The organism is Paractinoplanes toevensis (genome assembly GCF_018332695.1).
In the GTDB taxonomy this organism is placed as follows: domain Bacteria; phylum Actinomycetota; class Actinomycetes; order Mycobacteriales; family Micromonosporaceae; genus Actinoplanes; species Actinoplanes toevensis.
This window is the reverse complement of sequence record NZ_BOQN01000072.1, coordinates 1-114,573: the sequence shown is the minus strand read 5'-3', so window position 1 is coordinate 114,573 and position 114,573 is coordinate 1. Positions and strand designations below refer to the sequence as shown.

The window sequence follows — 114,573 nt, the reverse complement described above, 5'->3', positions numbered from 1 at the left end:
AGCAGCTGCACCCGGCTCCAGGCGCCGAGAGCGTTCTGCAGCTCGGGAACCATCCGGGTGACGTGCTCGAGGGTGCCGCCGAAACCGAGCGCCAGCAGCCACACCGCGGTCAGCCGGGCCCCGCTGATGTGCCCGCTCAGCAGCCCCCACGCACCCGCCACGACCAGGATCGCGATCAGCGACCGGGTGATCGTGCCGGCCGCCATGGTGATCCGCGACGAGGACCGCCAGACCAGGCGGCCACGGCGCAGCACCTCGCTGGACCGCTGCGCGTAGAGCCGGCGGACGTAGGGCGCGGCCAGGCTGGTGCGCACGTCGTCCTGCCCGTGGATGGACTCCTCCATCACCGCGGCCAGGTCGCTCCAGGACTCCTCCTCGCTGATCCGCAGCGGGGAGATGCGCTGGATCGGCTTGTTCATCGTGAAGTAGAGCAGGATCGACACCAGCACCATGCCGACGCCGGCCGGCCACCAGGCGAAGAACGCGGTGACGATGGACAGCGTCGCGACCGCCACCGACTGCGCGATCCGCACGCCGCTGCCGCGCAGCTCGGAACCGACCTGCGAGACGTCCGAGTCGATCCGGTCGAGCAGCTCGCCGACCGGCGTGTTCTCCAGGGTCGGCAGATCTTGCCCGAGGGCGACCCGGTTGAGGCCGCGGCGCACGTGAGCGGCCCAGTCGGCGGTCAGCCCGGCCGAGATCAGACCGACGACGACATCGCTCAGCACGGACACGACGAGCGCCGCCGCGAGGACGGTGAACAGCGGTAACGATCGATTGACGAGGACGGCGCCGGCCAGCGCGAGAGCGCCGGCCTGCCCGGCGGCGCCGAGCAGGATGAGCAGGGCCACGAGGCCCGTGCGTCTCCGGGACGTGGCCCACAGGTCGCGAAGCAAGCGCATGAAACACCCCTGGGGCTTGGACGATTAGGCGGTAACCCCATCCTCCGGAAGTGCCGGAGACTCTTCAACGCAATTACGTGGCCGCCGGATATCACGTGTGTCACCATCGGCGTCCGTGGGAGATATTCCGGCGGCGGTGCGGGCCAAGGCCCGCGACGCCGGCGCCTCCGGCTGGCTGGAAAACCTTCCCCGGCTGGTCGGTGACCTCTGCCGGGACTGGGGGCTGCGGCCGGGTGCGGCGTTCGGCGACGCGACCGAGGCGTACGTCGTGAGCGTCACCCGCGAAGACGGCACGCCGGCGGTCCTCAAAATCCTGATGCCCCGCCGCGGAGCGGCCTTCGCCGCCGAGCTCACCGTCCTGCGACTAGCGGCGGGGGAGGGCTGCTGCCGCCTTTACGCGTACGACGTGGACCGCGCCGCCCTGCTTCTGGAACATCTCGGCCCGTCGATGTCGGAGCTGAACCTCCCGCAGCCACGCCGCCTGGAGATCCTGACCGACCTGGCCACGGCCCTGTGGCGGCGAACCGACGCGGACCTGCCGACGGCCCTGACCCGCCTCGCCTGGCAGGCCGCCTATATTCCCCGAAAGTGGGCGGAGCTGGGCAAACCATGCAGCCGGGCGGCCGTCGACCAGGCCTTGGCGGCCGCGGCGAGCCGGGGCCGAGCCTGGGATCCCCGCCGGGCGGTGCTGATCCACGGCGACGTGCACCAGTGGAACGCACTGAGCGTGCTCGCCGGCTCAGGCGCGACAATCGGCGAGCCGCGGGCGGCCCACGCCGCCGGCACAGACCCACCCAATGAGCCTAGCCTCCTAGGACGCCGTGCGGCGTGTGTGGACGGCGACATCCCGGCGGGCGCCGACAGCAGGAATGCGGGCGCGGACCGCCGAGACGCCGGCACCGACCGGAGACCGGCCGGACTCGGGGGCGCGGCCGGACTCGGGGGCGCGGCCGGACTTGGGGGCGCGGCCGGACTTGGGGGCGCGGCCGGATTCAGGCTGGTCGACCCGGATGGGCTGATCGCCGAGCCGGAGGCCGATCTCGGGGTGCTCATGCGCGAGGATCCGGTCGAGTTGCTCGACGGCGATCCCTGGGAAAGGGCGCGCTGGCTGGCCACGCGCACCGGCACCGACGCGACCGCGATCTGGGAGTGGGGCCTGGTCGAGCGGGTGGCGACCGGGCTGGTGCTGACCGTGGCCGGGGTACAGCCGATCGCAGCCCACATGCTGGCGGCGGCCGACGAGGTCGGCCGCCGCTCCTGAGAGCGCGGCCGGACCGGCGGTGGTGGGACGACAGTGCCGGGCCGCGGCGACGCGCGCCGGCGAGTTGGGTCGGGTCAGCCGGCGTGCAGGGTCAGCAGGGTGATTTCGCTGGGGGCGAAGATGCGGAACGGTGGGCCCCAGAAACCGGTGCCGCGGCTGGTGTAGAGCTGGGTGCGGTCGGAGTGGCGGGACAGGCCCTGCAGGACCGGCTGGTCGAGGCGGACCAGGTAGTGGAACGGCCACATCTGGCCGCCGTGGGTGTGGCCGGAGATCTGCAGGTCGACGCCGTGCGCTACGGCGCCGCCGATCTGCGCGGGCTGGTGGGCCAGCAGCAGGATCGGCAGGGCCGGATCGGCGCCCGCCAGCGCCGCCTCGTGGTCGGCGTGGTGGCCGGGGACGCCGGAACCGGCGGCGGTGCGGTCGTCGACGCCCGCAATGATCAGGGAGTCGTCGCCTCGGGTGACCACCACGTGGCGGTTGTGCAGGGCCTCCCAGCCCAGCGCCGCCATGTGTTCCACCCAGCGCTGGGCGCCGCTGAAGTACTCGTGGTTGCCGGTTACGTAGACCCTCGCCATCGACGCCTGGATGTCACCGAGCGGGGCGGCCTGCTCGCGGCGCTGGGACACCTCGCCGTCGGCGATGTCGCCGGTGTGCGCGACCACGTCGGGGTCGAGTGCGTTCACCGCGGCGGTCACCCCGCGCGACCAGCGGGCCCGGTCGAGCGGGCCGTAGTGGGTGTCGGTGATCAGCACCAGGCGCAGCCCGTCGAGGCCGGGGCCCAGCCTCGGCATGGTGACGGCGATCCGGCGGATGCGCGGCACTCGCATGGCCTCGGCGTACCCCCAAAGGAGCAGGACCAGGGCGATCAGGGTGACCACGGCGGTGGCGATGCGATAGCGAGCCGGGGAATCGACCCCGGCCAGGCCCAGGACGAGCGCGAGGACCTGGCCGATGATCGACCAGACGAACAGGACCCAGACGACGCCGAGCACGGTGTCGGCGATCTTGGCGGGGCCGTCGCGGTGATGGCGGCCGTGGCCGCTGAACATCAGCGCCGGGAAGGCGGCGACGGCCAGGACGACCACGATCGTGCCGGTCACGAAGACCGGCGTGGGCCAATGGTTGCCGCCGGCGATCAGCGTCCACCAGGGCACGCCGAACAGCAGCAACAGCACGGCACCGACGATGAACGCGAAGCGCACGACGCGGCCGCCGCGCCGGCGCGGTTCGGTCTCGACCTCTTCACCCACGGACACGCCCTGAAGCATGCCACTCAGGCGGGCGGGGTGCCGATGCGGTGGATCAAAGAGGCCGGGATTACCAGGTCGGCACGTTCGCGGGTCGCCCGGATCACCTCGGCGTTGCGCTCGTCGGTGCCGGTCGCCCAGGCGGTCGCGGCCGTCTCGTCCTTGCCGAAGCGCAGGTGCCGGGCGATCAGCCGGCCGAGGCGGGTGTCCTGGTCGAGGTCGGCGTACCAGACCTCGGTCAGCATCGGCCGGACCGTTCGCCAGCGCGGGGTGTCCACCAGCAGGTAGTTGCCCTCGGAGACGATCAGGCGGGCGGTGCGCTCGATCGGGATGGCGCCGGCGATCGGCTGCTCGATGACCCGTTCGAAGCCGGGCGCGTAGATGATCTCGTCTTCGTCCTCGTGCAGCCGGCGCAGCAGGGCCGCGTAGCCGAGCGCGTCGAAGGTGTCCGGCGCGCCTTTGCGATCGCGCAGGCCGAGGCGTTCCAGTTCGACGTCGGCCAGGTGGAAGCCGTCCATCGGGACGTGCGCGACCCAGCGGCCGGCCTCGAGCCCGGCGGGCGGGTGCGGGGCGAGCGCGGCGACCAGTTCCTCGGCCAGGGTGGTCTTGCCGGCCGCGGGCGGGCCGGCGATGCCGAGCACCGCCCGGCCGCCGCCGGCCACCAGCGATCTCGCCCGGTCGGCCAGAGCGTCGAACGTGATGGTCATGGCCACGAACGGTACCGGGAGGTCACCCGGCCGGGGTCGGATCAACGACGGGTACGCGCCTCGGCCCGTTCGGGCCATGGGCTTGACCTTCCCCCAGGGTCAGGGTCCTGAATGTTGGTCAAGCACTCAGGGGGCTCAGATGATCACGAAACGTATCGCTCTCACCGCCGTCCTCGCGGCCGGTGCCGTGCTCGTCTCGGCGGCGCCGGCCGCGGCGGGTGGCGCCGCGTCGCCGGTCCGGGTGGCGGCCGGGCTCGACAATCCGCGCGGGCTGGCGTTCGGGCCCGACGGTGCGCTCTACGTCGCCGAGGCCGGCCGGGGTGGTTCCGGCCCGTGCCGGAAGGAGGGTCCCGAGGGTGGCCCGGTGTGCTTCGGCCGGTCCGCGGCGATCACCCGGCTCGCGCACGGCCGGCAGAAGCGGGTCCTGCGCGGGCTGCCGTCGTTGGCGTCGCCGGAGGGCACCGAGGCCGGTGGCGTCTCCGACGTGGCCGTCGATCGGCGGGGCACGCTCTATTTCACGGTCGGGCTGGGCGGTAACCCCGACCTGCGGTCGCAGATCAAGGAATTGTCCGGCATGGCGAAGCTCTATCGGGCGGGCCGGTCCGGGCCGTCCCTGGTCGCCAACCTCGGGGCGTACGAGAAACGGGTGAACCCCGATCGCGTGCAACCGCCGGATACCAACCCCAACTCGGTGGCCGTGGTGCGTGATGGTCAGGTGGTCGCCGACGCGGGCGGCAACTCGCTGGTGCGGGTGGGCTCGGACGGCCGGCTGTCGACGCTGGCGGTGTTCTCGTCCCGCACGGTCCCGGCACCGAACATCCCGGGCGGGCCGCCGGCGGGCACGCCGATCCCGATGCAGGCCGTGCCGACCTCGGTCGTGCAGGGCCCGGACGGCGCCTTCTACGTGGGCGAGCTGACCGGATTCCCGTTCCTGACCGGCAAGGCGCGGGTGTGGCGGGTCCGGCCGGGGCACCAGCCGACGGTGTACGCGTCGGGCTTCACCAACATCATCGACCTGGCGTTCGGGCCCGATCGGAAGCTGTACGTGCTGGAGATCGCCAAGAAGGGCCTGCTCTCCGGCGACCGGACCGGAGCGCTGATCCGGGTCGACCGGCACGGCCGGCAGCGGGAGATCGCGTCGAAGGAGCTGACCGCGCCGGGCGGGCTGGCGATCCGCGGGCACTCCGCGTTCGTCACGAACTGCAGCGTCTGCAAAGGCACCGGTTCGGTGCTCCGCATCTCACTGCGGTGACCGGCTCACTTGTGTGACAGGCCCATCCGGAGCCCGGCCACGCCGGCCGGCGACAGCGGGCGAACGGTGGCCCGGGTGAGTTCCTCGCGCACGCTTGCCGGCAGTTCGTCGGCGAGCGTGCACAACCGGGGGTAGAGGTCGAGCACGTCGCGATGGGTCAGCGCGCCGACGCCGATCAGCAGGCCGTTCACCGAGCCGGCGTCGCGGGCCAGTTCGGCGCAGAGTTCGAGGCGCCAGATCGGGTCGTGCACGTGGGAGGCGAACTCGCGGGCGATCCGGTTGCCGGCCGGGGAGGCGACCTCGAGGCGGGCGTGCCGGCCCGAGCGCGCGAGCACCGGGGCGAGGCGGCAGGCGATGCCGAGCATGCGGGCCAGTTCCGGGACGGTCAGCACCTCGAGACCGAGCGAGCAGGTGGCGCACAGCCGCTGGTACGTGCGGGCGTGCACGACGGACGCCGGCCGGGGGCAGTCACCGAGGGGTCCGCACAGCCGGTCCAGGATGATCTCGGCGAGGGTGCCCTCGTGGTCGAAGCGGCCCACGCCGAAGTAGGCGGCGGGACGGCTGCGGTAATGGGCCAGGGCGGTGCGGGCGCTGACGTAACCGTCGGGCTCGACGCCGATGCGGGGGATGCCGCTGTCGGTGTGCAGTTGGATCAGTCGGAACATCTTCGTCGCTCCCGGTGGTTGAAGCGCCAACGTCTTGCCGGGGATTACGGTCGCGGCGAAAAAACGGTTCACCGTCTACTGCGGGTGAGCGAAAAATTCCGCCGACGCTGCTGACCAGTGAGCCGAAAGCAGTCGAACGTCACGGCGTGTAGTGCATAGACACCGGCTGTGAGGATCATCCACATCGTGGCGAGCACCGCACCGATCGTCGGGTCGAGCGCGTTCCAGGCGGCGGGCAACGCAATAGAGCCGAGAATGAGGGCTGCCGCCACCCCGGCCTCGGCCAGCCTCAGAGAATCGATGAACATGGCCGTAGCCTTCCGGTTCGCGGGCCGCCGCCGCTTCGGTCCGGAGCGGGATCTGAATCTACGACTTTCGGCAGAGGCTCCAAAACGGAGAAACCCCGCAAAGGTGATCAATTACGTCGAGCGAGGGACCGCCGCGGGCGCCCATGAGCGCCGACGGGTTACCCGGCCGTGCGCGTCAGCGGGTGGCGCGCTTGGCCTGGCGGCGGCCCTTCAGGTAGGCGCGGGGGCCGGCGAGCATGCCCCGGCGCTCGGCTCGGCGTAGGTCTCGGGGGAAGTCGTCTCTTGGGGTTTCGGCTTCTGGGGTCTCGCGGGCGGCCAGGTCTCGCAGGGCGGTGGGGGCCAGGGCCAGCGCTCGCCACACTAGGCCGGGGCGGGACAGCAGCAGGCTTGTGCAGGCGGCGGCCAGGCCGGTGCCGTGGCCGGCCACGTGCTGGCGGAGGCCGTCCAGGTCGCGGTCGTGGTAGCGGTAGGTCAGGGCGGTGGGCTGGTAGACGATCGTGCCGCCGCTGATCAGGACCTGGGTGAAGGCCAGGGTGTCCTCGGCGCCGGTGGCGGGGGTACCGGCGCCCAGCGCGGTGTCGAACATGCCGATCCGCTGGATCACGCCGGGGCGGAACACCATGTTGGCGCCGGTGGCGAACGGCGGCACGGGGTACAGCGGGCTCTGCCGGAGCACGCTGTGCGGGCCGAACACGTCGGGGGTGAAGCCGCGACGCTTGCTGTGGCCGCCGAACTGCTCGAACCACAACTGGGCGCGGGTCTCCAGCTCGGCCGGCAGGGTGACGCCGGAGACCACGTCGGCCTCCGGGTGCTCGGCGAGTGCCCTTGCCACCTCGGCCAGCCAGTGCCGGTCGGCCACCTCGTCGTCGTCGATCCAGGCCAGGATCCGGCCGGGAGCGGACCGGACCGCGGCGTTGCGGGCGTGGGAGAGGCCGGGGTTCGGCTCGCGCAGGTAGTCGACCGGGCCGCGGCGGGCCGCGGAGCGCACCACCTCGGCGGTGGCCTCGCTGGTCGGGGCGTTGTCGACGACCAGGATGCGGTAGGCGGGGTAGTCCTGCACCAGCAGGCTGTCCAGGCAGCGGGCCAGTGCCCCGGGGCGCTCCCGGGTGCAGACCACCACGGTCAGGTGCGGGGCGGTGGCCATCAGCGCGCGGCGGCTCGCCAGGAACGCGGGCTCGGTCGCCGGCACGTGACCGTCGATCGGCAGCGGCAGGTCGCCGAGGTGCGGGCGCAGGGCCTCGGCGAGGCCGGCCTGGATGGCGGCGCCGAGCTCCGTCGGGCGCAGGCCGGCGTCGGGTACGTCGACGAGGACGGTGCCGAGCGGCTCGGTGAACAACCGGACCAGCGCCCACGCCTGCCGGACGCGGCGGCCGTCGGTGTGCACGGCCGGCACCGAGGGCAGCGGGTCGGCCAGGTCCAGGTCGAGCACCACGGCCGGCAGGTCCGCCGCGATCGGGGTGATCGGGGGAGCGGTGAGCAACGACTCGGCCCGCCGCGCCGGCGCCCAGGGCCGGCCCAGACCGTCGTCACTCACCGGCGCACATCGGGCTCACCGGGCCGGTTCCAGGATGTGGTGCGGGGCTCGGCGGGCGGTGACCGATTCGATGACGGTGCCCAGGCCGGCTGCGGCCACGCCGGCCAGGACGGTGCCGGCTCGCAGGACGTGGGTGGCGCCCTCGCCGCGCAGTGCGGCCGACAGGTTGCGGGCCAGCGCCCGGGGCAGGGTGCGCAGGTCGGTGGCGAACCGCAGGGTGGCCGGGCGGATCGTGCCGCGGCCCTCGGTGTAGCAGCGGCGCAGGAACGTGCCGAACGTGGTGGTGCGGGCCGGCACCTGGTGGCGGACCAGGGCGTCGGGCAGGAACGTCCAGCGGCCGCCGGCCAGGTCGGTCATCCGGGCGTACAGCGAGGTGCCGCCGCCGGTGCCGAAGCCGCCCACCTGGCGGAACGCGTCGCGGCGGACCACCATGCCGGCCGGGCGGGCGCCGCGGGTCGCGGTGGCGCCGCCGGCCGCCCACAGGAACTCGTCGGGCAGCCAGCGTGGGCGGGTTCCGGTCCATTCCGGAGTGACGCCGGCGCCGGTGCCGACCACGTCGGGGTCGCCGAACGGCGCCAGCAGGCGGCTCAGCCACTCGGGGTCGGCGACGGTGTCGTCGTCGAGGAACGCGATCAGTGAGGTCTCGGCGTGGAACGCGCCGGTGTTGCGGGCGCCGGCCATGCCGGGGAGGTATTCGCTCTCCAGGACGGTGATGCCGGCCAGGTCGCGGCGGATCCGGTGGAACAGCCGGGGGTTGTGGTCGACGACCACGACCACCTCGGCCGCCGCGGCGGTCTGTGAGCGGGCCGAGGCCACGGCGCGGACCAGGGTGTGCCAGCGTTCGGCGGAGTGGGCGGGGATGACCACGGTGACGGCGGCGCGCTGATTTTCCACGGGAGTTGCTCCAGGGGTGTTGCGGGAATGTCGGGGTATGCCGAGCACGCGGTCGCGGGGCCACGCGTGCTCGGCGAGGGCGCGGACCAGGTCCTCGGCGGGGGAGGGGACCAGGTCCGCGGCGAAAGGAGAGGCCGCTCCTCGAGGGAGAAGGGGCGGAGGGAAGCCGGGTCCTCGACGGAGGAGACGGAGGGCTCAGTCCTCGACGGAGGAGGGCATGGGCAGCGGCTTGATGTCGCCGGTGCGGGTGCCGACCTCGCGGGTGGGCTGGTTGATCGGGGCGGACGACTGGACCGAGCGGGTGATCGCCGGGCGGTTGACCATCTGGCCGTAGCCGCGGGACTCGGCGCTGGTGCGCTGCTGGTGCACGATCACACCGCCGGGGCGGCGGACGCCCTTGCGCCGCTGGCTGCGCATCCGGCCGTACTCGCTGAAGATGGTGCGCAGCACGCGGAAGCCGTCGCGGAAGGTGTTGAGGTTGCTCTCGCCGTGGATGCGGGCGTGTTCGATGCTGCCGACCTCGCCGACCTTCATGCCGTCGGCCGCCGCCCGGATGTTGATCATCGTTTCGATCTCGAAGCCGTCGCCCCACAGCTTGCTGCCGTCGGCCGGCTGCGGCAGGCGGGTGTCGGGCAGGTCGAGGACGGGTACGACGCTGCGCCAGAAGGCGTTGTAGCCGTAGCAGAGGTCGGTGAAGCGGGTCCCGAACAGCACGTTGACCACGATGTTGAGGCCGTCGTTGCCGAGCTTGCGCAGGCTGGTGATGTCGTGGCTGTGCCCGCCGTTGGAGAAGCGCGAGCCCTTCACGAAGTCGGCGCCGTCGACCAGCTGCTTGACGAAGAGCGGGATCTCGCCCGGGTCGGTCGATCCGTCGGCGTCGATCATCACGATGATGTCGCCGCTGCAGGCGGCGAAACCGCAGGCCAGCGCGTTGCCTTTGCCCTTGCGGGTCTGGTGCACGACCTTCACGTCGGGGCGCAGCTCGAGGGCGACCGCGACCGTGCGGTCGACGGAGCCGCCGTCGACCAGGATCACCTCGGTCACGCCTTCGGGGAGGGCGGCGAACACGTGCGGGAGATTCCGCTCCTCGTTCATGGCCGGGATGACCACGCTCACCGTCGGTGACAAACCCTCGTCACCGTACGTGTTTCCGCCGTTGCTTGAAAGCTCCATGTCGGTCCCTCCCCAGGGCTCGGCAAAGCAACTTCTCGGCGAATTCCGGGAGCAGAACCGCAGGTCGCTTGCTTCAGATGAACAACCTAGCAACTCACTACGCTGCGTCAACTGACCAAAGGGCCAGCGTGACGGCGTACGGGTGGTTCTGGTCGACCAACCGGATGACCTGGGCAGTTCACTAGCGGCGGCGGAAGTAGAGCCATGTCACACGAGTCACTCTAAGTAACGGACAGGTTGCGTCTTTAGCCGACTAAACGTGTAAAACTGGCATAAACTCTCAATGCCCTTAAATCCCTAGAAAAACCGGCAAGATGAACATGCCGGAATTGCCATAGTGAACCCGGTCACCGCACGTCGACAACACGAAGAGTCACGAAGCATGTACCGGATCGGGTGACGCATAGAGATCGCGACCGATGGATACTTGCAGGGTATGGGGACCCTGAAAAACTGGGCCCGTAGCTTTCGGGCGCCCTTACCGTTGGTGAAGCGATGAAAGCCGAGGAAGCACTCTGTGTCTGCGGGCATCCGCGTCGCGCCCACGAACACCACCGCCGGGGAACCGACTGCGCGCTCTGTGAGCCGGGGGAATGCCCCCGCTTCCGGCGGGCCAGTTGGTGGCGCCGGCTGGTCCCCTCGCGCTGATGCGCCGGGACGTCTCAGCACGTGGAGTCGGCTCGCGAAAACCTACTCAATCTGTAGGCTTACCCTCACTTTCGAGCGGAGGGAGCCCTCATGCCACTGCCCGACTTCCTGATCGCCGGGGTGCCGAAGGCCGGCACCACGGCGCTCCACGCCGCGCTGCAGCCGCATCCCTCGCTGTTCCTGTCGGCGGTCAAGGAACCCAAGTTCTTCCTCTCCGACGGCCCGCCGCCCCGCCACGGCGGCCCCGGCGACGTGCAGACCTACCAGGAGCACGTGTGGCGCCGCGAGGACTACGAGGCGCTGTTCGCCCCGGCCCCGGCGGGCGCGCTGCGCGGCGAGGCAACACCCTTCTACCTGTACGACGAGAAGGCCCACGAACGCATCGCCGCCCTGATCCCGGACGCGAAGATCATCCTGCTGCTGCGTGACCCGGTGGACCGGGCGCATTCGAACTGGACCCACCTGTGGATCGCGGGCCTGGAACCGGAGGCCGATTTCCTGGCCGCCTGCCGCGCGGAGGAGTCCCGGATCGCGGCCGGCTGGGCCGACTTCTGGCACTACACCCGGCAGGGCCTGTACGGCCGCCAGCTCGCGAACCTGTACCAGCATTTCCCGCGGGAGCAGGTCCTCGTCCTGCGCTACCGCGAGCTCAAGGATGATCCGGCCGTCACGCTCGACCGGGTCTGCGCGTTCCTGGGAGTGGAGACGGGGGTGCTCTCGGCGATCCCCAAGGAGAACGTGAACCGTCACGTCGTCGAGGACAACCGGGTCAACGGGGTGCTGCGATGGCTGCTGCGCTCCGGTGGCGAGTTCGGCCACCGGTTACCGGTGCCGGTGCGGCTCGCCGCGCGCGGGCCGCTGCTCACCCTGCTGCACCGCAAGCAGGGGACCAGGCCGGTCACCACGCCGGCGGAGCGCGCCGAGCTGCTGCCGTTGTTCGCCGAGGACATCGCGTTGCTGCAGGATGTCACCGGAGCCAGTTACGACGACTGGCTGTCCGTCGACCGACACGCCAACGCCCGGTAATCCCACTTTGCCGATAGCTGATGCATCCTTGTCCGGATATTGTCCCGATCTGCCTGCCGATTAGGAGCCGCCTTGTCCACCGGGATCTCTACGCTGCCGCTGCCCCGCTGGGAGGAGTCCGCCGTGGTGGTCCCGCCACCCGGCGACGAACCCGGTGCCTGGTCCGGCGCGCCCAGCTCGGTCGCCACCGATGACGCGATCTACCTGGCGTACCGGGTGCGGCTGCCGATCGGGGAGGGGCGCGGCATCTCCAACGTGGTGGCCCGCTCGACCGACGGGTTGACCTTCACGCCGGTCGCCGAGGTGCTCAAGGACCAGTTCGGCGCGGAATCGCTCGAGCGGCCGGCGCTGGTGCGCACGCCGTCCGGCCGGTGGCGGCTGTACGTCAGCGCCGCCACGCCGGGCACCAAGCACTGGCGGGTCGACCTGCTGGAGGCGGACACCGTCGAGGGCCTGCCGGCCGCGCCGGCCCGGACCGTCCTGGCCGGCGACGAGACGGTCGGCGTCAAGGACCCGGTGCTGCACCACGACGAGTACGGCTGGCACCTGTGGGCGTCCGTGCACCCCCTGGAGAGCTGGGACGACGCCGACCGGATGACCACCGAGTACGCGACCAGCCCGGACGGCGTGCAGTGGACCTGGCGGGGTACCGCGCTGGCCGGCCGGCCCGGCGAGTGGGACGCGCGCGGGGTGCGGGTCTCCTCGGTCCAGGTCGACGGGGACGAGATCACCGTCGCGTACGACGGCCGGGCCACGGCCGCGGAGAACTGGGAGGAGCGCACCGGGGTAGCCCGCGGGCGGCGGCTTCCCGACGGCAGCTTCGGCACCCTCACCGCGGACAAGTCCGGTCCGGTGGGCAGCCCGAACGCGCCGCACGGCCTGCGCTACCTGAGCATCGTCGAGCTGCCCGGCGGCGGCCGGCGGATCTACTACGAGGCCACCCGGCCGGACGGGGCGCACGACCTGCGGAGCGAGCTCGCGTAAGAAAATGGCGGAGCTTGTCCTTGTGGGACCGGCTCCGCCATCGGCAGTGCGGCCGTTTACCGCGCACACATGCTTCAGCGAGAACGCTAGGCGACCCGGGTGCCGGGCGAACCCCGGACCCGCCCGATCGTGATCGCGCTCTCAGTACCGGACACCGTGGGTCGCGGGGAGGTTACCCGTGAGTTAATTTGCGGTCCTGGCGGAAGGGACGAAGCGGCGGATCGCGCCCTTTACCGCTGATTTCGCCGCGGCCCGGGTCCGTGACGCCCACAACGGCGTACCTGAGCTTCTTCGCACCCGTTGTGCAACGAAGGTTCTTCTGCCGCCCGGGGCGGGCCCGCCGATCTTCCACGCGCTTGAACCGAACGAAACAATTCCCGGTCAGGAGTACGCAGTGGTAGTAGCCGCGCCGTCCACCGTCCCCACCTTCACCGTGCCCTCCCTGTCGCTGGTGTCGCCGGTCGCCGACTGGGCCACCGACGTCGCCGAGCCCACCATCCTGGTCGCGGACGACGACGAGGGTGTCCGCGACCTCGTCGCTTTTAAGCTCTCGGCGGCCGGCTACAACGCCATCACCGCCGGCGACGGCACTTCCGCGCTGAACCTGGTGCACCGGGAGCTGCCCGACATGGTCATCCTCGACGTCGCGATGCCCGGCCTGGACGGGCTGAGCGTCTGCTACGAGCTGCACTCGTCGGCCGCGACCGCGCAGATCCCGGTGCTGATGCTCAGCGGCCGGGACCGGCAGGTCGACATCGACCTCGGGCTCACCGTCGGCGCGGACGATTACCTGGTCAAGCCGTTCAGCCCGGCCGAGCTGATCCGCCGGGTGCGCTGGCTGCTGCTCGCCAACGGCGACTGACCGGGCGTCATCCGCCGAAGGTCCGCAGGAACGCGACCAACGCGTCGTGATACGGCCGCAACGTCGGGATGTCGAGGTATTCGTCGGGGCCGTGCTGGCCGTCGCCGCCGGGGCCGAAGATCACCGCGTCGATGCCGAGTGCGTGGTAATACCGGCCGTCGGCGGCGCCGTGCTTGCGTAGCAGGCTCGCCGGGTGGCCGGTGGTGCGGATCGCGGCGCGCAGCGCCCGCACCCCCGGGCCCTCCGGGTCGGCGCGGTGCGGCGGCCCGAGCGCGTCGACCTGGGCCGCGGCCCCGGCGACGGCGGCCAGATGCGTGGCGACCTCCTCGGCCGTGCGGCCCGCGAAGTCCGGATCGGACGGCGGGTAACGGATGTCCAGCCACGCCGTGGCCTCGGCAGGCACCTGGTTGAACGCCCGGTTGGGGGTGTCCAGGCGGGCCACGTTCACGGTGGTGGTCCACGCCTCGGCTCCCGGTACCGGGTAGGCGTTCAGCAGGCGCTCGACGGCCTCGGTCAGCAGGAGCACCGCGTTGCGGCCGAGCCACGGGTAGGCCGCGTGCGCCGCCCGGCCGGTGGTGGTCAAGCGGGCGTGGCAGATGCCCTTGGACTCGGTCACCACTCGCAGGCCGCTCTGCTCGCCGATGATCACGAAGTCGGCGCGGACGCCCTCGGCGAGCTGGTGAGCGGTGCCGTCGGCGCCGCCCACCTCCTCGTCGGTCACCAACTGCAGCGCGATCGGGTAGGGCAGGTCGTTCGCCAGCTCGCGGAACACGCCGGTGAGCACCAGGGCCGCCGCCTTCATGTCGTGCGTGCCGCGGCCGTAGAGGCGGTCGCCCTCGATGCGCGGTACGAACTGCTCCGGCGGCGCGGGAACGACGTCGAGGTGGGCGTTGAGCACCACCCGGAACGGGCCGTCGTGGCCGGTGGGATGCAGCAGGGCGCTCGGCTTGCCGTTCGACGCGAACTCGCGGACCGTCCAGGCCGGTCCGGCCTCGTCGAGGACCAGGTCGAGGGCGCGGCGCAGATCGGCGGGGCGGTCGGCGGTGGACGGGATCGAGACCAGGTCGGCGACCCGGTCGGTGATCCGTTCCGTCCAGGTGGTCATTCGACCAGGATTACCCGGTAGGGGAGCGTGACGTCAATCTTCCGGCCGGAGGCCGGGTATGGCCGCAAGGGCGCAGGGAGCCGGTCCCCACTCTCGGGACTGTTCGATGCCCGTATTTATATGGTCGTGATAAACATGCGCCGTGAGTGAGGTGACCAGGAACGGCGGGCGGCGGGCCGCGCGGAAGCGCGCCGACGTGCTCGTCGCGGCCTGCGCGGTCGTCGCGGAACGCGGCGCCGATGCCACCCGCTTCACCGATGTCACCGCGGCGACCGGGGTCGGGGTCTCGACGCTGCAGTACTACTTCGGCAGTCGCGAGGACATGCTGATCGCGGTGTTCCGGTTCGCGGCGCAGAGCGACTTCGACGCGGTGACCCCGCGGCTGGCCGGGATCGGCGACGCGTGGGAGCGGCTGCTGGTGATCGCCTCGCATCTGACCGGCGCGGTCGGCAGCGACACCGGCTGGCGCCTGTGGGTGGAGTCGTGGCGATGGGCGCTGCGCGACCCGGAGTTGCGCGCGGAGGTCCTCGGCGACTACCGGCGCTGGCACGAGATGCTCGCCTCGATCATCGCGGCGGGCGTCGCGGACCGGCGGTTCGGCACCGACGCGGCACCGATGGACGTGGCGCGGCAGGCCCTGGCCCTGATCGACGGGCTGGCGCTGCCGGTGGCGCTCGGCGATCCGCAGGTCACCGGGGCGGCGGCCGGCGACCTGCTGGCCGATGCGCTAGGCCGGCTCGTCCTGCTGCGTTCCCCGGCCCTGTAGCAGCGGGGTCGCCCGGTTCCAGGGCGGGCCGCCGGCGTCGGCGCGGCGGCGGGCCATGCCGGACAGTGCCTCGAGGACGACCCGGTTGCCGAGCATCGCGGTGATCTCGGCGTGGTCGAACGGCGGGGACACCTCGACGATGTCCATGCCGACCACCGGCAGTTCGTGGCAGATCCGGGAGACCGCGTCGAGCAGCTGGCGGCCGGTGAGGCCGCCGGGCTCGGGGGTGCCGGTGCCGGGGGCGTGGCCGGGGTCGCAGACGTCGATGTCGACCGAGAGGAAGACGCCCTCGCAGCCGTCCAGGGCGATCTCGAAGGCGCGGTCCAGGACGGTGTCGAGCCCCTTCTCGACGATCTCGCTCATGTGGAACGAGTCCATGCCCTGGTCGGCCATCCAGTCCAGGACGTCCGGGCCGGGCCAGTAGCCGCGCAGCCCGACCTGGAGGAAGCGGTCGCCGCGGACCGCACCGGACTCGATCAGCCGGCGCATCGGCTGGCCGTGGCCGTAGAGCGAGCCGAACTCGATGTCGCCGGTGTCGGCGTGGGCGTCGAAGTGGATGACCGAGATGTTTTTGTATTTCTTGGCCACGCCGGCCACGTCGGGCCAGGTGACGGTGTGGTCGCCGCCGAGGATCAGCGGTATGGCCCCATTTTTCGCGATGAAGGCGACGGCGTCCTCGATGATGGTGCAGCTGCGCTGGATCTCGCCGGAGTAGACCTCGAGGTCGCCGGCGTCCTTGACCTTCTCCAGGGCGTCCACCCGCATGGACATGTGCGGGCGGGAGCCGTCGTGCGGGAGATAGTCGGTGCCGCGGATGACCTGCGGGCCGAAACGGGCGCCGGGGCGGTGCGAGGTGCCGCCGTCGAAGGGCGCGCCCACGATGACGACCTCGGCGTCGGCATAGGTGGCCGGCTCCTGCCAATCACAGGCCGGAACGCCGAGGAAGGTGTAATCGGGGCCGAACATCGGGCCGTAGCGGGTCATGCTGTCGGACTGTATCGCCATACAGTATTCGAGTACAGCGTTTGTGCTCGATCTCCGGCGGGTACCGGGCGGCTCATGCGGACACTGGGTGGGCGTTACCAGCTCGTTCGGCGCATCGGCGTCGGCGGGATGTCCGAGGTGTGGTGCGGGCACGACGAGGTGCTCGACCGGCCGGTCGCCGTGAAGGTGATGGCGCCGCACCAGGCCGCCGCCGTCGACGAGGTGCGCCGGGAGGCCCGCAGCGCGGCCCGGCTCGCGCACCCCAATGTGGCCGGTGTGCACGACTTCGGGACGTCGGCCGACCAGCCGTACATCGTGATGGAGCTGGTCGAGGGCCGCACCCTCAGCGAACACCTGGCCGGCGGGGCGATCGACTGGCGGATCGGGGTGCGGATCTGCGCCGAGGTGGCCGCCGCGCTGGCCGCCGCGCACGGCGAGAACGTGGTGCACCGCGACATCAAGCCGGGCAACATCATGCTCACCCCGTCCGGCGCGAAGGTGCTCGACTTCGGCATCGCCGCGGCGATCGGCGACGCCGACGAGGACCCGGACGGGCCGGTGATGGGCACCCCGGCCTACGTGGCGCCGGAACGGTTCGCCGGCCACCCGGCCACCGCGGCCAGCGACATGTTCGGCCTCGGCACCCTGCTCTACCAGTGCCTGAGCGGTCGGTTGCCCTGGCTGCGGTCCACCCCGACCGAACTCGTGCAGGCCGAATGTCACGACGACCCGGACCCGCTGCCGGACATCGACGGCCTGCCCGGCGAGGTGATCGACCTGCTGTCGCGCTGCCTGGCCAAGAACCCGGGCGAACGGCCCACCGCGCTGGTCGCGGCTCTGCTGCTGGCCGAGGCCGTGGACGCCCGGGTGTACGTGCCGATGAGTGATCTGGAACCGGTGCCGGTGTCGCCCCGCTGGATCGACGAGCCGACCGGCCGGCACCGGGCCTGACGTCTACCCGCTGCGCGGAACCACCACCACCGGGCGGCGGGCCCGGCGCAGCAGCCGGGCCGACACGCCGCCGAGCAGCACCCGGCGGGCCGGGCCGTACCCGCGTGAGCCGCAGAACAGCACGTCCACCTCGTCCAGACCGGCCAGCGTCTCGACCACGTCGCCGCTGATGATCCGCCAGTCGGTGTCCACGTCCGGCACGGTCGCCGCGGCGGTCGCCAGCGAGTGCTCGTAGGTCTCCCGCGCCGTCTCGTGGAACACCCGCTCGGCGTCGTGCAGGAACGGCAGCGGTGAGCCCGCCTCGGCGACCACCGTGTAGAGCCGCAGCCGGGCGCCGGCGCCCGCGGCCATTCTCGCGGCCTCGCTCAGGGCGGCCCGCCCGTCCGGGGTGTCCACGTACGCCACGCCGATCAGCCCCAGCGTGCCGGGCTGCTCGACCAGGTCGCCGGGGACGACCGCGACCGGGCAGGCGTTGCCCGACAGCAGCCGTTCCGCGGTGCTGCCGAGCGCCTCCTGCCCGGAACCGACCACGACCAGGGTGGCGCCGGTCTGCTCGGCCAGGTCATGCAGGCCGTGCGCGGCCGACGAGGAGGCGACCAGGCGGTACTCGATGCCGCCGGTGGCGGGCAGCGACTCCCGGGCCTCGTCGAGCACCCGCTGGGCGGCCCGATGACGGTCGGCCACCCACTCGGCGTCGACCCGGCCCGAGCCGAGCGCGGCCGGTGCCGGGTGCACCACCGCGACGATCAGCGGCACGCCGAGCGTCTCGGCGGTCCACCGGCCCAGGGTGAGGGCGCCGGGCCCGGGCGCACCGGCGATCACCGGCCCAGTCATGCCAGGTCCTCGCTTCGCTCCGACCTGCCACGACCAAATTCCGGACTGAGCTTGCTGATTCGCTCGCTTCGCTCGCTCATGGCTGGTCCTCCTCAGGCTCCTTCGCCCAGGCCGGGGTGCTCTGCGGCTCGGTGCGCAGCCGCGAGTTGCGGTAGCCGTACAGCACGTAGATCAGGATGCCGAGGAGCAGCCACACCCCGAACCGCACCCAGGTCTCCCACGGCAGGTCGCTCATCAGGTAGAGCGCGAACAGCACCCCGATGATCGGCAACACCGGCGACCACGGCACCCGGTAGGGCCGCGGCATCTCCGGCCGGGTCCGCCGCAGGATGATCACCCCGATGTTGACCAGCACGAACGCGAACAGGGTGCCGATGTTGACCAGCTCCACGATGGTGCCCAGCGGCACCAGCGCGGCCAGGATCGCGATCAGCACGCCGAGGCCGATGGTGAGCCGCGCCGGCGTACCGAACCGCTGGTTGACCGTGGCCAGCCGCCGCGGCATTAGGCCGTCCCGGCACATGGCGAAGAAGATGCGGGTCTGGCCGTAGAAGATGACCAGCACGACGCTGGTGATCGCGACGACCGCGCCGAGCGACAGGATGCCGGCCGCCCAGCCGATACCCGCGCCCTGGTCGAGGGCGGCGGAAAGCGGCGCGTCGCTGTCCTTCATCTGGTCCGGTGACGCGATGCCGATCGCGCCGACCGCGGTGAGCACGTAGAACAGGGTGCAGATACCCAGCGAGGCGAGGATGGCGATGGGCAGGTCCCGGCCCGGCTGCTTGGCCTCCTCGCTGCCGGTGGAGACCGCGTCGAAGCCGATGTACGCGAAGAAGATGATCGCCGCGGCCGCGGTCACCCCGTCCACCCCGTCCGGCGCGAACGGCTGGAAGTTGCCGGTGCCGAAGTTCGCGAACGCCACGACCAGGAAGAAGATGAGTACGGCCAGCTTGATCACGACCATGATCAGGTTGGCGCGGGCGCTCTCGGTCACGCCCCGGACCAGCAGGAACGTGATCGCCAGAACGATGAAGACGGCCGGCAGGTTGAACACGCCGCCGTCGGAGGGACTCTTGGCGATCGCGTCCGGCAGCTGGTAGCCGAACGCGGCGTCCAGGAACGCGTTCAGGTTGCCGCCCCAGCCGACCGCGATACCGGCCACCGACACGCCGTACTCCAGGATCAGGTCCCAGCCGATGATCCAGGCGACGACCTCGCCGAGCGTCGCGTAGGTGTAGGTGTACGCGCTGCCGGAGACCGGGATGGACGAGGCCAGCTCGGCGTAGGACAGCGCCGAGAACGCGCAGGCCACGGCGGCCAGGATGAAGGAGAGGATGACGGCCGGGCCGGCGATGCCGGCGCCCTTGCCGATCACCACGAAGATGCCGGTGCCGATGATCGCGCCGACGCCCATGGCGGTCAGCTGGACCACGCCGACCGCTTTCTTGAGGCCGTGTCCCTCCTCGCCCGTCTCGGAGATCAGCGAACGCACGTCCCGGATCGCGAAGATGCCCGGTTTACCCGATGTACTGGCCACGGCCCACCCGCCCTCGTCGTTCGATTGGCGATTGCCGATCTCACCTTGTGCACAGCCACCTACCCGGCGCAACTCGGGAGTGGTAACGGAAACTTCTGGCTGCCTGCGAGGCGTCCGATCGTCGTTGTACGGTGTGGCGAACGGGCAGAAAGCGGAGGTCGGTGATGGGCGAGGCGGTGATGACCACGCGCACCCAGGCCGACGGTGCGATCGTGGTCGATGTCCGCGGCAGCCTCGACGCCGCCACCGTGGACGCGTTGCGCGAATCCCTGCTCGGCACCCTGACCCGGGAACGCCCGAGAACCCTCATCGTCGACCTGACGTTCGTGGTCTTCATGGACTCGATGGGCATCGGCACCCTGGTCACCGGCTACAACGCGGCCCGCGAGACGGGCACCCGGTTCGTGCTGCGCAACCCCAGCGATTTTGTGCACCGCCAGCTGCGGGTCACCGGGCTGGCCGAGATGTTCGGGCTGCCACCGGCCTCGTCGTCGGCGCAGTCGTTCACCGGCTGATCGCTATGGCGCGCGGGCCGGGCCGCCGACGGTTAATGTTCGGACATGGAACGGGTGGCGGAGGCTGACTGGCTTCATCTGCCCGGTGCCGACGGGGACTGGTGCGACGTCCGGCTGCCGGCGCCGGTGCTGCGGGTCGAGCTGACCGCCCGGGTCTGGTCCCCGGCCGTGCCCACCGACCGGGTGCTGGTCGCGCACGACGGGCCGGACTACGACCGGCACGCCTTCCTCGGCCGGTTCGCGGCCGCGATGGTGGCGTCCGGGCGGGTCGCGCCGTTCCGCCTGGTGCTGCTGCCGGCCGGCGACCGCCTGGAGTGGTACGCGGCCTCCCCGGCGTACGCGAAGGCCCTGACCGCCGAGATCCTGCCGCGGGTCGCGGACGACCGGCCGGTCGTCGGGATCGGCGCCAGCCTCGGTGCCCTCGCCATGCTGCACGCCCAGCGCTACGACCCGGCCCGCTTCGCCGGCCTGTTCCTGCAGTCCGGCAGCTTCTTCCAGCACCGCTTCGACTCGCAGGAATCGGGCTTCGCGCGCTATCAGCGGATCGTCCGGTTCGTCTCCTCGGTGCGGCGGGCTCGTTCCGGTCCCGCCGTGCCGGTCACGCTGACCTGCGGCAGCGTCGAGGAGAACCTGGCCAACAACCGGAGCATGGCCGACGCCCTGCGGGGGCAGGGGTACGACGTGACCTTCGCGGAGAACCGCGAGGGGCACAACTGGACCAACTGGCGGGACACCCTCGATCCGCATCTGACCACGCTCCTCCAACGGGTGTGGCCGTAGCTCTCATCTCCCCGGGAGGACGACGTGGCCGACGTCGAGCACACCATCGGACTGTTGCTGGGCACCGAGGACGACTGGCCCCGGGCCTACGAGGCACTGCTGCGCCGGCTCGGCATCGTCACCGGGCCGGACGGGCGCAGCCATCGGGTCGGCAGCGAGCGGGTCACCATCGAACCGTTCAACCTGCGCGACAAGCCGCGGCACGAGCTGGTCATCGACCGGCTCGCCTACTGGTACTACCACCCCCGCGAGTGGCTCAAGAAGATCTCGCTGATGGACGACGTGTACCTGCTGAACAGCCCGTTCACGTTCCAGTCGATGGAGAAGCACGCTGCCTACTGCGCGATGATCCGGCTCGGGCTCAAGGTGCCGGAGACCGTCCTGGTGCCGTACAAGAACCCGCTCGACAACAGTCGGTACGCGTACACCGCGGCCCGCTACAACAAGGAGTTCGACCTGGACGCGACGGCCGCGCAGGTCGGCTATCCGCTGTTCATGAAGCCGTACGACGGTGGCGCCTGGGTCGGCGTCTCCAAGATCCGCAACTCGGACGAGCTGCACTCCGCCTACGACGCCTCCGGCGAACGGCTCATGCACCTGCAGGCCGCCGTCGAGGACTACGACGTGTTCGCCCGCTCGCTGACCATCGGGCCGGAGACGATGGTGATGAAGTTCCGGCCGGAGCAGCCGATGCACGCCCGCTACGAGGTCGACCACGGGTTCCTCACCGCCGACGTCGGCCACGAGGTGGTGACCATCTCGCGCCTGGTCAATGCGTTCTTCCGGTGGGAATTCAACAGCTGCGAGTCACTGGTACGGGGTACCGACGTGTACCCGATCGACTACGCCAACGCCTGCCCGGACGTCGCGGTCACCTCGCTGCACTACTACTTCCCGTGGGCGATGTCGGCGCTGCTGCGGTGGACGGTCTTCTGCGTCGTCACCGGCCGCAAGCCGCGGCTCGACATGGACACCTCGCGATATTTCGCCATCGGCGACGACCCGTCCCTGTCGTACGCGGAGAAGCTGGGGGAGTACCGCCGGCTCGCCGACGAGTACTTCGAGACCGAACGCTACGAGGAGTTCTGCGACAAGCACCTGCGCAACGTGGACGCCATCGTCTACGACTGGGTGACCTCGGAGGAGTTCCGGTCGCTGCTGCGCGAGACGGTCCGGGCCACCTACCCGGTGCACGAGCACGAGAAGTTCCTCGGGCACTTCGGCGGTCTGATCGACGCCTGGGTGCGAGATCACTCCTGACGCGTTTTTGTCGTAGGCCCGGCCTATTGTCGGTCGGGTGCGGATCCGGATCGAAGGACTAGATCTGCCGGGGAGCCGTTCCGGCCCGGCGGCCGATGAGTTGCGCCTGCGTAACGTGCACGTCGGGGTGCAGCGGAAGTCGTCGGTCGTGTCCTGGGTGCCGGCCACCGCGCCGTCGGCGGTGTGGGACCTCGACGTCGACGTCCGCGAGATCGACGAGCTGCTCGACGTCGGCGGGCCCTTCGTCCACGGCCGGCCGGGGGCTCGGTTTATCTATCTGAGCTGGGGAAACGTCGACGGGTCCACGTTCGTGATGTTCCGGCGGGCCAAGCTGATGTTCGCTGACATTCCGACCGCGATGCTGCGGGCCGCTTTCGAGGACCCGGATGCCTCTCTGCACGCCGCGCTGGGGCTGACCGACTCCTTCGGCGATCCGCGCTGCGCCCGGGTCCGGCCGCCGGACATCGTCTGGACCGTGCGATGACCAGCTCCCTGGTGCAGGCCACGGTTCGGGTTCTGCACGGTCTCGTCGCGCGGGACGGGGCGCTGCTGCTCTGGGCCGAGTCGGACAATTCCGATTCATCGGTTACCCGGGGCGGGCATCCCTTCGCCCTGCCGGCCGCCCGGCTCCCGGCCGGCTCGGCGCGCGGGCCGGCCACCGTGATGCTGCCCTCGACCAGCGCCGGGCCGATGCCGTCGCCGCAGCTCGGGCTGCCACCCCGGCGCGGCACGCCGCGGCTGCGGCCGTGGCAGGTGCCCGTGGTCGAGGTGCCGTTCGTCGACGACGAGCTGGCCGATGAGTTCGACGGCCGGCTCGGGCCGTCCATGGCCTGGCTCATCGAGCTCTGCGCGTTCGCCGCCGACCTGGTGCGGCGCGGCCGGGTGCTGCCGGCCGTGCTCCCCGGCGGGCCGGTCGCCCGGTGGCGGCCGGTGCTCACCGGCTTCGACGCCGTGCACCACGCCGACCTGCAGCGCCGCATGCCACCCGCCTGCCGGGCCGAACGCGCCCGGCCCGGCGACGTGGCCGGGCTGCCCGCCGCCGACACCCTCGCCGCCGCGCTGCACCGCCTCGTCGACGGCCTGGTCCGCACCCGGCTCGCGCTGGCCGGAGTGGAGATCGGGGACGGCTGGCTGGCCGCCCTCACCGGCGAGCCGTCGTTCACCGGCGCCCCCGCCCTGGCCGACGACCTCGCCGAGAAACTCGACGCCTGGCACGCCGGCGCGGCCTCCGGCGCCGCCGTGCGCCTCTGCTTCCGCCTCAGCCATCTGCAGGAGCTCGACGAGGAACCGGATGCCACCGATCCGCAACCACGGCCGCCGGGGCGTGACGTCTGGCTGCTGGAATTCCTGCTCCAGGCGGTCGACGAACCGAGCGCGCTGGTCACCGCGGCCGACATCTGGCGCGACGAGTACGCCCCGCTGCGCCGCTGGACCCGCCACCCGCAGGAACGGCTGCTCGGCGGGCTCGGCCGGGCGGCCCGGCTCTTCCCCGACCTCGGCGCCGCGCTGCGCGTGCCCCGGCCGGTCGACATGGTCCTCGACACCGCCGAGGCGCACACCTTCCTCAGCCACGCCGCGATGCTCGAGGAGGCCGGCTACGGCGTGCTCCTGCCCGCGTGGTGGCGCGAGCGGCAGAGCTTCGGGCTCGCCCTAGAGCTGCGCGAACGCGACACGGTCGCGCCGGTGCTGCGCGACGAGGCAGCCGACCTGGCGCATCTGGTCGACTACCAGTGGGGGCTGGCCCTCGGCGGGCGGGCACTCACCGAGACCGAGCTCACCGACCTGGCCCGGGCCAAGGTTCCGCTGGTCCGGCTGCGCGGGCGGTGGGTACACCTCGACCCGCAGCGGCTCGCGGCCGGCCTGAAGTTCCTCGAGCGGGGCGGGGGGTCGATGACCGCCGGCAACGCGCTGCGGATGATCCGGCTGCTGCCGCCGGAGGAGCTGCCGTTGCCGGTCACCGCGGTCGGCGGCAAGGGCTGGCTCGCCGACCTGCTCGGCGGTGACCTCGACCAGAACCTCGAACTGCTGCCGCCACCGGAGTCGTTGCGGGGCGAGCTCAGGCCGTACCAGATCCGGGGTTTCTCCTGGCTCTCGTTCCTGGACTCACTCGGGCTGGGCGCCTGCCTCGCCGACGACATGGGTCTCGGCAAGACCGTGCAGCTTCTCGCGCTGCTGCTGCACCGGCGGGCCGGTCCGGCGCTGCTCATCTGCCCGCTGTCGGTGCTCGGCAACTGGCAGCGGGAGGCCGCCCGGTTCGCGCCGTCGCTGATCGTCCGGATCCTGCACGGCTCTTCACAACCATCGTTCGAGGGCGCCGATCTGGTGCTCACCACCTATGCGACCGCCCTGCGGATGGCCGACGAACTCGCGGCGTTCACCTGGGACCGCGTGGTGCTCGACGAGGCCCAGCACGTCAAGAACAGCGCCGGGGCGATGGCCAAGGCGGTGCGCCGGTTCCCGGCGCGGGTGCGGATCGCGTTGACGGGTACGCCGGTGGAGAACCGTCTCGCCGAGTTGTGGTCGATCCTGGACTTCGTCAACCCGGGACTGCTCGCGTCGGCGCACACGTTCCGAGCCCGGTTCGCCGTGCCGATCGAGCGCTACGCCGACGAGGAGGCCGCGGCCCGGCTGCGCACCGCCACCCGGCCCTTCCTGCTGCGCCGGGTCAAGTCCGACCCGGCCGTCATCACCGACCTGCCGGACAAGCGGCACGTCCGGCACCTGTGCGGGCTCACCACCGAACAGGCCACGCTCTACCAGGCGATCCTCGAGGACATGAGCACCCGCCTGGACGAGAGCACCGACAAGTGGAACAAGGGCATCGTGCTGGCCGCGATGACCAAGCTCAAACAGGCCTGCGTGCACCCGGCGCTGCTGCTCGGCGACGGTTCGCCGCTGCCCGGGCGCTCCGGCAAACTCGAACGCCTCGAGGAGATCGTCGACGGCGCGCTCGCCGACGGGGAGAGCCTGCTCTGCTTCACCCAGTTCGCGAAGTTCGGGGCCATGCTCACCCCGCACCTGGCGGGCCGCTTCGGGGTGCCGGTCCGCTACCTGCACGGCGGCACCACCCGCGCCGAGCGCGACTCCCTCGTCGCCGAATTCCAGGAGGACCGGCGCCCCGGCGTCTTCGTGCTGTCGCTCAAGGCCGGCGGCACCGGCCTGAACCTGACCGCCGCCAACCACGTCGTGCACGTCGACCGGTGGTGGAACCCGGCCACCGAGGCGCAGGCCACCGACCGCGCGTTCCGCATCGGACAGCGCCGCGACGTGCAGGTGCACACCCTGGTCTGCCTCGGCACCCTGGAGGAACGCATCGATCGGATGCTCATCGACAAGGGTGTGCTCGCGTCGCGCGTCGTCGGCAACGGTGAGGCCTGGCTGACCGCGCTGGACACTCTCGAACTCCGCGCGCTCCTGCGGCTGGAACCGGAGGCCGTCGTTGACTGACTCCGGCATGGCGGTCGAGTTCCTCGGCACCTTCGAATCGCTGCGGATGGGACCGACCTTCGCCCGCGGCCGGCGCGACGAACGCGCCGGGCACGTCCGCCAGCTGACCATCTCGGGCAGCCTCGTGGTGGCGCTCGTCCGCGGGCCGGAGGACGCCAAGGCGTTCCGGGCGCGGATCGCGGTGCGGTCCTTCGGCGCCTCCGAATGGGCGCGGGTCGAACAGGACCTGGTCGCCGAGGCCAGATTTGCGGCCGATCTGCTCGGCGGGCGGATGCCGCCCGGGATCGGGGCGGTGTTCGCGACGGCCGGGCTCAGTCTGGTGCCGCTGTCGCTCGACGAGGTCGCGATGGACTGCAGTTGCGAGCGCTGGCCGATGCCGTGCGTGCATCTCGCCGCGACCTGTTACGCCCTCGCCCGGTCGTTCGAGGAGGACCCGTTCGGCGTTTTCGCGTGGCGCGGGCGCTCTCGCGACGAACTGTTACTGCATCTGCGGGAACTGCGGGCGGCGGCGATTCCCCAGACGACCGGCACCGAGGTTTCCTCGCGTGTCGAGCCGGAAATTCCTTCGGGTGACCTTGGTGATGCGGACGATTTCTGGGGCTCACCGCTCGCTCCGCTGGCGCCGACCGATGGTCGACCCGGGGCGGTGACCAGGCCCGATGCGCTCCTTGACCAGTTGGACCCGCCGCGCATAACACATCAGGGCCGCCCGATTGTCGACCTGTTGCGCCCGGCGTACCGCGCACTGCCCGAAGCTTAGTCGCAGTCTTTTCTCCCACCATCGGGTTACACGGAGCGAAATCAAGCCGTGACTTTGCGTTCACGTGTTCTCCTAGATGGGACATAACGTTTGTCAGGAGAAGGTGTGACATGAACCGATTTACCCGGATTCTCACCATGGCCGGCCTCGGGCTGGTGACGGGCGTGACGATGGCGGCCGGACCGGCGATGGCGTCGACCAGCAGCGATCAGGGCACCTCGAAGTCCGGTGCCAACGCCAGCGAGCAGCGTCGTCACGGCGACCGCCTCGTCAAGGTGTTCCGTACGTGGGGTGCCTGTGACCGCGCCGGCGAGTACGGCGAGGACAGGGGTTACTGGGACGATTACGACTGCGAGCGGGTCGGCGGCTTCAGCGGCCGCCGCGGCTACGCGCTGGTCGTCGACTACGACGACTGGGGCCACGGCTGGAGCGGTCACTTCCCGGGCAGCTGGGGTGGCTCCTGGCGTCCGTACCCGGGCAACTGGGGTCCGAGCTGGGGCGGCGGCAACTGGGGCGGCGGCGGCTGGGGCGGCGGCTTCCACCCGGTCGGCGGCGGCTTCCACCCGCCGTTCGGTGGCGGCATCCGCCCGCCGTTCGTTTCTCCGGTCGGTGCCGGTCCCCTGACCGGTGGCCTGCCCGGCGGCCCGCCCGCGCAGGGCTCCACTCCCTGATGCCCTAGGGCCATCTCGCAACGCCAAGTCGAGCCGCATCCCCGCATCGGGGGTGCGGCTCGCACCATTACCAGGCGACCGGGGCGTAGTCCTTGAGAAAACAGCCGTAGACATCCTCGCCGGCCTCGCCACGCACGATCGGGTCGTAGACCCGGGCCGCGCCGTCGACCAGGTCGAGCGGGGCGTGGAAACCCTCCTCGTGCAGCCGCATCTTCGTCGGATGCGGGCGCTCGTCGGTGATCCAGCCGGTGTCGACGCTGGTCATCAGAATGCCGTCGGCGAACATGTCGACCCCGCTGGTGCGGGTCAGCATGTTCAGCGCGGCCTTCGCCATGTTGGTGTGCGGGTGTCCGGCGCCCTTGTAGCCACGGGCGAAGATGCCCTCCATGGCCGACACGTTCACCACGTAACGGCGCGGGAACTTCGACGCCTTCATCGCCTCCCGCAAGCGGCTGACCAGCACAAACGGCGCCGTCACGTTGCACAGCTGCACTTCCAGCAGCTCCAGCGGGTCGACCTCGTGAACCCGATCGCTCCAGCTGTTGGTCGGCGTCGTGTCCGGCACCAGGCCGCCGGCGTCGATCGCCACCGACCGGGCGGTCAGCGCCATCTCGGTGATCTGTTGCGGGGTCAGCACCGTCTCGCCGGTCGTCAGCACCGCCGCGGGGGAGACCCCGGCCGTCCCGAAGTACTCCAACTCGGGCAACGGGCCGTTCGGCAGAGACTCCAGCTCGGCGGCCGCGATCGCCGAATACGAGCCGGGCGTACGCCGTACCGTCTGGGCCGCGTTGTTGATCAGAATGTCCAGCGGCCCGCGGGCCGCCACCGAGTCGGACAGCGCGACCACCTGCGCGGGATCGCGCAGATCCAGCCCGACCACCCGCAGCCGGTGCAGCCAGTCCCCGCTGTCCGGCATCGCCGCGAAGCGGCGGACCGCATCGTGCGGGAACCGCGTCGTGATCGTCAGATCCGCGCCGTCACGCAGCAGCCGCAGCGCGATGTACATGCCGATCTTGGCCCGCCCGCCGGTGAGTAGCGCCCGCCGCCCGGTCAGATCAGTGCGGGCGTCCCGTTTCGCATGATTCGTAGCGGCGCACTCCGGGCAGAGCTGGTGATAGAAGGCGTCGACCACGGTGAAGCGCTGCTTGCACACGTAACAGCCGCGGGCCTGCCGCAGCACACCCGCGGTGGCTCCCCTGGTATTGGACTTCAGCGGAATGCCCGCGGTCTCGTCGTCGATCCGCCCCGGCGCGCCGGTCGCCGTCGACTCGGTGACCTCCCGGTCGGCCGCGAGGATCGCATCCCGCCGCTCCCGGCGGCGCTGCATCTTGGCCGTCTTGAACAACCCCGCCGTGGCCCGGCGGACGGCGACCGCGTCCGGGTGCTCCGGCGGAAGCTGCTCCACCTCGGCCATCACGGCAAGGCAGAGCGCGAGCCGTTCCGGATCCACTCCACCGGTGCCGGCCGTTACCGTGTCCCCGCTCGTCATCCCCTGCTCTTCCCTCTCGCCACGCCAAACCCACCGAAGACTGTACTGAGCCGTCATCATCGGCCGGGCGGTCCCTGCCCAAAGCGTTCCGCGAGCCCCTGCTCGTCTCCGGGCCCCGGAGATCGGGCCCTCCCGGAACCTTGCCGCTGGGCAAGGACTCGGGATCGGGCGCGTTCCGCATTTTCGGCCGGTGTGAATTCCTCGGGGATTCGGCATGGAGGATGCAAATATCGCGGCTACCCGACCGTCGCTGTGGCAATTCGGCGAGCGTCGATATCGCTTGGCCAGGAATGCGCTTTCCAAGCAATCGGTGGTGTTTCTCGTCCGGCCTGAAGTGCGGCGATTACAGCCGCCGTAATGGAGTATTTGTCCGGCTTCGCACGGTCCGCGACTGGCCGTTCCTCCGGTTGGCGGTCGGCCATCGGCTTGCGGCGGCGGCCCGGGTTGGCGCCGTCCGTCTGTTCTGCACTGGTTTTCCGTCGGCCCGGTCGGCGGCTGGCTCGCGGTGGCGGCACGGGTTGGCGCCGCCCGTCTGCGCTGCGGTGGTTTCCCGTCGGCCCGATCGGTGGCCGGCTTGCGGTGATGGTCGGCGTAGGCGCTGTTCGCCTGCGCTGGGCTGGTTGCATCGGCCTGGTCTGCGGCCGGGCTTGCGATGGCGGCTTGTTCGCGGTCGTCCGTTTGCGCTTCGCCGTTCCTCCGGCTGGCCTGGCCAGCGGATCGGCCCCCCGGTGAAGCGTTTTGTCGGCGCCATCAATCCACGCCTGGCCGGCTTGCCGGCGTGCGGTGGTGGCCCGGCCGAGGATTGCAGGCTCGGTTGGTGCCGGCCCCCGGCCTGGTGCCGGAGTGGCGGCTCCGGCGGTCCTGGTTTTGCCGTCGGTGGGGGAGCGTCGAGGGGGATTCGCTCCCGTGGCGTGAGTCGGGGATCTCACGCCGTGCGTAGCGGGCCCTAGCGGGCTGCCACCCTCGCTGCCAGGCGGGGACGGGTGGTGCGGCGCGCGTTCATGCGCTTGGGGACGATCTCGATGCGGGGCTCGCGTTGCGGGTCCAGTTGGCTCATCGAGGACACGACAATGACGGTGGCCAGACCGTCCTTCAGCATTTGCAGGGCGGCGTTCCAGTCGCCGCAGATCAGACCGGCCACGTCATAGCGCATCGCTGCGCAGTAGTCGAGGCATCGAGCCGCATGGACGTCGAACCTCTCTGTCTGCACGAAAATTACCGCATTGGGCACCGTGACCATCTCCCTCACCCGGGTCGCCTGTGCGTGAGCGCAATCACCTAATCGTGTTGCGCGCAAGTTGCACAACGGCCGATCCGGGCAGCACCTGACCGCCAATCCCGCCGATCGAACGCCATCTGTCGGATATGGACCACCCGTCCGGGCATTTTCGAAGAACTGTCGGCTACCCGACTGCCGGCGGCCAGAAATTCGATCTCTGAAATGTTCACAAAGGATCTTGTCCGTCGGCTTGACCCTCACCGTGCGGGAAGGTCGATGCTTGTTCCCAGAGGGAGACGAGTGAGTAGTGGCTCATGTTGCTCGGAGGGGAGGTGCTTATTGACGGACTTCGTGATGACCGGCAGTGTTGGGGCGTTCGCCCATTGTGGAGATGCCGATGAAGATCGCCGTGGACACCAGCCTCTGCATCGGGTCGGGGACCTGTGCGCTCACCGCGCCCGGCGTCTTCGACCAGGACCCGGATGAGGCGGTGGTGGTCGTGCTCGACGGTTCGCCACCGGAGTCGGAACGGGACGCGGTCGAGCTCGCGGTCAAGAGCTGCCCGGCCGCGGTGATCCAGCTACTCAAATAGCAGTGCGAGGTAACCGTTCGCATTCATACAGGGACTTCGATATGTTCGGGGTCATGGTGCATGCGGGGGAGACCGAGGCTTCGCTGGTGGTCCGGGCTGCGGAGATGTTCGGGCGGGACGGGTATGCGGCCACCTCGCTCGACGAGGTCGGCAAGGCCGCGGGGCTCAGCCGGGGCGCGGTCTATCACCACTTCGGGACCAAGGCGACGCTCTTCCGGTACGCGCTGATCTACCAGGAGCGGCGGCTGGCCGAGCGGTTCGTGGCGGCCTCGTCGGTTCGCGCCGGATGGGACGCCGTGCGGGCCGGCTGTGCGGTGGTGCTCGACGCCTATCTCGATCCCGCGCTGCGGCGCATCCTGCTCATCGACGGGCCGGCGGTGCTCGGTTGGCAGGAGGTCCGCTCGATCGAGGACGGCTACGTGGGCGAGTTGCTCCGGCGGGGGTTGCAGCGGGCAGCCGAAGAGGGCGGCGCGGCAGACCTGGTCGGGGAGCATGGCGCGCCGGACCTGGCCAGAGAGCGCCGCGCGAGGGGCCTGGGCGGCGAGCGCGGCGCAGCCGATCCAGTCAGGGAGTGCGGCGCGGCAGACCCGGTCGGGGAGCGCGGCGCGAGGGACTTGGTCGGGGAGCGCGGCGCGAGGGACCTGGTCGGGGAGCGCAGCGCGGGGGAGCTGGTCAGGGGCCGGGACGCGGCGGGCCTGACTAGAGGGCGGGGTGCGGGGGAGCGGGTCGCCGACGAGCAGGATGTCGAGGCGCGGCTGTCGGTGCTGCGGGGTGCGCTGGCTGAGGCGGGGCTGCTGCTGGCCCGGGACGAGGACTCGCTGCCGGCGCTGACTCGGGAGATCGAGTTGCTGATCAGTACTTACGAGCGGAACCCGGCGCTCGCATAGCTTTTCATCTCCTCGAAACAAAACTACAGTCGTCGATGTATGGGAGCGCTCCCAACGCTCCGTTCCCCCAACCATCCCCATGGGAGTACCGATGCGCCGACGAGGAATTGCTCTGGTGGTGTCCGGCCTGGTGGCCGGGACCGGGATGATCGTGGCGGGGGCCTCGGCCGCGACCGCGGCCATCGGCTGCAACGTCACCTACACGGCCAATTCGTGGTCCACCGGGTTCACCGCTGACGTCAAGGTGACCAACAACGGGCCGGCCGTCTCCGCCTGGACGGTGACCTGGTCGTATGCCGGCGATCAGCGGGTCACCGGGGCCTGGAACGCCACCGTCACCCAGACCGGCACCGCGGTCAGCGCCGCCTCCGTGGCCTGGAACGGCAGCCTTGCCACCGGGGCGTCGACCAGCTTCGGCTTCCAGGGCACGTATACGGGCACCAACGCCACCCCGACCGCGTTCGCGCTCAACGGCGTCGCTTGCGGTGAGACGACCACGCCGACGACTGGGCCCACCACCGCGCCGACCACGACGACCCCGACGACCCCGCCCACGACGAGCCCCACGACCCCGCCCACCACTGCGCCGACGACCCCGCCGACCACTAGCCCGACCACGCCGCCGGCCCAGAACTGTGTGGCCACCGCGGTCTGTGACGGGTTCGAGCAGCAGACCGGGACCGCACCGGGCGGGAACTGGGCGGTCACCTACCCGGACTGCTCGGGTGCCGGCACGGCCACGATCGACAAGACGGCGGCGCACTCGGGTTCGACCTCGCTCAAGGTCAGCGGGGCCGAGGGCTACTGCAACCACGTCTTCGTGCGGAACACCGCGATTCTCGGCACGACCAGCAACGTGTGGTACGTCCGGTACTGGGTCCGGCACACCACCGCGCTTCCGGCCTCGCACGTCACCGCGGTCGCCCTCGCCGACGCCAACGACGGTGGCAAGGATCTGCGGTTCGGCGGGCAGAACGGCGCCCTGCAGTTCAACCGGGCCTCCGACGACGCGACCCTGCCCGAGCAGAGCCCGGCCGGCGTCGCTCTCTCCGCGCCGCTGCCGGTGAACACCTGGAACTGCGTCGAGTTCAAGGTCGACGGGCGGGACGGCACCATGGAGACCTGGCTCAACGGCACGTCCGTGCCCGGCCTGCTCGAGGATGGCACGCCCACCCACGACATCGACAGCCAGTGGCTCAACAAGACCTGGCGGCCCGCGCTCACCGACCTCAAGCTCGGGTGGGAGAGCTACGGCCAGGGCGCCGACACCCTCTGGTACGACGACGTGGCGGTGAGCGCGATGCGCAACGGCTGCTGAGGACGGTTGCCGGGGCGCCGGGTGGAACCCACGATGGATGCCATGCGGATCGTGCACCTGGGCCTCGGGAACTTCTTCCGGGCACACCAGGCGTGGTACACGTCGGTCGCCCCGGACGCGGGCGACTGGCCGATCGCGGCGTTCACCGGCCGGTCCCCGCTGGCGGCCCGGCAACTCTCCGCCCAGAACGGGCGGTACACGCTGCTGGTGCGCGGGCCGGAACGCGACGAGGCGCAGATCATCGGTTCGGTGCGGGACGCGTACGCCGCGGATGACCACCAGGCGTGGCGGGACCACCTGGCCGCACCACGCACGGCCCTGGTGACCTTGACGGTGACCGAGGCGGCCTACCTGCGGGCACCCGGCGGCGGCCTGGACGAGGACCGGGCCGCCGCCGACGTCGCCGCGTGGCTGCGGGGCGACCCGGTGCGCAGCGTGCCGGGCCGGCTGATGGCCGGGCTGGCCGAGCGGCGCTTGTTCGGCGGCGGTCCGATGGCGATCGTGTCGTGCGACAACCTGCCGGGCAACGGGGAGGCGACCGCGCGGGTGGTTCTCGACTTCACCACGCTCGCCGAGCCCGCGCTGGTGCCGTGGATCCGGGACAACGTCGCGTTCGTGACCACCATGGTCGACCGGATCACCCCGCGCACGACCGCCGCGGACGTCCAGGTGGCGATGTCGCTGACCGGTTTTGCCGACGCGGTGCCGGTGGTCACCGAGCCGTACTCGGAATGGGTCCTGGACGGCGTCTTCCCGGCCGGCCGCCCGGCCTGGGAGGCCGGCGGAGCGCGGTTCGTCTCCGACATCACCGCACACGAGCAGCGGAAACTCTTGCTGCTCAACGGTGGTCACTCGCTTTTGGCGTACGCCGGGAGCGCGCGCGGCCACACGACGGTCGCCGAGGCCGTCGCCGATCCGGAGTGCCGGGCGTGGCTGGAGCAGTGGTGGGACGAGGCGGCGCGCTGTGTCCCGCTGGCGCCCGGCGAGATCGCCGCCTACCGGGAGGCGCTGCTGGTCCGGTTCGGCAACGCGCGCATCCGGCACACGCTCGCCCAGATCGCCGCGGACGGTTCGCAGAAGATCCCGATCCGGGTGATCCCGGTGCTGCGGGCGGAGGTCGCGGCCGGTCGGTTGCCGGCCGGCGCGATCCGGATCCTGGCCGCCTGGATCGATCACCTGCGTGGCATCGGCGCCCCGGTCGACGACGCCGGCGCGGGCCCGTTCGCCGAGCGCGCCGGCAATGTGCGCGACGTGGTCGCGCTGCTCGCGCCCGACCTCGCCGCCGACGACGCGCTGGTGGCCGCCGTCGGCAGAACAACCCGCGAGGGTGCCCGGTAAGCCCTCGTCCTCAGCCGGTGCCGCGCGTGGGGCAGGACCTCCGGCGGAGCCGCGTGTGGGGCCGGGGCTCCGCGGGGCGGCGCGTAGGGCGGGTCAGGCTGGCGTTGCGTAGGGCCGGGTCAGGCCGGGTCGGTGGTGAGGTGGACGGCGGTGAAGGCTCGCAGGACGAACGTCGGGCGGTGGGTCGGCTCGGTGGCCAGGTGCAGTGCCGGGGCGTGGTCCAGCAGGGCGGACAACGCCGCCTGCAGTTCGATGCGGGCCAGCGGTGCGCCCAGGCAGAAGTGCAGGCCGGCGCCGAAGCCCAGGTGCGGGTTCGGGGTGCGGGTGACGTCGAAGGTGTCCGGGTCGCGGAAGACCGCGGGGTCGCGGTTGGCCGCTCCCAGCAGGGCCGCTATCTCGCCGCCCGGGGGGATCGTGACGTCGCCGATCGTCACCGGGGCCGCCGCTGTGCGGACGAACAGGTGCAGGGGCGGGTCGTAGCGGATCATCTCCTCGATCGCGGTCGGCACCAGGGCGCGGTCGGCGCGCAGGCGGGCCAGCTGGTCGGGGTGGCGGAGCAGGGCGACCAGGCCGCCGCCCAGGGCGTTCACCGATGCCTCGTGGCCGGCGTTGAGCAGCAGGATCGCCGACGCCACCAGTTCGTCGCCGGTCAGCCGGTCGGTGCCGTCGCGGGCCGCCACCAGGTGGCTGATCAGGTCGTCCTCGGGGTGGGCGGTGCGCTCGGCGGCCAGGGCCCGGATGTAGCCGGCGAACTCGCGGCAGGCGGTCAGGGCCTCCTGCTCGGCCTCGGGGGTCCGGGAGACCTCGTACATCCGCACGATCGCGGCCGACCAGGGCCGCAGGCGGTGACGGTCGACGGCGGGGACGCCCAGCAGCTCGGCGATCACCGTGACGGCCAGCGGCTCGGCCAGGTCGGTGAGCAGGTCGAACGGGTCGCCGGCGGTGGACAGCAGCTCCGCGGCCGAGGCGGCCACGGCGGGGCGCAGGCGTTCCACGTGGCCCCGGCCGAACGCCTTCGCGACCAGGGTGCGCAGCCGGGTGTGGTCGGGCGGTTCGTTCTCCATCATCTGGTTGCGGTGCAGCAGATTGAACGGCTCCCACCACTCGGCGGGCTCCCGGTCCCGCCAGAACCGGCCCAGCCGGCGGTCGCGGAGCACCGCGTCGGCGGTGGCGTGGCTCGCCGCCAGCCACCGGCCGGTCGGCTCGTGCCGGCTCACCGGTGCCTGCTCGCGAAGCCGGGCCAGCGCGGGGTAGGGGTCGCGGATGAAGTCCGGGTCCTCGAAGTCGATCACCACCCGGAACACGGTAGCCGGGCCCGCCCCACCGGAGCGGACCCGGCCGGTGCTGTCACGCGGCGGGGACCACCCAGACGTACGTCTGCGGGGTGACCGTTGCCGAGGTGCGGAACAGGCGCTCGACGGAGGCCTTCTCGGCGGCGCTCGGGTTGGCGTTGGTGCAGGCCACCGGTGCGCTGCTGCCGGACATCAGGTCGGAGCAGAGGCCGGTGCGGTTGTCCGGCAGGCCGAGGATGTGGCCGAACTCGTGGGCCGCGATCCGGGGCGGGTAGTAGCCGTCGTTCACGGCCTCGCGGCCCATGTACCAGCGGCCGTTGCCCAGTGACGTCGAGTAGGTGCGCGGCCAGCCGTTGTCGGCGTAGACGCGGATGTTCGGGGTGCGGCCCGCGGTCACCGGCTGCAACTTGACGTTCGCGACCGCGCTGTTCCAGATCTGGGCGCCCTGGTTGACCACCGCGATGAACTCCTGCGCCTGGCTGGCGTCGTAGTAGAGGATCCTCGCGGCGGCCTGCGCCGGGGTGGCCGAAACGACCTGAACACCGGCCAGTGCGAGCGCGGCGACCAGCGCGGCCGCCCACCTTCGTAGAAGCATCGTCGTCCTCCAGGGGGTCGGGGGGTTCCTGCCCGACACCCTAGAGAGACAACGAAGATCATCGATTTAGTACGGGCATATCACTTGCCCTCTCACGTGCGTGCGATGCCACGCCTTCGCGAGCTTCCCGGGACGGCGACCTTGCGGTTGTAGGAGCCGTCACGCGTACCTATGGAATGGGGTTGGGTTCGAGGGTGTCCATGAACGAACTCACCGAGAACACCGCGTTGCCCGGTCCGGGCGGGCCGTAACCGGGCGGGCTGGACAGGCCGTTCGCGTCCATGATCGCGCGGTAGGTCTCCAGCAGGCGGACGTGGTATTCCAGCGGGGCGCCGTGCGGGTTGGTTTTGCCGAGCGGGGTGGTCGGCTCGGGGCACCAGGTGGTGAAGCGCGGGGTGATGCCGCGGGACATGAAGTATTGCAGGCCCTCGGCGGTCGAGTCGATCGCCTCGTTCACGCTGGTGAAGCCGAACGGCTCGGCCATCTCGACGCCGGCCACGAAGTTCGGGATGACGTTGCGCGGCCCGAAGACCTCGGCCGATTCGAGGATGCGGCGGTGCCACTCCTCGCGGCCCACGTAACGCTCCTTGCCCGGGCAGTACAGCTCGAACAGCCGCTTGTCCCACACCTCGTAGTTGGGGTGGTAGATGCGGATGCCGTAGTCGTGGAACCGCTGCACGTCCGCCCGCGGGAGCGCCTGCGCGACGACCTTGCCGATCCAGCGACCCGGGAAGCGCTCCTCGATGGCCTGGGCGTAACGGCCGTAGAAGTCGGCCTCGGCCAGCCCGTCGACCTTCGAGGTGACACTGCCGCCGGTCAGCGTGTATGCCGTCGACGTGCGGGCGGTGTCGTACTTGTCGATGATCGCGAGCGCCTCGAGGACCTCGTCGACCGGCTTGACTCCCGTGTAGGGCCGGCCGGCCGCCTTGTGCTGGCGCCAGTTGTGGTTGATGTCGCAGTACTGGCACTCCTCCTTGGCGCCGAAGTACTGACAGACGCGGAAAACGGTCAGATAGACCAGATAGCCCCACTGGATCGTCGGGGCGACCTCCATCACCTGCTTGCCGTTCGCCAGCGTGTGCCGGTAGTAATCGGGCATCGGGGGCAGGCCGACGTCGGCGATCGCCCGCCCGTCCAGGAAGAGCATCAGCCGCCCGTCGTCGTCCGCCTTCACTCGGTACGGCGAGTCGGGGTTGATCCGCACCGACACCACGGTTCGGCGCAGGTCGTACGGCCCGCCGGTGAGCACGATCTCCTCCGGCGGCCGGCGCAGCGCGGCCGTGCCCAGCTCGGGCAGGGTGCGGTGGTCGAACGAGAAGATGAAGTACGACTTCGGCTTGACGTCGCCGCCCTCGTTGTCGGACAGCGCCGAGTCATCGAAGGCCAGCCCGCCGCGCAGCAGGTCCTCCTTGATGACCGCTTCCCGCGGCACGTTGGGGAATCGGCCCATCAGGTCCTCGACCAGGTCGGTCCGCGATTGCATACACATCTCCCCGAAAAGCCGGCACGTTGATCTGCTGTCGAGCCTACTTCCCGAATCAGGTCCGTTCCGGCCATGTCGACGTGACGAACGTCCTGACGATGAATGCCGAGGTCGACCCGAAACCGGGGGTTGAGGTGGAGTGCGCTCCAGCTTCTACGGTCGTTGGCAGGAGCTAGGAAGGGAATCCACTGTGGAACTCAGGGACTTCGGGCGGCTCGGCCGGATCAGTGCGCTCACCCTCGGTGGCGGCGGGATCGCCGGCGTGTGGGGGCGGACCGATCGGGCCGAGGCCGTCGCCACCGTGCACGCCGCCATCGACGCGGGTGTCACGATGCTGGACCTGGCGCCCAGCTACGGGGTGGACGCCGAGTCGGAGCTGGCGGCCGGGGAGGCGTTGCGGCAGCGGCCCGCCGGCCACGTCATGATCACCTCCAAGGTGCAGTTGGAGGGCGACGGGGACTTCGCCGGGCGGATCGGGCGCAGCCTGCGGGCCAGCCTGGACCGGATCGGGCGCGATCATCTCGACCTGTTTCTGCTGCACACGCAGCTTCAGCCGGTCGACGGCGGGCAGGTGCCGCGCAACATCGCGTGGCGGGACTACCGCGACGAGGTCGTGCCGGAGTTCGAGCGGCTGCGCGACGCCGGCCTCATCCGGGCCTGGGGGATCACCGCGGTCGGTCACCCGGACAGCGTGCTCGCGGCGCTGCGGGAGACGCCCCGGCCGGACGCGGCCCAGGTCGTGGTGAACGCCCTCGACATGCCGGGCGACATCTACCCGTGGAGTGACGTGCCCGCCGCCAACGACGAGATCCGCCGGGTCGCGAACGGCAACGGCGTGGCGGTCGTCGGCATCCGGGCGGTCGCGGCCGGGTCGCTCACCTCGGCCCTGGACCGGGACGTCCCGCCGGACCACCCGGCGGCCGTCGACTTCGCGCGGGCCGAACCGTTCCGCAAGGTGGCCGCCGAGCTGGGGGAGACCCCGGCCGCCCTCGCCCACCGTTACGCGCTGAGCGTTCCCGGCGTGGCGACGGTCGTGCTCGGCGTGAAGAACCGCGAAGAGCTGGCCGAATGCCTGGCCGCCGAGGCGCGCGGCCCGCTCACCGACGACGAGTTGGGCGCGGTCAGCCGTTGACCAGGTCCCGGATGACGTCCATCGCCTGCAGGCGGGTGACGCCCTTGCCGAGGGCGTCGTCCGGGATGATCAGCTCGTCCAGGCCGATCGCGCGGTACTCGGCGATGGCATCGGCCAGGGCCGCCCGCGAACCGCCGATCACCGGTGGCCGGCCGCCGGTGTCCGGGAGGTCGCCGTCCAGCACGACCAGGGCCTGCGCGGTGCGGTCGATCGCCGCCGGGTCGCGCCCGATGGCGGCGCATCGCTCGTCGAGGACCGCGGACTTGTGGGCGATCAGCGACGGCTCGCCCCAGCAATTCCACATGTCCGCATATTTCGCGACAATGCCGAGCATGCGCTTCTCGCCCTTGCCACCGATCAGGATCGGCAGCGGGGACTGGATCGGCTTGGGCTCCGAGACCGCGTCCGTGAGCTGGTAATACTTCCCGTCGACCGTGGTGCGCGGCTGCCGCAGCAAGCCCGTGATGACCTGCAACGCCTCCTCGAACTGGTCGAGCAACGGGCCGGGGGAGGGCAGCGCGATGCCGTACTCCCGATGCTCGGTCTTCTGCCATCCGGCACCGACCCCGAGGATGAAGCGACCGCCGCTGATGTGGTCGACGGTCGCGGCCATGTTCGCCAGGACGGCCGGGTGCCGGTAGGTGTTCCCGTACACCAGCGTGCCGATCCGCACCCGCGGGATCAGCGCGCCGAGCGCCGCGACCAGCGACCCCGCCTCGAGCATCGGTGACTCCATGTCGTCGCCGTCCGGCATGAAGTGGTCGGCCACGTAGACCGTGTCCCACCCGGTGTCGGCGGCGTGCCGGGCCACCTCGATGATCTCCGCGTACGGCTGTTCGGCCCCGGGCCAGATCGCGATCCGCATGATCGGAGCCTACGGCCGCGCGGCCAGCGAGAGTAGAGCGAGGGCATCGGCGGACGGCGATCCCGGGACCGCCTGGAAGACCACCAGACGCTGCCCGTCGGCGACGGTCAGGACTTCGGAATTCAGATCCAGACGGCCCACGGCCGGGTGCTGAAACGTGCGCTGGGTGCCGCTTTTTACGCGTACGTCGTAATGCGCCCACAGACCCGCGAACTCCCCGCTGACCGCGACCAGCTCCGCGACGAGCGCGGCGGTCTGATCCGGCGGTGCCGTGCGCAGGTGGGCCACGCAGTCCTGGGCCATCCGCGGCCAGGACGACACGACGGTGCGCGCCGCCGGATGCCGGAAGATGTAGCGCACGATGTTGCGCCGCCCGCGCGGCCACTCGGCGAGGCCGTCCAGCAGGGCCAGGCCTTCCGGGTTCTCGGCGAGGATGTCGCTGCCCGGCGTCAGCACGAAGGCGGGCGCGGGCCGCACCGTCTCCAGGAGTTGCCGCAACCCGGGCCGCGCGACGACCGGAGCCGGCCGGGCCGGGCCCCGCGGCCCCTCGGCGAGCCGGTGCAGATGATCGCGCTCGTCGTCGTCGAGCCGCAGCACCCGGGCCAGCGCGTCGAGCACCGCCGCGCTCGGATGGCTGTCCCGCCCCTGCTCGAGCCGGATGTAGTAGTCGACGCTGACGCCGGCGACCGCGGCCAGCTCCTCCCGCCGGAGCCCGGGTGTCTGCCGCCGCCCGTTCCCGGCGGGCAGCCCGACGTCCCCCGGCCCGACCCGCCCGCGCCGGCTGCGCAGAAATTCGCCCAGCTCACTCATGACCCGAGTCTCTCACCAGGGCGGATGCGGGGACTGGCCCTGCCAGGGCCAGGGCCGGCGCGGCCTTCTCGGCGCCCGGCGGCCGGATCACGCTGAGTGCATGCAGAACGAACGAGTGCTCGTCATCGGCGGCGGCTCCGGCATGGGGCTGGCGCTCGCCCGGCAACTCCTCGACGACGGGAGCGAGGTGACCATCGCCGGCCGGTCCGCGGAACGGCTCGCCGCGGCGGCCCGCGAGCTCGGCGAGCCGAAGCTGCTCACCATCCGCACGGTCGACATCGCGGACGAGGACGGCGTGCGGGACCTGACCGCCGCCGAGCGCGACCACATCGTGGTCACCGCGGCCGACGCGGCCGGCTCCTACCACCCGATCCGCGACTTCCCCCTGGCCGACGCCCGGAATGTCCTGGCGACCAAGGTGCTCGGCCCCTGGCTGGTCGCCAGGCACGGGGCGCCGCACCTGCGCGCCGGCGGTTCGATCACCTTCACCTCCGGGGTGGCCGCCTACCGTCCCGGCCCGGGTTCATCGGTGCTGGCCACCGCGAACGGCGCGCTGGAGTCCCTGGCCCGCACCCTGGCGATCGAGCTCGCCCCGATCCGGGTCAACGTCGTCTCGCCCGGCTGGGTCGACACCGCGATCTGGGACACCCTGGCCGGCTCGGCCAAGAACGAGCGCCTGGGCGCGATGGCCGCGAAGCTCCCGGCCGGCCGGGTCGGCCGCCCGGACGACATCGCCGCCGCGTTCCGCGCGTTGATGACCAACGGTTTCATCACCGGCACGGTCCTGCACGTCGACGGCGGCCACCGCCTGGTCTGACGGCCATTCCTGGACGCGTCCCTGACGATGCGTGTGTCGGCGTGCAACTCTTGGTGCATGTCTGACGCGAGCTTCGCGCGACCGCGCGGTGAGAGTTTTGAGTACGCGGGGGCCACGGTGGAGCTGGTCGACGCGGCTACCGCCCTGGCCGCGGCCCGGGTCAACCCGGTCGAGCTGATCCGGCAGGCGGTGTGGCCGGCGCCGGTGCGGCGGGTTGATCTGACCGTCTCCAGTGCCGACCGGGGTGACGGGCCGGTGCATGTCTTCGCGGCCACCGTCAGCACGGCCGACGAACCCCTGTCCAAGGAGCGCATCCGCAGGCTGGTGCTCGGCAACGACCCGGTCGGGCTGCTGCTCGCCAAGCGGATCGAGCAGGGCGACCCGGTCACCACGCGGATCGTCGACGGGGTGGGTGCGGCGGCGGCCGCCGCGTACAAAAAGCTTGGTCTCGACAAACCCACCCAGCCGGCGGCGAACCGCCCGCCGGAAACCCTCGCCGACGCCGTTGTCGGGCTGCAGGCGAGCGTGACGTACGACGAGAGCGGCACCGCCGTCCGCCTCACCGCCGAGGTGCCGCGGGACGACGTCAGCCCCGCTCACCTGCAGGCCTTCGTCGGCTTGGTCCTGCAGACCGTGCTCGAGCTGGCCGGGCCCGACGCGCTGAAGGGCCGTCGTTACGTGGTGAGCCGGGAGCAGCTGTCGCGCACCCCGGCGACGACGCAGACGGTGACCCTCGACATGGTGGGCGGGCTCGCCGAGGTGGTGGCCGAGCTGCGGCAGATCGCGGTGTCGTTCCGGCATCCGGAGGCGATGGCCCGGTGGGGGGCGCGCAGGCCGCAGGGCCTGTTGATGTACGGGCCGCCCGGCACCGGCAAGACCATGCTGTCGCGGGCCCTGGCCAACGAGATCGGCGCCGACTTCCGGGAGATCCGCACGCCGGAGATCCTCGACAAGTGGCTGGGCGGCTCGGAGCGCAACATCAAGCAGATCTTCCGGGACGCCCGCCGTTACCGGGTGCCGACGCTGATGCTGTTCGACGAGTTCGACTCGATCGTCAGCTACGCGGGCGCCGGCGGGGACGCGGCGAGCCAGGCCCTCAACGCGGTGGCCGGCATCTTCAAGCAGGAGATGAACGACCTGATCGAGGAGAACCCGAACGTCATCGTGGTGGCGACCACGAACTTCCCGCACCGGGTGGACGACTCGCTGATCCGGTCCGGCCGGTTCGACGTGAAGATCAGCGTGCCGAAACCGGACGAGCCGAGCCGGGCCGAGATCTTCCGCAAGATGATCCAGGGGCTGATCGCGGCGCACGAGCAGCCCGGGTTCACCATGTTCGGCGAGGACATCGACCTGGCCGCGCTGGCGCACGCCAGCCACGGCATGACCGGCGCGGACATCAAGGAGGTGCTCCGGCGGGTGCAGCTGACCAAGGCCATGCAGGATGCGCGTACGGGTGGGAACGCCACGCCGATCTCCCAGGAGGAGCTGCTCGCTAGCGTGCGGGAACTGCTTGCTCCTCGGTGACGCGCCGCCAGGGCAGCAACAGCCCGCTCGCCGCGACGATCAGGCCGCACACCAGCAGGGCGAAACGCACGCTGGTGGCGGCCGCGAGCGCACCGCCGAGCAGCATCGCGATCGGCTGGGTGGTGCGTGAGGTGACCTGCCAGCCGGCGATGACCCGGGAGAGATAACCGTCCTCGGTGTGCGTCATCCGGTAGGTGGCGAACGCCGGGTTGAAGGCGCCGGTGAAGAACAGCGCCAGGAACTCCACCACGATGAGCAGCACCAGGCCGGGGGTGCCGGCCGGCATCGCGGCCAGGAACGGCAGCCAGACCGCCCGGCCCACCCCGGTGATCAGCAGGACCCTGCGTTCACCGAACCGGTTGACCAGCGGCCTGAGCGCCAGGGCACCGAGAACGCCGGCGGCGCAGGGCACGCCCCAGCCCACGCCGTACTGCCAGGCGGAGAAATGCAGCTCGCCGAGCATCAGCACGGTCAGCAGCGGGGAAGCGGCCATCATGGCGGCGCCGAAGACCTGCGAGTTGACGTAGAGGGTGCGCAGGCCGCGGTGGCGCACGATGTACCGCCAGCCGTCCGCTATCTCCGACCATTTGCCGGCTGCGGGGGACCGGACCGGGGGTGGTGGCTCGGGTGCGCGCAGGCGGCGGACGTTGACCGCGGACAGGACGAAGCTGAGCGCGTCGGCCGACAGCGTCCACCAGACGCCGAGCCACGAGGTCAGCGCCCCGCCGGCGGCCGGCCCGGCGCTGTAGGCGGTCCAGAACGTGGCCTCGAACCGCCCGTTGGCCGCGGCCCGATCGGCCGGGCCGACCAGGGCCTTGAGATGCGATCCGCTGGCCGCGGTGAAGGCGAGCGCCCCGACCGCCTGCACCACCGAGACGACGCAGAGCTGCGCGAACGACAGCATCCCGCACGCCCAGGCGATCGGCACGCTGATGATCGCCAGCGCCCGGGCGAGGTCGGCCATGATCATCACGGGGCGTTTACGGCGGAACTCGATCCACGGCCCGGCCGGCAGCCCGACGACCGCGGCGGCCAGCCCGCCCAGCGCCGCGAGAAGTGACACCTGGAATTCGGAAACCCGCAGGACCAGCACCGCTACCAGGGGGATCGCCCCGTAACTCAGGCCGGTGCCGGCCTCACTGATCGCGTACGCCGTCCACAGCTTCTTGAAGTCGGAACCCAGAGCCACCCGGGCACCCTAGACCACCGCTACCGCCGTACGGTGGAAGTCCGGTTCCGCCGCGGGTTGGCCGAAATGGAAGCCCTGGGCGTATTGATAGCCGAGCCGGTGCAGCTCGGCCGCCTGCTCGGCGGTCTCCACGCCCTCGGCCACCGCGGTCAGCCCGAGACCGTTGCTGACCTGGATGAGCGCGGTCGCGATCACCGCGTGCCGGCCGGCCATGGTGAGGTTGTCGACGAACGACTTGTCCACCTTGAGCACGTCCACCGGCACGGTCTGCAGCAGGCCCAGCGACGAGTGCCCGGTGCCGAAATCGTCCAGGGCGATCCGTACGCCCAGGGCACTGAGGTCCTTGACCGCCTGCACCGCCGTGCCGCCGCCGAAGACCGCGGTCTCGGTGACCTCGACGATCAGGTGGTCGGCCGGCATCCCGGAGCATTCGAGGACTTCGGCGACCACCGCGGCGAAGCCGGGCTCGTTGAGCTGGCGGGCCGACACGTTCACGCTGATCCGCTGGGGTGCGTGCACGCCGTGCTGGTCGCGCCACACCACGAACTGGGCGCAGGCGGTCCGCAGGATCCACTCGCCGAGCTCGACGATGAGGCCGTTCTGCTCGGCGACCGGCACGAACTCGGCGGGGCTGACGAACCCGCGCTCCGGGTGCTGCCAGCGGACCAGCGACTCGACGTAGCGGGTGTTGCCCTCGGGGAGCGCCACGATCGGCTGGTAGACCATCCGGAACTGGCCGGTGTCCATGCCCGTACGCATCTCCACGCCGAGGAGCGCCGCCTCGCCGGCGCGGTCGTCCAGATCGGCGGAGTAGCGCCGGTGCTGGCGGCTGCCGCCCTCCTTCGCCGCGTACATCGCGACGTCGGCCCGGCGCAGCAGCTCGATCGGGTCGTCGGTGCCGGCCGTGTCGGCGACGCCGAAGGTGGCCGCGACCAGCAGTTCGTGGCCGCCGACCGAGACCGGCTCGCGCAGCGCCTCGGCGAGCCGGCGGCAGACCGCGTCGCCGTCCTCGACCCCGGCGCCGGGCATCAGCACGGCGAACTCGTCGCCGCCCATCCTCGCCACCACGTCCTGGTCGCGCAGCGCGCCCTGCAGACGCCCGGCCACCGCGACGAGCAGGCGGTCGCCGATGGTGTGCCCGTACAGGTCGTTGACGGTCTTGAAGTCGTTGAGGTCGAGCAGGCAGACCTGGACGTCGCCGACGGCGACGGCGAGCCGGACCGCCTGTTCGAAGAGCCGGCGGTTGGCCAGCCCGGTCAGCTCGTCGCGCATGGCGAGGTCCTCGAGCTTGACGGACTGCTCGCGGACCTGTCCGGCGAACCCGGCCACCCGGGCCAGCACCAGCAGGAACAGCGCGACCGCGCCGATGCCCACGGCCATCCAGTCGATCTCGTCGCGGCGGACACCCTGGATGAACAGGACGGCCGGGACCAGCAGCGTGCAGGCGGCGAGCAGGGTGAGGCGGCCGCGGCCGAAGTCGTTTCCGCCCGGGCCGATGGCCGTCTGGCTGGGGTGCACCGAGGGGTGCAGCGCGGCGGCGGACCAGGCCACGTAGCCGAGCAGGAAGCCGGAGTTGATGACGCCGCCGGAGTACTCCGAGAACGACTCGGTCAGCGTCCAGACAACGTCGCAGCCCAGGTTGAACAGGCAGCCGGTGGCCAGCAGCAGGACGCTCGGGCTGCGGCTGCCGGTGCGGGTCAGCATCCGGGTGACGACCGTGCACATCAGCACGTCGAACGTCGGGTAGGCGACGGTGACCAGGCGGGTCAGCATCGGGGTGCCGTGGTCGGCGAGGGCCGGCTGGATGATGAACACCCAGTAGACCAGGCCCACCCCGACCGCGATCACGGCGGCGTCGATCGCACCGGCCAGGTCGCGGGGCCGGTCGTAGCGGCGGCGGCCCCGGGAGGCGCCGAGCAGGCCGGCCCACAGCATCGGATAGGCGAGAAAGTAGAGGGCGTCGTCCCAGTACGGGTACGGGTGGTCGCCCAGGACGAGGCCGCTCACCTCGTACATCACGTCGGCGGCGACGAACGTGAGCACGCCGGCGGCGAACAGGTACCAGGATCCGGTGTTGGGCGGCCGGTTGCGCCGCACCCCGGCGACGATCATCAGGACGGAGACGAAGCCGACGCCGTTGTACACGACGGTGGACCGGACACTGCCCTCGGGCAGCAGCGGATAGCCGAGGGAGACCAGCACCCCGACCGTCAGCCACGCCCACCAAGCCCTCACGGCCTGCGAGATCGACAGGCCGACCGGCCGGATGAGTCAAGCCTGGTTGCTAAGCGGGTGCCGCTCGGTCCACCAGGGCGGCGGCGTTCACCGATGCGGGCAGGGTGCCGAACGCGTGGCCCCAGTCGCCGTCGAGCCGGGTGGCGCAGAAGGCGTCGGCGACCTCGGGCGGGGAGTGCCGCACCACCAGCGACGCCTGCAGCACCAGGGCCATCCGCTCGACCACCCGGCGGGCGTTTCCCTCGTCGGCCGGGATCTTCCGCAGCTCGGTGACGGCCCGGTCGATGCGCCGGTCGACGCCGGTCACCTCGGCGAGCAGGGCCTCCAGACTGTCCGGCTCGCGGTGCAGCGTGCGGAGCACGTCGAGAGCCTGCACGTTGCCGGAGCCCTCCCAGATCGAGTTGAGCGGGGCGTCCCGGTAGAGGCGGGGCAGCCCGGAGTCCTCGACGTAGCCGTTGCCGCCGAGGCATTCGAGGGCCTCACCGACCACGACCGGCTGCCGCTTGCACACCCAGAACTTGCCGACCGCGATGGCCAGGCGCTTGAACTGCTGTTCGCCGCGGTCGACCGCGCCGGCCAGCCGCATCGCCAGGACGGTGGCGGCCTCGGACTCGAGGGCCAGGTCGGCCAGGACGTTGGTCATGGCGGGCTGGTCGGCCAGCCGCCGGCCGAAGGCGCTGCGGTGCCGGGTGTGGTGGATGGCCTGGCTGAGGGCGGCGCGCATGCCGGACGCCGAGCCGGTCACGCAGTCGAGGCGGGTCATCGCGACCATCTCGATGATGGTGCGGACGCCGCGGCCCTCCTCGCCGACCAGCCAGGCGACGGTGTCGTCGAACTCGGGTTCGGAGCTGGCGTTGCTGCGGTTGCCGAGTTTGTCCTTGAGGCGCTGGATACGGAAGACGTTCCGCGAGCCGTCCGGCAGGACCCGGGGGACCATGAAACACGACAAGCCGGCAGGAGCCTGCGCGAGCACGAGGAACAAATCGCACATAGGCGCGCTGGTGAACCATTTGTGCCCGCGAAGCCGCCAGGTCCCGTCGCCGCCCGGCGTCGCGGTGGTTGAATTCGCGCGCACATCCGAGCCGCCCTGCTTCTCGGTCATACCCATCCCCGCGAGCAGGCCGCGCTTGGTGGCCGGCGTCCGCAGCCCCGGGTCATAGTCGCGGGAGGCCAGCAGCGGCTCCAACATTTCCGACAAATCGGAATTGTTCCGGAGGGCCGGGACGACCGCGTACGTCATCGAGATCGGGCACGAATGCCCCGCCTCCACCTGCGACCACACGAAAAGTCCGGCCGCCCGGGCCACGTGCGCCCCGCGCCGGTCGTCGGCCCAGGCGGAACCGGCCAGCCCTTCGCTCACGGCCACCGACATCAGCCGGTGCCACGACGGATGGAACTCCACCTCGTCGAGACGATGCCCGTAGCGGTCGTGGGTCAGCAGGCGCGGCTCGTACCGGTTGGCCTCGTCGGCCCAGCGCTGCGGCTCCTCGGTCCCGGCGAGCTTGCCGAGCCGGTGCAGATCACCCACCGCCCACGGTGCGCCCTCGCGCGCCACCCCCGCCAGCAGCGCGGCGTCGGCGGACACGTCGTAGTCGACCAGCGGTGGCGGCTGGTTGAAGACCTCATGCGTCACAAGCCGAAATGTACTCGTCAGTAGCTTCCCGGACCACGATCATTCGGTACGGGATGGGCCCGGCCCCGTGGGAGCAACGAAGCCGCCTGCACCCTCACGGCCGCAGGCGGCTACCGGCCTATTGGCCGGCCGTCACCCGGTCGGCGAGCCGAACCAGCGGGCCAGTTGCTCGTCCAGGCCATGCTGGTCGTCGCCGATCCAGGCGACGTGGCCGTCCGGCCGCAGCAGGAGGGCCGGAACATCGAGGGCCGCGGTGGGATCCGCGAGGTGATCGACCCGGTCCGACCAGCCGCCCGCGGTCAGGCGTTCGGTGCGGTCCAGCAGCAGGCCACGACCACGATGCAGCCGATCGTAGAGTCGGCCCGGCTTCACCTCGATGTCCGGCAGACGGCGGCCGAGCAGGTCCGGGCCCGCACCGAAGTCGTACCGGATGCCGATCCCGGTGATCTTCTCCAGCAGGTAGCGGTTCACCTCGTCGAAGTCCATCAGCCGGGTGAGCAGCCGGCGCGCGGCCCGCGGCCCCGCCCCGGCGGACAGCAGTTCGGTCTGGGCGCGGGTGTTGTCCAGCACGTCCTCGGCGACCGGGCGACGCTCCGCCTGGTAGGTGTCCAGCAGCGACTCCGGCGCCCAGCCGCGGATCTGGGCGGCGAGCTTCCAGCCGAGGTTGAAGGCATCCTGAACGCCCAGGTTGAGCCCCTGCCCGCCGATCGGGGGATGGATGTGCGCCGCGTCGCCGGCCAGCAGCACCCGCCCGACCCGATAACGGTCGGCCAGCCGGGTGGCATCGCCGAACCGGGACAGCCAGCGCGGCGAGTGCACGCCGAAATCGGTGCCGGCGACGGCCCGCAGTCGCTGCCGGAAATCCTCGAGCGTGGGCGGTTCCGAGCGGTCGCTGACCCCCGCGGCCGGAACGACGACGCTGTAGACCCCGACACCCACGGGCCGCAACCAGAACCGCCCGCCGGTCTCACCCGCGGCGGCCACCCCGGCGGCGATCTCCTCCGCCGGCACACCCATTTCCATCTCGCCCATCAGGGTCTCGTTGCGCGCGGCCTCGCCGGGAAAGCCGACCCCGAGCAGCTTGCGCACCGCGCTGCGCGCACCGTCACACCCCACGAGATAGCGCGAACGCAGCCGTTCCCCGCCGGCCAGCTGAACGGTCACCCCTTCGTCGTCCTGCTCGAGCCCCGCCACCGCGGCACCCCGCCGGACCTGCGCACCGAGTGCGATCGCGTGTTCCTCAAGCAGCCGAACGATGACCGGCTGCCGAATACCCAGCAGATAGGCGTACGCCGAGTCCAGGCCGGGGGGCGCGGGTTTGTCGATAGCGGCGAAGTAGCTGCCGGCCGGCCGCCGCCGCCCGTGTTCGAGCACGCGGTCCAGCAGCCCACGCATGGCCATCAGCTCAATACTGCGAATATGCAGACCGACGATGCGAACAAACGACGCGGGCGCGGTGTCCTTCTCCAGGACGAGCACCCGCACGTCATGCAGCCGCAGCTCAGCGGCCAGCATCGCACCGGTCGGCCCGCACCCGGCAATGATCACGTCAAACACAGGTATTGCCTTTCGGGAGTGCCTGATTGGCAGGGCGCTCCCGGCGACACCTACGTCAATCGCCCGGCCGTGACGGAAAGGGGGAGCACCCACAGCGATACAGAGTTCATGGGTCTCACCTCCTCGAGCGTCGTCACGTCAGCAGCAAATTAGCACGTCGACCGGGCTGTGCGCACCGTAGCGTCCCGCATGACAGCCGTTCGCGAGAGCGCTCGGATCTTGGAAAGATGCGGCCACGGGCGCGTAGGTAACTCGACAACTTCGGCGTGGCCTGTTGGGTTTCCGCCACCTTCCTCGAGTCGTGATCTCGAGGCTTCCGCCGAAATCCTCAGGACTACGGCTTGGCGGTGCCGGGCTGATGTTGCGGTGCGCGTAAGGCGGCGCGGATCTGGGCCGCGACGGCGCCGGGGTCGGAGCGTACCAGCGAGGCCGGAAAGCGGAGTATGCGCTCGCCGTCGAGCCAGATCTGGTTCTGCCGGAGCATGTCGGCGGTCCAGTGCCGAGCCTCCATGTGGTGGCTGCCGTCGACCTCGACCAGAAGGCGTGCGCCCGTCCAGTGGGCATCGACGAAGCGGATGCGGCCGGTCTCGTCGGACCGGGCGAGCTGAAGATCGGGCACCGGTATCCGGCGTCTGCGGCACAGCGCCATCAGATCGATTTCCGACAGAGCGGTGGCACCACCCGCAAGGTCGGCGATGGTCAGGTTTATCCGGCGGTGCCGGCGGATCCGTGGAAGATCAGCGAGTACCACGGCCAGTTCCTCGACGGTGACGCGTCGCTGCTGATGTGCGCGCGCGATGAGGTCGCGCGCCTCGTACTCACTGCCGGCCCAGGCGGCGCCGTCGACCACGGCCCGCGCGACGGTCGTTCGCGGAGGCAATCCCACCTGCTGATGCTTGCGCGGCAGGACCGTCGTCCGGTGTACGCGGACCCGCAGCATGTCCGCCGGAAGGCTCGGAAGCCGTGAGGTGCGGCCGCGCTCAGCCGGGACCAGCACGTCGATCGGCTCGGTCCGAAGGCCCTGAACCCCGCCTTCGGCCGCCGCGACCGCGCCGGCGAGCCGGGCCCCATGGCCGGCGACCAGCACCGCGATCCACAACTGTTGATCACGTCGGAGCTGCCCGTTCTCGGTGAGCAGCACCCCGCGGCAGATGCGCCGCCACCGGCGCTGGCGAAGATGACTGCGCACGGTCCTCGCGCCGAGCAGACGTTCGGCCTGCGGGATGGTCAGCACCCCCGCCTGTTCGAAGATCACCCAGTCGATCTCGCCCGCCTCCGGGCCCGGAACCTCTCGCATCCGAAGACTTTCCCGCATCCGCCTGATCCGCGCTGCGACCCTGTGGATAACCCGGCGAAGGCTCCGCACGGATCTCGCGGGGTGCCGTACCGCGAGGGCCGTGCGGAGGGTCCGGGAAACATCGATGGTAGTGGCGGAGGGTGTCGCTCGCACGTGTCCGATGGGTGACCGATCCGGGGCTGTCGCGGCTCCGAATCCCGCGTGGACCGTGCCGCGCTGGTCAGGCCGTGAGCGGGGCGCGTAGGGTTTCGGACGCCGGGATTGCGTTATGAAAGTGGGGGCAGGGCGGTTGGTCACGGGCGTGCTCGCCGAGCTTGCCGACGCCCGCGCCCTGGCCGAAGCGGCGCAGCGCGCCGATCTGGTGCAGCGGCTCGATGAGGCGGTGGGGCGGCTGCGGGCCGACGACGCCACCGTCGCGGTCGTCGGGGAGTTCAAACAGGGCAAGAGCACCCTGGTCAACGCCCTGGTGCGCACCGACATCTGCCCGGTCGACTCGGACATCGTGACCGCGGTGCCGACGATTCTGCGCTACGGGCGGCCGCCGCAGGCGTTCCTGCAGGTGCCGCAGGAGGACGGCGGGCTCGCGTCGGTGCCGGTCGGGTTCGAGGAGTTGCCGCGGCACATCGCCGAGGGTGACAAGGCCGGGGTGCGGGCGGTCGAGGTGCGGCTGGACCGGCGGCTGCTCGGTGCCGGGTTGTCGATCATCGATACGCCGGGGGTGGGTGGGCTCGACTCGGCGCAGGGCAACCTCACGCTGGGTGCGCTCGCGCTGGCCGGGGCGGCGCTGTTCGTGACCGACTCGGCGCAGGAGCTGACCGCGCCCGAGGTGGAGTTCCTGCGGCGCGCGATGGAGCGGTGCCCGCGCGCGTTCTGTGTGCTCACCAAGACCGACCTCTATCCGGAGTGGCGCCGGATGGTCGAGATCAACCAGGGTCACCTGCAGCGGGCCGGGTTGGACGTGCCGATCGTGGCGGTCTCCTCGTTCCTGCGGATGCGGGCGCAGGCCCGGGACGACACCGCGCTGAACGACGAGTCCGGCTTTCCCAAGCTGGTCGAGCTGTTGCGCCGGGACGTGCTCGGCGCCGCGGCCGAGAACAAGCTGGTGGCGGCCCGGGCCGAGCTGCGGTTCGTGGTCGCCCAGCTGCGCGAGCGGGTCGACGCCGAGCAGGTGGTGGCGGCGGCCCCGGAGGCGGCGCCCGAGGTGGTGCGGCGGTACGCGGAGAAGTCGAAGCGCAGCGCCTGGCTGGCCGGTGGTTCGTGGCAGACCGTGCTCGGTGACGGCATCCAGGACCTGAGCGCCGACGTCGAGCACGACCTGCGGGAACGCCTGCGGATCATGGTGCGGCGCGGGGAGGACCTGCTCGGCGAGTCCGATCCGCGGGAGACCTGGCGCGATTTCCAGGCGTGGGCGCAGCGCGAGGCGGCGGCCGCGGCGGTGGACAATCTGATGCTGCTGGTCACCCGCACCGAGCAGCTCGCGCACGACGTGGCCGAGCGGTTCGGCCTGGAGTACGACAGCCTCGACGTCGACCTGCCCGCCCCCGAGTTGGCCCTGCGCAAGGTCGACGAGCTGGACGTGAGTTTCCAGAAGTCCGGCCTGCAGCAGTTCCTGGGCGCGTTCACCGCGGCCCGGGTCACCTACGGCGGGTTCTACATGCTCGGCGCGGTGGGCACGTTCTTCAGCTTCGCCTTCGCGGCGCCGCTCGGGCTGCTGGCCGGCATGACGCTCGGTCGCCGGATGATCAAAAGCGAGCGGGAACGCCAGGTGCAACAGCGCCGGCTTCAAGCAAAGGCAGAACTGCGACGGTACGTCGATGACGTCGGCTTCCACGTCGGCCGGGACTGCCGTGAGGCGACCCGGCGCACCCAGCGGTTCCTGCGCGACGAGTTCTCGGCCCGCGCCCAGGCCGTGGAACGCTCGGCCGCGTCGACCGCGGCGGCCGTCCGGGAGATCGCCGAGCTTCCGCCCGAGCAGCGCCGCGAGCGGGCCGGCGTGCTGGCCGAGCAGCGCCGCCGACTGGACCGGCTGGCCGCATGAGCCTCCTCGACCAGGTGCGCGTGCTGCTGGATCAGGCCATCGCGTTCGATCGGGACCAGCGGCTCATCGAGGCCCGGCGGCGGGTCGACGAGCCGCTGCGAGTGGCCATCGCCGGCAAGGTGAAGGCGGGTAAGTCCACCCTGCTCAATGCCCTGGTCGGTGAGGAGCTCGCACCCACCGACGCGGGCGAGTGCACCCGCATCGTCACCTGGTACGCGGACGGCCGCACCTACGCCGTCACCGCCTACCTCAACGACGGCACCGCCGAGCAGCGCCCGTTCACCCGCCGCGGCGGGGCCATCGAGATCTCACTGGGCCGCCCGGCCGAGGACGTCGAACACCTCGAGGTGCGGGTGCCCAGCAGCCGGCTGCGGCAGCACACCCTGATCGACACGCCCGGCATCGCGTCGCTGTCCACCGACGTGTCGCTGCGGACCATGGCGTTCCTGGAGGCCGAGGGGGAGCGGGCCGCGCAGACCGACGCGGTGATCTACCTGCTGCGGCACATGCACGGCAGCGACGTCCGGTTCCTCGAGTCGTTCCACGGCGACGGGCTGTCCAGCGGCACCCCGGTCAACGCGGTCGGGGTGCTGTCCCGGGCCGACGAGATCGGCGGGTGCCGGCTCGACGCGATGGAGGCGGCCGGCCGGGTCGCCACCCGGTACGCGTCGGACGAGCGGCTCCGCCGGCTCTGCCCGGTCGTCGTGCCGGTGGCCGGGCTGCTCGGGGCGGCCGGCGCGACCCTGCGCGAGGAGGAGTACCGCATTCTCGCCGCCATCGCCGCTGAACCGATGGATCAGGTGGTGGAGCTGCTGCTCACGGCCGACCGGTTCGCCGCGTCCGGTGCGCAGCGGGCCCGCGTACTCCAACGGCTCGGTCTTTTCGGGGTGCGGCTGTCCATCCGGCTGATCCGCGAGAAATCGGTCACCGACTCGGCCGCCCTGGCCAAGGCGCTCACCGACCACAGCGGCATCGACCGGCTCCGCGAGGTCTTCGCCGCGCAGTTCGTCGGCCGCAGCGAGGTCCTCAAGGCCCGCTCGGCCCTCGCTGTTCTCGACGAGTGCCTTCCGCCCGGCTCGCCGCTGGCCGCCGACGCCGAACGCATCCGGGCCAGCGCCCATGAGTTCGTCGAGCTGCGCCTGCTGCACCAGCTCCGCTCCGGCCGGCTGCCCGGCACCGACGAACAGCTCGCCGAGATGGACCTGCTGCTCGGCGGGGCCGGCGGGGCCGCGTACAGCCGCCTGGGTCTTCCCTCCGACGCGGCCGGCGGCCGGATCGCGGCGGCCGCGCAGGAAGCCCTGGTGCGCTGGCAGAACATCGCCGAGCACCCGTTCTCCCCGCGCGAGCTGAAGACCGCGGCGCGGGCCGCGGCCCGCAGCTGCGAGGGGATCCTCGTTCAGAACCAGCAGGGATGACCCTCGCGGGCACCGTTCTTGGTCAGCACCTTCTCGCCGGTCCCGTCCAGCCGCTGCACCACCACGGTCGGCTCGGCGTAGTCGCCGCGCACGAACGCGAACCACTTGCCGTCCGGTGACCAGGTCGGATCCATCTCCCGGGCGGGGTTCGAGGTGACCCGGTGCGGGTTCGACCCGTCGATGCCGACCTGCCAGATGTCGGACGGGTTGTCGCCCTCCAGCTCCCGGGTGAACAGCACCTGGCTGCCGTCGGGGGAGTAGACCGGGTCGTTGGCCGGCCCCACGTCCGGCCCGGTGACCTGCCGTCCCGGCTCCTTCGGGTTGGCCACGTTCAGCTCGTAGATCTGCTTGGTGCCGCCCTTGTTCAGCCAGTACAGGATGGACTTGCCGTCGGGCGACCACATCGCGTCGTCCTTCAGCGTCTTCGAGAACGTGAGCTGCTTGACGTCGCCGGTCTGCAGGTTGAGCACGGCGATCTGGTTGACGTCGTCGAACTTCTTCATGAACGCGAGCTTCGAGTCGTCGGCCGACCACGCCACCCGGCCACCGGCGTCGTCGGCGACCTCGTGCCGGTCGCCGCCGTCCGCGTTCACGATGTCGATCGAGCTGTGGTCGCCGTTGACGTGGGTGATCGCGATCTGGTCCCGCTTGTGCGACCACTTGGGCAGCACGTCACCCGGCCCGGAGCCGGGCAGCGGCGTGCGGGTGTCCTCGCCCGGCGTGAACTGGTAGATCTTCGAGTTCTTGTCCGGGAAGGCGGACCCGGGCGTGTCCACCCGGATCAGCATGGTGTCGGTCGGCACCGCGAGGGGATCGACGGCCGCCTGCGACACCGCCGCCGTCGTGGCCGTCGGGGCGCCGCCGGTTGTGTCCTTGTCCTTGTTGTTCTTGTTGATCAAAATCAGCCCGGCCGTCGTGCCGCCGGCCAGCACGGCCACGACCAGGGCGGCAACCATCAAGATCTTGCCGAGGTTGCGCTTGGGCGCGCCGGGCAGGGGAGGCGGCGGCCAGGGCCGCGATTCCTGCGGTACGGCCGGAGCACCGCCCCCGAAAGCGGCATCGACCGCCCCGGCGCCGGAGATGGGGGCCGCGCCCGCCTGCGGCACAGTGCTCGTGGCCGCACCCTGGTAGGCCGGTCCGGAGGTGGGCGCGTTCCCGGGAACCGTCGCCGCGCCGCGCGAGAAAGCCACCGTCCCGCCGGGCGCGCCGTTGGCCGGCGCGCCACTGCCGTAGGGCGGGCCGCCGGCTGGAGAGTTGCCGGTCGGCGTGCCGCCACCATAGGGCGGGCTGCTGATGGGCGGGCTGCTGGCTTGCGCGCTACTGCCGTAGGGCGGGCCGCCGGCTGGAGAGTTGCCGGTCGGCGCGCCACCGCCGTAGGGCGGCCCGGAAACCCGTGTGCCGCCGACCGGGGCGCCGCCGTAGGGCGGGCTGCTGATCGGCTGGCCGCCGGCCGGGGTTCCGCCGCCGTAGGCCGGGCTGCCGGCTGGGCTTCCGCTGGTCGGGCCAGGTGCCGCCGAGGATGCTGCGGCCGCGGCACCTGCCATGCCGGCCGCGGCGGCACCGCCGCGCTGGGGCGCCGCCACCGGTGAATAGCCGCCGGTCGGGTCGGCCGGGCGCGGGGGCGGGACGGCCGCCGAGAACGGGGAGCCGCCACCGACCGTCACCGCCGTGGCGACCGCCGCGCCCATTGCGATGCTGTGCTCGGGGTGCGGGTCGGCGACGACCGGCCGCTGGAACTCCGTCGACAGCAGCTGGGCGACCAGCGGGATCCGCGACGAACCGCCGGCCAGCAGGAAGGCGCTGAGCTGGTCGGGAGCGACGCCCGCCGCGCGCAGTGCCCGCTGGGTCGCGGAAATCGTGTCGGCCAGCGACGGCGCGATCATCGATTCCAGTTCGGAGCGGTTGAGCCGCACCCGGGTGTGCAGGCCGGGCAGTGCCACCGGGATCATCGTCTCGGTGTCGAAGGACAGCGACTCCTTGGCCTCGACGCAGTCCCGCCGCAACCGGGCCAGGGCCGAGACCGCCTCCGGGTCGCCCGGGTCGAGCTGGGCCTTGTCGCCGAGCACCTCGAGGACGTGCCCGAAGACCGCCTCGTCGAAGTCGATGCCGCCGAGCTGCTCGACCCCTTCCGGCTCGCCGAGCAGCACGAACCCGTCGCCCTCGCGGCGCAGCACGGCGACGTCGAAGGTGCCGCCGCCCAGGTCGTACACCGCGACGGTCTCGCCGGAGGCGATCCGCCGGGCGGTGGCGTGCTGCAGCGCCGCCGCTTCCGGTTCGCTGCGCAACTGCACCGGGCCGGCGTCGGCGAGCTTGATCGCCTGGTCGAGCTGTTCGCGTTTGTAGGGACCCCAGTTGGCCGGGTGGGTGACGGTGATCGCGGCCGGTGGCCCGTCCTGCAGCCCGGCGACCGTGTCGAGCACGTGCCGCAGCAGCTTGGCGGTGAGTGCGTGCGCCGAGAACGGGGTGCCGCCGACCAGGATCGGCACCGGGTCGCCCATCCGCCGCTTGAACTCGCGGGCCAGCCGGGCCGGTTCGGCCTGGCCGCGGCGTTCGGCGGCCTCGCCGATGAGCAGGCCGCCGTCGGACTTGACGAAGACCAGCGACGGGATCTCGGCCCGTCGCCCGCCCAGGCGCACGACCTCGACCCGGCCGTCCACCTGCACCGCGGCCGCGGTCTGGGTGGTGCCGAGGTCGATCCCCAACCCGTACTGCATCTAACTGCCCCCTACGGCGTGACCTTGCATTTCGGCGCGACCGTGCGCCACTGCGCGCAGTAGTTCTCGGCCGCCTGCGCCGACCCGAAACCGTCCTGCAGCAGTACCCAGAGGCCGTCGGGCCCGTCGTCGAGGGTGTCCGAGGCGAGGCTGTCGACGAGGCGGACCGGCATGCCGGCGGCCTGAAGTTTGGTGAGTGCGGCGTCGGCGGCGCCCTTGCCGCCGTCCTTGCCGTTGTGCGGAAAGACATCGACCATCGCGTACGGCGTGCCGACGGTGACCTTGGCCGGGGCGGTGGTGGCGGTCGCCTGGCTCTTCTTCTTGCCGAACGGCAGGAAATTGTGGTCGCCGGTGAGCAGGATCGCCGCGCTGGCGCCGACGGCCAGCACGATCGCGGTCACGAACAGCACCGTGGTCGGCACTCGGGACTTGCGGGTGCCGGTGGCGACCTGGGTCAGGTAGGGCGCGCGTTCCGCGTCGTACGCGTCGGAAACCTTGACCACGACGGCGAAGGACCGCGGCGATCCGCTGAACGGTCGCCTGGGCTTCGCGTTTACCGCGACGACGGCGGCGCGGCCCGGTTCGAGAAGCACCGCGTTCGGTTCGACGGTGACCGAGCCGGACGGCGGGTCGAGCTCGGCGGTGATCCGCAGCGGCGCCTGCACCCGGGTGTCGTTGGCCAGGCGCAGATCGTACTCATGGCTCGGTCCGTCCTTGGCCACCAGCGTGCCGGTCACCGGGACCGGGAGCGCGACCTTGAGCAGGGCGGTGGCGAAGCCGGCCGGCTCGCCGGTGCCGGCCTCCTCGGCGTGCACGGTGAACGGCACGAGCGACGAGCTGGGCGGCTGCTCGGGCGGGGTCTGCATGATGACCGACACCTCGGCGGTCTCGCCCGGCCCGAGGTGCACGCCGGGCGGGTCCACCGTGGCCCACCCGGCGGCTCGCCCGCGGGCCAAGTAGACGCGCAGGTCCAGCGGCTGAGCGTACGGATTGCGCAGCTGCACCGGCACCCGGGTCGGCACGCCGGGGGCGAGCGACACGGGCTCGTCCGGCAGGGTCAGTTCCACGTCCACGATGGTCGCATCAACCCGGTCATGGAAGATCGGTGGCGTCGGTAAGCTGACCACCCGGTATCTGGGTCGACCCGTTCGTCCCGGGCTGCTCGGCCAGCTGGCTGTGCAGCAGCGGGTTGTCGTGCGCGTCCAGCGGGTTCGAGTGCGAATGATATTCGAGCGCGTCGCTGAAGCCGTCCGAGTCGGTGTCGGCCAGCTGGGCGTTGAAACCGAGCACCTTCTCCAGTGAGTCGTCGAGGCCGTCGGAGTCGGTGTCGGTCTGCTGGAGCGGGGTGAGCGCGCCGTCCATGTGCCCGTCGGCGTCGGAGTCGGGCGAGCGCGGGTCGAGGCCCTGGGCCAGCTCGAACGCGTCGTTGAGCCCGTCGCCGTCGGTGTCCGCCTTCCGCCCGTCGGTGCCGTAGGTAACCATCTCCTGGGCGTCGGTGAGGTTGTCACCGTCGGTGTCGGCCCTCATCGGGTCGAGGCCGTAGCGCCGTTCGAGCAGGTCGGACAGGCCGTCCCGGTCGGTGTCGGCGCCGCCGAGCGCGACCGGTTCCGGTTCGGGGAGCACCGCGGGGGCGGCGGTTTGCGCCATCAGCGTGGACAGCGGATCGGTCACCGGGTTGGCGATCGGGGTGGCGCTGCCGTCGGAGATGCCCGGGATGACCGCCGCGAACTCGAAGCGGTTGCCGGCGGTGGACTCGCGGACGCCGACCCGCGGGTTGGCCGCCTCGACGACCTTGCCGTTGCCGAGGCTGATCGCCACGTGCGCGCCGGGGGTGCGGCCGTCGCCGGGGCGCGGCTCGCGGTCGAAGGAGAAAAGCAGGGCGCCCGGAATGTCCTTCGCCTTGTCCGGGTCGATCAGCTGACCTTTTTCCTTGAAGTGCAGATATTGCGCAGTGGCGCCGTCGGGGATTTTCGCACCGGCCTGGAATGCCGCCCATTGGGTGAATTCAGAACAGTCGAAAACCGCCGGATTCGGATCGGAGAGCTTCACTTCCGCGCCGAACACATAGCGGTCCCCGATTTGCGCCTTGGCGACCTTGAGAAACGTGTCGAGCGCGGCGTTGTCGGCGCCGGCCGCGGCGGTCTGGGTCGAGGCGAGGGTCATCGGGGTGCCCGCGACGTCGTGGATCGCGGCGCCCGGGTCGTCGTCGCCGGCCGAGGCGCCCTTGTGGTCGCCGTAGCCGCGGGTGCCGGTCCACATGCCCCGGCCGGGCCCGTCGCCGTAGGCGATCGCGGCCGACTGAGCGTCCTCTTTGAACCGCACATAACGCGAGCTGAGGCCGCCGTGCGTGGTCGTCCAGGGAGAAACGTCGTTGCCCGAGTGCGAGATCTCGAAGGCGGCCTTGGCGTTGTCGACCGGGTCGTACAGGTTGTACTTCGTCAGGAAGCTCGGGTGGGCCTTCCCGTTGATCTGCCACAGCCCGCGGCTGTCCTCGCCGTGCGGGTTGTGCGCCTTGCTGTTGCCGCCCGACTCGGCCAACGCGATCGCGGTCATCGTGGCCGACTCGTCCGGCGAGAAGCCCGCCCGTCGGGCGAAACCGTAGATCTGTTCGGCGGAGTACCTCGGCATGGTCCCGAGGGTAGACAGCGTAATCCACTCTGTATACGGGTCGACCGGCTTGCACGAAAGGGCAGCGAAAGGGGCAAGAGAGTTGGATCAACGACAGAGCCGAAAGAGCTATTGTTCTGATCGACTCGGCCGGGCCATCATGACTGGGCGGTCGCCCGTATCTAGGGCGCTGACCAGGGGGAACGCATGATCTCAAATCGGCCGCCGACTGTCTGGATCGATGACAGTCACGCCATCGTGCGCCGCGGGATGGCGGCCTGCCTGCAGCAGGCCGACTTCGTCGTGCGCGGCGAGAGCTCGGTCCTGTCCCCCGAACCGGTTCTCGCCGATCTCGACGTGCTGGTCTTCGAGTACGCCGGCTCCACCCTGCGCCGGGCCGTGCGCCTGGCCGAGGGCCGGGGCACCCGCCTGGTCGCCACCGTCCGCGAAACCACCGAGCAGAGCATCCGCGAGATGGTCGACGCCGGCGTCTCCGCGATCCTGCCGCACCGCACGCTCACCGCCGACAACCTGATCACCAGCCTGCGCTCGGTCGTCGCCGGCAACGTGGCACTGCCCGGCGACATGCTCGCCCGGCTGCTGCTGCACGTCACCCAGACCTCGCACCTCGGCCCGGGCGGGCTCAACACCCGCGAGCGGTCGGTGCTGCGGTTGCTCGCCGATGGCATGGACACCCGCGGCATCGCGGAAGATCTGTGCTTCTCCGAGCGCACCGTGAAAAACGTGGTGCACGACGTGCTGACCAAGCTCAACTGCCGCACCCGGGCCCAGGCCGTCGCGGTGGCCACCCGGGAGGGCGTGATCTGAGCCGGTGACTGCCTGGATCACCCTGGCCGACGCGTTGCTGCAGCGCGAGGCGCTGATCTGCCGGCTCGGCGAGGGCCGGCCACCGCGCGACTTCGCGGGGCTGTATGTCGACAACGACGAAGTGGACCGCCTGCTCGCCACGCTGCCCGGGCTCAACGGGCCCGGGCCGGAGCGGGTGGCGGCGATCCGGGCCGGCGCGGCCGCTCCGATCGTCGCGGCGCGCGAGGCGCTGGCCACGGCCCCCGGCGAGGGGCCGCTCGGCCGGCTCGTCGCCGCGGCCGGCCTGTCCCCGGCCGAGGCGGAGGTGCTCGCCCTGCTGGTGGCGGTGGAGACCTCACCGGCCCGCCAGCGCCTGGTCGCGTACATCCAGGACTCGGTTCAGCTGCCCCGGCTGACGCTGGCCACGATCGAGCGAATCTTCCCCGAGGAGGATCACCCAGCCGCCCGGGTCCTGTCACCCGGTGGGGGACTGGTGCGCACCGCGCTGGCCCGCCTCACCGGCGACGGGCCGTGGGCGTCGCTCGTCGCCGAGCCGGCGACCCGCCTGATCTGGCACCTGACCGGCGACGACACCCCCGACCCGGGCCTGCCGGCCGGCGCCGCCATCCGCCGTGCCGCCGTCCCCGGGCGGAAAGGCGGCGATGGGCTCCTGCTCGTGCACGGCGGCGACCGGGAGAGCCGGCTGCGGACGATCGGCGACGACGATCTGCTGGTCACCGATCCGCCGTCGAACGAGGCCGAATGGCAGGCGGTGGTCCGGGAGGCGACGATCGGCGCCCTGACCGTCGTGCTCGATCTCGCCGAGCCGCTCCCGGCGGCCGGGCGGGACGCGATCGAACGCGCCCGCCACCTCGGCTGGGCGCTCTCCTCGCCGGGGGAGCAGCCGCTGGAGGCCATCCCCGGCCTGCGCTGGCGGGAGCGGCACGTCCAGGACGGCGTGGCCGACGACGAGGACTGGCAGCACCTTCTCGGCCGGGCGCCCGACCCGGCGTACCGCCTGAGTCGTGAGCAGTTGCGTCTCGTAGCCGGAGCCGCCTCCGCGGACGGTGGCCAGGTCGCACCCGCGGTTCGCCGGCTGGCCGGCGGTCATCTCGACGGCGTAGCCGTCCGCATCCGTCCCCGCCGCGTCTGGGACGACCTGATCCTTCCCCCGGAGGAGGCCACCCAGCTGCGCGAGCTCGCGCAACGTCACCGCGGGCGGGACACGGTCTACGGCCGCTGGCAGTTCAGCCCGGCCCCCTCGACCGGCGTGGTGGCGCTGTTCGCCGGCCCGTCCGGCACCGGCAAGACGCTCGCCGCCGAGGTGGTGGCCGGCGAGCTCGGCCTCGACCTCTACAAGGTGGATCTCTCGTCGGTGGTCAGCAAGTACATCGGCGAGACCGAGAAGAACCTGGAACGCATCTTCGGCGCGGCCGCCGCCGGCGACCTGGTGCTGTTCTTCGACGAGGCGGACGCGCTGTTCGGCAAGCGGTCCGAGGTCAGCGACGCCCACGACCGGTACGCGAACATCGAGGTCGCCTACCTGTTGCAGCGCCTGGAGACCTACGACGGCATGGTCGTGCTCGCCACCAACCTGCAGCGCAACATCGACCCGGCGTTCCTGCGCCGCATCTCGGTGGCGATCGACTTCGTCCCGCCCGAGGAGCCCGAGCGGCGGCAGATCTGGGCGCGGACCTTCCCGTCCAGCGCACCGGTCTCCGACCTGGACATCGACTTCCTGGCCCGCCAGTTCAAGATCACCGGTGGGGTGATCAGCAACGCCGCCCTCGGCGCCGCGTTCCTGGCCGCCGCCGAGGACAGCCCGATCACCATGCGGCACGCCGTCCTGTCGGTGAAGCGCGAGTTCCAGAAGATGGGCCGGCTGCGCACCGAGAAGGAGTTCGACATCTACTTCGACCTAGTGAACAGGAACGCCGATGCTGCACCTGCTGGATGAGACGCTGGAGGCGTTCCTGCGCGAGGTGGTGCCGCTGCCGGCCCGCGACGTCGACGTGGCGTTCGACGCGCCGGACGGCGAGTGGTCGGCCGCCCTGTCCTCCCGGCCCACGGTCGACCTCTACCTCTGGGACGTACGCCCCAACCTGGCCGAACGTGACTACGGCGAGGTGATCGTCGAGGAGGAGGACGGCCGCCGGTACCGCCGCGACCCGCTGCCCCGGGTGGACTGCCGCTACCTGGTGACCGCCTGGACCAGCGAGGTCCGCGACGAGCACTCCCTGCTCGGCGACGTGCTGTCCGCGCTGCTGCTGCACCCGGTGATCGACACCGAGCACCTGCGCGGCGCGTTCTCGGAGATCCGCCCGCTACCCACGATGCGGCTGCGCAGCGGCGACGGCAGCGAGAACTCGGACTTCTGGTCGGCCCTGGGCGGCCAGCTGAAACCGGGCCTCGACCTGGTCGTCACGGTCACCGTCGACGCGGCCCTGCGCGCCGTAGCCGGCCCGCCCACCGAGGCGATCACCGTCCGCGCCACCGGCCGCTAGGCCTTGCCGCCGGTCACCTGCATCTGGTCGTAGTGGTAGAGCGCGCCCTTGCGCTGCTTCTCCTTCTCGGCGTCGGACAGCGTGACAGCGGTCCCCTGGGAGACCTTCCACGCGGCCAGCTTCGCGACGTCCTCGAGCGTCGTGCAGTTGGCGTACAGCTGCCCGGTCTCCTTGTCGGTGCGGTAGTACGGGTTGTCCCAGTGGATGGTGCGCTCGAACTCGCCGGCCAGGGTGGCGAGGGTGGCGGCGCAGATGCTGCACGGGCTGATGTTGAGCTTCAGCTCGACCTTCTTCAGCCCGGGCGCGTTCTGCTTCTCGAACCAGTCGAGGAAGCTGCGCTCGGCGTGGCTGTCGTTGGTCTCGGGCACCGGGGTGCCGGTGTTCCAGCTGGCGTGCTTCACCTGCTTCGCCAGCTCGGGGTCGGCCGGGTCGGTCGGTGGTTTGATCTGCACCACCCCGCGGCCGCCGCCGCCCATCTTGCCCCGGCCGGGCAACCAGTTGGACGGTGGCTCGCCGACCAGCGCGGTCTTCTGCCGGCCGACCTCGTCGTCGGCGTCGTTGCCCTTCGCGCCCTTCGGCAGATTGTCGTCGTAGAACTTCTTGTCGCCGACGAACGCCTTGGCGTCCTCGGCCGTCTCGAAGTAGAGGGTGGCGGTCAGTCGGCAGGACGCGCTCTTGATCTTCGGCCCGGCCGGTCCGCTCTTCTTGCCGACCTTCTTCTTCTCGCTGGCCGCCGCCATCAGGTAGGAGACGCCCTCCTCGTCGGGCGGGGCGAACTCGAGGAAGGACAGGCCCTGCGGGGCCAGCTCGGCCCGGATCGCGGCGACCGCGGCCTCCATCTTCGCCTCGTCGTCGAGGCCGGACAGCGCGGCGGCCGCCTTCTGCCCGGCGACCACGCGCATGTCGTTGGGGTCGTCGTCCTTCTTGGGCTCGTCGGCCCCGCCGAGACCCAGCGCCTTGAGGGCCGACTTGCCCAGCGCGATCGCCTTGGCCATCAGCCAGTCGATGGCCTTGTCGACCAGCACCCGCAGCTCGCCGATCAGCTTGACCAGTTCCTCCGGCACGTTGCCCAGACCCACCTGGTTGGCGAGGAAGCCGATCGCCACCGGAACGGCCGAGGCCAGGCCCTTCTCCACCTTCTGCGCGCCGGCTGCCACGTTGCCGGCGGCGACCGCGGCGAGCGTGGTCACGTAGTCGTTGACGATCATCAGGATCTCGCGGACGTACTCGATCACCGACTGGACGGCCTTGAAGAACGCGATGCCGCTGTTGACCACGGCCATGATGCCGGTCGGGTCGAGCATGGACAGCAGCTTGGTGGTGGCCTTCGAGACGATCTCGCCGACGATCCAGTCCTTGACCATCCCGAGCAGGGTGTCCCACAGGTTGCCGAGCTGGCCCTCGATGTGTTTCCAGATCGCCGCGACGCCGCCCTCCTCGACATCTTTGATGAAGTCGTAGGCGCCCTCGGCCATGGCCAGGCCCTTGCGGAGTTTGTCGACGGTGTCGGCGCCGATGTGGTCGCCCAGTTTCTTCCACAGTTTCTCGGTGGTGATGTCGAGGACCTGCAGCACCATGGTGAGGATCGAGCCGAACGACAGGTCGGGCGGTTTCTGGATGCCGATCGCGCCGAGCCCGCGGAACAGCCAGTCGGCCAGCCCGTTCAGCAGATAGCCGACCGCGCGCTCGATGAACCCGATGAACCCCTGCTTGAGGGCCTCCAGCATGTTCATCAGGAAGGCGACCGGGTCGCGCTTGATGTCCTCGATGGCGGCCATCGCGTTCGAGATGATGCTGTCCAGGATGCCGGGCGGGAAGTTCATCAGCCGCAGGATCAGGGTGATGACGACCTTGAGGACCTCGCCGGCGAACTCGACGATCCGGCCCAGCGGCTCGCCGAACTTGTCGAGGATCTTCATGAATGCGCCGACGGGGTTGACCAGGTCTTCCAGGGTCAGCGCGTCCCAGATGCCGCGGAAGGTGCCGACGATCATCTCGGTGGAGATGCCGAGGCGCGCCATGGCGCCCTCGATCTGTGCCCCGGCCTCGGCGATCACGCCGGCCTCGGCGAGTTTCTTGTACGTCGCCTCGCCGCCCGGCAGCAGCGCGACGAACCCGCCGATCAGGTTTTCCGCCGTCCGGGGCACCGCCTTGCCGGTGAACGGGTCCTGCCCGAGGATGACCGTCATCAGCCGGAACCCGCGCATCTTGGTGGCCTCGGTGCTCAGCCACTCCAGCAGCGCGTCCTTGATGATCTTCACGACCTCGGTCAGTACGTCCTTGGCGAACGCGCCGATCTTGGTGATCAGGCTCTTGGCCTGGTCGGCCAGTTTGGACAGGTTGTCGCCGAGGTTGGCGATGTTCTCCGGCTGAATGGCTTCCCAGCCGGCCTTGAACAGCGCGCTCAACTCGCCGAGGATGCCGAGGAACTGCGCGATCCGGCCGTCCAGCCAGTCGGCCGTCTTCTGGAGGGTGCCGCGCTCCTTCATCTGGGCGAGCGCGTCCTGCTTGCCGATCAGCTTCAGGAAGTCTTCCAGGATCTCGACCGTGGTGGCCTCGACCGGCGTACCCCGCAGTGGGTCTTGATGGAGCACTTTCTTGGCCAGGTCCCAGGTCGGCGTGCCGACCAGGTATTTCTCCGCGAGACCGACCGCCGCGTCGCGGATCATCTGCACGATCGCGTCGTAGATGCCCTTCACGAACCCGAGCGCGTCCGAATACAGGCCGCTGACGTGCCGTCGCACGATGGTCAGCGCGCCGTCCGGGTCGGTGAGGTCGATCTCCTTCCATGCCTGGTCGATCTCGCCCTGGATGCGGGCCAGCGTCAGGTTGTGCGCCTTGAGCCCTTCGTCGAGCATCTTGTAGGCACCCTGCACCACGCCCAGCTCGATCAGCTTGCCGGCGACCACGTTGCCGAACGGCACCAGCCCCAGCACGCCCCGGGTCAGGTTTTCCGGGCTGCGGTCGACGTTGCGGTTGGCGATCGGGTCGTAACCGGCCACCACGGTCAGCATGTCGTAGCCCGGCACGCTCTTGACCAGGCTGACGATCGGCCCCATCAGGTAGTCGGAGGCGTCCCGCTGCACCGGCGTGCGGTAGACGCCGACCGACGTCTGCTGCACCACGTGGGTGGCCTCGTGCGCCATCAGCGCCAGGTCACCGGGTGACTCGCCGGCGCCGAGGAAGATGTGCTGCCCGGTGGTGAACGCCCGCGCACCCAGCTGCGCGGCTGCGGCCTGCGCTTTCGGATCGTCGTGGACGAGGACCCCGCCGAGCGGGAAGCCGAGGTGCTCCTCGATCTTCGCGCGGACGTCCGCCGGGATCGGCCGGCCGCCGCCCGGCGCGGTGATGAGTTTTTCCAGGCCGGGTGGGGTGTTCGGGCCCTCCGGCGGCTCGCCCGCCGCGGCCGCCGGGGTGACCAGCCGGGAGATCGCCGGCATCGGGCCGCCGCCCTCGCTGATCGCCTCGGACACGGCGTCGGCCTGCCGCTCATAGGGGTCGCCGGGCTTGCTCACCGACAGTTTGGGTTGCGCCAGGCGCGACAGCGCCTGGTTACCCCCGCCGGCGAAGGCGTTGAACGCGGCCGGGTGCCGCGGCGCCGGGCTGGTCGCCAGGCGCTGAAGCGCCGAATTCCCAACCCCTTTTTGCGTACGGGCGACGGGCTCGACAACCGCAGGGGACGAGCGCGACTGGTGCTCGTCGACGGTCGGCTCCTGCCGAGCGGACAGTTTCACCGGCCACCTCCGGCCCTCAGCATCGGTCGCGGCCGTCGCCGTCGGCAAGCCCCCGGAAGCATCGGTGCACCAATGGCTGCACCGCCGCACCTTATGCCCGCGGGCAGACGCGAGAGACGCTCTCTTCGGCGGAGACCGTGGAGGTGAGGCGATGACGCGGGTCCTCATGGGGGACTTCGAGGCCCTGCACCGCCTGGGCCTCGAGCAGATCCTGCGGGTCGACGGCATCGAGCTGGTCGACACCGACGGCGACGACGTGCTCGACCGGTTGCTGGAGGCGTTGCCCGACGTGATCGTGCTGGACCTCGACAAGGTCACCACCGGCGCGCTCGTGCACGTCATCGTGCATCGGTTCCCGCGGGTGAAGGTTGTGGCCTGCTCGTCGCGGCATCCGATGATGCGCGTGTTCCCGCCGCTGCACTACGGGGAGTTCTACGAATCCGACCTTGACCCCGCGCTGCTGACCAGCGCGGTGCAGGCCTGACAGGGGGAAGACTTCATGGCCGCGTCGTACGGAGCACCGGGCGTCTACATCGAAGAGCAACCGAGCGGGTCCATTCCGATCGAAGGGGTGGGCACCGCGGTTGCCGCATTCGTCGGCTTCACCGAGCGCTACGACATCGAGAACGGTGATCCGACCGACCCGGACGGGGTGAAACCCCAGCTGGTGACGAGCTGGCCGCAGTACGAAAGGGTGTACGGCGGTTTCGTGCGCGGCGCGATGCTGCCGCACGCCGTCCGCGGCTTCTTCGAGAACGGCGGCAGCAAGGCCTACATCTGCCGCATCCCCACCACGGACGAGGAGGGCAACACCGCCGGCCGCGGCAAGCCGACGCTGACGCTGCCCAGCGCCGACAACCCGGGCACGCCGAGTCTTCATCTGTCCGCCGTGCAGCCCGGCGCCAACCTCGAGGTCGAGGTCGTCCCGCCGCCGGCCGCCGCACCGCCCGCCGAGGGTGAGGGCGACGGCGGCGGCAACAGCGGCGGCAACAGCGGCGGCAACAGCGGCGGCAACAGCGGCGGCAACAGCGGCGGCGAGTACACCCTGCGGGTGTACGAGGAGGGCGCACTCCGCGAGGAGCTCAGCGGCCTGCAGTTCAGCGGCCGCAGCGCGCGCACCGTGGAGAAGACGGTCAACGACCGCTCCAAGTTCGTCCGCATCGAGGTGCAGCCGCTGCAGGGCGCGTCGCTGGCCGAGCGCACCCCGGCCGCCGGCCGTTACACGCTGCAGGCGCCGCCGGTCTCCACCAAGTCGGTGACCCCCGCCGACCTGGTCGGCAACGAGAGCGACCGCACCGGTTACCAGGGCCTGGCCATCGCCGAGAACGTCACCATGGTCGCCATCCCCGACCTCATCACGGTGGCCACCAAGGACGACGGCTCGATCGACGAGGAGATGTTCCTCGGGGCGCAGAAGCAGCTGATCGACTTCTGCGAGGCCAGCCACAACAAGATGGCCATCCTCGACACGCCGCCCGGTCTCAACGCGACCCGCGCCCTCGAGTGGCGGTCCCGTCTGGCCCGCGACTCGGCGTTCGCCGCGCTGTACTACCCGAACGTGGTGGTGCCCAACCCGCTGGCCCGGCCCGGTGCCACCAACGGCGAGCTCTACCTGACCGTCCCCACCGCCGGGCACGTCGCCGGTGTCTGGGCCCGCACCGACGCCACCCGCGGGGTGTGGAAGGCGCCGGCCAACGAGGCGCTGCGCGGCATCGTCCGCCTGCAGAACGACGTGACCGCCGGCGAGCAGGACCTGCTGAACCCCGACGGGGTCAACTGCATCCGGTCGTTCGGCAGCTACGGCACCAAGATCTGGGGTGCCCGCACGCTGGCCAAGACCGACCCGTCGTGGCGCTACATCAACGTGCGCCGACTGTTCAACTTCATCGAGGAGTCGATCCAGCGCGGCACCCAGTGGGCGGTGTTCGAGCCGAACGACTTCGACCTCTGGCAGCGGGTCAAGCGCAACATCACCTCGTTCCTGCGCGGGCTCTGGCAGCAGGGTGCGCTCGTCGGCGCCACCCCCGAGCAGGCCTTCTACGTGGTGTGCGACGAGAGCAACAACCCGGCCTCCTCGGTCGACGAGGGCAAGCTCATCGTCGAGGTCGGCATCGCCCCGGTGAAGCCGGCCGAGTTCGTGATCTTCCGGATCAGCCAGTGGCAGGGCGGCGGAGCCGCATCCGAGTAATCAAGCCTGAAAGGGGAGGGCTCCCATGCCTGATTTGTCAACCACCTTCAACTTCGTGCTGGAGATCGGCGGAGTGGAGATGGCGAGCTTCCGCAAGTGCTCGGGTGTCGAGTCGGAGACCGAAACGATCGAGTACAAGGAAGCCACCAAGGACGGAAAGATGATCATCCGGAAGGTCCCCGGGGCGATGAAGTGGAGCGACATCACCCTGGAGCGCCGGATCGACGAGTCGAAAGCGCTGTGGGAATGGCGCAAGCAGGTCGAGGACGGCGACGTCGACGCGGCCCGCCGGGACGGCTCGATCGTCATCAAGGACTCGGTGAAGAAAGAGGTCGCCCGCTGGAACTTCGAGAGGGGCTGGGTCTCCAAGTGGACCGGCGCCGAACTCGACGCGGGCAGCAATGAGGTCGCCACCGAGAAGGTGACCATCACGCACGAAGGGCTTCACCGGGCATGAGCGAGCGTAGCGAGCGAATCGGCAAGCTCAGTGCGGAATTTGCTCTTGGCAGCTCGGAGCGAAGCGAGGAGTTGGCATGAGCGGGTTGCAGACCGAATTCCCCTTCACGCTGCCGAAGGGCTACGTCGACGACGACGGCACGCTGCACAAGACCGGCGTCATGCGGCTGGCCTGCGCTCGCGACGAGATCGAGCCGCTGCGCGACGGCCGCGTGAAGGAGAACGAGGCGTACGCGACGGTGATCGTGCTCGCCCGGGTGGTGATCCAGCTCGGCAGCGTCGCGCGGGTCACCACCAAGACGATCGAATCCCTGTTCGTCTCCGACTTCTCGTATTTGCAAGACCTGTACCGGATCGTCAACTTCCAGGATCCGAGCATCCTCGAGGCGCTGGAGCCCGGCACCCCTTTCCCGCCGACGTCAGTGGGGGTGGGTTAGGGCACTACGCGCACGAGGAGCTCTGGCAGGAGATCGCCTTCCTGGCCTATCACCTGCACTGGGACCTCGATCGGCTGCTCGACCTGGAACACGGCGACCGGATCCGCCTCCTGCGGGAGGTGGGCGGCCTGAACGAACGCGCATGGCAAGGAGTGGCAGGTGGCTGACGAGAGAAACCTCCGACCGCCCTTCGTCGGCAAGTTCCGCTTCAAGATCGGTGACCTGGAGATCGGCCAGTTCACCGAGGTGACCGGCCTGGCCGTGTCCATCGACGTGGAGGAACTGCCGGAGGGCGGTCAGAACGCGTACACGCACAAGCTGCTCGGCCGGATGCGCTGGCCGAACATCGTGTTCAAGCGCGGCCTGACCAACTCCGACGCGCTCTTCACCTGGCTGGCCGGCTTCTCCGGGGCCGGCCTGACCGGCAAGCAGAACAAGGTCGTCCCGACCACCGGCTCGATCAGCGTGCTCTACCAGACCGGCAAGCCCTACCGCACGTGGTCGCTGACCGGCGTCAAGCCGATCAAGTGGACCGGCCCACGCCTGGCCGCGTCCTCCCGCGACCTGGCCATCGAGGAGCTGGAGGTGTGCCACAGTGGCTTCACCGTCACCACGCCGTAGTGACGGCCCCCGGCCCCTCCGCCGCGCCGCCCGCTTCCTGGCCCGCCTGCTGCCCCGGTCCCTGCGACCGGGGCTGACCGGTTCCACCGGGCCGGCCGGCGGCGGTGTGGCCGGCAGCGGCCTCGGGGCCGCGTCCGCCGGCCGGGTTCCCGGGCCGGCGGTCGGTGCCGGGCTGACCGACGGCCTGCGGGTGCGGCCGCCGTGGTCGGTGTTGCGCTGGTACAAAACGGTCCGGGAACGCCAGTCCGCCGCCGGTACCGGCTTGGGCGGGCAGACCTCCATCGCCCGCCCGGCGCGCGCCCGGCGGCAACCGGGCGGACTGCCCCGGTCGGCCCGGGCGACCGGGCAGCCGGTGAACGCGCCCGGTCCGGGGACGACCGGTGCCGGGGCACGCGGGCGGATGCTCGCCCGGACACCGCTGGGGTCTTCCGGCCGCGGGTCGACGGCGCTCGGCGGCCGCGGTTCGTTGATCGCGGTCCCGCCGGAGGGCCCGGACGTGCGGCCCGGGCACGAGCTGACGATGGGCCGGCCGGCCGGTGCGCGGCTCGGCATCGGTGGGTCGCCGGCGACGGGCGGGAACTCCGTCGGGGCCGGACTGGCGGATCAGATGCGGGTGCGCACCTGGTTTGCGCGCGGCATGAGTGCAGGGATGTCCGAGGGAGATCGATCAGCTCCGGCCGGGCCGGCGGGCGGTGGTGGGCGTGCCGGTGCCACGGGGCACGATCGGGGGCGCGGGCACGGCGACCACTCGGCGCACGATCCGGCCGGTTCTTCGCACGACACGAGCCGCCCGACCGAGCCTCGGCCGGGCGGCCTTGGCGGCTTCGGGCCGGACGGGTTCGGGCCGGGCGGGTTCGGGCCGGGCGGGTTTGGCCGGCGAGAGCTGGGCGGGTTCGCGGGGACCGGAACCGAGCCTCGGCCGGACGGGCGCGGGCCGAACGTCAGTTGGTCGGACCTCAACGGGCTCACCCCGTTCGGCCTGGGAGCCCTCGGCCGGCTCGGCGCGGGGGCCTCGGCCGACGCGGCCGGCAGCGGCCGGTCCGGCGCCGATTCCACGGCCGGCCGTGGCGGCGCGGGCTTGCCAGGTGCTGGGCATGGGACAGCCGGATCCAGTAGCGCTGCCCTGCGTGGCGCTGGGCTCGGCAATGCCGGAGCGGGTGCAGGAGAGCTTGGCCGGGCGGGGTTCGGCGCGGCGCTGCTCGGCGGCGCCGTGCGCCCCGCGAGCGGGATCGGCGTGGGCCGGGGCGTCGGCGCGGGTGGCGCGGCTGGGCTTGTTGGCGCGGGTGGCACGGTTGGGCGTGTTGGCGCGGGTGGCACCGCTGGGCTCGTTGGCGCGGGTGGCACCGCCGGGCTTGGTGGCGCGAGTGGCACGACCGGGCTCGTCGGCGCCGGTGGCACCACCGGGCTCGTCGGCGCCGGTGGCGCGGGCGGGTTTGGTGGCGCGGGCGGCGCCGGGGGGCACGGTGGGCTTGGTGCGCCGCTGGTCGGGCGGCCGAACTCGGGGCCCGAGGTGAGTAATCCTGAGTCTGCGGCGGGGCTGCGGGTGCTCGGAGCGGCCACGTCGCCGCCGGGGAGTGTTCCGGACCCGAGTGGGGCGTTCACGGCCGGCCCGGCGGCGGGGTACCGGCTGGGTGGCGGGGACGCCGTACGGAAAAGTCCTCGGGATCGGTGGGAAGCGGCCGTGGCCGCGCGGCCGCTGGAAGCGCCGCGGGCCCTTCCCGGGGCGCTGCATGCGATGGCCTCCGCCCTTACCGGGCGGGCTCGGCCGCCGCTCTATACGACCGGGCCCAACACCCGGCATGCGCTCGCGGCCGCGGGGGCGCTCGGGGCCACCACCGGGACCGTTGTGCACCTGCCCGCCGCGCCGCCGTCCGGGCCGGCGGTTTCGGCGGTGCTCGCGCACGAGTTGATGCACACGCGTAGCCCGGTGCGGCGGCCGCGGTTCCTGCTCGACGGGGTGTCCGGCCTGCTCGACGACGATGAGCGCGGGGCACTCGCGGCCGGGAAGCAGGCCGTGACCGCCGGCGCCGGGATTGTGGACTCGCTTCCGGTCGGGGGTGGGCTCGGCGCGGTCAGCGAGGTCGCCACCCGAGCGGCCAAGGCCGCGGTGATCGAAGCGACCGCGAGCCCGATCGGAAGCGCATTCTCCGGCCTGCAAGGGGCGGCGGGCGACGCGTTCTCCGGCCTGCAAGGGGCGGCCGGAGACCTGCGGGGGGCCGCCGGCAGTGCCCTCTCGGGGGTTCAGGACGCGGCCTCGGCGGCGGGTGGGGCCGTCACCGAGGCGGCCGGTGGGGCGATGTCGGCCGTCGGGCAGGCAGCGGGAGCGGTGGCGGGGGCGGCGAAGACCGCGCTCGACGCCGATCAGGTGGTGGAGATCGTGGAGCGGCGGCTGCTGCGCGAGATCGAGCGGCGTGGTGGCCGGTGGGCCGGCGTCTTCTGATGAGCTTCTAGATGGTGGGTGAGTTCTGATGGCGGGAGTTGCCGGCGCGCCGGCCAAGGCCGAGTTGCGGACCGAACTGAAGGAAGTCATCCCGTTCCTGTTCAATCCGGCGGAGCTGACGATCACGAAGTCGGCCTCGTGGCAGGGGGCCGACAACAAGGGTGCCAACGCGCCGCTGCTGCGGTTCCAGTCGGGGCAGCCGGGCACCCTCGCGCTGAGCATCACGCTCGACACCACCGACACCGGCACATCAGTCACCGAGCACACCGACAAGCTGATGAAGCTGGTCGCCGTGGACGCGAAGCTGCCGGCCTCGGACAAGAACCGCAACAACTTCCGGCCGCCGTGGGTGACGTTCCACTGGGGACCGCTGCAGTCGTTCAAGGCCGTGGTCGAGCGGCTGACGCTGAAGTTCACCTACTTCGCGGCCAGCGGCATGCCGTTGCGGGCCAAGGCCGATCTCGCCCTCAAACAGTACGAGGACGAGCAGGTCAAACCCTTGCAGAACCCGACCTCGCACACGCCGTCTCTGCAGACCGTGCATCGGGTGCACCACGGCGAGACGCTGGACCGGCTGGCCGCCAAGCACTACGCCGATTCCACCCGGTGGCGGCTGATCGCCGAGGCGAACGGCATCGTCGACCCGCTCGCGCTGGCCGCCGGCACCCTGCTGGTCATCCCGGAGCTGCCGGTGCGCCGCCGTGGCTGAGCAGAAGCGCCGGCTCGACGGTGCCCAGCTCACCATCGACGGCAGGCCGCTGGCGCCGGAGAACTATCCGCTGCTGGCGCTGGTTCGCGTGGAGGAGTCGGTGCAGTTGCCCGACTACTTCGCGATCCACTTCGACGATCCGCACTTCGAGCTGTTCGACAAGGGCACGTTCACCATCGGCACCCGGGTGGAGATCGCGTTCCGGGCCGAGGGCGACCCGGTCGTGGTCACCTCGGGGGAGATCACCGCGATCAGCGTGGAGCCGGGCATCTCGGGGCGGCACGAACTGGTGCTGACCGGTTTCGATCTGACCCACCGGCTGGCCCGGGTGCCGAAGTCGCGCAGTTTCCAGCGGGTCACCGACGCCGACATCGCGTCCCGCATCGCCGGCGAGTACGGCCTGGACGCCGATGTGGACGCCACCGGTGCCGCGCACGACTACGTGTTGCAGGCCGGCGAGACCGACTACGCATTCCTGCGCCGGCGGGCCGCCCGGATCGGCTTCGACGTGTGGGTCAGCGACAAGAAGTTCTATTTCAAGAAGGCACCCCGCTCGACCGCCACCCCGCCGAAGCTGACGTACGGCAAGAACCTCGCGAAGTTCGCCACCCGGTTCTCCGCCGCCGAACGCTCCGACGAGGTGGAGATCCGGGGTTGGGACCACCTCGGCAAGGAAGCCATCACCGGCCGGTCCGACCGCACCGAGCTGGGCACCGACGCCCCGGCCGCGCAGGAGATGTCGGACGCGGCCCGGCGCGCGTTCGGGCGGACCAAGCGCAACGCCGGCCAGTTCCCGGTCACCGACCAGGCCGAGGCGGACGCGCTGGCCGGGTCGCTGCTGCTGCGGGCCTCCGGCGAGGAGGTGGTGCTGCGCGGCGAGGCGATGGGTGACCCGCTGATCGGGGCGGGCGCGAAGGTGCAGATCGAGGGCGTCGGTTCGCGGATGACCGGCTCGTGGCGGGTCACCCAGGTCGAGCATACTTATGGCGCAAACCGCCCATATCTCACCAGGTTCGTCTGCGGTGGGAAGGAGCCGGCCGGCATCGCGGATCTGACCACCGGTAAAGCGGTGGAGAAACAGGGCTGGTCGGGATTGGTCGTCGGGATAGTCACCAACAATGACGACCCGGAGAAGCTGGGCCGGGTGCGGGTGAAGTTCCCGACCCTGTCGCAGGACGACGAGAGCGCCTGGTCGCGGATCGCCACCCCGGGCGGCGGCAAGGAACGCGGCCTGCAGTGGATCCCCGAGGTCGACGACGAGGTGCTGATCGGGTTCGAACTGGACGACACCACCCGGCCGGTCATTCTCGGCGGCCTGTGGAACCGGCGGGACAACCCGCCCGATCCGGGCGCGCTCGGCGGCGGCGTGGTGAAGCAGCGGATGCTGGTCAGCCGCAAGGACTCCCGGCTGGTGTTCGACGACGACAAGCTGGAGATCGATCTGCTGCTCGGCGGCACCCCGTGCGCGCTGAAACTCGAGAAGTCCGAGTCGTCGCTGACCGGCGACCAGAAGCTGGTCATCTCCGCCACCCAGATCGAGATCAAGGCGACGTCGAAGCTGACGCTCAGCGGCGCCCAGGTCGAGATCACCGCGTCCGGGCCGCTGACCGCGTCCGGCAAGCCGATCAAGCTGAACTGAGGGGGCCGACGATGCCGCAGCCGGCCGCACGCCAGAACGACCCGGTCACCGGGACCGACATCCACATCCTGCTGGTCCCGTCGCCGGGCGGCCCGGTGCCCACGCCCACCCCGCTGCCGTTCGCGGGGCAGCTGATGCTCAGCCTCTCCACCGACGTGCTCATCAACGGCCGGCCGGCCGCGACCCAGGGCAGCATCGCGCAGAACATGCCGCCGCACATCCCGCCGTCGCCGTTCAGCAAGCCGCCCACCAACCAGGGCCGGGTCATCATCGGCTCGCCGACCGTGCTGGTCAACGGCAAGCCGCTGGCCCGGATGGGTGACCAGGTGGCCACCTGCAACGACCCAGTCGACGCGCCGACCAGCGTGATCAGCGCCGGATCGCCCGACGTGCTGGTGGCGTGATGGCCGGCGACGACTTCATCGGCAACGGCTGGGCGTTCCCGGCCGCGATCAACCGCAACGGCAGCGTGCGGCTGGTCACCGGCACCGAGGAGGTGGACGCCGCGATCCGGATGATCCTGTCCACCGTGCCGGGGGAGCGGGTGATGCGGCCCGAGTTCGGCTGCGCCATGTGGGAGCAGCTGTTCGCGCCGCTCACCGCGGGCACGCTGGGGCTGATCGAGCAGGCCGTGAAGGAGGCCCTCGAACGCTGGGAGCCGCGGATCGAACTGCAGGCGGTGGACGCCGACGGGGAGCAGGCCAGCGGGACGGTGCACATCACGGTCGCCTACCGCATTCGGTCCACCAACGACGTACGCAATCTGGTTTTTCCGTTTTATACGATTCCGACCGAGGAGCCGGCGCCATGAGCCTGCCCGCACCTGATTTGGACGATCGCCGGTTCCAGGACATCGTCGACGAGGCGAAACGGCGGATCAACCGGCTCTGCCCGGACTGGACCGACCACAACGTCTCCGACCCCGGCGTGGCGCTGATCGAGCTGTTCGCGTGGATGACCGAGATGACGCTCTACCGGCTCAACCAGGTGCCCGACCGGCTCTACGTGAAGTTCCTCGAACTCGTCGGGGTGGAGCTGTTCTCGGCCGTGCCGGCCCGCGCCGACCTGCTGTTCCGGCTCACCGCCGCGCGCGATGACGTGGTGCGCGTGCCGGCCGGCACCCAGGTCAGCACCGAGCGCCGGGAGGACGAGGCGCCGATCGTCTTCCTCACCGACTCGGAACTGCTGGTCACCCCACCCAAGCTGATCGCCTGCCTGACCCACACCGGCGACCGCTACGCCGACCACTGGGAGGAGTTGCGCCGCGAGGCCGCGACGGTGCAGCTGTTCCCGACGCTGCAGGTCGACGAGGCGGTCTACTTCGGTCTGCAGGAGTCGGCCGGCGGCAACCTGTTGCGCCTCGACGTCACCACCGGCCCGGAAGGTGCCGGCGTCGACCCGCGCCGCCCGCCCCGGGTCTGGGAGGCGTGGGACGGCACGGCCTGGAAGAACGTGCGGATCCTGGACGACACCAGCGCCGGCTTCAACTCGACCGGCGAGGTCACCCTGTTGCTGCCGATGCGGCACGAGGCCCTCGCGATCGGTTCCAAGCGGGCGTTCTGGCTGCGCTGCCGGCTGGTGCGGCCGGTCGAGGGGCAGCCCGACTACACCAACCCGCCGATCCTCGAGCAGCTGTCGGCGGTCGCGCTCGGCGGCGCCGTGCCGGCGCATCACGCCGAGCCGGCGCCGGCCGAGCTGCTCGGTGCCAGCAACGGCCGTCCGGGCCAGGTTTTTCAGGTACGCCGGGTGCCGGTGCTGCCGCGGCGCCACGACGAGACCGTACGGGTGGTGCTGCCCCGCCACGAGCGCACCGGCGAGCCGGAGGAGCAGGAGTGGATGGAGGTCGCCGACCTGTCCGACGCCGAGGAGGACGACCAGGTCTTCACCTGGTCGGGGGCCAACGGCGAGATCCGGTTCGGGCCGCGGGTGCTCGACCGGGAGGGCAAGGTGTGGCAGCACGGCGCGATCCCGCCGATCGACGCGCAGATCTACGTGACCGGCTACCGGTTCGGCGGCGGCAGGCGCGGCAACGTTCCCAGCGACCGCCTCACCGTGCTGCACACGTCGATCCCGTTCGTGGCCGGGGTGACCAACCTCGACCCGTCGGCCGGTGGGGTGGACGCCGAGACGGTGGAGAACGCCAAGGTGCGCGGCCCGATGCTGCTGCGCGGCGGCCGACGGGCGGTCACCGCCGAGGATGTCGAACGGCTCACCCTGGACGCCGCGCCGAGTGTGGCGCGGGCCCGCTGCCTGCCACCGGACAACCCGTCGGAACCGGCGCGGCTGCTCGTCGTACCCCGGGTCGATGTTGCTCCGGAGAATTTGACCCTGGATGACCTGGCCATCTCCGAGGAGCTGGAGGAGACGATCAAGGCCTATCTGGAGCCGCGCCGGCTGCTGACGATGCGCCTGCGCATCGACGCGCCGCGCTACCAGGGGGTCAAGGTGGTCGCGGAGGTGCGGGCGGCCCCGGGCGTCCGCACGGAGACCGTGCGCGAACGGGCGGAGCGCGCGTTGTACGAGTACCTGAATCCGTTGACCGGCGGGCCCAGTGGACAGGGCTGGCCGTTCGACACCGACCTGCGCCTCGGCGACGTCTACGGCGTACTCCATGGGTCGTTCGGGGTTCAGGGGGTTGAGGCGGTGCACTTCTTCTCCGCCGACCTGCGCCGCAAACGGACCCTCGACCAGGTCGAACAGCGGCTGCGACTGCTGCCGGAGGCGCTGTTCATGTCGTACGAGCACCGGGTGGTGGTTCAACAATGACCAGCCACGACGGGTGGCTCGTCGAGCAGCTGCCCCGGGTGATGGCCACCGACCCGGTGCTGCGCGATTTCGTGACCGCTTTCGAACAGACCCACGACACGGTCCGGGAACGCATCGACGCCATCGAGTTCCAGATGGACACCGGCCTGGCCAGCCCCGACATGCTGGCCTACCTGGGTTCCTGGCTGGGCGTCATGCTGGAGCCCACCGACCCGGCCGAGTACCGCCGCTCCCTGGTGCGCGAGGTCGGCAAGCTGCTCGGCTGGCGCGGCACCCGCTACGGCGTGGAGGCGCTGCTGCAGGCGGCCACCGGCGCCCGGGTCACCGTGATCGACGCGGGCGGCATCTTCGGCAGCAACGACAAGGTGCCGCCGCCCGACCCGGTCGTGGTGGTGCAGATGGACCACACCGGTCACCTCACCGAGAAACAGGTGATGGCGTTCCTGCAGAGCGAGTTGCCGCTCGGCGCCAAGATCCAGCTGGACGTCCGCTTCCAGCCGCAACCCGCGCGCGGCCGTGCCCGCCCACCCGGCAGTGGAGACGACAATGCCTGAGATGTACGGCTCGGTCCGCCAGATGCCCTGCCCCGACTGCGGCAACCCGGTGATGCCGGACCGCGACCAACTCTGCCAGAACTGCGGTTACCCGCTGATGTTCCTGCGCAAGGGCGGTGGCACCGACGACGCCCAGGCCCAGGCGATCCCGCGCAGCCCGAACGAGCGGGTCGACGAGACCGGTATCCGGGCCGTTCCGCAGCAGGTGCCCCGCACCGCGACCCGGCAGTTCCCGGCCGGCGACTACGGTGCCCCGCCGCGCGGCCAGGCACCGTGCCGCAACTGCGGCTACCCGAACGAGCCGGTCCGGATCCGCTGCGAACGCTGCGGCATCGAGTTGCAGGCGGCCCGCCCGCAGGCGACCCGGCTGGCCCCGCCGATGATCGCCCACCAGCAACCCGGGAAGCGCAGCTGGACCTGGCTGCTGATCCTGCTGATCATCCTGGCCGCGCTGTCCCTGCTGGCCCTGGCGGCCGCCCTGGCGTGGCTCTATCTGGGGTGATCTGGTAACTTTCAACACGCCGTGGCACCCGACCGAGGAGGTGAGACCCGTGAACGTTTGTACGGAGCGGGCGCTTACCCCTGCCGTCACGGGCCGGCCACTGACCTAGGTGCTGCCGGGAGCGCCCCGATAAGGCGATCCGAAAGGCACCAAACTGTGAATCCTGTGGAATCCCGCCATGCCGTGCTGATCTCGCGCGTCGCGGCCGGCCGGTGGCATGCGCTGGAGGACGACCTCGTCGTCGGCCGCGCCGAGGTGTCGCGGCGGCCCGACGAGCGGATGTTCGTCAGCATCGACGCCTGGCACGACGAGGCCTTCGACCGGCTGGCCGACGCCATGCTGGCCGAGTTGCCCCGACCGCTGCACACCCTGGTCGACGAGACCGACCTCGACCTGACGGCCCGCTGGCAGCGGGCCGGCTTCACCGTCCGGCGCCGGGAGTGGGAGTACGCCGTGCCCACCGCACGCGACTCCGCGCTGCCGCCGCCCGGGGTGACGATCAAGGCGTTCGGCCGGGCCGAGGAGGCCCCGCTGCTCGCCCTGGACCGGGCGATCCGCGCCGAACGGTGGCCCGACCTGCCGGCCGAGATCTTCGTCCCGCCCGCGCTGGACCTGTCGAAATACGCCGTTGCCGCGGTGGACGGCCACTACGTGGGTCTGCTGCGGATCGCGATGGTGACCCGGCTGCCCCGGATCGGGCTGATCGCCGTCCGGGCCGACCAGCAGCGCCGCGGCATCGGCCGGGCGCTGCTGGCCCACACACTCGGCGCCCTGCACGGCGTCGGCAAGACCACGGCTTCGGCCGAGGTGTCCGAATCCAATGTCGCCGCCACCGCGCTGTTCGAGGGCTTCGATGCCCGGCGGACCGGCAGCAATCTCGAACTGGTGGTGCGCTGAACATGCCGAGAACAGCCAAGGGAATCGAGCTCGAGGGCACCGTCCTCGAATGTATGCGTAACGCGAACTTCCGGGTGGAGCTCCAGAACGGCCACACGGTGCTGGCCCACATCAGCGGAAAGATCCGGAAGAACTACATCAAGATTCTTCCGTTCGACCGGGTGCTCGTGGAGCTGAGCCCGTACGACCTGACCCGGGGCCGGATCGTCTTCCGCTACCGGTAGCCGCTATTTCGGGGGCGCCTCGTCGGTGGTCCTCTGATCCAGGACCACGCTGTAGGCGAGGACGCTCCCCGGGTCGAGCCGTGCGGTCGTGCCGGCCGCCTGGACGACCCGGGTCTCCCGGCCGAGGGCGCGACCGGTGGCGGTGTCGATCACGAAGCGCTGTTCGATCGAGCCGTACGTGGCGTTCCCGGTGGTGAAGGCGAAGCCCTGACCCCGGCGTCCGTGCTGATCGGCCACGACGCCGAGCGAGCGCACCCCGGGCAGGGTGGCGATCAGCCGGAAGGCCGCCGCCCGCACCGGGCCGCTGACCGGGATGTCGGTGAGCAGGCTGGAGGCCACCGACAGCAGCCACTGCTGCCGGTCGGTGGGCACGTCACCGCCGCCGCCGTCCCAGGACTTCAGCAGCCGGGCCCGCAGCGCCTCCGGGTCCGCCGGCAGTTTTTCGAGGTCGCGTACGGTGACGTTGGTGTTGCCGAAGGCGTACACCTCGGGGTTGTCCGACGAATTGGCCTCCGGCGCCCCGGCGTCGATGCTCACCGGGTAGCCCGGCCCGAGCTTCCCGTCCGGCAGCGGCTTGCCGACCAGCACCTCGTGCGGTGAGCCGGCGGCGCGCCAGGCGGCGTCGTCGGCCGGGGTGAGCGGGGTCATCCCCAACTTGGTGGAGATCACCCGGTTGGACTCGTTCCCGGACCGGGACAACCAGGTCTCGTACGAGGTCTTGGCCGTCATCTCGTAGGTCGCGGTGCCGGCGCCGACCGTGATCGTCGAGCCCTCCTCGGACCGGGTGACCACGTACTTCCCGGAACCGAACGCGTCGGTGGTGCTGTGCTCGGCCGCCGTCAGCAGCAGCTGGGAGGCGGTGAGCGGGCGGGCCACCTCGGTGTCCGGCGCCGGGCCGGGCTCCGGGACCGAGACCGCCACGACCACGGCCGCCACCACAGCCGCCAGGGCGCCGGCCGGGATCAGCAACGCGGGCCGGAAACGGCGGGCCGGGGCGGTCCCTTCCCATACCGGTACGGGCAACGGCGGCGTCCCGGACGGATCCAGCTGGGCCGGGCGGGCCTCGGCGAGAGCCGTCATGACATCGGGGTGATTCTTCATCGGCTGGGCTCCTTGATGACGGTCGGCTGATCGGTGGCCGCGACCGCCCGGGCGAGGCGGTTGCGGGCCCGGTGCAGGCGCACCAGAAAGGCGGGGGTGGAGCAGTTCACGACGCGGGCCGCCGCGCGGGGCGAAAGGCCGTCCCAGGCGATCAGCGTCAGGGTCTCGCGGTCGTGCTCGGAGAGGGTGGCGAGCGCGGTGAGCACCGCCGCCCGTTCGGCCACGCCGTCGGCGACATCGGGCTCGGCCGCGTTCGCCCACTGCCGCAGTTCGGCGGCCACGGTGCGGTGCCTTTCCTCGGCGCGATGCCGTTCCCGGATCACGTTGCGAGCGACGCCGAGCAGCCAGGGAAGTGGCGCGGCGCGCGGCATCTTCGCGAAACTCCGCCAGGCGACGAGAAACGTCTCCGCCACCACCTCGTCGGCGAGCGGCCGCCCGGCACGGGCGACGGCGTACGCGTACACGCGCCGGTGATGGTCGGCGTACAGCGCGGTGAACTCCTCTGCAGCCTCTGGGTCTGCCACTGATGAGCCGTCCTTAGTCAGGTTGTGCTGTCACCTGGAAGTGCGCCGCGGGGCCGACTTCTTACACCCGAGCTTCGTTCATCCTCCGGGGATGACGTCGCCGGGATCGCGCGGCGGCACGGTGGCGGGATGGGACGAATTCCGGGATGGACCGCGATCACGCTGGCCTTCGTGCTGGTCGTGGGCGCCGGCGGGTGCTACTCCGACGAGGCGGCGGCACCTCCGGTCTGTGACAGCTTTGCCGCCGTGCAGAACACCGTCGACCACATTCGCGAGGTCAACGTCTCCGAGAACGGACTGTCGCAGCTCAGGCCGTACCTCACCCAGCTTCGTGAGCAGCTGACCCAGCTCTACACCGACGCCCGGGCGCAGTTCGCGCCGCAGGCCGACCGGCTCAAGGCCGCGGTGGATCAGCTCGAGGCCGCTCTGCGCACCGCGCGCGACGACCCGAGCGCGCTGAACCTGGCCGCCGTGCGCACGACGGTCACCGCCGTCCGGGCCGGCGGGCAGGATCTGCGCGCCGCCATGGCACAGACCTGTTGACCGCCAATTCTTACCGGTCGATGACGTACCGGCCGTGACCCCATCCTCGCCGTCCTCGCCGCCGTAGTGGGAGGTGCCATCGACGGCGAGGAGGAAACACGTGAGAACCCAATATCGACGACCGGTACGGCTGGCTCTGGCGGTCGCGGTGCTGGCCGCGACCGGCGCGCTGACCGCGACGTTCGTCTCCAGCGGCGGCAAGGGTACGGCCGACGCGGCCACCAGCCTGGCCCAGTTCGTGCCGATCCAGCAGGTGAAACCCAATGTGGTGCGGCCCCGGACCGGCCCGGACGCGTCGACCGGGCGGTTCACGGTGGACTGCGGCACCAACGGCAACGGCAAGTTCAGCCCGGACAATCCGGTTGCCCAGCCCGGCATCAAGAACGGCGCCGAACACCTGCACGACTTCGTCGGCAACCTGGCCATCACCGCCAACTCGTCCGACGCCGACCTCGACGCGTCCGGGACCACCTGCCGCAACGGCGACAAGTCGTCGTACTTCTGGCCCGTCGTCCGGATCGACCGGTCGGTGCGCCCCAGCGGTGCCCAGGTTCAGCAGGCGCTGGCCGGCACGTCCGGTACCGTGGCCTGCCCGTCCGTGCGGACCCGCCTGCCGGCCGTTCCGGTCGGCGCCAAGGCGGCGGTCGACCGGCAACTGGGTGACCTGGACCGGCTCGACCGCAGCGCCGACCGGCGGATCCTGGCCACCCGCGGCATCGACACCCGGCTCAACAACGAGGTTCTGCAGTCGCTGCGCACCCGCCGCGCGGCGATCCTCGCCCAGATCAGCGACACGATCCGGGCGGCCGGTGGGAAGCGCCCGGCCGGCCTGGTCTCGCTGACCGAGTGCGACATCAGCTACGACGGCATCCACGCCGGCCTGCACAGCGAGCACAGCGCGAGCACGACGTCCACCCGCTCCGCCACCGCCCAGGTGCGGTGCCCCAGCGTGCGCGACAAACTGCCCGGGGTGCCCCGGACGGCGCTCGCCGAGGTCGACCGCAGCCTCGCCGAGCTGGACCGGCAGATCTCCGAGGCCAATCAGCGCCTGGTCACCAGCCGTGGTCAGGGTGGCGCGAACTTCATCGACAACGCCATTCTCGGCCCGCTGAAGGCCAAGCGCACCGCGGTGCTCGACCGCATCGCCATCGCCATCGGCCGCAACGGCACCCGCCCGCAGGGACTCGACAGCCTCGCCGGCTGCACCCTCGGCCAGGACGCGGGCGGCGGCCAGGCCACCGGTCAGCCGTCGGCCGCGCCGAGCGGTACGGCCGCCCCGCTGCCCGAGCCGCAGGGCCGCAACCTGGAACTGCCGAACAACACCGGCGGCATCGTACGGCCGCAGTCGGTGCTCATCGAGTACCGCGGCAACCCGGTCAGCAAGGTCGTGCCCATGCCGAAGTTCCTGCGGGAACTGACCGGCGACGCCAAGCCCACCAGCCGTGGCCCGGCCAACGCCCGCGCCACCTGGACCTGCGCCGGTTTCACCGACCGGCTGTCCGACCGTTACCCGATCTGCCCGGCCGGCCGGTCGGTCCAGCGGGTGCAGGACTTCCCGGGCTGCTGGGACGGCAAGAACATCGACAGCGCCAACCACCGCGGACACGTCGCGTTCGCCGACAAGACGACCGGGGCCTGCCCGGCCGGTTTCGTCGCCATCCCGCAGCTCCGGATCACCATCTCCTATCAGATCCCGCGCGACGTCCAGCTCAACGGCCAGTACGCGCTCGACTCCTTCCCGGAGGAGAACCACAATCCGTTCTCCGACCACAACGACTTCATCAACGTCAACTCCGCGCAGACCATGAATCGCATCGCCACCTGCATCAACCGGGCCAAGAACTGCCGGTGAGGGTCAGGTCCGGGCCGCCCGCTCGGTGCGGACCGGGTTGCCGCGGACCAGGCCGTCATGGACCTGCCAGCGGGCGGTGATGGCGGCCTGGGCGGCGTTCTCGTTGGCCTGCGCTATCCGCGAACGGAGCAGGTCGACGGCGATGCGGCGGTTCAGGCTCAGGTACCGCTCGGTGTCGGCGACCACGGACAGGCCGGTCGGGCGGTGGGTGGCCCGCACCGCCGTACTCGCCTTGTTGCGGTGTTGCCCGCCCGGCCCGCCGGTCCGCACCGCGACGAAGTCGACGTCGTTCTCGGCGAAGCGCATCACCGGGACCTCCGGGTCGCACGGCTCGGCGATCACGTACCAGTTCTTGCGGCCCACCTTGCGGTACGGGCTCGGTGCCTGCCAGCACAGCGTGCCGGTCCAGCCGGCGGCGAACGCCGCGTCACCGGGCCCGTCGATGCGTAGCAGAACCGACCGGAACGTGCCCGGCCGCTCCCCGGGCACCGACTCGAGGCGGTCGACGGTCAGGGCGGCCGCCGCGGATCTCGGCCGCCTGACCTTCGGCCGGGCCTCCGGGTCGGCCGCCGAAGCCTCCAGACGACGGACGAGGCGGGCCACGGCCCAGGCGCATTCCTGCGGGCCGCGGCCCGCCGACAGGAGCAGATGTACGGTCATCGGCGTGCCGTCTTGTACGTCACCAGCGGGACCGTGGTGGCGATCGGGGTGGCCAGGCCGTGCGCGGTCAGGTCGCCGATCACCTGCTCGATCTTCTTGTACGCGGTCGGTGCCTCCTCGAACAGCAACTGCCGGTCGTCGCACACCACCAGCGAGCCCAGCGGGGTGCGGCGCAGCTCCGCCACCGTGTGTTTGGCCTTACCGCGGCGCAGTGCGTCGGACCGGGACATCTTGCGGCCGGCCCCGTGCGCCACCGACCAGCCCGCCTCCGGGCCGGCATGCCCGGCGACCAGGTAGGAGCGGGTGCCCCGGGTGCCGGCGATCAGCACCGTACGGCCGTCGCCGTTCGCGGCGCCCTTGCGGTGCAGATAGCCGCCGTCCCGCCACTCCACCGAGTTGTGGCACTCGTCGACGATCGGCTCGTCGGGGGCGGTGCCCAGGGCGTACGCCACTCGGGCGGCCATCAGCCGCCGGTTGAGCGACCCCCAGCGCACCGCCTCGTCGTGGGCTTTCAGGTAGTCGGCGGGCGAAGCCGCCGGTCCGGCACCGTGCTGCGAGGTGTGGTCGCGCAGGATGCTCTCGCCGAGCCCGCGCGAGCCGCTGTGCACGATCAGCACCAGGTCTTTCGTGCCGTCGACCCGGGCCAGCTCGACGAAGTGGTTGCCCCGGCCGACCGTGCCGATGCCGTCGAGGTGGCCGAGCGGCACGTCGCGGCCGACGAAATCCCAGGCCGGGTCGTCGGGGTCGGGGCAGCGGTCGAGGTCGGGGAAGCGGGCGGCCAGTTTCTCGGGAACCGGCCGTTTGAGCGAGATCGGGAAGACGGCGATGCCGCACCCGATGTCGGAGCCGACCAGGAACGGGTAGAGCACCGTCGAGTGCATGGCCGCGCCGATCGGGGCACCCTTGCCGGGGTGCAGGTCGGGCATACCGGCCACGTGCAGCATGCCGTCGAGGGCGGCCACCTGGTGGCACTGATCGACGGCGTCGGACTCGATCCAGCTGGATGGGGACGCGAAGATGCGTACGGAAGCCATTGCTCACTTTCCACGCGGCGTTGTGCCGCTTCCGTGCGGCGAACGCCGCAAAGGGGTGAAGGAGTCGAGGGCGGTTCCGTCAGCGATTCATGCGACGAGGATGGCGCAGGGGGTGCTCAGGCGGCAACCGAATTAGCGATCAGCTCGGCGGCCAGCCCGGTCGGCGCCACCCCGAGCCAGACCGCGTGCAGTGGCCGGACCAGCGACAACCCGTGCACCCGGACCTCGACCAACTCGCCCGCCCGCACCAGGGCGTCGGTGGCGCGGGCGCTGACCACCCCGATGCCGCCGCCCGCCCGGACCGTGGCCAGGATCGTCGTGGTGGAGCCGAGGCTGGTGGCGTGCGGCAGCGCGACGTCACCGACGGCGTTCAGGAACGTGTCGCGGGTGCCCGATCCCGGCTCGCGCAGCAGCAACGGCTGTTCCGGCAGGTCGGCGATCGTCAACGCGGCGCGCGCCGCGAGCGGATAGCCCGCCGACACGACGAGAGCGACGCGATCCTCGCCCACCTGGCGTGAGCTTAGGCCGGCCGGAATGTCCGGCGACTCCACGAAGCCGAGGTCGGCCGCACCGCCGCGGACCGCCTCGCAGACCCCCTGGCTGTTCGCCACCTGGGCAGAGATCTCCAGGTCGGGATGGGTGCGGCGGAGGGTGAGCAGCCAGGCCGGCAGCATGTACTCGGCCACCGTGAGACTCGCCGCCACCCGCAGCCGGGCCTTCTGATCGTCACGCAGGGTGCGAACACCGTCGGCGAGCGCGTGCGCGGCCTCCACCACCGGCTGGGTCCACACCACCACCGCCTGCCCGGCCGGGGTCAGCAGGCTCCCGCGCCGGGAACGCACCAGCAGCGGCACGCCGAGCCGCCGCTCCAGTTTCGCGAGGCGTTCGCTGGCCGTCGGCTGGCTGATGCCGTGCCGCCGGGCGGCACGCCCGACACTGCCGGTCTCGGCGACCGACAGCAGCAGGTCGAGAGCCGGCAGATCGCTGATCCACGGCGGCAGGGGCATCGGTGCTCGATCCTACGTGAGTTGCTGCAGGCCAAGGCTGGTTGCGGCGACCGACACCCAGAGCACGAAGCCGAGCAGCAACGGCCGCGGCCCGGCCCGGCGCAGCGCGGCCACGTCGGTGGACAGACCCACCGCGGCGAGCGCGACCGCCACGCACCCGACGGCCAGCCAGTGCAGTGCCGGCAGCACGATCGCCGGCACGAACCCGATCGTGTGCAGGCCCGCCATCAGCACGAACGCGCCCAGGAACGAGAGCTGCCGGCCGCCGGAGCGCCCGCCCAGCACCAGCACCACCGGAACGATCATGAGCGTGCGCACGAGCTTGACCACGACGGCGTGCTCGGCAGCCACCGGCCCGTAGCCCGTCGCCGCCGCCACGACCGCGCTGGTGTCGTTCACGGCCGTGCCGGCGAACAGCCCGAACGCCTCCTGGCTCAACCCGAGCAGATGCCCGAGCGGCGGAAACACCACCACGGCGGCCACGTTGAACAGGAAGATCGTGGAGATCGCGTACGCGACGTCGCCGCTGCGCGCCCGGATCGCCGGGGTGACCGCCGCGATCGCCGAGGCCCCGCAGATGCCGGTGCCGACTCCGATCAGCGTGCGCAGGTCACCCGGCACGCCGAGCGCTTTCCCGGCCAGCCAGGCAAGGCCGAGGCACACCGCCAGGGTGCCCAGCATGACCGGAACCGATCCGAGGCCGACCGAGGCGACCTCACCGAGCGACAGCTGCGCGCCCAGCATCACCACGGACGCCTGCAGGACCGGCCCCTTCGCCAGGTCGAGCGTGGGCTGCCGGACCGTGGTGACCCGGCTGAGCAGCACCCCGCCGACCACGGCGAACACCGGCACGCCCAGCACCGGCACGAGGGTGCCGCAGAGCACCGCGGCCAGGCCGAGCAGGAGAACGATCACACCTCTCAGCGTCCGGCGCCCCGGGCCGCGCCGGTAGCGGCCATCTCGCACTCGCGGTCATCGGCATTGCCTATGACACGGCACGTTCCAGGACCACCCCAAAAAGATCACGGTAGGCGGCGAGCAGCTCGGCGTCCGACTCCAGCACCGTCTCGGTCCGGCCCGCTTGACCGGTACGGATCAGAGTGCGCCCCGAGATCGTGATGCGCCCGTCCCCGTCCAGCCGGGTGCAGACCGTACCTTTGCGGAAGTGCGAGCCCGGCCAGGTCTGCTGCCACCAGCAGGCCGGCCCGAAGTCGATCAGGTCGCGAGCCCGTCGCTCGATCCGGTGCACCGGCTGCCCGTCCCGGCTGACCAGCAGATCACCGTCGCCGCCGTCGGCGACGACGAAAACCCCGCCGGGGTCCTTCTGGTCGCCGCGCTCACCCAGGCTCAACGGGTACGTCGAGTGTGCTCCGAACCCCACGTCCACCAGCCACTCGTCGTCCACGATCAGCCCCAGGTGATCGAAGATCGGCCCGAACCGCTCCCCGCCGAACACCCGAACCCCGATCCGGTCGACGCGGTGCCCGAGCCCTTCGAGCAGGATCGCGAAGGCCCCGTTGAGTTCGTAACAGAATCCACCCCGCCCCCGCCGCACGATCTTGTCGAACAGATCGTCCGGCGCCAGCGAGATCGTCTCCCCGAGATGGATGCTGAGGTTCTCGAACGGCACCCGCTCCTGGTGGGCCCGGTGCAGGTCATGCAGCGAGGTGCCCCGGTCCGCACCGATCCGGCCGAGGTAAGCGTCGATGTCCATGGCCCCACCCTGCGACCTGAACCGCACTTCAGGTCAAGCGACGAGTTCACGATCAGGCGTTCCGGAACTATCGCCTGTGGAGTGCGGCGATATCCTTCACCGCAGTGGATTCACCCGTTGCGGAAACGAGAACCTGTGGCGGCTTGGGACGGCAGTGGCGCGCGGCGGCACCGGTACCGGCCGGAGGAGCGGATCATCGGGGACATCCCGATCCGCAATCGCAACTTCTCCGGTCGCGACGAGGCTCTCGCCGCCCTGGACCGCGCTCTGGAGCCGGGCAGGCACTCGCTTCTACTGCCGAACCTGTACGGGCTCGGCGGTGTTGGCAAGACCCAACTGGTCATCGAGTACGTCCATCGCCACCTGGACCGATACGACCTGATCTGGTGGATCCCGGCCGAGCAGACCTCCATGGTGCTCGCCTCGCTGACCCAGATAGCGCATCGTCTCGACCTGCCGGTGGCGGACGATCAACAGGAGACCGCGCGGACGGTGCTGAACTGGCTGGCGGGCAGCGACCGGGAATGGTTGCTGATTTACGACAACGCCGACGAGATCGCCCCTCTTGCCCAGCTGATCCCCACGACCGGTGGGCACGTGATCCTGACGACCAGGAACGAGGAGTGGGGGCGGATCGGCGACTCGATCGAGGTCGACGTCTTCTCCCGGACGGAGAGCATCCGATTCCTTGTCGGCCGGATGGGACGGCAAGATCGCGCTCCCACGGTCTCTGAGGCCGAGGCCGGGGAACTGGCCGCAAAGCTCGGTGACCTTCCGCTCGCCCTGGATCAGGCGGCCGCGTGGATGCTGGCAACCGGGATGTCGATCGATGAGTACCTCGATGTGTTCGAGGCGCACCTGCTGGAGCTGCTCGACGAGGGACGCCCGCCGGACTATCCCTTCACCATCGCGGCCTTCGTGGCGCTCGCCATCGAGAACCTGCGCGAGCTCGACGAGGCCCTCGTTGAGCTGTTCGCTCTCTTCGCCTTCCTCGGCGGCGACGGGATCCCGCAGTCGCTGCTGCGGCGCGGCGGCCGGGGAGCCGACCTGTCGCCGTCGCTGGGCGCGGCGCTCCGCGATCCGATCCGGTTCGGTCGTCTGGTCCGTGAGCTGCACCGATACGGTCTGGCCCGGAAGGTCACGGCGGCGCGGACCTCGACCGGTCCGGATCGGTCGGACCGGGCGTCGGGCATCCAGGTGCACCGCCTCGTGCAGCGGGTATTGCGCGACACGCTCGCCCCGGAACAGCGCGAGCAGGCCCTGCGCAACGCGCAGAATCTACTGGCCGCCGCGGCGCCGGGGGACCCGGACGAGATCGGCGAGCTGGACCTGCAGGGCCAGATCGGACCTCATCTCGTGCCCGCCGACATGATCCATGCTCATCACCGTCAGGGCCGCCAGGCCGTCCTGGACTACACGAGGTACCTATACGTGGTCGGGGACTACGAGAACAGCCGGGCGCTGGCCGACGGCGCCGTCACGGCCTGGACCACGGCGGACAGCGCGGACCCCGACGTCGGGGAGAACGGCCAGTCGACGTTGCTGGCGCGGGCCTGTCTCGCGAACGCGACCCGCGCCCTGGGCGACAGCAAGGAGGCTGCGGCCATCCTGGCGGACGTCTACGAGCGCCTCCTGATCGCCGAGGACTTCGGGCCCCGGCACCCGTACACCGTGATCACCGGCAGTCAGCGCGGCTATGACCTGCGCATTCAGGGCCGGTACGCCGAGGCGCTCGCGTTCGATCAGGACAGCCTGGCCGCACACCGCGAGGTGTTCGCCGGCGAGGAGATCTACATTCTGCGGAGCATCGGCAGTCTCGCATCCGATCATCGGCTCCTCGGCCGGTTTGCCGACGCCATGCGCCTCGACGAGGAGATCGCGGCACACTACGGCGACGTCGGAGTGCTCGGGATCGACGCCACACGGGTCAACATCGACCTGGCTCGAGACCTCTATGGTCTCGGGGCCTACCACGCGGCACTGGCCCGGCTCGAGGAGTGGATGCCGACGGTCGAACGGCTGCTCGGGGCGCGCCACTCGCACGCCCTGCTGACCGACCGGACCCGGGCCATCACTCTGCGCAAGGTGGGCCGGGTGACGGAGGCGCTCGATCTGATGCGGGACACCCGGACGCGAACGGTGATGCGCTTCGGCCCCGACCACGAGTACGCGCTGGCGGCAACCATGAGCCTGGTCAACCTGCTCCGGCAGGACGGAAACCTCGACGAGGCGGAGCAGTTCGTCGAGGACTCGCTCGGGCGGTTGCACCGGGATCTCGGCGTCGATCATCCGTCGACGATCGCCGCCGAGGTGAACCACGCCATCCTGCTGCGCTCGCGCAACGAGGACGAACGGGCGGCCGCAATCGGCGAGTCGGCCTTCCGCCGGCTGCTGGAACAGCTCGGCGCGGAGCACCCGTACACCATCTGTGCCGGAACTTCCCTGGCCACCGACCGTGCCCGGCAGGGTCGGGCGCCGGAGGCGCTGGCCCTCTCCGAGCGGATGCTGGAGCTCGGCCGGGAGGCCAACGCAGACGGTTTCGCCGTCCGCGACGGCGCCGATCACCCGTACGTCCTGATGCGAACCGTCAATCTCGCGCACGACGTGCGGGCGTGCGGCGACGAGGAGCGGGCGGCGAAGCTGTTCGACGGTGCGGTGGAGCAACTGACCGCGGTACTCGGGGCGGAGCATCCCGAGGTGCGCGCGGCGGTCGCGGGAGAGCGTCTGGAGGGCGACATCGAACCACCGCCGACCTAGGCGCGGCGGTCCAGGAACTCGTAGACGTCCTGGTTGTCGACGCCGGGGAAGGTGCCCGGTGGCAGCGCCGCCAGCAGGTGGGAGTGGACTCGGGCGCTGGGCCAGGCCGAGCCGGCCCAGCGCTGCACCAGGTCGGTGGGTGGGCGGCGGCAGCAGTCCGGGTCGGGGCAGCGGGAAATCGTACGGCGGGTGGTGTCGCCGCCGCGGAACCAGCGGGCGTGCTCGTACGGCGTTCCGACGGTTACCGAGAATTCGCCCGAGCGGGTGGACTCGATGTGGACGGTGCACCAGTAGGTGCCCGCGGACGTGTCGGTGAACTGGTAGAACGACGAGTACGGGTCGTCGGCCTGGAAGATCGTGCGGGACGCCCACTTGCGGCAGATCGGCTGGCCCTCGATGGCGCCGGTCACGTCGGACGGAAAGCGGACGCCGTCGTTCTCGTAGGCCTTGTAGACGATGCCGCTCTCGTGCACCCGGGTGAAGTGGACCGGAATGCCGAAGTGCTGGGTGACCAGGTTGGTGAAACGGTGCGCCGCGGTCTCGTAGGAGACGCCGAACGCGTCCCGGAAGTCGTCGATCGCCAGCGCCCGGTCGTTCTTGGCCTCGCGCAGGAAGCCGGCCGCGAACTTCTCCGGCATCAGCAGCGCCGCCGCGAAGTAGTTGGCCTCGACCCGCTGCCGCAGGAAGTCGCCGTAGTCGCTGGGGTCGTTGTGGCCGAGCACGAAGTGGCCGAGGGTCTGCAGCACCACCGCGCGCGGGTCGTGGCCCTTGCCGCTGGCGACCTGCGGCAGGTAGATGCGCCGGTTCTTCAGATCGGTCACCGAGCGTGTCGAGCCGGGCAGGTCGTTCACGTAGTGCAGGGAGAAGCCCAGTGACGCCGCGATGTCGAGGATGCCGCGCTGGGACAGCGGGCCGGTGGTGTAGCGCACCGACTGCAGCACCTTGGCCGCGGCCGCCTCGATCTCCGGGAAGTAGTTGTTGCGTTCGCGCATGTTGACCCGCAGCTGGGCGTTGGCCTTGCGGGCCACCTCGGGGGTCGCGCTCTGCGCGGTGAGCACCCGGTTGAGCTCGCGGTGCAGGCCGACGAGGGATTCGAGCGCGTCCGCCGGCAGCCTGCGGCCGCCGCGGACGATCGGAAGACCCAGGGCGGCGTACGCCGTCTCCTGCTGGAAATGCGCGAGGTCGATCTCCAGGCCGGCGCGCCGGGAGGGCGCCTCCGGGCGCAGAAGATCTTGCAGGGGTACGCCGAGGGCGGTCGCGATGGCCTGCAGGATCGACAGCTTCGGCTCGCGCTTGCCGTTCTCGATCATCGAGAGCTGGGACGGCGCTCTTCCGACGGCTTCGCTCAGCTGCTCGAGCGTCATGTTCTTGGATTTCCGCAGGTGGCGGAGCCGTTGGCCGAGGGTCACGAGGTCGACAGAAGGTGAAGCGGTCACGGGTTTGACGCTAACAGAAATTCTGCGTTTCTTCTGCTCACAAATGCCTCCCGAGCCCCTTGCGAAGTGCGCGACAGTCGAATTCTTCCACCGAGCAACACGGCGACAGGGTAGGAAAGGGATTTCGATGACTGATCAGCTGACCCGGGGCGGTACCGCAGCGGACCTCACTCAGGCGTGGGCCGGCGATCCCCGTTGGACCGGCATCAAGCGCACCTACACCGCGGACGACGTGGTCAAGCTGCGCGGCACGGTCCAGGAGCGGCACACCCTGGCCGAGCGCGGCGCGCAGCGGCTGTGGGAACTGCTCAACAGCGAGGACTACATCAACGCGCTCGGCGCGCTGACCGGTGGCCAGGCGGTCCAGCAGGTGCGGGCCGGTCTCAAGGCCATCTACCTGTCCGGCTGGCAGGTCGCGGCGGACGCGAACCTGTCCGGTAACACCTACCCGGACCAGTCGCTCTACCCGGCCAACTCGGTTCCGGCCGTGGTGCGGCGAATCAACAACGCGCTGATGCGCGCCGACCAGATCGACACCGCGGCCGGCCGCTACGAGCGCGACTGGTTCGCCCCGATCGTCGCCGACGCGGAGGCCGGCTTCGGTGGCCCGCTCAACGCGTTCGAGCTGATGAAGTCCATGATCGTGGCGGGTGCCGCGGGCGTGCACTGGGAGGACCAGCTGGCCAGCGAGAAGAAGTGCGGCCACCTGGGCGGGAAGGTTCTCATCCCGACCCAGCAGCACATCCGTACGCTCAATGCCGCTCGCCTCGCGGCCGACGTCCTCGGCGTTCCGTCGCTGGTCATCGCCCGCACCGACGCGCTGGCGGCCGACCTGCTCACCACCGATGTGGACGAGCGCGACAAGCCGTTCATCACCGGCGAGCGTACGGCCGAGGGCTTCTTCCGGGTGCGGCCCGGTTCCGACGCGGCGATCGCCCGCGGGGTTGCCTACGCCGACTACGCCGACCTGCTCTGGGTGGAGACCGGCAAGCCGGACCTCGAGTTCGCCCGCAGCTTCGCCGAGGCTGTCCACAAGGAGCACCCCGGCAAGATGCTGGCCTACAACTGCTCGCCGTCGTTCAACTGGAAGAAGAACCTCGACGACGCCGACATCGCGCGCTTCCAGAAGGAGCTCGGCGCGATGGGCTACAAGTTCCAGTTCGTCACGCTGGCCGGCTTCCACGCGCTGAACCACTCGATGTTCGAGCTGGCCCGCGGCTACGCCGAGACCGGCATGACCGCGTACGTGAAGCTGCAGGAGGCCGAGTTCGCGGCCGAGGCGGACGGCTACACCGCGACCAAGCACCAGGCCGAGGTCGGCACCGGCTACTTCGACGCCGTCTCGACCGCGCTCAACCCGGACAGCTCGACCACCGCCCTCAAGGGCTCGACCGAGACGGAGCAGTTCTGACATGGGCGGCGAAGAGGTCACTATCACGGGCACCACGGACGGCCGTTACTCCGAGATTCTGACCCCCGAGGCCATCGCGTTCGTCGTGGCCCTGGACCGTGAGTTCGGCGCCCGGCGGGTGCAGATCCTGGAGCGCCGCCGGCGCCGCCGGACCACCCGCACCTCCGAACTGGACTTCCTGCCGTCGACTTCTGCGGTGCGCGAGGATTCCAGCTGGCAGGTCGCCCCGGCCGCGCCCGATCTGACCGACCGCCGGGTCGAGATCACCGGGCCGCCGGAACGCAAGATGACCATCAACGCGCTCAACTCCGGCGCCAAGGTCTGGATGGCCGACTTCGAGGACGCGACCTCGCCCACCTGGGAGAACGTGGTCCTCGGCCAGGCCAACCTGCGCGACGCGCTGGACGGCAAGCTGGACTACACCGCGCCGGACGGCCGGGAGTACAAGGTCGGCGCCGACCTACCGACGATCATGGTGCGGCCGCGCGGCTGGCACCTGCCGGAGGCGCACCTGCGGGTCGGCGGCCGGCCGGTCTCGGCGTCGCTGTTCGACTTCGGGCTCTACCTGTTCCACTGCGCCCAGCGGCAGCTGGACCGGGGCAGCGGCCCGTACTTCTACCTGCCGAAGCTCGAGTCGCATCTCGAGGCCCGCCTCTGGAACGACGTCTTCGTCTTCGCCCAGGAGCAGCTCGGCATCCCGCGCGGCACGATCCGGGCCACGGTCCTGATCGAGACGATCACCGCGGCGTTCGAGATGGACGAGATCCTGTACGAGCTGCGGGAACACTCGGCCGGCCTGAACGCGGGCCGCTGGGACTACCTCTTCAGCATGATCAAGAACCGCCCGGACGTCGTGCTGCCGGAACGTTCCCAGGTCACCATGACGGCACCCTTCATGCGGGCGTACACCGAGCTTCTCGTCCGTACCTGTCATCGTCGCGGAGCGCACGCCATCGGCGGCATGGCCGCCGTCGTCCCCAGCCGGGACCCGGTGGCCGCGAAGCGGGCCTTGAACCAGGTCCGGCAGGACAAGCGGCGCGAGGTCGGCGATGGTTTCGACGGTTCCTGGGTCGCGCACCCCGGGCTGGTCGCGACCTGCCGCGAGGTGTTCGACCAGTGGCTCGGCGCGGAACCCCACCAGATCGTGCGCAAGCGCGACGACGTGCGGGTCACCGCCACCGACCTGCTGGACGTGAAGACCCTCGGCGTCCAGGTGACCGAGGTGGCGCTGCGCAACAACAGCAGTGTCGCGCTGCGCTACATCGCGGCCTGGCTGGGCGGCCGGGGCGCGGTGGCGCTGGGCGGCCTCATGGAGGACGCCGCCACCGCCGAGATCTGCCGCGCGCAGCTCTGGCAGTGGATCCACGCGGGCACCCCCACCGACTACGGCGTTCCGGTGTCGGCCGCCCTGGTCACCCGGATGCTGCGCGAGGAGCTCGACGTGCTCAGCGAGACCGGCGCCCTCGACGAGGACTCGGCCCGGCGGTTCGGCCAGGCCCGCACCCTGCTCACCGTCCTGCTGACCGAGCGCACCTGCCCCGAGTTCCTCACCCTGCCGGCCTACCTGCGGCACATGTCCGGCGGATCGGGAACTCCCGCCACCACCGAGCAGGCCACTGTCGCAGCCTGAGCGGTAGAGAGGACGGCGCGGTCCCGGCACTGGGCCGCGCCGTTCTCACAGCTGATCACCGCGGCGGGGCACGCTCAGGGCCATCACGGCGACGTCGTCGTCGACCTCGTCGAAGGTGGCCAGCAGGTCGACAAGGGCATCGACGGCTGCGGCCGCCTCGGTGGGTCCCTGGTTGCGGACGAAGTCCCGCAACGCGTCGTCGCCGTAGCGGTCGCCGTCCGGCCCGGTGCGGGCCTCGGTCAGTCCGTCGCTGTACAGGATGAGGGTGTCACCCGGATCCAGTCGGATGGTGCGGGTCGCCAGGCGGGGTTCGGCCAGGATGCCGATCAGGGTGCCGCCCTCGGTGTGCTGGTAGTCGGTGCTGCCGTCGGCCCGGACCAGCAGGGCCGGTGGGTGCCCGCCGGCGGCGATCGTGGCGATGCAGCCCACGTCTCGTCGCTCGAGGACACCGAAGATGACGGTGCAATGCCGGTGCGCCTGGCTGCGGTACTCCTGGAACAGCACGGCGTTGAGGTTGGCCAGCACAGCGGTGGGTTCGGGATCGTAGACGGCGGCGGCCCGCAGCGTGTATCGAGCGGCGGCGGTCACGGCCGCGGCGTCGACGCCTTTACCGCGTACGTCGCCGAGGAAGAATCCCCAGCGGTCGCCGGGCAGCGGGAACAGATCGTAGAAGTCGCCGCCCACCTCGTCGGCAGTTGCCATGTGATAGTGGGCCGCCGCGGCCATCCCGGGCGGGACCGCCAGCGCGGCCGGCAGCAGGCTGCGTTGCAGGCCGGTGACGAGTTGCCGCAGCCGCGCCCGGTCCTGCTCGGCGCGGCGGCGGGCGCTGAGCAGCTCCTGCTCGTAGGCGCGCCGTTCCCTGGCGTCGAAGACGGTGGTGCGAATCAGCAACGGCTCACCGTCGCCGCCGGTCTTGACGGTCGAGGTGATCAGGACCGGCAGGAGTGTTCCGTCGGCGGAACGCAGTTCCATCGCGATTCCGCTGACGTTGCCCTGCATCCGCAGCATGGGCGCGCAATGGGTCTCGTGGTATAGGCGGCTGCCGACCGCCAGCAGGTCGACGAAACGGCGCCGGCCGACCAGGTCTTCACGGGTGTGGCCGAGCCAGCCGAGCAGGGTGGCGTTGACCTTGGCGATCGTGCCGTCCAGCAGGGTGGAGAGGAAACCGCACGGCGCGTTGTCGTACAGGTCGTCGATGTCGTCCTCCAGCAGCGCCGGGAAGGTGTCGCCCCCGACCGCCCTCCGTGTCGCCGGCGTGGGCTCACTCATGCTTCCCCATGCTGACGGCAAGCGGGCGGCGTCGCTTCATAGCACGATCCTCGCACTCGCCGTGCCGCCGTCCCACATCTGTTCTCCCGGTTCGACCGGCCGGCTGGGGGGTTCCGCTGTTACCTGCCTCGGGGCGGCCCGGGTGCCTACGGTCGGAAGCATGGAACTCAGACCGCTCGGGCGCACCGGCGTCCATGTCAGCAAGCTCTGCCTCGGCACCATGATGTTCGGGCAGTGGGGGACCAAGGACCACGGCGAGAGCGTCAAGATCATTCATCGGGCGCTCGACGCGGGGATCAACTTCGTCGACACCGCCGACGTCTACTCGCAGGGGGAGTCCGAGGAGATCGTCGGGGAGGCGCTGGCCGGGCGGCGCGATGACGTCGTACTCGCGACGAAGTTCTTGATGCCGTTCGACGACGATCCGCAGCATCGGGGTGGCTCGCGGCGGTGGATCATGAAGTCGGTGGAGAACTCGCTGCGCCGGCTCGGCACCGCCCGCCCGTCGACCTCGACGAGACACTAGGAGCACTGACCGATCTGGTACGGGCGGGGAAGGTCCGTTACATCGGGCACTCCACCTATCCGCCGTCCACGATCGTCGAAGCTCAGTGGGTTGCCGAGCGGCGCGGGCGGGAGCGGTTCGTCACCGAGCAACCGCCCTACAACATTCTGGTGCGCAACATCGAGAACGAGGTGCTGCCGGTCGCCCAGCGGTACGGGATGGGCGTCATCCCGTACAGCCCGCTGGCCGGCGGGTGGCTCTCCGGGCGGTACCGCAAGGACTCGCAGGACGGCCCGATGTCGCCGGCCCGGCAGCGGCTCGCCAACCGGTTCGACCTGTCGCTGCCGGAGAACCAGCGCAAGCTCGACGCGGTCGAGCAGCTCTCCCAGCTGGCCGACGACGCCGGGCTGACGCTGATCCAGCTGGCCCTCGCGTTCGTGCTGCGGCACCCGGCGGTCACCGCGCCGATCATCGGGCCGCGCACCATGGAACACCTCGAATCGCAGCTGGCCGCGGCCGACGTGGTGCTCGCCGACGACGTGCTGGACCGGATCGACGCGATCGTGCCGCCCGGCGTGACCATCAACCCGGCCGAGAACGGCTGGGTCAGCCCAGCGCTCGAGGCCGTGGCCCGGCGGCGCTGACCTCACGAGCCCGGGGCGGGGCGACGTCGCGGATGGTCTGCAGCAGCGTGCCGGCGTCGACGCCCTTGCTCAGGAAGCCGGCCACGCCCGCCGGCAGTGCCGCCGTGACCAGTTCCTCGGTCACGAACACGGTGTGCATGAGGACCCGGACCGTGGCGAGGTCCGGGTCGCTGGTGATCTGCCGGCTGGCCTCGACGCCGTTGAGGTCCGGCATGTGGTTGTCCATGAGGACGACGTCGGCCAGGCCGGCCCGGCAGCGCACGACCGCCTCCACCCCGGTGGCGGCCTCGGCCACGACGGCCATGTCCGGATCGGCGTCGATCAGCGTGCGCAGGGCCTGCCGGATGAGTGGTTGATCGTCGGCTACCAGTACCCGGATGGTCATGGGACTTCCTTCCCTCGCCCTCGCTTGCAAGCTCAAGGGTCGCGAGATTCCCGTCGCTGCGAATCGTCCCGACGCGGTGTTCTGGTTACCGCAGGTGCGGTAGGCGTCAAACCTCCGGCAGGACGTCGCCCGGCCGGATCAGGTCGTTCTGGTAGGCGATGACGACCAGTTGTGCGCGGTCACGGGCCTGCAGCTTGATCATCGTACGGTTGACATGGGTTTTGACGGTCAGCGGGGAAAGGTGCAAGCGCCGCGCGATGTCGTCGTTCGCCGTCAGGCCTCGAAGCGGGTCCGCCGGCGGCGGGTGACGACGAAACCGGTGATTCCGGCGGCGATCAGTACGGCGCCGGCGACGCCGATGAAGGCCGTCTGCGGTCCGGTGATCGGCAGGCCGCCGCCCTCACCGCCGGTGTTCTCGCCCCCGCCGGTGCCACCGCTGGTGTCGGTGCCGTTCAGGACGATCTGGGCGGTGTCGTTGGCCTTGTTGGCGTCCGGCTTGAACGCGTCGCACTCGCACTTCGGGTTGAGCTGGACCGAACCCCGCGCACCCGGGACCACCTTGGTGATCTTCAGGGTGAACTTCCAGGTGACCGTGGAGCCGGCCGGGAGCACCTCGTCGGTGAAGCAGGCGTACTGGACGGCCTTGGGGTTGCCCTTGAGGATGCCGTCGGCGCCGTTCGGGAAGCAGGCGTCCGGAACCCCGGTGACCTTGGTGGCGGCCGGGATGGTGACCAGGGCGGCCACCGCGGGCAGCCCGAACTGCGACGCCAGGGTGGCCGGGCCGAGGTTCTTCACGCCCACCGGGACGGTGACCGTGGCGCCGGCCGCGCCGGTCGCGGTCGCGCCGACCGCGGCGAGGTCGGCGGCCTGCTGACCGGTGACCGTGACGTCGAGGTCCTGCCAGTTGTTCTCCGGGTTGGGGTCGGTCTGCTTGGCCGCCGACTTCGGGGTGGACACCTGCTTCAGGGTGAGCTTGCCGTCGGCGCCCGGGTTGCCGGGACCGTCGAAGCCGCTGTCCCCGACGAACTTGATCAGGTCGTCGTAGTCGCCGGCGGTCAGCCACTCGTACTCGCCGGCCACCCGGCCCGGCGCGAGGGTGTCCTTGCGCAGCTGGTACGGCAGCTCGACCTGGTAGGTGGCGCCCGGCTGCAACTCCTCGTCGAAGGTGCAGGCGTTCAGCACGCCGTCGGCGTAGAAGCAGTTGGAGAACTGCTTCACCCCGGCGATCGCGTAGTCGGTGCCGGCCAGCAGCGCCGTCCCGTGCACGACCGCGTCGGTGCTGTTGGTGACCTGGAGCGACGCCGTGAAGCCGCCGCCCGGCTTGGCCGAGACGCTCTGCTTCTTGCCGGCGACCAGGTCGACACCCTCGGCGACGGTGACGTCGACCGTACGCGTCGAGGTGGCGATCCCGTCGGCGCTGAACGTGACGGTGAGCTTGCCCTTCTCGCCGAGCGCGGACTTGGTCGCGGTGACCGCGGCGTAGTCGGTGAGGCCGCCGTCCGGGCCGACGAAGGTGTAGAAGTCGTTCGTGCAGACCAGCTTGGCCGGGCCCTCGTTGACGCAGCCGGCATCGGCGTCGGCGGTGGCCAGGGCGACACCGTCGAGATCGCCACTCAGCTCGTAGACGATCTTCCCGCCGGTCAGGGCGTCGTCCTCCGCGGCGAACAGCAGCGGCGCGGCATAGGTGTTCCCACCGGCCGCGACGGTCACGTCCGGCAGCAGGAGGTCGACGGCGGGGCCGGCGGCCTGTGCGGGCGCGGCGACGGCCGCGGTGGCGACTGCTGCGGCGCAGGCGGCGAGCACGCGCCGGCCCAGAACACGGTTCATGCGGAAGATCCCCCATAGCTCTTTGATCTTGATGCGAGCCGCAGCTTAAAGATCATCTGGTCGATCGCGGGATCATCCGTTCGGACGGGTCCGTATCGTCGTCTTAGCTGTGCATTTCTTGGAAGTCCGCTGTTGGCCCGTTGTTCCTGTTTAAGATCGCCGTACGTGACGGTGCTTAGGCGTATGCGGGTGACCACGCGGCTGGTGGCGGGCTTCCTCCTGCTGGCCCTGTGCGTCGTGGCCATCTGGATGGCCGCGGTGTGGTCGGCGAACAGCACCCGGAGCACGGCCGAGGCCCTGGCCGTATCGCAGGCCAAGCTCGACGCGGCCCAGCAGCTCAAGTTCCGGGTCACCGACGTGAGCGGCTGGCAGGCCGGCTACGCCTTCAACATCGTGCGCGGGGCGGCGAACGCGACCGCGGACACCGCACCGGAACGAGCCGCGTTCCTCGCGTCGATGAACAGCTTCGTCAAGGAGCTCGACGCGATGGCGGCGCTCCCGCTGACCGCCGCCGAGCAGTCGGACGTGGCGACGATCCGGACCGCGTTCGAGAAATTCGAGGCCATGGACGGCGAGGTGATCGCCGCCTACCGGGCCGGGACCCCCGCGCAGATCGAGAAGGCCAACGACCTGGTCGCCGAGACCGGCCTCGACCTGTACGCCGTCATCGCCGGCGGCGTCGACCGGCTGCTCAACAGCGCCTGGCAGCACGAAGCCGTCGCGCACCGGCGGGCGGACCACACCGCGAGCCGGACCACCCACGTCGCCAACCTGGTGGGCGGCCTCACCCTGATCATCTCGGTGGTGCTCGCGATCCTGCTGGCACTGTCGATCATCCGGCCGCTGAGCGCCCTGCAGGACCGCCTCGCCGACATCGCCGAGGGCGAGGGCGACCTGACCCGGCGCCTCGAGACCAGCGGAAACGACCAGTTCACCGACGTCAGCCGGTCGTTCAACCGGTTCGTCGACAAGATCGCCGCGACGGTACGCGAGATCGGCGCCTCGGCCACCACGGTCGCGCACGCCAGCGAGACCCTCACCACTACCGCGATCCAGATCATGGTGGACGCCAAGGCCACCTCCCGGCAGTCCGGCGAGGTGGTGCTGGCCGCCGACGAGGTCGCGGCCACCGTGCGTACGGCCGCGGCGAGCACCTCCACCATGGGCGGGTCGCTGCAGACGATCGCCGGCACCGCGGCCGAGGCGGGCCGGGTCTGCGAGCAGAGCCTGCAGGCGGCCCGCGCCACCCAGGACGTGATCGGCCGGCTCGCCACCTCCAGCCAGGAGATCGGCGACATCGTCAAGGCGATCACCGCGATCGCTCAGCAGACCAACCTGCTGGCCCTCAACGCGACCATCGAGGCGGCCCGGGCCGGCGAGTCCGGCAAGGGGTTCGCGGTGGTGGCCGGCGAGGTGAAGGACCTGGCCCGGGAGACCGAGGTCGCCACCGACGACATCATCGCGAAGGTGCAGAGCATCCAGCAGGACACGACGATGGCCACCGAGGCGATCGGCGAGATCGTCGAGATCGCCGGCCGGCTGGGCGGCTTCCAGTCCACCATCGGCTCGGCCGTCCAGGAGCAGACCGCCGCCACCGACGAGATGAGCCGCACCATCGCCCGGACGACGACCGCCTCGGCCGACATCGCCGCGAACATCGCCACCATCTCGTCGGAGGCGCAGACCACCACCAGCGGCGTCATCGACATCAAGCAGGCCACGCAGGAGCTCTCCCAGCTGAGCAACGGCCTGCGGGTGCTGGTGGGACAGTTCCGCGTCTAGTCCTCGGGAATCACCCGGTCGAACATCTCCGGGCGGGCCACATCCGGGTCCGGGCCATTGCGTACGCCGGTGTCCAGCGCGTCGATGCGGGCCACCTCGCCGTCGGTCAGCGCGAAGTCGAAGACGTCGAAGTTCTCCGCGATCCGGCCCGGGTCGGTGGACTTCGGGATCGCCGAGCGGCCGTGCTGCAGCTGCCAGCGCAGCATCACCTGGGCCGGCGTCCGGCCGTGCTCGGCGGCGATCCGGCCTATCTCCGGGTCCTGCAGAACGTTGCGGCGCTGCTCACCCCAGCCCGGGTAGAACGTGATGCCGCCGATCGGCGACCAGGCCTGGGTGAGGATGCCGTGCTCGTCATCGGCCTTGCCCACGTCCGGCTGGCTGAAGTACGGGTGCAGCTCGATCTGGTTCACCGCCGGCACCACCTGGGCCCGGGCGAGCAGGTCGGTCAGGTGGTGCCGCATGAAGTTGCTGACCCCGATCGCGCGCACACTGCCGTCCTGCAGGAGTTTCTCCAGCGCCCGGTAGGCGGCGACCGTGCGATCGAAGCGGTCCGGGGCGGGCTGGTGCAGGATCAGCAGGTCGAGCTGCTCGACGCCGAGCTTCCGGGTCGCCTTCTCGAACGCGTGCAGGGTCTCGTCGTACCCGTAATCGCTGACCCACACCTTGGTCTCGATGAAGATGTCCCCGCGGACGACGCCGGAACGGCGGATGCCCTCGCCGACCTCCCGCTCATTGCCGTAGGCGGCGGCCGTGTCGACATGCCGGTAACCGACGCGCAGCGCCGCCTCGACCGCGGCCGCGGTCTCCGCGGGCGGGCTCTGAAAAACCCCAAGACCAAGAGCAGGCATGCGTACGCCGTTGTTGAGAACAAGTTCTGCGGTCATGCCCTCGACGCTAGATCGCCCACGGCCGCCGAGAGAGGTACCAGCGTTACTCCCCAGGGTGACCGGGAGCGGGCAGAAGATCGGGGGAGTCGGTCGGCGGTGACCTAGGGGCTTCGGTGGGATGCTGTCTGTTATCCCCGATCCACCGCCGGGAGGTCACCGAAGATGCTGCCGCTCAGCAATGCCAACCTGTCGTCCCTCAGTGAGGGGCGGAAAGAGGTCGCCGTTCCGCAATACGACCGGGCCGCGCTGCGGGCCGGCATCGTGCATTTCGGGGTCGGTGGGTTCCACCGCGCCCACCAGGCGATGTATCTGGATCGCCTGATGAACGAGGGCAAGGCCCTCGACTGGGCGATCTGCGGGGTGGGGGTGATGCCGGCCGACGAGCGGATGCGGCAGGTGCTGGCCGCGCAGGACGGGCTCTACACCCTGGTCGTGAAGGCGCCGGACGGCAACCTCGACGCCCGGGTGATCGGGTCGATCGTCGAATACCTCTATGCGCCGGACGACCCCGAAGCGGTCATCGAGAAGATGGCGTCGCCGGAGATCCGGATCGTGTCGCTGACCGTCACCGAGGGCGGCTACAACTTTCATTCGGTCACCGGTGAGTTCATGGCCGACAACCCGGACGTGCAGCACGACCTCACGATCGGCAACCAGCCCAGGACCACGTTCGGGCTGATCACCGAGGCGGTCGAGCGGCGACGGCAGCGCGGCCAAGCACCTTTCACCATCATGAGCTGCGACAACATCCAGGGAAACGGGGAGGCGGCCCGGCGCAGCTTCGTCGCGTACGCCCGGCTGCGTGACCCGGCGTTGGCAAGTTACGTCGCGGAGCACGTGGAGTTCCCGAACAGCATGGTCGACCGGATCACGCCGGTCACCACCGACGAGGACCGCGACCAGGTGCGCGAGCAGTTCGGGCTGGAGGACGGCTGGCCGGTGGTGTGCGAGCCGTTCACCCAGTGGGCGCTCGAGGACCGGTTCGGCAACGGACGGCCACCGTTCGAGGACGTCGGCGTGCAGGTGGTGCCGGACGTCGAACCGTACGAGTTGATGAAGTTGCGCCTGCTCAACGCCTCCCACCAGGGTCTCTGCTATTTCGGCTGGCTGGCCGGTTACCGGCTGGTGCACGACGTGGCGCAGGATCCGCTGTTCGCCCGGTTCCTGCTGGCGTACATGGAGCGCGAGGCCACCCCGACCCTGGAGCCGGTGCCGGGCGTCGACCTGCGGGAATACCAGCATCAGCTGATCGACCGGTTCTCCAACGCGCAGGTCCGCGACACGGTGGCCCGGCTGTGCGCGGAGAGTTCCGACCGGATCCCGAAATGGCTGCTCCCGGTGATCCGCCGCAACCTGGAGACCGGCGGCGACATCCTGCTCTCGACCGCGATCGTGGCGTCCTGGGCTCGCTACGACGAGGGTGTCGACGAGCAGGGCCGGCCGATCGAGGTGGTGGACCGGCTGCGGGAGCCGCTGATGGCCGCGGCGCGCAAACAACGGGACGAACCACTGGCGTTCATCGCGAACCGGGAGGTTTTCGGGGACCTGATCGACAGCGAGCGCTTCGTCTCGGCGTACACCTCGGTCCTCGCCGGCCTGCACCACAAGGGAGCGCGAGCGACCCTCGAAGATCTCGTGTCGGGAATCGTATAGCTCCAGGTTGTCGCGGAGTGACAGCATGAGCGCGTGACCCTGCCGCTGCGTGTCAATGTCGCGCCGGAGCGGGCGGATGCCTCGCCCGGCGACAACCTCCAATTCGATGTCACCGTGCGCAACGCGAGTGACATCGTGGAGCATTACGGCGTCGAGTTGCTCGGGCTGCCCGACGGGGCGACCGTGCGCACCGAGCCCGAGGTCGCCAAGTTGCGGCCGGCCGAGAGCGGCACGCTGATCGTCAAGGTCAACCTGCCGGTGCAGCCGCCGGCCCCGGCCGGCACCTATGTGGTGGGCGCGCTGGTGCGGTCGAAGTACCGGCATGACGTGTCGCGCTGTGTCGAGGTGCCGATCGAGCTGGCCAGCGTCGAGCAGATCACCCTGCGCACGACGCCCGAGGTGGTGACCGGCGGCCGCACGGGGCAGTACACGTTGGAGATCGCCAACGGCGGTAACGCGCCGGTGCGGCTCTACCTGACCGCGACCGATCCGGAGCGGCGGGTCAGCGCCACCTTCCAGCCGGCCTGGCTCGACCTGCCGCCGGGCAGCAACGGCCGGGCCCTGCTGAACGTGTCGGCGCCGCTGCCGTGGAACAAGGAGAAGCAGCGGCAGCTCACCCTGGCGGCCACCCCCGACCTGCCCAACGCCACGCCGGTGACGGGTACGGCGACGTTCGTGCAGCAGCCGCGGATCGCGTCGAAGTTCGCGAAGGTCGCCGGGATCGCGGCCGGGGTGATCGTGCTGGCCGCGGCGATCGCGGTGCCGGCGCTGCTGAACCGGGCGAAGGACAAGCCCGATCCGGCCGCGGTGAACCAGACGGCCGCGGCTCCCACCGCGGCGGCGACCACCGCCGCGCAACAGCAGCAGAGCGCGGCCCCGCCGGCGGCCTCGGCGGCCGCGCCCTCGCAGGTCCCGCCGCCGGTGGAGGCCAGCTCGGCGGCCGCGACGTCGGCGGCGGCCACCACCGGCGCACCGGCCGGTGGGGGCGAGCGCGAGATCGACCTCACCACGCCGCCGCCCGGCGTGGTCGGCAGCGACGTTTTCCGCAACCAGGGCTTCCTGGTCAGCGGGGACCCGAAGGCGGTCGCGGTGGCCGGCTGCGAGAACGCCCGCAGCGCCGCCGTGGTGGAGGAGCCGACCGGCAAGTTCCTGACGTCCAGCTCGCCCGACGACCCGGCCAGATGTCACGAGGTGCCGCTGCTGATCGACTTCCTGTCGGACGGCCCGCCGGTCGGGGCGGTCAAGGTCACCCCGCTGACGCCGAACACGCTGATCATGGAGGTCACGTTCCGCGACTTCCAGCGGGCCGATTCGACCACGCTGTCCGTCTCGGGCGAGGACGCCGCCGCGCACGGCGGCGTCGACCAGGTGCTGATCCGTTCCTCGGTGGGCCCGGTCGCGATCACGAAACTGAAGATCGGCCCCTTGAGCTGAGGGATTTGGAGCCGAGAATCGCCCAGGACATGAGGGCGACGCACAGCGCGCCGTTGATGAAGGACGCGGTCACGTCGCTCGGGTGGTGCATGCCGCGGTAGAGGCGGGACAGCGCCACCCCGACCGGCATCAGCAGCAGCGCCCAGCACAGCCACTTCTGCCAGGTCCGGTGCACCAGGCCGGCCAGGATCAGGGCCAGCCCGCAGTAGAGGGCGAACGCGGCCGACGTGTGCCCGGACGGGAAGCTGGAGGTGGGCGGCGAGTCGTCCAGGTGCTTGACCGGCGGGCGCTGCCGGTCGATGACGAGCGTGGTGAAGAAGAAGACGATCGCCTGGGCGCTGACCGCCGCGCACAGGAAGAGCGGCTCGTACCAGCTGTGCAGGGTCTTCAGCAGGATGAGCGCGGCGATCGCGGTGACCCCGATGATGACCGGGGTGCTGCCGATCAGGCTGAAGACCTCGGTGACCACGTTCCACGGTGGAGTGCGGTGCGCCGCGAACCCGCGGTTGACGCCGTCCTCGACGGTGAACGGCCACGTATGGTTGAGCACCTTGGTGATCAGCAGGCCGAGACCGATCATCCCGAGCAACAGGGCGATGAGCCACGGCAGGATCCGTTTGGCGTAATACGCCGCCCGATGTTCGATTGCCACCCGGTTTTCCAGCATGGGCGGGGCACTACCCGGATAGAGAATCTTTCATGCGTGCGTCCCGCGCCAGGTAGGTGGCGGCGGTGATCGCCGCGACCGCGACCCCGACGAACAGGCCGGCCACCACGTCACTGGTCCAGTGCACGCCGAGTGCCACCCGGCTCATCGCGGTGATCAGCGGAATCCCGATCGCGCCGGCCCACAGCGCGGCCCGCCACCGGGGCTTCCCCCGGGTGTAGGGCAGCAGCAGGAGCAGCAGCACGGCCGCCCCGAGCGCGTTGTTCAGCGCATGGCCGGACGGGAACGAATACCCGGTCGCCCGGGCGACCGGATCGAGCAGGGCGGGCCGGTGCCGGCTCACCATCAATTTGAGGAGTACGCCGAGCAGCCCACCGACTGCCATCGTGATCGCCACCCACCAGGCCAGCCCGGTCTCCTTCCGCCGGACCAGCCAGATCACCAGCCCGACCGCGGCCACCCGCCAGGTGTTCGGATCGAACACCAGGCTCCACGCCTTCATGAACCACACCCAGCCGGGATGGTCCAGCGCGAACCGGTGGAACGACGAGGTCACGGTCGCGTCGAGTTGGTACAGCCAGTCGACGTTGCCCACGACCAGCACGCCGACCATCGCGGCCGGCATCACCACCGCGACCGCGACGGCGGCGGCCACGGTCAGCCGGGCGCCCAGGGAATGCATAGGGTCGGCTATACCCGATCTCAGGCCGCGTACGCGGCCTCGGCCCACTCGCCCGCGCCGTCGCCGCCCCGCCGCTTGACCCGGTACATCGCCTCGTCGGCCAGGCGCAGCGCCTCCGGCAGGTCGGCCGCGTACGCCGCGGCCACCCCGATGCTCACGGTGGCGGGGCAGTCCGGGATCGCCCGTACCGCTTCCACCATGCGCGCAGCGACCCGCAGCGCGTCGGCCGGGCCGACCCCCGGCAGCAGCACCGCGAACTCGTCCCCGCCCAGCCGGGCCAGCAGATCCTCCTCGCGCAGCTGGGCGCCGAGCGCATCGGCGATCGCCCGCAGGGCGGCGTCCCCGGCCGCATGCCCGGCCGTGTCGTTGATCTGCTTGAACTTGTCGGTGTCCACCACCATGACGGTGAGCTTGTCGGCCGGGCGCAGCTGGGCCTGCCGGACCGCCCGGTCGAAGGCGCCCCGGTTCGCGATGCCGGTCAGCGCGTCCAGCGCCGCCGCCCGGGACGCCTGCTCGTGCTGGGTGCGCAGCAGTTCGAGGGACTTCATCACCTCGACCGACTGCAGCATCCGCAGCCGGTGCCGCCACATCGCGGCGGCCAGGGTGTCCCCGTACGCCATGGCGGCCTCGGCCTCGGCGGAACCGCGCGCCGCCAGCAGCAGCGCCTTGGTGCGGTGGGTGGCCGCGGTGATCAGCCAGCCGGCGTCCGGCGGCAGGGTCGCGATGGCGTGCTCCATCACCGCGTACGCCTCGTCGGGCCGGCCCGAGCGGCGCAGCGCGACCGCGTGGAACGGCCGGCTGTAGGCGAGCGTGGCCGCGCTCATCCCGCGTTCGCTGAGTTTCGCCAGGTAGCGCTCGATGTCGACGGCGGCACCGGCCGGATCGTCCCGGTCGGCCCGGGCGCAGGCCGCCGCGAGCAGGGCGGTGTCCCGCCACGCCTGGGCGTCCGGGCCGCGGGCCTCGTCGGCGGCCCGCAGCGCGTACCGCTCGGCTTCTGCGGTGTGGCTCTCCGCCTCGGCGACCTGGCCGATCTGGTACAGCTCGAGCGCCCAGAACAGGTGCAGCTCGGCCTGGTTGTACAGCCACATCGCCCGGTTGCCGTTGTCGGCCGGGCTCATCTCGTACGCGGCGTCGTAGTGCGGGCCGACCAGCTCGTACAGTCGCAGCTCGAAGTAGCCGATGGCGACCGCGACCCGCCCGTTCACCGCGGCGATCGGATCGGTCTCGCCGGCCACCGCGGTGGCCGCGGTGACCAGGTCCTGCAGGACGCCGGTCTCGCCCTCGCCCTCCCCGAGGCGCAGCTGGACCGAGGCCCGGGTGGCCAGCGCGCAGGCCAGCCAGCCCGGACTGTTCTCCCGGACGGCCGCCTCGGCCATCAGATCGAGGGCGGGGACCGAGCCCTGCGGGTCGCCCAGGTTGGTCAGGGCCAGGGCCCGCACGAAGTGCATGCAGGCCGGCCCCCCATCGGTCAGGTACGCGTCGGCGGTCGCCAGCGCGGCCGTGGCCCCGCCGCTCTGCGCCAACTCAAGCAGCCGTGCCGCCTGTTGCGTGATCTCGCTCATCGGCCCTCCCGGAGCGGCCTATCGGCGCGATCCGGCTCAGTTGAGGGAAACCACCTTGTTGATCAGGCCACCGCCCGGGAAGTCGAGCATCAGCACGCCGGTGCGGACCACCGGGGCGTGCACCTCGGGCCCCTCGTTCAGGTAGATCAACAGGAACGGGTCGACGCCCTGCACACCGAGCGCGCCACCGGCCACCTGCTGCGGCTGGGCGAAGACGCTGGAGCCGCTGGCGAAGTTCACGTACATCTTCGTGGGATCGCCGGCGCTGGTCGCGTCGAGGAAGCGGCGCACCTGGTCACGCTTGGTAGCGATCGCGTTGACGTTCGGCACGTTGTAGTTGTCCTGCACGTACGTGGAGTTGCCGTCGTTCCAGCCGTCGAACTGGGCGAGACCGTAGTTCGCATACCGTCCGCCACGGGCGCCGTTCATCACCGCGAGCACCACCTTGCCCCGCACGGCGCCGAGCGCCGGCATGGCCGCGGCCGACGATCGGCTCACGCTGGGGGACCACCACAGGTTCGGGCGCTTGCCGACGTACGCGTCAAAAATGTCGACGAAGCTCGACTGCCCCGACACATCGGTGCACGACCCGATCTCCCCGGTGCACTCCTGCTTGAGCCGCACGACCACGGTCTCGCCCGGATGCGCCGCCAGGAAGTCACCGAGCTTGGTGAGCACGTCGTCGAAGTTCGCGTTCTGGTAGCTCGCGCCGTGGTGGATCGTGAAGGTGTTCCCGCTGTTCACCCGGGCCCGGATGTCGATCATCCGGATGCCGGCGGCGAGTTGCGCGGTGAGCGTGCCGCCGGAGTCGCCGAAGTCCTCCTGCGTCTGCGTCCACGCCCCGCCGTGGATCGACATGGTCTCGTGCGTGCCCGGGATGGACAGCGCGGCCAGGCTGCGGGAATCGGGCAGCCCGCGCATCCAGTCCGGGTTGGTGGCGGTGCTCAGGCTCCGGTAGGAGGCGTCGGCGGCGAGCGCGGCGGACGGAACGGCGACGAGGGCGACGGCGAGGGCGGTTGCGCCGAGGACGGCGACGGCACGCTTCATGGCCGGAAAGATATCGATCAATGCGTGTACGGCGGAAGGGCTGAGTTACTCGTGGGTCTGCCCGTCGATGCTCTCGTAGGCTGAGCCGGTGGACATCCGCCCGGCCGGCCCGGCCCAGCTCGCCGACATCGCCGATCTGTTCGACAGCAACAGCACCACGCGCGGCTGCTACTGCATGTGGTTCCTGCTGCGGGGCGGTGCGGCGGAGGCCGGTTGGGGTGCCGGCAACCGCGCGCGTTTCGAGGAGATGGTCAACTCCGCCGGGGAACCGGCCGGCGTGCTGGCCTACGACGAGGACGGCCGTCCGGTCGGCTGGTGCGCGGTGGGTCCGCGCCGCCGCTACGCGAAGATCCTGCGGTCGCCGATCCTGAAGACCGCGCGTGACCCCGCCGAGGACGACGACGTGTGGTTCGTGCCGTGCTTCTTCGTCCGGGTCGGCCACCGCCGGGGCGGGACCACCCATGAGCTCCTGTCGGCCGCCGTGGACCTGGCCCGCAGGCACGGCGCCACGGCCGTCGAGGGTTTCCCGCTGGCCGGACCCGGCCCGCACCGGGACGATCGCTATCTGGGCACCGAGCCGCTCTTCGCCGCCTGCGGCTTCACCGAGGTGGCCCGCCCGTCGGCCCGCCGCGTGGTGATGCGCCGGGCCGTCTGACCGCGGGCCGGGTCACTGGCCGGCGGGGGCGACGCCGTTGGCGTAGGCGAAGATCACCAGTTGCACGCGGTCGCGGGCGCCGAGCTTGGTCAGCACTCGGCCCAGGTGGCTCTTCGCGGTCGCCTCGGTCACCATCAGCTCCTCGGCGATCTCCCCGTTGGTCAGTCCGCGGGCGACGAGGACGAGCACCTCACGCTCGCGCGGGGTGAGCGAGTCGAGCAGTGGGGACGGGCGTGCCACGACGGACGGGCGGGCGGCGAATTCCTGGATCAGCCGGCGGGTGACGGTCGGCGAGAGCAGCGCGTCGCCCGCCGCGACCACCTGGATGGCCTCCAGGAGGCGATGGCGGGGCGCGTCCTTGAGGAGGAATCCCGCCGCGCCGGCGCGCAGTGCCCCGTAGACGTATTCGTCGAGATCGAACGTGGTGAGGATCAGTATTCGCGGAGTGTGGTCGCGTCCGGGCGCGGTCAGGCGCGCGGCCGCGGCGACCCCGTCCAGGATCGGCATCCGGATGTCCATGACGACCACGTCCGGTCGCAGTTCGGCGGCCCGCACCACCGCGTCCTCGCCGTCCTGCGCCTCGCCGACGACGTCGATGCCCTCCTGGGTGTCGAGGAAGAGCCGCAGGCCGGTGCGGATCAGTTCCTGGTCGTCGGCCAGCAGAACCCGGATGCTCACAGGCCCACCGTAGTCGGCACCCGGGCCGCGACCCGGAAACCGCCGCCGGGACCGGGCCCGGCCGTGAAGGTGCCGCCGAGGAGGTGGACCCGTTCCCGCATGCCGACGAGCCCGTGGCCGCCGGACGGGTTCGGTTCCGGCCGGCCCGCCCCACGGTCGGACACCTCGAGATCGAGATGGCCCGGCCCGGTGGTGAGCCGGACCAGCGCCTGATCGGTTCCGGCGTGCCGCAGGACGTTGGTGAGGGCTTCCTCGACGATGCGGTAGACCGACAGGCCGACCCCTTCGTCGAGAGGCGGCGGTTCGCCGTCGATCTCGAGGCCGACCGACAGGCCGACGGTACGGAAGGTGGCCGCCAGCTCGGTCAGGTCGGACAGTCCCGGCAATGGCCGGTGGGGTGCCCTCGGCGCGGCCGCGGTGGGCGATCCGGAGCGCAGCAGGGCCAGCAGCCGGCGCAGTTCCACGATGCTCTGCTCGCCGCTGGACTCCACCCGGCTCAGCACGTCGCCGGCCACGTCGGGCGCGGTCGGCAGGACATCCCGCGCGCCGCGCACGCCGACCAGCATCACCGTGACCGAGTGCGCGACGATGTCGTGGAGTTCCCGGGCGATCGCGGCCCGCTCCTCGTGTGCCGCGATCGCCGCCTGCTGGTCCCGTTCGATACGCGCGGCGGTGGCCCGGGCCCGCAGGTCGTCGTGGTGCCGGCGGCGCCCGCGCAGGGCGGCACCGACCGCCCACGCCGCCACCGGCGGTGGCACCGAGGTCACCGAGAGGACAACCAGCACGACCGTCGCGCCGACCAGCGTCACCACCGACACCCGGGCCGGGCAGCGCTCGGCGACGGTGAACAGGGCGACGCAGACCAGCGCGCCACCGGGGGACTCACCCAGCGAGAAGAGGAGACCGGTGGTGGCGAGCATGACCCCCAGCAGCAGGACCGGATGCCGGCGCCGGGCGAACAGTGCCGCCCCGGCCGCCACCGTGAGCAGCACCGTCCCCGGGCGGACCGGGGATTCGTCGTCGTAGAGCAGCGACAGCTCGCCCGCGATGCCGACCAGGACGGCGAGGAAATCGACCAGCACTCTTTCGGCCTGGGGTGTGATCCACCGCCCGCCTCCCGGCCGGGCCCGCCGGCCGGAGGCGGTGAACCAGGTCATGACCGTCATCCTAGGTCGCGGTGTCGCTCGGCGAGAACGGCGAGAACCGCCGCCGCGGCCGCCCAGCCGGCGAGGGCCAGGGCCGACGCCGGCAGTGAATGGGCCGAGCCGTGAACACCCCCGGTGAGCACCTGGAGGCTCCCGAAGGGGGTGTAGTCGACCGCCGAGGTGCTGATCGTCCCGATCAGGGACGGCGCCACGAAGTAGACGACGATGCCGGCCACCACGGCGGCGATCTGGTTGCGGAGCAGACCACCGAGGGCGGCGCCGACCAGCACCGTGAGCGTCCCGGCGAGAACGCAACCACCGGCCAGGGGGATGAGCTGTGCCGCTGTGAGGTCGGGCCCCGGCTGGTGCGAGGCGAGGATCGGCACCCCGAGGGTGAACGACGCTCCCGTCGTGAGGACGGCCAGGCCCAGCCCGACGACCACGGTCGCGCCCAGCCGCGCGGCGGCGACGATGCCCGGATCGCGGCCGGACACGAGGACCGCCGAGGCCGCGGTGCGATGCCGGTATTCCGCCGTGACGGCCACCGCGCCGAAGAACAGCAGGAGCAGCGGCATCCCGCCGAGCGCCTCCTCCTTCTCGGCCACCTCGTCGAGCGTGCCGGAGGCCAACGAGACCAGGAGGACGTTGAGGGCCGCGAGGGCGATCGAGGCGAGAGCGAACCACAGCGCGGTCCGGATCGTGAGGAGTTTGCGCAGCTCACCGAGGATCAAGGTCATGACTGCCGTCCGATCAGCTTGAGAAATCCGTCCTCCAGCGAGGTGGTCTGCGGCGTCAGCTCGTGCAGGTCCACCCGCGCCCGGCGGGCGAGGTCGGCGAGGGCGGGCGCGTCCAGGCCCTCGACCAGGTAGCGCCCGCCGGCCCGGTCCGGCGTGACCCGGCCACCCGCGCGGGCCACGGCCTCGATGAGCGGTCCGGGATCGCCGGTGCGGATCCACACGCCGCCGGCCGGGGTGAGATCCGCGATCGTGCCGGCATGGACCACCCGGCCCTGCGACACCACGATGACCTCGTCGACGGTGTGCGCCGCCTCGCTGAGCAGGTGGCTGGACACGAGCACCGCCCGGCCCCGCTCGGCTCGCTCGCGCAGCAGCGTGCGGAGCCAGCGGATCCCTTCGGGGTCGAGGCCGTTGGCCGGTTCGTCCAGCAGGAGGACCTCGGGGTCGCCGAGCAGGGCGGCGGCGAGGCCCAGCCGCTGGCGCATGCCGAGCGAGAAGGTGCCGACCCGCCGACCGGCCGCCTCGGTCAGGCCGGCGAGTGCCAGCACCTCCTCGACCCGGGTCTGCGGCAAGCGGGCGAACCCGGCCAGGATCCGCAGGTGCTGGCGGGCCGAGCGGCCCGGGTGGGCACCACACGCCTCGATCGCCACGCCGAGCGTGCGCGCCTCGGGCGGGCGCTCCCGCAGCGGCGTGCCGCCGAGCAGCACGCGGCCCGAATTCGGGCGCACCAGGCCGGCCAGCATCGCCAGGATCGTGGTCTTACCGGCCCCGTTGGGCCCGAGGAACCCGGTGACGACGCCCGGCCGGACGCCGAAGGAGACGTCGTCGACCGCGGTCAGCCGGCCGTAGCGCTTGGTGAGCTGCTCCGCCGTGAGCACCGCGGGACGCGGAGGTGGTTTTGTCATGTGCACCAGGGTCGCGCTCGCGGGTGGCCTCGGTCGTCAGCCCACGGACCACACTTCGTCTCCGACTCAGGTCGGAGACGCGGCGATCTTCAGCAGCTGCTGGATCTGCGATTGGCGGCGGGTGGTCACGGTGGTGGCCAGGGCCCGGGCGGGTGGGTAGGCGCCGGCGGACTGTTCCATCCGGGAGGTCTCCACGCAATTGCCCAGGTGGCCCAGGAGCAGGCTCACCGCCGTACGGTCGAAGGGGTTGGCGTCCCTCAGTTCGGTGATGTCGGCCGGGCGCAGCATGTGCAGCGCGCCGTGGCCCGCGTGGGCGTCGGCCGACGGGTCGGCGGTCAGCGGCTGCTGCCAGCCCAGCAACCAGCGGCGGAACGTTCCGTCCTCCTCGCGCCACTGGGTGCGGAGTTCGGTGGCCAGCGCGCGGAGCGCCGGGTCGGCCGCCCGGCTCTCGGCCAGCGACGCCACCTGGTCGCCCTCGGCGATCTGGGCCAGGGACATCTGCAGGAACATCACGTCGGCGCCGTTGAAGAGGGGCGTGGCCGCCGGCTGCTCCGGGGAGCAGCCGGCGACCAGCGTCAACAGCAGCGCCATTCGGATCAGACGGCTTGCCACAGGGCGGGGACGTTCGGCGGTTCCCAGCCGGCGATGGCGGTGTGGGCCTGGCGGCAGCGGTACGAGATGCCGTTGTAGGTGACCACGTTGCCGACCTGGTAGGCGGTTCCCGCCTTCCAGGTGCCGGAGGCCGGCGGCGCGGTGGTCGGTGCGGTCGTCGGCGGCCGGGTCGTGGGTGCGGTGGTCGGGGTCGTCGGCGGCGTGGTGGGCGTGGTCGTGCTGCCGCCG

102 protein-coding genes and 2 pseudogenes (1 of these 104 only partly in view) are annotated in these 114,573 nt (G+C 71.1%); 52 read left to right on the top strand and 52 right to left on the bottom strand.

Annotated elements, in window-relative coordinates:
* On the bottom strand, positions 1–902 hold the 5' portion of the coding sequence (locus tag Ato02nite_RS28830; protein WP_213009784.1) for an ATP-binding cassette domain-containing protein. It extends 2,581 nt beyond the left edge of the window; the window shows 902 of its 3,483 coding nt (coding positions 1–902); the start codon lies at positions 900–902; its stop codon lies off the left edge, out of view.
* Between the two features lie 115 nt (positions 903–1,017).
* Between Ato02nite_RS28830 and Ato02nite_RS28825 the strand changes: the two genes are divergently transcribed.
* The gene (locus tag Ato02nite_RS28825; RefSeq protein WP_246607504.1) at positions 1,018–2,163 is read left to right on the top strand and encodes an aminoglycoside phosphotransferase family protein; all 1,146 of its coding nucleotides are present in this window, start codon (positions 1,018–1,020) and stop codon (positions 2,161–2,163) included.
* A gap of 74 nt (positions 2,164–2,237) precedes the next feature.
* Here Ato02nite_RS28825 and Ato02nite_RS28820 read toward each other — a convergent pair whose 3' ends face one another.
* Both Ato02nite_RS28820 and Ato02nite_RS28815 read right to left on the bottom strand, forming a co-directional pair.
* Entirely contained in the window at positions 2,238–3,419 is a 1,182-nt protein-coding gene (locus Ato02nite_RS28820) for a metallophosphoesterase (RefSeq protein WP_246607503.1), read from the bottom strand.
* Between the two features lie 17 nt (positions 3,420–3,436).
* Entirely contained in the window at positions 3,437–4,117 is a 681-nt protein-coding gene (locus Ato02nite_RS28815) for a nucleoside/nucleotide kinase family protein (protein ID WP_213009782.1), read from the bottom strand.
* Positions 4,118–4,256: 139 nt separating this feature from the next.
* Here Ato02nite_RS28815 and Ato02nite_RS28810 point away from each other — a divergent pair, with 139 nt between their 5' ends.
* Positions 4,257–5,369 carry a ScyD/ScyE family protein gene (locus Ato02nite_RS28810; protein ID WP_213009781.1) on the top strand — a complete coding sequence of 371 codons (1,113 nt, stop codon included), beginning with the start codon at positions 4,257–4,259 and terminating at the stop codon, positions 5,367–5,369.
* 5 nt (positions 5,370–5,374) lie between these two features.
* Here the strand turns inward: Ato02nite_RS28810 and Ato02nite_RS28805 are convergent, their stop codons facing one another.
* The 5 genes from Ato02nite_RS28805 to Ato02nite_RS28785 form a co-directional block, all read right to left on the bottom strand.
* Complete coding sequence (locus Ato02nite_RS28805) at positions 5,375–6,034, bottom strand: hypothetical protein (protein WP_213009780.1); 660 nt, start codon at positions 6,032–6,034, stop codon at positions 5,375–5,377.
* Positions 6,035–6,102: 68 nt separating this feature from the next.
* Entirely contained in the window at positions 6,103–6,342 is a 240-nt protein-coding gene (locus tag Ato02nite_RS28800; RefSeq protein WP_213009779.1) for a hypothetical protein, read from the bottom strand.
* 175 nt (positions 6,343–6,517) lie between these two features.
* On the bottom strand, positions 6,518–7,876 hold the full coding sequence (locus tag Ato02nite_RS28795; RefSeq protein ID WP_246607501.1) for a glycosyltransferase family 2 protein: 1,359 nt from the start codon (positions 7,874–7,876) through the stop codon (positions 6,518–6,520).
* A 15-nt stretch (positions 7,877–7,891) separates the two neighbouring features.
* A complete protein-coding gene (locus tag Ato02nite_RS28790; protein ID WP_213009778.1) occupies positions 7,892–8,770 on the bottom strand; it encodes a glycosyltransferase family 2 protein in 879 nt (292 codons plus the stop codon).
* Between the two features lie 195 nt (positions 8,771–8,965).
* Positions 8,966–9,943 carry a glycosyltransferase family 2 protein gene (locus Ato02nite_RS28785; protein WP_213009777.1) on the bottom strand — a complete coding sequence of 326 codons (978 nt, stop codon included), beginning with the start codon at positions 9,941–9,943 and terminating at the stop codon, positions 8,966–8,968.
* 738 nt (positions 9,944–10,681) lie between these two features.
* Between Ato02nite_RS28785 and Ato02nite_RS28780 the strand changes: the two genes are divergently transcribed.
* From Ato02nite_RS28780 to Ato02nite_RS28770, 3 genes are all read left to right on the top strand, one after another.
* Positions 10,682–11,617, top strand: a complete 936-nt coding sequence (locus Ato02nite_RS28780; RefSeq protein ID WP_213009776.1) for a sulfotransferase family protein — start codon at positions 10,682–10,684, stop codon at positions 11,615–11,617.
* Positions 11,618–11,689: 72 nt separating this feature from the next.
* Entirely contained in the window at positions 11,690–12,601 is a 912-nt protein-coding gene (locus Ato02nite_RS28775; RefSeq protein WP_213009775.1) for a glycoside hydrolase family protein, read from the top strand.
* A gap of 394 nt (positions 12,602–12,995) precedes the next feature.
* Positions 12,996–13,463 carry a response regulator transcription factor gene (locus tag Ato02nite_RS28770; protein ID WP_203813796.1) on the top strand — a complete coding sequence of 156 codons (468 nt, stop codon included), beginning with the start codon at positions 12,996–12,998 and terminating at the stop codon, positions 13,461–13,463.
* A gap of 7 nt (positions 13,464–13,470) precedes the next feature.
* On the opposite strand, the gene Ato02nite_RS28765 is transcribed toward Ato02nite_RS28770, so the two are convergent.
* Positions 13,471–14,568: a M20 family metallopeptidase gene (locus Ato02nite_RS28765; protein WP_213009774.1), complete on the bottom strand. Its 1,098-nt coding sequence runs from the start codon at positions 14,566–14,568 to the stop codon at positions 13,471–13,473.
* Positions 14,569–14,710: 142 nt separating this feature from the next.
* On the opposite strand from Ato02nite_RS28765, the gene Ato02nite_RS28760 reads away from it, so the two are divergent.
* The gene (locus tag Ato02nite_RS28760) at positions 14,711–15,334 is read left to right on the top strand and encodes a TetR/AcrR family transcriptional regulator (RefSeq protein WP_213009773.1); all 624 of its coding nucleotides are present in this window, start codon (positions 14,711–14,713) and stop codon (positions 15,332–15,334) included.
* On the opposite strand, the gene speB is transcribed toward Ato02nite_RS28760, so the two are convergent.
* Positions 15,296–16,318, bottom strand: coding sequence for an agmatinase (gene speB, locus Ato02nite_RS28755; RefSeq protein WP_213009772.1), 1,023 nt, complete (start codon positions 16,316–16,318; stop codon positions 15,296–15,298). The genes Ato02nite_RS28760 and speB overlap by 39 nt on opposite strands.
* A 75-nt stretch (positions 16,319–16,393) precedes the next feature.
* Here speB and Ato02nite_RS28750 point away from each other — a divergent pair, with 75 nt between their 5' ends.
* Positions 16,394–17,269, top strand: a complete 876-nt coding sequence (locus tag Ato02nite_RS28750; protein ID WP_213009771.1) for a serine/threonine-protein kinase — start codon at positions 16,394–16,396, stop codon at positions 17,267–17,269.
* A 3-nt stretch (positions 17,270–17,272) separates the two neighbouring features.
* Here Ato02nite_RS28750 and Ato02nite_RS28745 read toward each other — a convergent pair whose 3' ends face one another.
* Together Ato02nite_RS28745 and Ato02nite_RS28740 are read right to left on the bottom strand one after the other, a co-directional pair.
* The gene (locus Ato02nite_RS28745; protein WP_213009770.1) at positions 17,273–18,103 is read right to left on the bottom strand and encodes a universal stress protein; all 831 of its coding nucleotides are present in this window, start codon (positions 18,101–18,103) and stop codon (positions 17,273–17,275) included.
* Positions 18,104–18,179: 76 nt separating this feature from the next.
* Positions 18,180–19,640 carry an amino acid permease gene (locus Ato02nite_RS28740; RefSeq protein WP_246607499.1) on the bottom strand — a complete coding sequence of 487 codons (1,461 nt, stop codon included), beginning with the start codon at positions 19,638–19,640 and terminating at the stop codon, positions 18,180–18,182.
* A 164-nt stretch (positions 19,641–19,804) separates the two neighbouring features.
* On the opposite strand from Ato02nite_RS28740, the gene Ato02nite_RS28735 reads away from it, so the two are divergent.
* The 7 genes from Ato02nite_RS28735 (at position 19,805) to Ato02nite_RS28705 (ending at position 27,073) form a co-directional block, all read left to right on the top strand.
* Positions 19,805–20,155 carry an STAS domain-containing protein gene (locus tag Ato02nite_RS28735; RefSeq protein WP_213009769.1) on the top strand — a complete coding sequence of 117 codons (351 nt, stop codon included), beginning with the start codon at positions 19,805–19,807 and terminating at the stop codon, positions 20,153–20,155.
* Positions 20,156–20,200: 45 nt separating this feature from the next.
* Positions 20,201–20,935: an alpha/beta hydrolase gene (locus Ato02nite_RS28730; protein ID WP_213009768.1), complete on the top strand. Its 735-nt coding sequence runs from the start codon at positions 20,201–20,203 to the stop codon at positions 20,933–20,935.
* 24 nt (positions 20,936–20,959) lie between these two features.
* A complete protein-coding gene (locus Ato02nite_RS28725) occupies positions 20,960–22,195 on the top strand; it encodes an ATP-grasp domain-containing protein (protein ID WP_213009767.1) in 1,236 nt (411 codons plus the stop codon).
* Between the two features lie 37 nt (positions 22,196–22,232).
* A complete protein-coding gene (locus tag Ato02nite_RS28720) occupies positions 22,233–22,679 on the top strand; it encodes a DUF5990 family protein (RefSeq protein WP_213009766.1) in 447 nt (148 codons plus the stop codon).
* On the top strand, positions 22,676–25,642 hold the full coding sequence (locus tag Ato02nite_RS28715; RefSeq protein ID WP_213009765.1) for a DEAD/DEAH box helicase: 2,967 nt from the start codon (positions 22,676–22,678) through the stop codon (positions 25,640–25,642). The genes Ato02nite_RS28720 and Ato02nite_RS28715 overlap by 4 nt, the downstream gene beginning before the upstream one ends.
* A 7-nt stretch (positions 25,643–25,649) precedes the next feature.
* Entirely contained in the window at positions 25,650–26,402 is a 753-nt protein-coding gene (locus Ato02nite_RS28710; RefSeq protein ID WP_213009764.1) for an SWIM zinc finger family protein, read from the top strand.
* Between the two features lie 110 nt (positions 26,403–26,512).
* Entirely contained in the window at positions 26,513–27,073 is a 561-nt protein-coding gene (locus Ato02nite_RS28705) for a hypothetical protein (RefSeq protein ID WP_213009763.1), read from the top strand.
* 67 nt (positions 27,074–27,140) lie between these two features.
* Here the strand turns inward: Ato02nite_RS28705 and Ato02nite_RS28700 are convergent, their stop codons facing one another.
* Positions 27,141–28,562, bottom strand: coding sequence for an SDR family NAD(P)-dependent oxidoreductase (locus Ato02nite_RS28700; RefSeq protein WP_213009762.1), 1,422 nt, complete (start codon positions 28,560–28,562; stop codon positions 27,141–27,143).
* 946 nt (positions 28,563–29,508) lie between these two features.
* Positions 29,509–29,802, bottom strand: coding sequence for a hypothetical protein (locus Ato02nite_RS28695; protein WP_213009761.1), 294 nt, complete (start codon positions 29,800–29,802; stop codon positions 29,509–29,511).
* A gap of 376 nt (positions 29,803–30,178) precedes the next feature.
* Between Ato02nite_RS28695 and Ato02nite_RS28690 the strand changes: the two genes are divergently transcribed.
* The 4 genes from Ato02nite_RS28690 (at position 30,179) to Ato02nite_RS28675 (ending at position 33,916) form a co-directional block, all read left to right on the top strand.
* Complete coding sequence (locus Ato02nite_RS28690; RefSeq protein ID WP_246607497.1) at positions 30,179–30,373, top strand: ferredoxin; 195 nt, start codon at positions 30,179–30,181, stop codon at positions 30,371–30,373.
* Positions 30,374–30,414: 41 nt separating this feature from the next.
* On the top strand, positions 30,415–31,260 hold the full coding sequence (locus Ato02nite_RS28685) for a TetR/AcrR family transcriptional regulator (protein ID WP_213009760.1): 846 nt from the start codon (positions 30,415–30,417) through the stop codon (positions 31,258–31,260).
* 91 nt (positions 31,261–31,351) lie between these two features.
* On the top strand, positions 31,352–32,578 hold the full coding sequence (locus Ato02nite_RS28680) for a cellulose-binding domain-containing protein (protein ID WP_213009759.1): 1,227 nt from the start codon (positions 31,352–31,354) through the stop codon (positions 32,576–32,578).
* Positions 32,579–32,620: 42 nt separating this feature from the next.
* Positions 32,621–33,916, top strand: coding sequence for a mannitol dehydrogenase family protein (locus Ato02nite_RS28675; protein WP_213009758.1), 1,296 nt, complete (start codon positions 32,621–32,623; stop codon positions 33,914–33,916).
* A 119-nt stretch (positions 33,917–34,035) separates the two neighbouring features.
* Here Ato02nite_RS28675 and Ato02nite_RS28670 read toward each other — a convergent pair whose 3' ends face one another.
* The 3 genes from Ato02nite_RS28670 to Ato02nite_RS28660 all read right to left on the bottom strand — a co-directional run bounded on the left by Ato02nite_RS28670 (position 34,036) and on the right by Ato02nite_RS28660 (position 37,286).
* Positions 34,036–35,211, bottom strand: a complete 1,176-nt coding sequence (locus Ato02nite_RS28670) for a cytochrome P450 (RefSeq protein WP_213009757.1) — start codon at positions 35,209–35,211, stop codon at positions 34,036–34,038.
* Between the two features lie 52 nt (positions 35,212–35,263).
* Complete coding sequence (locus tag Ato02nite_RS28665) at positions 35,264–35,803, bottom strand: snapalysin family zinc-dependent metalloprotease (RefSeq protein ID WP_213009756.1); 540 nt, start codon at positions 35,801–35,803, stop codon at positions 35,264–35,266.
* Between the two features lie 169 nt (positions 35,804–35,972).
* Positions 35,973–37,286 (bottom strand): radical SAM protein, encoded by a 1,314-nt coding sequence (locus Ato02nite_RS28660; RefSeq protein WP_213009755.1) that lies wholly within the window; start codon positions 37,284–37,286, stop codon positions 35,973–35,975.
* Between the two features lie 190 nt (positions 37,287–37,476).
* Here Ato02nite_RS28660 and Ato02nite_RS28655 point away from each other — a divergent pair, with 190 nt between their 5' ends.
* A complete protein-coding gene (locus tag Ato02nite_RS28655) occupies positions 37,477–38,418 on the top strand; it encodes an aldo/keto reductase (protein WP_213009754.1) in 942 nt (313 codons plus the stop codon).
* Here Ato02nite_RS28655 and Ato02nite_RS28650 read toward each other — a convergent pair.
* A complete protein-coding gene (locus Ato02nite_RS28650) occupies positions 38,408–39,283 on the bottom strand; it encodes a TIGR03560 family F420-dependent LLM class oxidoreductase (RefSeq protein ID WP_213009753.1) in 876 nt (291 codons plus the stop codon). The two genes, Ato02nite_RS28655 and Ato02nite_RS28650, sit on opposite strands and share 11 nt — an antisense overlap.
* Positions 39,284–39,292: 9 nt before the next feature.
* The gene (locus tag Ato02nite_RS28645) at positions 39,293–40,093 is read right to left on the bottom strand and encodes a helix-turn-helix transcriptional regulator (protein ID WP_213009752.1); all 801 of its coding nucleotides are present in this window, start codon (positions 40,091–40,093) and stop codon (positions 39,293–39,295) included.
* Between the two features lie 100 nt (positions 40,094–40,193).
* Between Ato02nite_RS28645 and Ato02nite_RS28640 the strand changes: the two genes are divergently transcribed.
* Both Ato02nite_RS28640 and Ato02nite_RS28635 read left to right on the top strand, forming a co-directional pair.
* Positions 40,194–40,910 (top strand): SDR family oxidoreductase, encoded by a 717-nt coding sequence (locus Ato02nite_RS28640; RefSeq protein ID WP_213009751.1) that lies wholly within the window; start codon positions 40,194–40,196, stop codon positions 40,908–40,910.
* Positions 40,911–40,967: 57 nt separating this feature from the next.
* The gene (locus tag Ato02nite_RS28635; protein WP_213009750.1) at positions 40,968–42,437 is read left to right on the top strand and encodes an ATP-binding protein; all 1,470 of its coding nucleotides are present in this window, start codon (positions 40,968–40,970) and stop codon (positions 42,435–42,437) included.
* Here the strand turns inward: Ato02nite_RS28635 and Ato02nite_RS28630 are convergent.
* From Ato02nite_RS28630 to Ato02nite_RS28610, 5 genes are all read right to left on the bottom strand, one after another.
* Positions 42,406–43,626 (bottom strand): MFS transporter, encoded by a 1,221-nt coding sequence (locus Ato02nite_RS28630; RefSeq protein ID WP_213009749.1) that lies wholly within the window; start codon positions 43,624–43,626, stop codon positions 42,406–42,408. The two genes, Ato02nite_RS28635 and Ato02nite_RS28630, sit on opposite strands and share 32 nt — an antisense overlap.
* A gap of 9 nt (positions 43,627–43,635) precedes the next feature.
* Positions 43,636–45,861, bottom strand: coding sequence for a putative bifunctional diguanylate cyclase/phosphodiesterase (locus tag Ato02nite_RS28625; RefSeq protein ID WP_246607496.1), 2,226 nt, complete (start codon positions 45,859–45,861; stop codon positions 43,636–43,638).
* Between the two features lie 49 nt (positions 45,862–45,910).
* The gene (locus Ato02nite_RS28620) at positions 45,911–47,494 is read right to left on the bottom strand and encodes an acyl-CoA dehydrogenase family protein (protein ID WP_213009748.1); all 1,584 of its coding nucleotides are present in this window, start codon (positions 47,492–47,494) and stop codon (positions 45,911–45,913) included.
* Between the two features lie 132 nt (positions 47,495–47,626).
* On the bottom strand, positions 47,627–49,051 hold the full coding sequence (locus tag Ato02nite_RS28615; RefSeq protein ID WP_213009747.1) for an FAD-dependent monooxygenase: 1,425 nt from the start codon (positions 49,049–49,051) through the stop codon (positions 47,627–47,629).
* 334 nt (positions 49,052–49,385) lie between these two features.
* The gene (locus Ato02nite_RS28610) at positions 49,386–50,285 is read right to left on the bottom strand and encodes an endonuclease domain-containing protein (protein WP_246607494.1); all 900 of its coding nucleotides are present in this window, start codon (positions 50,283–50,285) and stop codon (positions 49,386–49,388) included.
* Between the two features lie 331 nt (positions 50,286–50,616).
* Here Ato02nite_RS28610 and Ato02nite_RS28605 point away from each other — a divergent pair, with 331 nt between their 5' ends.
* Both Ato02nite_RS28605 and Ato02nite_RS28600 read left to right on the top strand, forming a co-directional pair.
* A complete protein-coding gene (locus Ato02nite_RS28605) occupies positions 50,617–52,386 on the top strand; it encodes a dynamin family protein (protein ID WP_213009745.1) in 1,770 nt (589 codons plus the stop codon).
* Positions 52,383–53,801 (top strand): dynamin family protein, encoded by a 1,419-nt coding sequence (locus Ato02nite_RS28600; RefSeq protein WP_213009744.1) that lies wholly within the window; start codon positions 52,383–52,385, stop codon positions 53,799–53,801. The genes Ato02nite_RS28605 and Ato02nite_RS28600 overlap by 4 nt, the downstream gene beginning before the upstream one ends.
* Here the strand turns inward: Ato02nite_RS28600 and Ato02nite_RS28595 are convergent.
* From Ato02nite_RS28595 to Ato02nite_RS28585, 3 genes are read right to left on the bottom strand one after another with little or no spacing between them, the layout of a single operon-like run.
* Positions 53,783–56,515 (bottom strand): Hsp70 family protein, encoded by a 2,733-nt coding sequence (locus Ato02nite_RS28595; RefSeq protein WP_213009743.1) that lies wholly within the window; start codon positions 56,513–56,515, stop codon positions 53,783–53,785. The two genes, Ato02nite_RS28600 and Ato02nite_RS28595, sit on opposite strands and share 19 nt — an antisense overlap.
* An 11-nt stretch (positions 56,516–56,526) precedes the next feature.
* Positions 56,527–57,582 carry a COG1470 family protein gene (locus Ato02nite_RS28590; protein ID WP_213009742.1) on the bottom strand — a complete coding sequence of 352 codons (1,056 nt, stop codon included), beginning with the start codon at positions 57,580–57,582 and terminating at the stop codon, positions 56,527–56,529.
* 25 nt (positions 57,583–57,607) lie between these two features.
* On the bottom strand, positions 57,608–59,143 hold the full coding sequence (locus Ato02nite_RS28585; protein ID WP_213009741.1) for a transglycosylase SLT domain-containing protein: 1,536 nt from the start codon (positions 59,141–59,143) through the stop codon (positions 57,608–57,610).
* Between the two features lie 186 nt (positions 59,144–59,329).
* On the opposite strand from Ato02nite_RS28585, the gene Ato02nite_RS28580 reads away from it, so the two are divergent.
* Genes Ato02nite_RS28580 through Ato02nite_RS28570 form a run of 3 tightly spaced genes read left to right on the top strand, consistent with a single transcriptional unit; the run spans position 59,330 to position 62,433 of the window.
* Positions 59,330–59,950, top strand: coding sequence for a response regulator transcription factor (locus Ato02nite_RS28580; protein ID WP_213009740.1), 621 nt, complete (start codon positions 59,330–59,332; stop codon positions 59,948–59,950).
* Between the two features lie 4 nt (positions 59,951–59,954).
* Positions 59,955–61,886, top strand: coding sequence for an ATP-binding protein (locus Ato02nite_RS28575; protein ID WP_213009739.1), 1,932 nt, complete (start codon positions 59,955–59,957; stop codon positions 61,884–61,886).
* Positions 61,867–62,433: a Pvc16 family protein gene (locus Ato02nite_RS28570; RefSeq protein WP_213009738.1), complete on the top strand. Its 567-nt coding sequence runs from the start codon at positions 61,867–61,869 to the stop codon at positions 62,431–62,433. The genes Ato02nite_RS28575 and Ato02nite_RS28570 overlap by 20 nt, the downstream gene beginning before the upstream one ends.
* Here the strand turns inward: Ato02nite_RS28570 and Ato02nite_RS28565 are convergent.
* On the bottom strand, positions 62,430–66,167 hold the full coding sequence (locus Ato02nite_RS28565; protein WP_213009737.1) for an eCIS core domain-containing protein: 3,738 nt from the start codon (positions 66,165–66,167) through the stop codon (positions 62,430–62,432). The two genes, Ato02nite_RS28570 and Ato02nite_RS28565, sit on opposite strands and share 4 nt — an antisense overlap.
* A gap of 151 nt (positions 66,168–66,318) precedes the next feature.
* On the opposite strand from Ato02nite_RS28565, the gene Ato02nite_RS28560 reads away from it, so the two are divergent.
* The 6 genes and pseudogenes from Ato02nite_RS28560 (at position 66,319) to Ato02nite_RS28540 (ending at position 69,869) form a co-directional block, all read left to right on the top strand.
* Positions 66,319–66,651, top strand: coding sequence for a response regulator (locus tag Ato02nite_RS28560; protein WP_213009736.1), 333 nt, complete (start codon positions 66,319–66,321; stop codon positions 66,649–66,651).
* A 15-nt stretch (positions 66,652–66,666) separates the two neighbouring features.
* Positions 66,667–68,355 carry a phage tail sheath family protein gene (locus Ato02nite_RS28555; RefSeq protein WP_213009735.1) on the top strand — a complete coding sequence of 563 codons (1,689 nt, stop codon included), beginning with the start codon at positions 66,667–66,669 and terminating at the stop codon, positions 68,353–68,355.
* A gap of 25 nt (positions 68,356–68,380) precedes the next feature.
* Positions 68,381–68,812 carry a phage tail protein gene (locus Ato02nite_RS28550; RefSeq protein WP_213009734.1) on the top strand — a complete coding sequence of 144 codons (432 nt, stop codon included), beginning with the start codon at positions 68,381–68,383 and terminating at the stop codon, positions 68,810–68,812.
* Between the two features lie 76 nt (positions 68,813–68,888).
* Positions 68,889–69,248 (top strand): hypothetical protein, encoded by a 360-nt coding sequence (locus Ato02nite_RS28545; protein ID WP_246607493.1) that lies wholly within the window; start codon positions 68,889–68,891, stop codon positions 69,246–69,248.
* Between the two features lie 17 nt (positions 69,249–69,265).
* Positions 69,266–69,415 (top strand): annotated as a pseudogene (locus tag Ato02nite_RS53090) (DUF6760 family protein); the annotation flags it as partial.
* Positions 69,408–69,869, top strand: a complete 462-nt coding sequence (locus tag Ato02nite_RS28540; RefSeq protein ID WP_213009733.1) for a phage tail protein — start codon at positions 69,408–69,410, stop codon at positions 69,867–69,869. The pseudogene Ato02nite_RS53090 and the gene Ato02nite_RS28540, both read left to right, overlap by 8 nt.
* A gap of 667 nt (positions 69,870–70,536) precedes the next feature.
* Here the strand turns inward: Ato02nite_RS28540 and Ato02nite_RS28535 are convergent.
* Positions 70,537–71,331 carry a hypothetical protein gene (locus Ato02nite_RS28535; RefSeq protein ID WP_213009732.1) on the bottom strand — a complete coding sequence of 265 codons (795 nt, stop codon included), beginning with the start codon at positions 71,329–71,331 and terminating at the stop codon, positions 70,537–70,539.
* 219 nt (positions 71,332–71,550) lie between these two features.
* Here Ato02nite_RS28535 and Ato02nite_RS28530 point away from each other — a divergent pair, with 219 nt between their 5' ends.
* From Ato02nite_RS28530 to infA, 10 genes are all read left to right on the top strand, one after another.
* Entirely contained in the window at positions 71,551–72,309 is a 759-nt protein-coding gene (locus Ato02nite_RS28530) for an eCIS core domain-containing protein (protein WP_213009731.1), read from the top strand.
* Between the two features lie 28 nt (positions 72,310–72,337).
* Positions 72,338–73,018, top strand: a complete 681-nt coding sequence (locus Ato02nite_RS28525; protein WP_213009730.1) for a CIS tube protein — start codon at positions 72,338–72,340, stop codon at positions 73,016–73,018.
* Complete coding sequence (locus tag Ato02nite_RS28520; protein WP_213009729.1) at positions 73,011–74,657, top strand: VgrG-related protein; 1,647 nt, start codon at positions 73,011–73,013, stop codon at positions 74,655–74,657. The genes Ato02nite_RS28525 and Ato02nite_RS28520 overlap by 8 nt, the downstream gene beginning before the upstream one ends.
* An 11-nt stretch (positions 74,658–74,668) precedes the next feature.
* Positions 74,669–75,061 (top strand): PAAR domain-containing protein, encoded by a 393-nt coding sequence (locus Ato02nite_RS28515; RefSeq protein ID WP_213009728.1) that lies wholly within the window; start codon positions 74,669–74,671, stop codon positions 75,059–75,061.
* A complete protein-coding gene (locus tag Ato02nite_RS28510) occupies positions 75,061–75,468 on the top strand; it encodes a GPW/gp25 family protein (protein WP_213009727.1) in 408 nt (135 codons plus the stop codon). Before Ato02nite_RS28515 ends, Ato02nite_RS28510 begins: the two co-directional genes overlap by 1 nt.
* Positions 75,465–77,423, top strand: a complete 1,959-nt coding sequence (locus Ato02nite_RS28505; protein WP_213009726.1) for a putative baseplate assembly protein — start codon at positions 75,465–75,467, stop codon at positions 77,421–77,423. The genes Ato02nite_RS28510 and Ato02nite_RS28505 overlap by 4 nt, the downstream gene beginning before the upstream one ends.
* The gene (locus Ato02nite_RS28500; protein ID WP_213009725.1) at positions 77,420–77,977 is read left to right on the top strand and encodes a phage tail protein; all 558 of its coding nucleotides are present in this window, start codon (positions 77,420–77,422) and stop codon (positions 77,975–77,977) included. The genes Ato02nite_RS28505 and Ato02nite_RS28500 overlap by 4 nt, the downstream gene beginning before the upstream one ends.
* Positions 77,970–78,479 (top strand): zinc-ribbon domain-containing protein, encoded by a 510-nt coding sequence (locus Ato02nite_RS28495; RefSeq protein WP_213009724.1) that lies wholly within the window; start codon positions 77,970–77,972, stop codon positions 78,477–78,479. The genes Ato02nite_RS28500 and Ato02nite_RS28495 overlap by 8 nt, the downstream gene beginning before the upstream one ends.
* 165 nt (positions 78,480–78,644) lie before the next feature.
* Positions 78,645–79,376 carry a GNAT family N-acetyltransferase gene (locus tag Ato02nite_RS28490; protein WP_213009723.1) on the top strand — a complete coding sequence of 244 codons (732 nt, stop codon included), beginning with the start codon at positions 78,645–78,647 and terminating at the stop codon, positions 79,374–79,376.
* Positions 79,377–79,378: 2 nt separating this feature from the next.
* Positions 79,379–79,600 (top strand): translation initiation factor IF-1, encoded by a 222-nt coding sequence (gene infA / locus Ato02nite_RS28485; RefSeq protein ID WP_213009722.1) that lies wholly within the window; start codon positions 79,379–79,381, stop codon positions 79,598–79,600.
* A gap of 3 nt (positions 79,601–79,603) precedes the next feature.
* Here the strand turns inward: infA and Ato02nite_RS28480 are convergent, their stop codons facing one another.
* Together Ato02nite_RS28480 and Ato02nite_RS28475 are read right to left on the bottom strand one after the other, a co-directional pair.
* Entirely contained in the window at positions 79,604–80,701 is a 1,098-nt protein-coding gene (locus Ato02nite_RS28480) for a CU044_5270 family protein (protein WP_213009721.1), read from the bottom strand.
* Complete coding sequence (locus Ato02nite_RS28475) at positions 80,698–81,225, bottom strand: RNA polymerase sigma factor (RefSeq protein WP_213009720.1); 528 nt, start codon at positions 81,223–81,225, stop codon at positions 80,698–80,700. Before Ato02nite_RS28475 ends, Ato02nite_RS28480 begins: the two co-directional genes overlap by 4 nt.
* 129 nt (positions 81,226–81,354) lie before the next feature.
* Between Ato02nite_RS28475 and Ato02nite_RS28470 the strand changes: the two genes are divergently transcribed.
* Complete coding sequence (locus Ato02nite_RS28470) at positions 81,355–81,768, top strand: hypothetical protein (RefSeq protein ID WP_213009719.1); 414 nt, start codon at positions 81,355–81,357, stop codon at positions 81,766–81,768.
* 100 nt (positions 81,769–81,868) lie between these two features.
* The gene (locus Ato02nite_RS28465; protein ID WP_213009718.1) at positions 81,869–83,620 is read left to right on the top strand and encodes a DUF1996 domain-containing protein; all 1,752 of its coding nucleotides are present in this window, start codon (positions 81,869–81,871) and stop codon (positions 83,618–83,620) included.
* 3 nt (positions 83,621–83,623) lie between these two features.
* Here Ato02nite_RS28465 and prfH read toward each other — a convergent pair whose 3' ends face one another.
* The 5 genes from prfH to Ato02nite_RS28440 all read right to left on the bottom strand — a co-directional run bounded on the left by prfH (position 83,624) and on the right by Ato02nite_RS28440 (position 88,035).
* On the bottom strand, positions 83,624–84,280 hold the full coding sequence (prfH, locus tag Ato02nite_RS28460) for a peptide chain release factor H (RefSeq protein WP_213009717.1): 657 nt from the start codon (positions 84,278–84,280) through the stop codon (positions 83,624–83,626).
* Positions 84,277–85,314 carry an RNA ligase RtcB family protein gene (locus Ato02nite_RS28455; protein WP_213009716.1) on the bottom strand — a complete coding sequence of 346 codons (1,038 nt, stop codon included), beginning with the start codon at positions 85,312–85,314 and terminating at the stop codon, positions 84,277–84,279. The genes prfH and Ato02nite_RS28455 overlap by 4 nt, the downstream gene beginning before the upstream one ends.
* Before the next feature lie 116 nt (positions 85,315–85,430).
* The gene (locus Ato02nite_RS28450; protein WP_213009715.1) at positions 85,431–86,321 is read right to left on the bottom strand and encodes a LysR family transcriptional regulator; all 891 of its coding nucleotides are present in this window, start codon (positions 86,319–86,321) and stop codon (positions 85,431–85,433) included.
* Positions 86,322–86,333: 12 nt separating this feature from the next.
* A complete protein-coding gene (locus Ato02nite_RS28445) occupies positions 86,334–87,236 on the bottom strand; it encodes a YeiH family protein (RefSeq protein ID WP_246607492.1) in 903 nt (300 codons plus the stop codon).
* 70 nt (positions 87,237–87,306) lie between these two features.
* On the bottom strand, positions 87,307–88,035 hold the full coding sequence (locus Ato02nite_RS28440; protein ID WP_213009713.1) for an arylamine N-acetyltransferase family protein: 729 nt from the start codon (positions 88,033–88,035) through the stop codon (positions 87,307–87,309).
* A 135-nt stretch (positions 88,036–88,170) separates the two neighbouring features.
* Between Ato02nite_RS28440 and fxsT the strand changes: the two genes are divergently transcribed.
* Positions 88,171–90,792 carry an FxSxx-COOH system tetratricopeptide repeat protein gene (fxsT, locus tag Ato02nite_RS28435; protein ID WP_213009712.1) on the top strand — a complete coding sequence of 874 codons (2,622 nt, stop codon included), beginning with the start codon at positions 88,171–88,173 and terminating at the stop codon, positions 90,790–90,792.
* Here fxsT and Ato02nite_RS28430 read toward each other — a convergent pair.
* Entirely contained in the window at positions 90,789–92,228 is a 1,440-nt protein-coding gene (locus Ato02nite_RS28430) for an XRE family transcriptional regulator (RefSeq protein WP_213009711.1), read from the bottom strand. The genes fxsT and Ato02nite_RS28430 overlap by 4 nt on opposite strands.
* A 127-nt stretch (positions 92,229–92,355) precedes the next feature.
* On the opposite strand from Ato02nite_RS28430, the gene aceA reads away from it, so the two are divergent.
* Positions 92,356–93,639: an isocitrate lyase gene (aceA, locus tag Ato02nite_RS28425; RefSeq protein WP_213009710.1), complete on the top strand. Its 1,284-nt coding sequence runs from the start codon at positions 92,356–92,358 to the stop codon at positions 93,637–93,639.
* 1 nt (position 93,640) lies between these two features.
* Positions 93,641–95,269, top strand: a complete 1,629-nt coding sequence (gene aceB, locus Ato02nite_RS28420) for a malate synthase A (protein WP_213009709.1) — start codon at positions 93,641–93,643, stop codon at positions 95,267–95,269.
* A 45-nt stretch (positions 95,270–95,314) separates the two neighbouring features.
* On the opposite strand, the gene Ato02nite_RS28415 is transcribed toward aceB, so the two are convergent.
* The gene (locus Ato02nite_RS28415; protein WP_213009708.1) at positions 95,315–96,538 is read right to left on the bottom strand and encodes a PP2C family protein-serine/threonine phosphatase; all 1,224 of its coding nucleotides are present in this window, start codon (positions 96,536–96,538) and stop codon (positions 95,315–95,317) included.
* A 160-nt stretch (positions 96,539–96,698) separates the two neighbouring features.
* On the opposite strand from Ato02nite_RS28415, the pseudogene Ato02nite_RS28410 reads away from it, so the two are divergent.
* Positions 96,699–97,687: pseudogene (locus Ato02nite_RS28410) on the top strand (aldo/keto reductase).
* Here Ato02nite_RS28410 and Ato02nite_RS28405 read toward each other — a convergent pair.
* The 3 genes from Ato02nite_RS28405 to Ato02nite_RS28395 all read right to left on the bottom strand — a co-directional run bounded on the left by Ato02nite_RS28405 (position 97,650) and on the right by Ato02nite_RS28395 (position 99,899).
* Positions 97,650–98,072 carry a response regulator gene (locus tag Ato02nite_RS28405; protein WP_213009707.1) on the bottom strand — a complete coding sequence of 141 codons (423 nt, stop codon included), beginning with the start codon at positions 98,070–98,072 and terminating at the stop codon, positions 97,650–97,652. The pseudogene Ato02nite_RS28410 and the gene Ato02nite_RS28405 overlap by 38 nt on opposite strands.
* Before the next feature lie 106 nt (positions 98,073–98,178).
* Entirely contained in the window at positions 98,179–98,331 is a 153-nt protein-coding gene (locus tag Ato02nite_RS28400; protein ID WP_438873079.1) for a response regulator transcription factor, read from the bottom strand.
* A 14-nt stretch (positions 98,332–98,345) separates the two neighbouring features.
* A complete protein-coding gene (locus Ato02nite_RS28395; RefSeq protein ID WP_213009706.1) occupies positions 98,346–99,899 on the bottom strand; it encodes a hypothetical protein in 1,554 nt (517 codons plus the stop codon).
* Between the two features lie 189 nt (positions 99,900–100,088).
* Here Ato02nite_RS28395 and Ato02nite_RS28390 point away from each other — a divergent pair, with 189 nt between their 5' ends.
* Positions 100,089–101,681, top strand: coding sequence for a methyl-accepting chemotaxis protein (locus tag Ato02nite_RS28390; RefSeq protein ID WP_213009705.1), 1,593 nt, complete (start codon positions 100,089–100,091; stop codon positions 101,679–101,681).
* Here the strand turns inward: Ato02nite_RS28390 and Ato02nite_RS28385 are convergent.
* Positions 101,678–102,565 (bottom strand): aldo/keto reductase, encoded by an 888-nt coding sequence (locus Ato02nite_RS28385; protein WP_213009704.1) that lies wholly within the window; start codon positions 102,563–102,565, stop codon positions 101,678–101,680. The genes Ato02nite_RS28390 and Ato02nite_RS28385 overlap by 4 nt on opposite strands.
* 165 nt (positions 102,566–102,730) lie before the next feature.
* Between Ato02nite_RS28385 and Ato02nite_RS28380 the strand changes: the two genes are divergently transcribed.
* Together Ato02nite_RS28380 and Ato02nite_RS28375 are read left to right on the top strand one after the other, a co-directional pair.
* Positions 102,731–104,221, top strand: a complete 1,491-nt coding sequence (locus tag Ato02nite_RS28380; RefSeq protein WP_213009703.1) for a mannitol dehydrogenase family protein — start codon at positions 102,731–102,733, stop codon at positions 104,219–104,221.
* A gap of 33 nt (positions 104,222–104,254) precedes the next feature.
* Positions 104,255–105,655, top strand: a complete 1,401-nt coding sequence (locus Ato02nite_RS28375; protein ID WP_213009702.1) for a COG1470 family protein — start codon at positions 104,255–104,257, stop codon at positions 105,653–105,655.
* Here Ato02nite_RS28375 and Ato02nite_RS28370 read toward each other — a convergent pair.
* Genes Ato02nite_RS28370 through Ato02nite_RS28355 form a run of 4 tightly spaced genes read right to left on the bottom strand, consistent with a single transcriptional unit; the run spans position 105,624 to position 109,613 of the window.
* Positions 105,624–106,307: a phosphatase PAP2 family protein gene (locus Ato02nite_RS28370; RefSeq protein WP_307854018.1), complete on the bottom strand. Its 684-nt coding sequence runs from the start codon at positions 106,305–106,307 to the stop codon at positions 105,624–105,626. The two genes, Ato02nite_RS28375 and Ato02nite_RS28370, sit on opposite strands and share 32 nt — an antisense overlap.
* 25 nt (positions 106,308–106,332) lie before the next feature.
* Positions 106,333–107,004 carry a phosphatase PAP2 family protein gene (locus Ato02nite_RS28365; protein ID WP_213009700.1) on the bottom strand — a complete coding sequence of 224 codons (672 nt, stop codon included), beginning with the start codon at positions 107,002–107,004 and terminating at the stop codon, positions 106,333–106,335.
* 20 nt (positions 107,005–107,024) lie between these two features.
* Positions 107,025–108,566: a GGDEF domain-containing protein gene (locus Ato02nite_RS28360; RefSeq protein WP_213009699.1), complete on the bottom strand. Its 1,542-nt coding sequence runs from the start codon at positions 108,564–108,566 to the stop codon at positions 107,025–107,027.
* Positions 108,567–108,602: 36 nt separating this feature from the next.
* The gene (locus Ato02nite_RS28355) at positions 108,603–109,613 is read right to left on the bottom strand and encodes a phosphatidylinositol-specific phospholipase C (RefSeq protein WP_213009698.1); all 1,011 of its coding nucleotides are present in this window, start codon (positions 109,611–109,613) and stop codon (positions 108,603–108,605) included.
* Between the two features lie 88 nt (positions 109,614–109,701).
* Here Ato02nite_RS28355 and Ato02nite_RS28350 point away from each other — a divergent pair, with 88 nt between their 5' ends.
* Positions 109,702–110,268, top strand: a complete 567-nt coding sequence (locus Ato02nite_RS28350) for a GNAT family N-acetyltransferase (protein ID WP_213009697.1) — start codon at positions 109,702–109,704, stop codon at positions 110,266–110,268.
* Positions 110,269–110,280: 12 nt separating this feature from the next.
* Here Ato02nite_RS28350 and Ato02nite_RS28345 read toward each other — a convergent pair whose 3' ends face one another.
* The 6 genes from Ato02nite_RS28345 to Ato02nite_RS28320 form a co-directional block, all read right to left on the bottom strand.
* The gene (locus Ato02nite_RS28345) at positions 110,281–110,946 is read right to left on the bottom strand and encodes a response regulator (RefSeq protein ID WP_213009696.1); all 666 of its coding nucleotides are present in this window, start codon (positions 110,944–110,946) and stop codon (positions 110,281–110,283) included.
* Positions 110,943–112,103 (bottom strand): sensor histidine kinase, encoded by a 1,161-nt coding sequence (locus Ato02nite_RS28340; protein ID WP_213009695.1) that lies wholly within the window; start codon positions 112,101–112,103, stop codon positions 110,943–110,945. The genes Ato02nite_RS28345 and Ato02nite_RS28340 overlap by 4 nt, the downstream gene beginning before the upstream one ends.
* A 5-nt stretch (positions 112,104–112,108) precedes the next feature.
* Positions 112,109–112,828 (bottom strand): hypothetical protein, encoded by a 720-nt coding sequence (locus Ato02nite_RS28335; RefSeq protein ID WP_213009694.1) that lies wholly within the window; start codon positions 112,826–112,828, stop codon positions 112,109–112,111.
* Positions 112,825–113,733, bottom strand: a complete 909-nt coding sequence (locus tag Ato02nite_RS28330; protein WP_213009693.1) for an ABC transporter ATP-binding protein — start codon at positions 113,731–113,733, stop codon at positions 112,825–112,827. Before Ato02nite_RS28330 ends, Ato02nite_RS28335 begins: the two co-directional genes overlap by 4 nt.
* Before the next feature lie 66 nt (positions 113,734–113,799).
* Positions 113,800–114,324 (bottom strand): DUF305 domain-containing protein, encoded by a 525-nt coding sequence (locus Ato02nite_RS28325; RefSeq protein WP_213009692.1) that lies wholly within the window; start codon positions 114,322–114,324, stop codon positions 113,800–113,802.
* Between the two features lie 5 nt (positions 114,325–114,329).
* Positions 114,330–114,573, bottom strand: a 244-nt coding sequence (locus Ato02nite_RS28320; RefSeq protein WP_369076929.1) for a carbohydrate-binding protein, incomplete at its 5' end; no start/stop codon positions are given.

Coding starts and splice junctions, on each gene's coding strand:
- Ato02nite_RS28815 (WP_213009782.1), bottom strand. CDS start 4,117: ATGACCATCACGTTCGACGCTCTGGCCGACCGGGCGAGATCGCTGGTG.
- Ato02nite_RS28810 (WP_213009781.1), top strand. CDS start 4,257: ATGATCACGAAACGTATCGCTCTCACCGCCGTCCTCGCGGCCGGTGCC.
- Ato02nite_RS28805 (WP_213009780.1), bottom strand. CDS start 6,034: ATGTTCCGACTGATCCAACTGCACACCGACAGCGGCATCCCCCGCATC.
- Ato02nite_RS28800 (WP_213009779.1), bottom strand. CDS start 6,342: ATGTTCATCGATTCTCTGAGGCTGGCCGAGGCCGGGGTGGCGGCAGCC.
- Ato02nite_RS28785 (WP_213009777.1), bottom strand. CDS start 9,943: ATGGAGCTTTCAAGCAACGGCGGAAACACGTACGGTGACGAGGGTTTG.
- Ato02nite_RS28780 (WP_213009776.1), top strand. CDS start 10,682: ATGCCACTGCCCGACTTCCTGATCGCCGGGGTGCCGAAGGCCGGCACC.
- Ato02nite_RS28765 (WP_213009774.1), bottom strand. CDS start 14,568: ATGACCACCTGGACGGAACGGATCACCGACCGGGTCGCCGACCTGGTC.
- speB (WP_213009772.1), bottom strand. CDS start 16,318: ATGACCCGCTACGGCCCGATGTTCGGCCCCGATTACACCTTCCTCGGC.
- Ato02nite_RS28750 (WP_213009771.1), top strand. CDS start 16,394: ATGCGGACACTGGGTGGGCGTTACCAGCTCGTTCGGCGCATCGGCGTC.
- Ato02nite_RS28745 (WP_213009770.1), bottom strand. CDS start 18,103: ATGACTGGGCCGGTGATCGCCGGTGCGCCCGGGCCCGGCGCCCTCACC.
- Ato02nite_RS28735 (WP_213009769.1), top strand. CDS start 19,805: ATGGGCGAGGCGGTGATGACCACGCGCACCCAGGCCGACGGTGCGATC.
- Ato02nite_RS28730 (WP_213009768.1), top strand. CDS start 20,201: ATGGAACGGGTGGCGGAGGCTGACTGGCTTCATCTGCCCGGTGCCGAC.
- Ato02nite_RS28715 (WP_213009765.1), top strand. CDS start 22,676: ATGACCAGCTCCCTGGTGCAGGCCACGGTTCGGGTTCTGCACGGTCTC.
- Ato02nite_RS28710 (WP_213009764.1), top strand. CDS start 25,650: ATGGCGGTCGAGTTCCTCGGCACCTTCGAATCGCTGCGGATGGGACCG.
- Ato02nite_RS28705 (WP_213009763.1), top strand. CDS start 26,513: ATGAACCGATTTACCCGGATTCTCACCATGGCCGGCCTCGGGCTGGTG.
- Ato02nite_RS28700 (WP_213009762.1), bottom strand. CDS start 28,562: ATGACGAGCGGGGACACGGTAACGGCCGGCACCGGTGGAGTGGATCCG.
- Ato02nite_RS28695 (WP_213009761.1), bottom strand. CDS start 29,802: ATGGTCACGGTGCCCAATGCGGTAATTTTCGTGCAGACAGAGAGGTTC.
- Ato02nite_RS28690 (WP_246607497.1), top strand. CDS start 30,179: ATGAAGATCGCCGTGGACACCAGCCTCTGCATCGGGTCGGGGACCTGT.
- Ato02nite_RS28685 (WP_213009760.1), top strand. CDS start 30,415: ATGTTCGGGGTCATGGTGCATGCGGGGGAGACCGAGGCTTCGCTGGTG.
- Ato02nite_RS28680 (WP_213009759.1), top strand. CDS start 31,352: ATGCGCCGACGAGGAATTGCTCTGGTGGTGTCCGGCCTGGTGGCCGGG.
- Ato02nite_RS28675 (WP_213009758.1), top strand. CDS start 32,621: ATGCGGATCGTGCACCTGGGCCTCGGGAACTTCTTCCGGGCACACCAG.
- Ato02nite_RS28665 (WP_213009756.1), bottom strand. CDS start 35,803: ATGCTTCTACGAAGGTGGGCGGCCGCGCTGGTCGCCGCGCTCGCACTG.
- Ato02nite_RS28660 (WP_213009755.1), bottom strand. CDS start 37,286: ATGCAATCGCGGACCGACCTGGTCGAGGACCTGATGGGCCGATTCCCC.
- Ato02nite_RS28650 (WP_213009753.1), bottom strand. CDS start 39,283: ATGCGGATCGCGATCTGGCCCGGGGCCGAACAGCCGTACGCGGAGATC.
- Ato02nite_RS28645 (WP_213009752.1), bottom strand. CDS start 40,093: ATGAGTGAGCTGGGCGAATTTCTGCGCAGCCGGCGCGGGCGGGTCGGG.
- Ato02nite_RS28640 (WP_213009751.1), top strand. CDS start 40,194: ATGCAGAACGAACGAGTGCTCGTCATCGGCGGCGGCTCCGGCATGGGG.
- Ato02nite_RS28635 (WP_213009750.1), top strand. CDS start 40,968: ATGTCTGACGCGAGCTTCGCGCGACCGCGCGGTGAGAGTTTTGAGTAC.
- Ato02nite_RS28605 (WP_213009745.1), top strand. CDS start 50,617: ATGAAAGTGGGGGCAGGGCGGTTGGTCACGGGCGTGCTCGCCGAGCTT.
- Ato02nite_RS28600 (WP_213009744.1), top strand. CDS start 52,383: ATGAGCCTCCTCGACCAGGTGCGCGTGCTGCTGGATCAGGCCATCGCG.
- Ato02nite_RS28595 (WP_213009743.1), bottom strand. CDS start 56,515: ATGCAGTACGGGTTGGGGATCGACCTCGGCACCACCCAGACCGCGGCC.
- Ato02nite_RS28585 (WP_213009741.1), bottom strand. CDS start 59,143: ATGCCGAGGTACTCCGCCGAACAGATCTACGGTTTCGCCCGACGGGCG.
- Ato02nite_RS28580 (WP_213009740.1), top strand. CDS start 59,330: ATGATCTCAAATCGGCCGCCGACTGTCTGGATCGATGACAGTCACGCC.
- Ato02nite_RS28570 (WP_213009738.1), top strand. CDS start 61,867: ATGCTGCACCTGCTGGATGAGACGCTGGAGGCGTTCCTGCGCGAGGTG.
- Ato02nite_RS28560 (WP_213009736.1), top strand. CDS start 66,319: ATGACGCGGGTCCTCATGGGGGACTTCGAGGCCCTGCACCGCCTGGGC.
- Ato02nite_RS28555 (WP_213009735.1), top strand. CDS start 66,667: ATGGCCGCGTCGTACGGAGCACCGGGCGTCTACATCGAAGAGCAACCG.
- Ato02nite_RS28550 (WP_213009734.1), top strand. CDS start 68,381: ATGCCTGATTTGTCAACCACCTTCAACTTCGTGCTGGAGATCGGCGGA.
- Ato02nite_RS28545 (WP_246607493.1), top strand. CDS start 68,889: ATGAGCGGGTTGCAGACCGAATTCCCCTTCACGCTGCCGAAGGGCTAC.
- Ato02nite_RS28525 (WP_213009730.1), top strand. CDS start 72,338: ATGGCGGGAGTTGCCGGCGCGCCGGCCAAGGCCGAGTTGCGGACCGAA.
- Ato02nite_RS28515 (WP_213009728.1), top strand. CDS start 74,669: ATGCCGCAGCCGGCCGCACGCCAGAACGACCCGGTCACCGGGACCGAC.
- Ato02nite_RS28510 (WP_213009727.1), top strand. CDS start 75,061: ATGGCCGGCGACGACTTCATCGGCAACGGCTGGGCGTTCCCGGCCGCG.
- Ato02nite_RS28505 (WP_213009726.1), top strand. CDS start 75,465: ATGAGCCTGCCCGCACCTGATTTGGACGATCGCCGGTTCCAGGACATC.
- Ato02nite_RS28500 (WP_213009725.1), top strand. CDS start 77,420: ATGACCAGCCACGACGGGTGGCTCGTCGAGCAGCTGCCCCGGGTGATG.
- Ato02nite_RS28495 (WP_213009724.1), top strand. CDS start 77,970: ATGCCTGAGATGTACGGCTCGGTCCGCCAGATGCCCTGCCCCGACTGC.
- infA (WP_213009722.1), top strand. CDS start 79,379: ATGCCGAGAACAGCCAAGGGAATCGAGCTCGAGGGCACCGTCCTCGAA.
- Ato02nite_RS28480 (WP_213009721.1), bottom strand. CDS start 80,701: ATGAAGAATCACCCCGATGTCATGACGGCTCTCGCCGAGGCCCGCCCG.
- Ato02nite_RS28470 (WP_213009719.1), top strand. CDS start 81,355: ATGGGACGAATTCCGGGATGGACCGCGATCACGCTGGCCTTCGTGCTG.
- prfH (WP_213009717.1), bottom strand. CDS start 84,280: ATGACCGTACATCTGCTCCTGTCGGCGGGCCGCGGCCCGCAGGAATGC.
- Ato02nite_RS28455 (WP_213009716.1), bottom strand. CDS start 85,314: ATGGCTTCCGTACGCATCTTCGCGTCCCCATCCAGCTGGATCGAGTCC.
- Ato02nite_RS28450 (WP_213009715.1), bottom strand. CDS start 86,321: ATGCCCCTGCCGCCGTGGATCAGCGATCTGCCGGCTCTCGACCTGCTG.
- Ato02nite_RS28440 (WP_213009713.1), bottom strand. CDS start 88,035: ATGGACATCGACGCTTACCTCGGCCGGATCGGTGCGGACCGGGGCACC.
- aceA (WP_213009710.1), top strand. CDS start 92,356: ATGACTGATCAGCTGACCCGGGGCGGTACCGCAGCGGACCTCACTCAG.
- aceB (WP_213009709.1), top strand. CDS start 93,641: ATGGGCGGCGAAGAGGTCACTATCACGGGCACCACGGACGGCCGTTAC.
- Ato02nite_RS28415 (WP_213009708.1), bottom strand. CDS start 96,538: ATGAGTGAGCCCACGCCGGCGACACGGAGGGCGGTCGGGGGCGACACC.
- Ato02nite_RS28405 (WP_213009707.1), bottom strand. CDS start 98,072: ATGACCATCCGGGTACTGGTAGCCGACGATCAACCACTCATCCGGCAG.
- Ato02nite_RS28395 (WP_213009706.1), bottom strand. CDS start 99,899: ATGAACCGTGTTCTGGGCCGGCGCGTGCTCGCCGCCTGCGCCGCAGCA.
- Ato02nite_RS28385 (WP_213009704.1), bottom strand. CDS start 102,565: ATGACCGCAGAACTTGTTCTCAACAACGGCGTACGCATGCCTGCTCTT.
- Ato02nite_RS28380 (WP_213009703.1), top strand. CDS start 102,731: ATGCTGCCGCTCAGCAATGCCAACCTGTCGTCCCTCAGTGAGGGGCGG.
- Ato02nite_RS28365 (WP_213009700.1), bottom strand. CDS start 107,004: ATGCATTCCCTGGGCGCCCGGCTGACCGTGGCCGCCGCCGTCGCGGTC.
- Ato02nite_RS28360 (WP_213009699.1), bottom strand. CDS start 108,566: ATGAGCGAGATCACGCAACAGGCGGCACGGCTGCTTGAGTTGGCGCAG.
- Ato02nite_RS28355 (WP_213009698.1), bottom strand. CDS start 109,613: ATGAAGCGTGCCGTCGCCGTCCTCGGCGCAACCGCCCTCGCCGTCGCC.
- Ato02nite_RS28340 (WP_213009695.1), bottom strand. CDS start 112,103: ATGACCTGGTTCACCGCCTCCGGCCGGCGGGCCCGGCCGGGAGGCGGG.
- Ato02nite_RS28335 (WP_213009694.1), bottom strand. CDS start 112,828: ATGACCTTGATCCTCGGTGAGCTGCGCAAACTCCTCACGATCCGGACC.
- Ato02nite_RS28330 (WP_213009693.1), bottom strand. CDS start 113,733: ATGACAAAACCACCTCCGCGTCCCGCGGTGCTCACGGCGGAGCAGCTC.
- Ato02nite_RS28325 (WP_213009692.1), bottom strand. CDS start 114,324: ATGGCGCTGCTGTTGACGCTGGTCGCCGGCTGCTCCCCGGAGCAGCCG.